Consider the following 115,343-nt stretch of genomic DNA (forward strand, 5'->3'; position numbering starts at 1 on the left):
TGGACCGCTGGGCGGAGTATCTGCGCAAAGTCAGTGGTCCGTTGATGATTGCCGAGGGCACCGTCGGCGGCACCGAGGTGCCGGTGAAGACGCGACTCACGTTGCCCGCCGAACAGACCGCGCGCCTTCAGCAGTGGGCCCGCGCGCACGGGCTGACACTCAACACCGCCGTGCAGTTCGCCTGGATGGTCGTGCTCAGCAGGCTCACCGACCGCCGCGACGTAGTGTTCGGCACCACCATCTCCGGTCGGCCGGAACAGTTGGCTGGGGTGGAGGCCATGGTCGGCCTGTTCATCAATACGGTTCCGGTCGCCCATCGGCTGGATCGCTCGACGAGCGTGCTCGAGCAATGTGCGGTGCTGCAACGGGAATCTGCCGCCATGCGCGACGTCGGCTATCTGAGCCTGTCGTCCGTGCAGCGCACCGCGGGCCACGGTGCGTTGTTCGATACGCTTTTCGTGTTCGAGAACGCGCCGATCGGCGACGCGATCAACACCGTCACGGCGTCGGACGGCGCGCGTTTCCGGCCGATCGAGATGGAGAGCCTAGCCCACTATCCGTTGACGGTGGTCTCGCATCTCAGCGACGGTGACCTGGTTGTACTGGTGGAGGCGATGCCTGCGGCGCTGCCGCACCTGAGTCCCACCGAGATCGGCGACCGGTTGCTCTCGGTACTGCGGCAGCTCCCGGATATCGGTGACGCGGCACCCGATGCGCTCGACATTCTGACCGTGGCGGAGCGGGACGAATTCTATTCGCCAGCAACCGATTCGGCGCTGACAATGGAGTCGACGGTGTGGGAACTGTTCGAGCGACAGGCCGAACGCACGCCGGATGCGTTGGCACTGACCACGGGCGCGGGGGAGCAGTACACCTACCGCTCGTTGCACGCAGCGGCCTGCCGCTTGGCGGGCGAGCTGGCCGAACACGGCGTCGGGCCGGAAGCTGTTGTAGCACTGGTCTTGCCACGATCGGCACAATCCATCGTCGGCATCCTTGCGACGCTCGCTGTCGGCGCAGCCTATGTGCCGGTGGATATTTCGCTGCCCGCGGTGCGGATCGAATCGATTCTGCGTCAGGCGCGCCCCGCGCTGGCCCTCGCCACCGGCGGCACCCTCGACCTGTTGGACGGATACGCGGTCGACACCGTGGTGCTCGACGATCCGGCAGTGGCGGAACGCATTTCGCAACGCCCCGCGGCGACGCCGGCGGTGTACCGTTCGCCGTCGCACAGTGCGTACCTGATCTTCACCTCCGGCTCCACCGGCGAGCCGAAGGGCGTTGTCGGCACCAATGCCGCGCTGACCGGCTATTTCGCCGACCATAACGACCGCTGCTACCGCCCCGCGATGGCACGGCTCGGTCGTCCGCTGCGGATCGCGCATGCGTGGTCGCTCAGCTTCGACGCGTCGTGGCAGCCGATGGTCGGCCTGCTGGCGGGTCAGCAGATCCACCTGTTCGACGCCGAAGAAATGCGCGACGCACACCTGCTCGTCGAGGGCATGGCTCGGCACGACATCGACATGATCGACACGACGCCGTCGATGTTCGCGCAGCTCAGTGCGGCGGGCCTGCTGGAAAGGGAACTTCCGGTCCTGGCGCTCGGCGGTGAGGCCATCGATCTGGCGCTCTGGACTCGGCTGCGATCGCTGACCGGGACCGCCGTATACAACTGCTACGGGCCGACCGAGACAACCGTCGAGGCGGTGGTCGCCGCTGTCGCGGCCACCGAGACACCGACCATCGGCCTGCCGACGGCCGGAATGTCGGGCTATGTCCTCGATTCCATGCTGCGGCCGGTGCCGCGGGGTGTCGTCGGCGAGCTGTACCTGTCCGGAGTCCAGCTGGCCCGAGGTTATGCCGGCCAGGCGGGAACCACCGCCGATCGTTTCGTCGCGGACCCGCTTCGGCCGGGTCTGCGCATGTACCGCACCGGCGACCTGGTCCGCCGCCTGCCGCACGGCGGCTTCGGCTACCTCGGCCGCGCCGACGCGCAGGTGAAGGTCCGCGGATATCGCATCGAGATCGGCGAGATCGACACCGCCCTGCGTCGGCTACCCGGTGTGGACACCGCCGCGGTCACCGTCGTCCGCCGCGCCGGTGGCGCGAGTCTCGCCGGTTTCGTTGTCGGCAGGCCGAACCACGATCTCGACCCGGCCCGAATGCGGGCCGGTCTCGCGGAACGCTTGCCCACGTACATGATTCCGGCGCGGATCGTCGTGCTCGATCGGCTACCGGTGAACTCGAACGGCAAGCTCGACGGTCATGCGCTCAACCGGCTCGCCGAAGCGGCGCTGTCCGGCGGGCCGAGCAATGGTGGCGCTGCGGTCACCGAGACCGAACACGCGCTGTGCGAGGTCTTCGCCGAATTGTTCGACGGCCGGGCGCCCGGCGTGAACGAGGATTTCTTCGCGCTCGGTGTGGACAGCATCGTCGCGATCTCCCTCGTCAACAAGGCGCGGCGCCACGGCATCGCGGTAAGTCCGCGAATGGTGCTGGCCACCCCGACGATTCGTGAACTGGGTGCCGCTATCGATGCCGCGACAACCGCGTCGGCGAGCACCGAGGCGGCCGACTACGGTGCGGTACCGCCGCTACCGGTGGTGTCGTGGATGTACGAGTACGGCAACTTCCGCCGGTTCACGCAGACCGCGCTGCTGCGGCTGCCCACCGGGATCCCCGGCACCGCAGTGGAATCGGTGTTGCAGGCATTGCTCGACGGACATGACACGCTTCGCGCACAGCTGGTCGATACCGCGGACGGCCCGCGCTTGGTGACCCGGGCCCCGGGTGTCGTGGCGGCCACCGATCTCATCGACCGCATCGAGTGCCCGACCGCTTCCGACGCGGAGCTCGATGCGTTGATCGCGGCCTCTGCCCGCACCGCAATGGACCAGATCGATCCGCATACCGGCGCACTCGTCCGTGCCGTGTGGTTCACGGGTACGCACGACGGCGACATCCTGCTACTGGCCGTGCACCATCTCGCGGTCGACGTGGTCTCCTGGCACATCCTGCTCGGTGGCCTCGGCGAAGCGTGGGCCGCCATCGAAGCCGGGGCCACGCCGAAGCCGTTGCCCGAGTTCACTTCCTATCGCCGGTGGTCGCAGCTGATGGCTGAGCGCGCGACGGACCCCGCGGTGCTCGCGCAGCAGGAGTATTGGGTGAATCAGGTCAGCGCACCCGATCCGGTACTGGGTCAGCGACTTCCGGAGCCACCGGCCGACACCTGGTCTTCCCTGCGCGTCACGCCGGCGGTCACGCCCGTCCCCGTCACCGCGCGCATCCTTGCCTCGTTGTCGAAGGACGAAGGTGTCCGTGAATTCCTGCTGACGGCCCTGACGATGACGGTGGCGAGCTGGCGCAACGAGCGGAACCAGGAGGCGAGCGCAGGCGCGCTGATCGCGTTGGAGGGACATGGTCGCGCGGACGACCTGCTCGGCACCGACACCACGAATACCCTCGGCTGGTTCACCAGCGTCTTCCCGGTCCGCCTCGGCGTCGGCGCCGTCTCGATCGATGTCGCCCAGGCCGAGGCGGATCCGGCCGCGGCCCGTGCGCTGTTGAATTCGATTGCCGCGCAACTCGCTTCGATTCCCGCCGCAGGCTTGGACTACGGCCTGCTCCGGTACAGCGCCCGAACACCGGAACTACTGGCCGCCCCGGAGCCGCAGATCGAGTTCAACTACCTCGGCCGAGTCGATTTGAGCGGCAACGCGACCCAGTCGTGGTCGGTGATCACCGACACCCGCAACGACGCCCTACCCCTCGACCCCGAACCCGACCTACCCCTGCGCTACGCCCTCGACGTCATCTCCGGCATCGGCACCACGCCAGACGGCCCTCAGCTGTCCACCAACTGGCGCTGGAGCGCTGCACTGTTCACCCCCGCCGACGCCGACCACCTCGCCACCCTCTGGCAACGCGCCGTAGCCGCCCTGGCAGACGCGCTGGAGACCTGATCGGCACTCGCTTCAGCGAGCTCAAACCCGTAATCCGGATACCGTAAGATCGGCTGCCGCTGAGCAATCCGATGTAGAGGTCGAGGGAGGTACCGATGACCCCGCCGGTACCGGGTTGGTTCGCGGCTTCGGTGATCGGGTTCGGGTTCGTCGTGGTGGTCGCCCGTTGGCTGCTGGTGCGGGAGTCGATGACCAATCGGTTGGTCAACCGGATGCTGAGTTGGCAGACCGGGGCCGCAGCCATTGTGGAGTGGGGTGAAGGCACCGACTTCGCGGACCTGACGTATCGGGTGTTTCTGGCCTGCGGTGCGGTCACGGTCGCCAGTGCGTACGGCATTGCGGCCCTGCTCGCCGGGGCCGATCCGGCTACCGCCCGCCACCGACAGCGCGGGTATGACGCCGTCGCGGCTGTCGGTGCTGTGATCGTGGTGTTCCTCGGTCAGCAGGTGGACCCAACGGCACCGGGCTTCGGCTGGAAGTCGCCGCTGCTCTGGGCGATGTTCAACATCCCTGTCGCCGCGCTCTCGATCAACATCATTCGCGCTACCGTGCGTGATCTCCGGGTGGCGACCGCGACAACTCGCGAACGTCTCGTGTTCTCAGCGCTTTTCCTGGTCGCGGTGTATTGCATCTACTGTGCGGGCGCCTCCGGGGTGCAGGTCCTCGCCGGACAACCGTCGGACAGTCCGAGCGCGGACTGGACACTGGCCTCGTGCTTCAGCATGTTCGTGATCACCACGTTGCTGGTCGTCCCGGTGGTCAACGTGCTGCTGGCCAGGGCAGGGTGGGACCGCACCGGTCGTCATTACCGTCGCCTGTTCCCACTGTGGCGCGACCTCACGACGGCCGTGCCCGGCGTCGTGCTGGACCAGGGCCCCGCGCGCCGTGATTCCGAGTCGCGGCTGTACCGCAGGCTGGTCGAGATCCAGGACGCACTGCAACATTTGAAGCTGTATATGCCGCCGGGGGAGGAGCCGCCGCAGTCCGTCGACAGCTATGCCGCGCGAATAGCGCATGCCGCGAACAACAAGCTGCGCGGCCACGAGCCCGCGGTGCCGGTCTCGGCCGGTGATCGCAACGAACCGATCGCGCGGGACCGGGCTGCCGACCTCGAACGAATGCTGGAATTGGCAAGGGTGTGGCCGGGCACTCGCGTCGGGGTGCCGCGGCTGGATGGATCGCATCGATGACACTGCCCGCACCGGTGACAGCGCCGGCCCCGACGCCGGTGATCATCGCGGCGATCGCACTGCTGTGCGCGGTCACCCTGGCTCGCTGGCTGGTCATCGAGCCGACGCCCGCCTCGCGGCGGGTCAGTCGGGCGATCTCGTGGATATCGATCGGCTCGCTGGTGCACCAGTGCCTCGACGCCATCGGCTACGAAGAGCTGGCGATTCACCTCTATCTCTGCTGCACGGTGCTGGCCATAGCCGATCTGTACGGTCTGGCAAAGCTTTTCGCCGACGCCGATCCGGCTCGGGCGCGCGAACGCCAGCGCATCTACGACGCGGCCGCCGTCGTAGCCGGTATCGCGACGGCGCTCGTCGGGCGGACGGAAGGCACCGACACCGGCTTCTGGCTGCGCGCGATAGTCAGTTTGGCGGTGTTCAATGTGCCGTTGCTCGTGGCCGGGGTGCACATCATGCGTGCTTGTCTGCGCGATCTTCGGGTAGAGAACTCGCTGCTGAAGCGGGTTCCCTACATCGGTCTGCTCATGCTGACGACCGGGTGGTTCTTCGGCTCGGGCCTGGCCGTGCTGCGCGCCTTCGACGGCAAACCACCGGGGTACATATCGACCGAGTGGAGTCCGGTGTCGTGCCTGTTCTGCGTGCTTCTCGCGCTGGTGACCGGGGTGCCCTTGGTCCACGCGATACTGGCGCGCATCGGCTGGGATCGCACCGGGCGCGAGCTGCGCAGGCTGGAGCCGCTGTGGCGTGACCTCACCACGGCGGTGCCCGAGGTCGTACTGCCCGCCGGTCCGGGCCCGCGCGAGCCCGAGTCGCGGCTGTACCGGACAACGGTGGAGATCAGGGACGCGTTGCTGCATCTCAAACCGCATCTGTCGGCCGACGAGGGGCCCGGGACATCCGGGGAGACCTACGCGATGCAGATCGCCCGAGCCGCCCGCGCCCGCATGGACGGCATCGCTCCGACGGGTACCCGGCCGGCGCGCTTTCCCCAGATATCGGCACGGGACATGCGATCCGAGCTCGCCTACCTGCTCGACCTGGCGCGCCAGTGGCCGCGTGCCCGCGCCGCGATCAGTGATCCTGCGCCGGCGAGCCGACGATGATGCTGCCGACCGCGCACTCGGTCAGCTCGTCAACCCCGGCCGCGGCGGCGAAAGCGGCAGTGTCACTGAACCCTTGGGCGCACGCGCCGAGTCCCATCGCCGTCGCGGCGAGGTACACGGTCTGCATGACGACGCCGACGTGCTTCAAGATGCTGGCGTAGGCCACCTGCTCGTAGGTCCACATGACACGCCCCGATCGCGCGGCGAGCAGCAGCACCAGCTGCGGTTCGGCGCCCTCCGCGAGGGTCGCCGAGGTGGCGCGCAGCAACCGTTGTACCGCAGGCGAATCCAGGTCGGCGACCGGCCGCAGCACATGGTCGAACGAGTCGTAGTGGTACATGCCCGGCGCGAGCCCGTCGACGTGTCGCACGATCGGGTAGAGCTCGAGTTCGTAGACGCTGCCGCCCGACGGATAGGGCCGCGACGCCAATTCCTCACCGGGACCGGCACTTCGCACACCGCGGGTGCGTGCCGTCCGATACAGCAACTCGCCCAGCTGATCTCGGGTGATCGGGTCGGCGTCGTCGAACGCCCGGGTCGATCGCCGGTCCTCCAGCACCGCCGTCAGCGTCGGGTCCGCGGCCCGCAGCGCGGCGAGGTCCGGCGTCGCGAGCGGCGCCGGCTCGCCGGGATAATCCGGCTTGCGCGCGGGCGGCTGCGGATAACTGTCCTTGGCCCACTTGGTCGGGCCGAAGTGATCCCAGGTGACGGTGCGCTCGCCGAGCGTGCTGCGCCGGTGGAACCACAGGTCGGCGGCGTTCCAACTGCGCGTGGCGAAGTCGCGCTCCTCGTCCTCCGGATCCGCGACGAGGAATCCGCACCAGTGCAGATCGGCCGCGAGCTGCGACTTGATCGAGACCGGCAGCGGCGACTCGGCCGCGCCGAAACCGTCCAGCAGGGAAAGCAGTCTCGGATCGTGGATTCGCACATCGCACCAGGACAGCGGATGTTCGAGCACGAAACCGTCCGAGTCACGGTGCAGCACGGCGAACTTCNGGGCGGGCGGGCGGCCGAACGGCCGGATGCTGTACAGGTTGCGGCCGCCGTCGCGCACGGTGACCGACAGCCAGCCGCCGTCGGTCAGCCTGCCCATCAGCCCGGCGACATCCTCGGTACCCGAACCGGCGCATAGTTCCGAGACCGTCGCAGGCCCCTGATTCAGCGTGCGCAGCGCCTGCAGCTGTCCGCTGCCCAGACCGGACAGCTTCTCGTTGCGCGGCGGGTTGAGCAGCAGCGCTCCCGCGGGGGTCGTCAGGCAGGTAACACCCTCGCGCAGTGCGTATCTGGTCTGTTCGGGATAAGTGACGGCGGACAACACCGCTGACCTCCGCTTGTCGATCCGATGTGCTGGTAGCGCTGCCTATTTCGCCGCGGTGGCGAAGGCGGGCTCCAGTTTGGTCAGCATGTACGGCACCGACAGCGCGGTCGGCTGGTTGATCGCGCTGATCTCCTGGGTGGTGAGGAATACGATCGAGCCCTTCCGCACCGCGGGCAGGTCGGCGTAGCCGGGCAGCTGCCGGTACTTCTCGTCCAGGCCGGGGGAGTAGCCGGCGAGCACCAGGTCGGCGGTGATCTCGTCGACCCGTTCCGGGGACAGCGCCAGTCGCCCCTGGTTCGCGGGCAGGTCGGTGAGGTTCTTCGGGATGCTCATGCCCAACTGGGTGAACAGCTTGCTGGAGCCGTCGTTCGGATCGGTGAGCACCATGAGCTGCGCGGCGCTGGCCAACCAGGTGCTGGCGAAGGTCTTGCCCTTCAGTCCCGGATTGGCCTGCACGATCGTCTCGATCTTCTTGTCGACGTCGGCGATCACCTTGGTGGCGGCGTCCTCTTTGCGCAGCACCTTGCCGAGCGTGGTCACCAGGTCCGGCCAGGGCGCCACGGCGTCCTTGCCGAGCGCGGGCAGCGTCGGGGCCACCTTGGAGAGCTCGTCATAGGTTTTCTGGTCGGCGATGAACGGGTCGGCGAGGATGAGGTCCGGTTCCAGCGCCGCCACCTGTTCGGCCACATTGCCGACGGTGTTCAGAGCCTTCGCCGCGTCCAGCGTCTTCGGCGCCCACGGCGGCGTGCTCTTGGATACCGCGGCGACATTGTCCACATAACCGACCGGCGTCACGCCGAGCGCCAGCGTGGTGTCGAGCCACTGATTGCCGAGGGCGACGATCTTTTTCGGAGTGCCCGGCACCGTGGTCGAGCCGCGGGCGTGCGTGATGGTGACCGGCTCGCCGCCGGAACCGGCCTCGTCGTTCGACGAACCGCAGGCGGCCAAGCCCAGCGTCAGTGCGGCGGCGACGGTGGCCATCGTCGCTCTGGCCCAGCGTGCGGTCCGAACTGACTCCATCATGTGGCCCCCTTCGAGGAAGATCTCAGCCGGTTCGGTCGAGCTACCGCCAGCGTAATTCAGCCAAGGCTAACCTATCTAGCCCGTCGGCCGACCTCGGCCCTCTTGATGGTTAGATCGGCTAACTATATAGTTTGCGAAGATAGCGACCTGCGAGGGGCTGCCGTGACGATTCCATCCACCGATCTCGATCTCGGCGAGGTCGGCACCATCCGCCGCAGGCTGCGGTACGACCGGGAGCACCCGCGCTACAAGTGGATCGTGCTGACCAACACCACACTCGGGGTGCTGCTCACCGCGATCAACTCGTCCATCGTGCTGATCTCGCTGCCCGCGATCTTCCGCGGTATCGGGCTGAATCCGCTCGACGCGGGCAACGTCGGATACCTGCTGTGGATGCTGATGGGCTACCTGCTCGCGACGGCGGTGCTCGTCGTCATGTTCGGCAGGCTCGGCGACCTCTTCGGCCGAGTTCGTGTGTACAACTTGGGTTTCGCGGTGTTCGCGCTCTGCGCCCTCGCGCTGTCCTTCGATCCGTTCCACGGTGGCGCGGGCGCCCTGTGGATCATCGTCTGGCGGGTGGTGCAAGGCGTCGGGGGCGCCATGCTGACCGCCAATTCCGCCGCCATCCTGACCGACGCCTTCCCCGCGAAGCAGCGCGGAACCGCACTCGGTATCAATATGGTCGCGGCGGTCGCCGGCTCCTTCCTCGGCCTGCTGATCGGTGGCGTGCTGTCGGAATGGGATTGGCGCGCGGTGTTCTGGGTGAGTGTGCCGATCGGCCTGTTCGGCGCGTTCTGGTCGTACCGTTCGCTGCACGAGGTCGGCATCCGGACGGCGGGCAAGGTCGACTGGGCGGGCACGATCACCTTCGGACTCGGCCTCACCGCGCTGCTCACCGGCATCACCTACGGGATCCAGCCCTACGGCGGGCAGGCCACCGGCTGGTCCAGTCCGTGGGTGCTCGGGTCGGTGCTCGGCGGCATCGTTTTGCTCGGGGTGTTCTGCGTGGTGGAGAGCAAGGTCGCCGACCCGATGTTCCACCTCGCCCTGTTCCGTAACCGGGCCTTCGGGCTCGGCAATTTCAGCAATCTGATGGTCTCCATCGGCCGCGGCGGCATGCAGTTCATGTTGATCATCTGGCTGCAAGGCATCTGGCTGCCGTTGCACGGCTACGACTTCGAGTCGACCCCGCTGTGGGCAGGTATCTACCTGCTGCCGCTGACCGTGGGATTCCTTGCCGCAGGGCCACTCTCGGGCTGGCTGTCGGATCGCTACGGCTCGCGTCCGTTCACCACCGGCGGTGCGTTCCTCGCCGGACTGACCTTCTTGCTGTTGCTGATCGTCCCCGTCGACTTCAACTATTGGGTGTTCGCCGCGATCATCCTGATCAACGGCGTCGGCAGCGGATTGTTCTTCTCGCCCAACACCGCGGCCATCATGTCCAGCGTGCCTGCCGCGCAACGCGGTGCGGCCTCCGGCATGCGCGGCACCCTGTTCAACGGCGGCAACGCACTGTCCATGGGAATCTTCTTCTCGCTCATGGTCGTCGGCCTCGCCGCCAGCCTGCCCTCGGCGTTGGACGCGGGCCTGCGCGCCCAGGGGGTTTCCGTAAGCGCGGCCGCTGAGGTCGCCGCGATGCCGCCGGTAGCAAGCATGTTCGCGGCGTTCCTCGGCTTCAACCCGATCCAGGAATTGCTCGGCCCCACCGGCGAATTGAGCAAACCCGGCGTGCACGCCGACACCCTCACCGGCCAGGAATTCTTCCCACATCTGCTCACCGGGCCGTTCCATACCGGTCTGGTGGTCGTCTTCGTCGCCGCCGCGATCATGATGTTCCTGGCGGCCGCCGCCTCGTTCTTCGCGGGCGACAAGTATGTGCACGACGAGCAGGCCGAACTCGCCGAAGCCGACGAGCTCGCTGCGCCGGTGCCCGCGCACTGATCGAACTTCATTGGAGATGAAACTTTATTGGGCCCAATGACTTCTATGCGGAAGCGGCACGGTCCTCCGGCAAGGGCGCGCAGACCTCCGCGATAGCCGCCGTATCCCAGTAGAAAGGATGCACCTCCGAAATCCGGCCGTCGGTGATCGTAATCGTCTGCAGGATAGGGAAAGTGAGCTCCCGCCCGGTGCTGCGTGCGCGGGCGCGGACCAGCGTGTGCACCACCGGTGTTTCCCCGGTTGCCAAGAACTGCTGTTCCAGCAGTTCGAAGATCTCCCAGGTACGCGCCATGGCGAGGAAGAACTGCTCCATCCCCGCGTGCCCACGCCAGGTTCCGCCATAAGGCAATCCGGCAGCTTGATGCAGCACCACGTCGGTGGCGAAGTACGGAGCGAGCAGGTCGAACGAGGCACTGCCCGGCCCACCCGCCGCCATGTACTGCGCCTCGGCCGCATACATGCTGGTCAATACGGTCATCGGAGCAGTGGTGGATCGCGTCATGCGCCCAGTGTGCCCAGCTCCGGCGGCCGGGACCGGCGCTAATCGGACGTGGCTTTCGCCGTAGCAGCCCAGGCTTCCCGCACGCTGGGTGCATGCGGGAAGTCGAGGGCTGCGATCAGAAGGTGACGCGCTGATCCGGCGCCATGAAGAGTTTGTCGCCTTCCTTGACGCCGAAGGTGCGATAGAACTCCTCCAGGTTGCGTACGACCTGGTTGCAGCGGAATTCCGCGGGGGAGTGGGTATCCGACGAGAGGTAGCGAACCGTGAGTTCCTTGGTCTGCTTGTCGCGCCAGCTGCGGGCCCAGGACAGGAACATGGTGCGGTAGTCGGGATCGTCGATGCCGCGCCGCTTTTCGGCGATTCGGAACGCGGCCAATGTGATCTGCAAACCGCGCAGGTCGGCGAGATTTTCACCGACGGTGAGTTCACCATTGACGTGCTGGCTCGGCTCGAGCCCTTCCGGCACTAGTGCGTTGTACTGGTTGACGAGCTGCTTGGCCTTGGCGTCGAACGCGGCCCGATCCTCGGGGGTCCACCAGTCCCGACGGTTGCCGTCGCCGTCGTATTTCGAGCCCTGATCATCGAAGCCGTGGCCGATCTCGTGGCCGATGGTCGCCCCGACGGCACCGAAGTTGACGGCGGCCTGGGCGTCCTTGTCGAAGAACGGCGGCTGCAGGTAGGCGGCGGGGAAGACGATCTGGTTGGAGCTCGCCGAGTAGTAGGCGTTCACCGTCTGCGGCGACATTCCCCATTCGGTCTTGTCCACCGGACCGCCTAGCCGGGCGAACGCACGTTTGACTTCGAATTCATTGATGGCGAGCAATGATTCGATCAGCTTGCCCTTGGTGATCTTCAGCTTCGAATAGTCGACCCACTTGTCCGGGTAACCGATCTTCGGATCGATCTTGTCGAGTTTCGCCAGGGACGCCTCCCTGGTCGCAGGCGACATCCAGGACGAATTGGTGAAGTTCTCCCGATACGCGGCGATCACATCGTCGAGCATTTCTTTCGCGCGCTGCTTGGCCTCTGGCGGAAAGTACTTCTCCACGTACACTTTTCCGAGCTGTTCGCCGAGTTTCTCGTCGACGATGCCGACACCGTACTTCCAGCGCTCCGGCCGCTCTTCCTGCCCGTTGAGCACGCGGCCCTTGAACTCGAAGTTCGCGTCGTTGATCGCCTTGGGCAGGAACGGTGCGAACTCGCGCAGCACGCTCAGCTTCAAATAGTCACGCCAGGTGGGGATGTCGACCTCGGTCCACAGCTGGCCCGCCGCGGTGATGAAGGACGGCTGGCCGACCACCATCGTGTCGAACAGCTGCTTCGGCCGGTCGGTATTGCCCGCCAGCCACGGGTCCCAGTCGAATCCCGGTGCGAGAGCGACCATGTCTTTCCAGCTGTACAGGTTGTACGTCGCGTCGGCATCGCGGTTGCGCACATTGTCCCAATGCGCGGGCGCGATGCGCTTCTCCAGATCGAACACGCGCTGCGCCATCGCGGCGGGATCGGCGAAACCCGCACCGGCGGCGATGCGTTCGAGGAACACCCGGTATTGCGCGAGCACCTCGGCGTTCTCGGGCTTGCGGTAGTACTGCTCGCCGAGCCCGAGCCCGGACTGGCCGACCGAGGGAATGTAGGCGTTGGAGTTCTTCCGGTCCGTGCCGATACCGAGTCCGATCAGTCCGCCGATCGGCAACTCGGCCATCACCTTGGCCAGGTCGGGCTTGGTCGCCGCGCCGTCCACCTTGGCGAACAGCCCGGCCAGCGGGGTCATGCCCAGCCGCTCGATCGTGTCCCAGTCCACCCTGGCGTCGTACAGGTCACGGATCTGCTGCTCCTCGGAGCCATCCTTGGGATCCTTGATGCCTTCGACGATCTCGCGCAGTTGCTGCTGGGTGCGTTCGAAGGCCTCGCTCGTGGAGCCGAAGGACGTCTTGTCCGGCGGCAACTGGTACTCGCGCAACCACTTCCCGTTGACATGCCGGTACAGATCGTCCTGCGGCCGGATCGCCTCGTCCGCGCCACCCATGTCGACGCTGGTGAGCGTCTTACTCGTCTCCTTGGTATCGCTCGCGCAGGACGCGAGCGCGGCAGCTGCCGGCACCGCCCCGAGCGCGATCAGGAAGGCACGACGGTCCAGCTGTCCGAGACGTGTCACGCGGATTCCTCTCCCGATGCGGTCCGCCGCATCCTCGTCAGGCGCAATTTGTTCGCCCGAGGCTACCCGCCCGCCGTGCTACCGGCTGCCCCATCTCACAGGGTGACCCGCTGGTCCGGTGCCAGGAAAAGCTTGTCGGCCGCCACGACGCCGAAGGTGCTGTAGAAGTCGGCGATATTGCGGACCACCTGATTGGCGCGGAACTCGTTGGGCGAGTGCACGTCCATGGTGAGCATCCGCTCCTTGGTCTGCTTGGTCGCCTGCTGCCGCCAGATCCTGGCCCAGGACAGGAACACGGTCTGCAGGCCCGGTTCCGAACCGTCGCGCTGCGCGGCGGCGCGGTATGCGGCGAGTGCGATCTGCAGACCGCGCAGGTCGGCGAGGTTCTCCCCGACGGTCAGCGCGCCGTTGACGTGTTTGCTCGGATCCAAGCCGTCGGGCACCAGCGCGTTGTACTGCTCGATCAGCTGTTCGGTCTTGGCTTCGAAGGCGGCGTTGTCCTCGGGGGTCCACCAGTCGCGTCGATTGCCGTCGCCGTCGTACTTGGCGCCCTGGTCGTCGAAGCCGTGCCCGATCTCGTGGCCGATCACCGCGCCGATGCCGCCGAAGTTGACCGCGGGTGCGGCATCGGCGTCGAAGAACGGTGACTGCAGGATGGCGGCGGGGAAGGTGATCTCGTTGGCGGTCGGGTCGTACATGGCATTGACCGTCTGCGGTGGGAAGCCCCACTCGGCTCGGTCGACCGGTGTGCCGAGCTTGCCGAGGGATCGGTTGACCTCGAAAGCCCTTGCCGCCCGCAGGGATTCGACGAGCTTGCCCCTGGTGATCTTTACCCCGGAGTAGTCGATCCACTTGTCCGGATAGCCGATCTTGGCGACGATCTTGTCCAGCTTCGCCAGCGCCGCCTGCCTGGTCGGCGGCGACATCCACGACGAGTTGGTGAAATCTTGCCGGTAGGCGTCCATCAGATCCGCCACCAGCGCCTTGGCCCGCTCCTTGGCTTGCGCTGGAAAGTGTTGCTCCACATACAGTTTGCCGAACGGTTCGCCGAGATACAGGCTGACCGTCGCGAGGCCGTCCTTCCAGGGCTCCTGGCGCTGATCGCGGCCTTGCAGCGCCTTGTCGACGAAATCGAAGGCGGCGTCGGCAATTTGCTTGGGCAGGTAGGGCGCGAATTCCTTGACGACACTGATGCGCAGGTACTCCCGCCACCGATCGATGTCGACCTCGGTCCACAGTTGTCCCGCGGTCGTGACGAACGACGGCTGCCGGACCACGATGCTCTCGAAGAGCTGCTTCGGCCGGTCGGTACTGCCCGTCAGCCACGGATCCCAATCGAATTCCGGTGCGAGCCTGGTCAATTCGGACCAGCTCAGCAGGTTGTAGGTGGTGTCGGGGTCCCGATCGCGGACGCTGTCCCAGCAGCCTGCCGCGATGCGGGTCTCCAGGTCGAGCACCCGCTGCGCGGTGCCGGCGGGATCGGTGAACTTCGCGCCCGCGGCAATGCGTTCCAAATAAGTGCGGTAGGCCGCGAGTTGCTCGGCGTACTCGGGCTTGCGGTAGTACTGCTCGTCCAGATTGATGTCGATGCCGGACTGGCTGACCATGGCGATGTAATTGGCGGAGTTCTTCTGATCGACCACGACCTGCAACCCGATCAAGCCCGCGATCGGCAGCGAGCCCATCACGCGAGCGAGGTCCGCCTTCGTCGCCGCGCCGTCGATCGCCGCGAGCAGATCTGCGACAGGTGTCATGCCGAGTCGCTCGATCTCGTCGCGGTCGAGCCTGGCGTCGTACAGATCGCGGATCTGCTGTTCCGTCGAACCCGGCCGTGGATCGCGGATGCCCTCGACGATGCCCCGCAACTGCTGCTCGGTGCGATCGTTGGCCTCGTCGAACGACCCGAACGACGACTTGTCCGGCGGCAGCCGATAGTCGCGCAACCAGGCGCCGTTGACGTGGCGATAGAGGTCGTCCTGCGGGCGGACCGCCGGATTCGCGCCTGCCAGATCGACGCCGGTGAGCCGAATATCGGAGGTTTGTGATTGCTGGGAGCAGGAGGCCAGCGCCGCCGCGGCGGGCGCGGCCGCCAGGGCGAGCAGGAAGGCGCGGCGATCGAGACGAGCGGACGAGCTCAAGAGCATCCCCTTTTCGGTACGGTCGAGCCGAACGGTGCTTCGTTGATCTTGCTCGATCCGAGGGTAGTGGCGCGCGCCTGCTAGCCCGAGTTTCCAGGTGCGCGTCAGCACCCCCTGGATTACCGACCGACCCCCGATTTGGGAACGACCTGGGGATTCACCTACACTAGACCGGTTGCCTGCGGGAGCTATGCCCGCAATCCGGCAGTGAACCCCCAGTGGTTGGTTCTCGAGTTGCACATTCAGAGCCACGAAACCGCTGGCAGGCGCGCGTCCGGAGGGCAACTGACCATGCCCGTCGGGTCGGCAATCCGGCGTGCGTATACATCCAGGTCCAGGAGGAGCTGAAGTGATTCAGCAGGAGTCGCGACTGCGCGTCGCCGACAACACGGGCGCGAAGGAAATCCTTTGCATCCGCGTTCTCGGTGGTTCGTCGCGTCGCTATGCCGGTATCGGCGACATCATCGTCGCTACCGTGAAGGACGCTGTCCCCGGTGGCAACGTCAAGAAGGGTGAGGTCGTCAAGGCCGTCATCGTGCGCACCACCAAGGAGCGCCGTCGCCCGGACGGTTCGTACATCAAGTTCGACGAGAACGCGGCCGTGCTGATCAAGGCGGACAACGACCCGCGTGGCACCCGCATCTTCGGCCCGGTCGGCCGCGAGCTGCGCGAGAAGAAGTTCATGAAGATCGTTTCGCTGGCCCCGGAGGTGCTCTGACATGAAGGTGCACAAGGGCGACACCGTGCTCGTCATCTCGGGTAAGGACAAGGGCGCCAAGGGCAAGGTCATTCAGGCCTACCCCGAGCGCAACCGCATCCTGGTCGAGGGCGTCAACCGGATCAAGAAGCACGTCGCGAACTCCGCCAACCAGCGCGGCGCCTCTTCGGGCGGCATCGTGACCCAGGAAGCTCCGATCCACGTGTCCAACGTGATGATCGTCGACTCCGATGGCAAGCCGACCCGCGTCGGTTACCGGACCGACGAGGAGAGCGGCAAGCGGGTCCGGATCTCCCGTAACAACGGGAAGGACATCTGACATGACTACCTCTGAGCAGACCCAGCCGCGTCTGAAGGCGCGCTACCGCGCCGAGATCAAGGACGCGCTGAACAGCGAGTTCAACTACGCCAACGTCATGCAGATCCCCGGCGTGGTCAAGGTTGTCGTGAACATGGGTGTCGGCGACGCCGCCCGGGACGCGAAGCTGATCAACGGCGCCGTCAAGGACCTGGAGCTGATCACCGGTCAGAAGCCGGAGATCCGCAAGGCGACCAAGTCGATCGCGCAGTTCAAGCTGCGTGAGGGCATGCCCATCGGTGCGAAGGTCACCCTGCGTGGCGATCGCATGTGGGAGTTCCTGGACCGTCTGGTCTCCATCGCGCTGCCCCGTATCCGCGACTTCCGCGGCCTGTCGCCGAAGCAGTTCGACGGCAACGGCAACTACACGTTCGGCCTCAGCGAGCAGTCGATGTTCCACGAGATCGACGTGGACTCCATCGACCGTCCGCGCGGTATGGACATCACCGTCGTGACCACCGCGACGAACAACGAAGAGGGCCGCGCCCTGCTCAAGCACCTCGGCTTCCCGTTCAAGGAGAACTGACGATGGCCAAGAAAGCACTGCGGATCAAGGCTGAGGCCAAGCCGAAGTTCGCCGTTCGCGCCTACACCCGCTGCCAGCGTTGCGGTCGCCCGCACGCGGTCTACCGCAAGTTCGGCCTCTGCCGCGTCTGCCTTCGTGAGATGGCGCACCGCGGTGAGCTGCCGGGCGTGCACAAGAGCTCCTGGTGAGCTTGCGCTCTTCGTGAGTGCGCCCGCGTAAGCGGGAACCCGTACAAAGGCACGGCCTCCACTGGAGGCCGTGCCTTTGCGCGTTTATTCGCGGTGTGGGTCGAATCCAACGGAACCGCCGCGGTGCCTGGTGCGTCATACAAGAAACGGGGACAGATCACCGCCTGCATCACCATCGAGAGGAGTGGGCCATGGGAGAGCTATCGGTCGAGCCCGAAGAGGTGAAAGCGTTGGGGCGGATGGCCTACCAGATCGCGGACGAGCTGAAGTCCGGGTATTCGTCGCTGGTCACCGACACGAAGGTCACCATTGATAGCTGGGCGGGGAACAACGCCGGTGCTTTCACGGCCGCGTGGGACGAGTTCCACGAGGGTGCGGACCAGGTATGGGACGCATTGTTCGAACTAGCCGAGAAGCTCGGGGTCACCGCCGAAACCCTGCGCGCGACCGACCGGTCCTACGCTGCCAGCCTCAGCTCCCTGGACCTTCCTTGATCGGGGCATCCGATGACCGGTGAGACACCAGCATTCTCGGTCGACCTCGCCAAACTCGAGGAGTTGGCCGCTCGCATGCGCGCATACAAGGCGGCCGTCGCCGACCGCTTGGCCGAGCTCGAGGCGAAGGCCAAGGAAGTCGAGGGCGTGTGGGTCGGCGCCGCAGCAGTGGCCTATAGCGAGGCACATACCGAGTGGGCCGCAGGTGTCACCGACATGCAAGACGGGCTCGCGACCCTGGAAGACGCCCTGAAGAAAGCCCACGAAAGCTACACCAACGCCGCCTCCCAAACCCTCCGGATCCTCGGCATATGACCGAGAGACTCGAGGTGGATCCCAAGGTCTATTACCAGGCCGCCACCAACTGCTTCGACGCCGCCGCCGCCCTCAACGACAGCTTCAAATACGTCTTCGCCGAACTCAACAGCTGCGGTCAGATGGCAGGCCGAGACGAAGACGGCCGAGCCTGGGCCACCTCCTACGACGAGTCGGCCCGCGAAACCGTATCCTTCTTCGACCAAACCTTCGCAACCCTGCGCGCCTACGGCACCGCCCTCAACGACCTCGGTTTCGAACACGCCAAATCCGATGCGGCGCTGAAAGGTACGGCCCAGCCCGACCGCCCCGCCGACGCAGCATCGACCCTGACCTTCGGCCCCTACGCCCTCCCCGCCTCAGCCGCCGGCGGCACCCCACAAGGCCTGGCAAAAACCTCCATCGAAGTACTCGACGCCATCAACTGCCCCCTCCCCGACGGCAACACCGACACACTCACCAAAGCAGCCGACGCCTGGGACCGCCTCGGCACGATCTACCAGAACACCAACGCCAAAGACAAAATCACGATCTCCGCCAGTCTCTTCGACGGAGTGACCTCCAAAGACGCGGTACAGGTCCGCGAAGACCTGAAGACCCTAGAGACCTCCATCGGAGCTCTACTCGACACCTGCAAGCGGATCAGCAAGACCTGCCTCGACTACAAGCAATCGATCGAAGAACTACGTAACGAGATCAAGGGTTTCATCGAAGCCATCATCGCCGAGGCCGCGATCACTGTGGCGGTCACCGTCATCGCCACCTGCCTGACCGGCGTCGGCGGCGTGATCGCCGGCGCCAAAGCCGTCGAGTCGGCCCGACGCTGGGCCGAGAAGATCAAAGCCGCCGTCACGGCCTGGCGAGCGCGGAAGGCCTTGCAGCTCAAAGGGTTGGCCGACGACGCGAAGGCCGCGCTGGCAAAAGGGAGACAGGCCGTCAAGGACCTTCGCGACCGGCTGGGGAAGAGCGATCCGTCAGACGCATCAAAAAGGAAGCCCGAAGTTGACACGAATTCGGGTGTCAAGTTCGAAGATCCCCGCAGGCCGAAACTTGGCAATGATGGAAAGTATCACGTCAAGGATGGTGACATCGAGGTGCAGATAGATCAGCCCGGCGATCTTTCCCGCACTATTACTGATATCGACGAAATCAAAGATGGTGTGCTGTGGGAACACAAGTCTGCGACGAGTGCGAGTGATGTCGACAAATGGGTGGAAAAGCAGGTAACTAAAAAGCTTGATTCGTACGTCGACGCACGGCAATACATTGCTGGACATGAGAACTCTTCGATAGGGCTGAAATTCACCAACCCTGGTGCAGATCCGACCTTCCGTGCAGCTGTCGAAAAGGCGGTCTCTGATATGCGTGTCAAGCATCCCAATGCGCAGATCCTGGTAGAGTGGGCTGAATGAGCTACATTTTCGATATCGGTGATGAGACGGTTTGGAGCCCATCGTTACGAGTGGGTGACTTGTACGTCCGGATGCTTCATGATGTCGCATCGGTTCTAGGCGTGCCCGCTGGGTTGAACGCGGTTTCTTCTGATATGTGGGACATTGATATCGAAGCCTTCGAAAAACTTGTCAAGCTGATGTACGAAACGTACTTCAGCAGTGGACACCAAGTCTTCAAGATCCTGCTCGAAGGTGTTCTGGCCCCTTCCATCGTGCTACTGGAGCGCGGTGGAAAGAAAATTCGGCCCGACACCGACCAAGAGCGCGACTTTCGCGATAAGGCGCTTATGTTGTCGATGGCTAGATGAAATGTGTTCCGAAAGATTTGCGTCCACGATTTATCAGCACCGCCCACGCTGGGCAAAAGCCAGAGTGTCACGATAGAGCACCGAAATCTTCGGTGGCTCGTTGAAGCAGCGGCAGGTTCAGAGGTCGGCCGTGGTCGCCGCCGTCTCGAGTGCGTGCAACGAGACATAGCGTTGCCTCTGTGTAAACGCCGATCCACGCCCTACACCCTGATGTCTGATCGGGCTAGGTAAGGAACGGTGTTGCGGGTCACCTTGGTGAGATAATAGGAACACTTGGTACACCCCTTCCGTCCAGCCGAGCGCCCGGGACGTTTCGATAACCGATGCGATCTTGCGGTCGTTCGAATCTTGTGAACCGCTCAGACTGAGGGCTGAATCAGCCGACCAGTCGACACCATCACGCCGATGTCTAACCAACGGCACATCTGTCTGAATGACGGAGTCGGTGTAGAACGCTATTCGCTCAATGGCTCGAAATGTGCGACCTGCTTGGCATACGTACGCATGACACTTCTGGTACAACGGCCATGCCGAGCGTGCGGCCACAACTACTGTGTCGGACGACGCGATCGGACGCTCAGCGTACGTCTCCATGGCCGCGCTGATATGGGTCAGCCACTTCTCAGCATCGTGGTCGATATAGCCCGCGACTTCGATGATTCGGCGAATCTCGAATGGAACATCGAGGTTTAGCATCGAATCATGGTGTGCCAGTCGGTTTCTGAACTTGCGCACGCCCTCGAGTGCGCTCGCGACTTGCTTCCGGCGTCCTGAGGAATTAGGAAAAGCATGGTGCAGGCAGTCGCGCCACAGCTGCTCGTATTTGACCCCCAGTAGTCCGGACCAGAACCCGAAGCTCAAACCAGCGACGATCTGATCTCGAGTTTCCCGTCCCTGGGGGGCGCAGCCGTGTCCGAACCACCTCGACCGCGTTTGATACGACCTCGCCGCCCGGCGTTGGCAACAGGAACCATGGGATACCGCACGAATGCTCGGCGCAGTGGTCACGTAGGGCGGCATCGAGTGCGTTCCGTAGCAACACTTCCAGATGGCCCAACATCTCGAATGATGCAGCGGCGGTACGAGCGCTCCACAGGTATAGGGAGAGAGCTGCGGCGCGGTCCCCGTTGCTGGCACGCAGGTACGGCGCTGTGCGCGGCTCGGAGAGAAGTTCCCACACCTTCGTGCCGCCGTCGTCGACGCCCCCCGTCATGGCTGGTATTGTAGCTTTCGAACGCCCCAGTGTCGCCTCTGAGCAATCACGCGCCTGGGGCTCCTTCATGTCTAATGCCGGATCGGTGGGCTATCACGATTTTGCTGTCAGCTGGGCGTTCCAGTCATGACTACGTCGCAAGCGCGTAGAGCCTTGCAGCTCAAGAGGATTGCCAAGGATGCGACGTCAGCGTAGCGAAACAGGCTGTAGGACCTAGGTGAGTGACTAGGCAAAATCCCAATTCGTTGTACCTAATCAAGCCCAAGAAGTTCGGAAACCTCTGCAGGGAGCGGACTTCCAAGACTGGTGTACAACCGGACGTTCGAATCTCCGAGACCGACTGAATCCGCGTGCTATCGGTCACGGTGCGGCTCGATGTTCAGCGTTTCAGTTCACGACGAATCTCGACGCTGAGGAAGTCGGGTGCTGCGAGCACTTGGCAGAGCATGAAGCGGATGAACGATGGCATCTCGGCGGCGGTTTCGTCGCGGTATACGCGGGGGTTGTCGACCTCGTAGCGGCGCCGTCGGGATTCGAGTTGGCATCCGCTGGCGGCGAGAACGTTTCGCACCCAGTCGGATTCGGGGCCGTACGTCAGCGCGATGACGTATCTGTCGTCGCGCCGGAAGGCCCATAGCGGTGTTCGGAAGGTTCGACCGGATTTGCGTCCACGATGTATCACCACTGCCCAGCCCGGCGCCCAGGGTGCGATGAATCTGGTGATCCGGTTGAGCCCTATCCGGTTGACGCGGGCGATCCAGCGTGGAGCAGGCATTCCAGGAACTCCTCAGTTGTGGAATTACTGCTGCCAGCGTATCTCTGCGGGCAGCAGGAAATCAACGCTTGTAGAGTTTCTGGCACCATGCCTCCGATCGGACGACGGCCCGGCAAGGCCGACACCAGGGAAGTCCTGTTGGCGACGGCGCGCCGCCGCTTCGCCGAAGCCGGCTACGACAAGACGACGGTGCGCGAGATCGCTGCGGAAGCCGCTGTCGATCCCGCGCTGATCAGGCACTATTTCGGCAGCAAAGCTGACCTGTTCCGCGCGACTATGGGATGGCCGTTCGAGCCTGCGGACCTCGCGGCGCGGATCACCGCTGGTGACCCACGCGGGATAGGGGAGCGGCTGACGCGGGTGTTCTTCGAAGCCTGGGACCACCCGGAAACCCGCGCCCCGCTGTCGGCCATCCTGCGCGGCGCCGCCACCCACGAGGAGTCCGCGAACCTGGTCCGGCAGTTCATTCAAGGCCAGGTGTACGCACAGATCGCGGCAGTACTACCCGGCCCGGATGCGGAATTGCGGATCGACCTGGCGATGGCCCAACTCCTCGGCATCGCCTATCTGCGCTACATCCTGCGGGTAGAGCCCATCGCCTCGGAAAGCCTGGATGAGTTGATCGCCCGAGTCGCCCCGGCGATCAAGACTCATCTGGACGTCTGATCGCGCGTGGGCGACCGCTGGCGGTTTACGGCAGGGGGCTCAGTTCTGCTGGCCGAGCAGTTCCAGCGAGCGCTGGTGCGCGCTGACTGCCAGCGCGGTTTCCCGCGCAGCGTCGGAGCCGCCTTGCCCGGCGAGGTAGGTGTGCAGATTGGCTTTCGCCTCGTACCAGGCCGCGCGTTCGATGTCGCCGGCCTCGGCGGTGGGGCGGTTCAGAGTCAGGGCAGTCATTTCGACCATGACGTTCACCCGCGGGTCCTCCTCAACGATGTTTCAGATGTATCGGTCGGTACACCGTGACCCGCGTTCGAAGTGTTACGCCAGTCGGGAGTACCCAACCAGTGTGCGCAGCTCTATCTCCGCGCAATAGAGGTCACGTGACGTTCGCTGAGGTGTCCTCTCGAGGTTGCTGGATCGCGTATCCGTGGCGGTGAAGATCACCAGGACCCCGGCTTGCAGTGGAATTGCGATCTTGTTGCGTTCAATAAGCTGCAAGGTTGCCAGCGGACTCGTGTGGCGACCGGTGCAATTAGTCCGCCACCGATCGAAGCTGAAGAGCAAGGCCATGAGGGTTGGCTCGGCAGGCAGGTTTCCTCGCGGCTGTGCCCGACATGCCGCCATCGAACCCGATCGCGTGGTCGGTCATCCCGTGCGGGAGACAAGCCGACGCTTCAGGCCCCGACGCGCACCCGCCATCTACCCGACCCGGAGGCGCGACTCAACCTTGCCCGCGACCCGGATTTGGGTCTCAGCTGGGCGTTGTCTACACTAGACCGGTTGCCTGGGCACAACTGTGCCTGCATGTCTTGGTGCACTGCACCGACGTGCGGCCCCGCCCTGGCACCGAGAACTCGTTCAGAGAACTCAACTCCGGTCGGCAAGCGTCGACCGGACCAGCCCAATTGCTGTAGGCCCACGATCGGCATGCCTTGTGCTCGCCGGTGTTGCATGGGAACCGTAGCGAGAAAGGTGTCGAGGTCTAACCATGACCATGACTGATCCGATCGCGGACTTCTTGACTCGTCTGCGCAACGCCAACTCGGCGTACCACGATCAGGTGAAGGCTCCGCACTCGAAGCTCAAGGCGAACATCGCCGAGATCCTCAAGCGCGAGGGCTACATCGCCGATTACCGGACCGAGGACGCGACCGTGGGCAAGGCCCTCGTTGTCGACCTCAAGTACGGCCCCAGCCGTGAGCGCAGCCTGCAGGGCCTGCGCCGCGTCTCGAAGCCGGGTCTGCGTGTGTACGCGAAGTCCACCAACCTGCCCAAGGTCCTGGGCGGCCTCGGCGTGGCGATCATCTCCACGTCGACCGGTCTGCTCACCGATCGCCAGGCGGCCAAGCAAGGTGTAGGCGGGGAAGTCCTCGCCTACGTCTGGTAAGGGGAGGTAGGACAAATGTCGCGTATTGGCAAGAAGCCCATCGCAATTCCGGCCGGCGTCGAGATCACCATCGACGGCCAGCGCGTGTCGGTGAAGGGGCCCAAGGGCACCCTGTCGCACACCGTTGCCGAGCCGATCACCATCTCCAAGGGTGAGGACGGCCAGCTCGAGGTCGTCCGCCCGAACGACGAGCGCCAGAACCGCTCGCTGCACGGCCTGACCCGCACCCTCGTCGCCAACATGGTCGAAGGCGTGACCAAGGGCTACGAGAAGAAGATGGAAATCTTCGGCGTGGGTTACCGCGTGCAGGCCAAGGGCTCGAACCTGGAGTTCGCTCTGGGTTACAGCCACCCGGTGCCGATCGAGGCGCCGGAGGGCATCACCTTCGCGGTGGAGTCGCCCACCAAGTTCTCCGTGTCCGGTATCGACAAGCAGGCGGTCGGTCAGATCTCCGCTGTGATCCACGGACTGCGCAAGCCCGACCCGTACAAGGGCAAGGGCATCCGCTACGCCGGCGAGGTCGTTCGCCGCAAGGTCGGAAAGACGGGTAAGTGATCATGGCGCAAACCGAAAACCAGATCGCCAAGCGCAAGCCGCGCGGCAAGGACGCGTCCACGACGCGTCGGCTGTCGAAGACCCGCCGTCACTTCCGTCTGCGCAAGAAGGTCGAAGGCACCACCGAGCGTCCGCGCCTGGTGGTCAACCGCTCCTCGCGGCACCTGCACGCGCAGCTGGTCGACGATTCGATCGGCAAGACCATCGCCGCCGCGTCCTCGATCGAGGCCGACGTGCGTGCGCTGGACGGCGACAAGTCGGCCAAGAGCAAGAAGGTCGGCGAACTGCTGGCCGCGCGTGCCAAGGCTGCCGGCGTCGAGGCCGTCGTGTTCGACCGTGGTGGTCACGACTACCACGGCCGCATCGCGGCGCTCGCCGACGCTGCTCGCGAAGGTGGGTTGAAGTTCTGATGATCAAGACCAACGGAAGGAACGTCTGATGCCGGGACGTCAACGGCGTGACGGCGGCAACGGACCCGCCGGACAGCAGAATGGTGCCGCCGGTGGCGGCGACAACCAGCGTGGTGGCGGCCGCGACCGCCGCGGTGGCAACGACCGCCGCGACCAGCAGGCCGAGAAGAACCAGCTCGAGCGCGTAGTCGCGATCAACCGCGTCTCCAAGGTCGTGAAGGGTGGTCGTCGCTTCAGCTTCACCGCCCTCGTGATCGTCGGTGACGGCAACGGTCTGGTCGGCGTCGGCTACGGCAAGGCCAAGGAAGTTCCGGCGGCCATCCAGAAGGGTGTCGAGGAGGCTCGCAAGAGCTTCTTCCGCGTCCCGATGATCGGCAGCACCATCGTCCACCCGGTTCAGGGTGAGGCGGCGGCCGGTGTCGTCATGCTGCGTCCGGCCTCGCCCGGTACCGGTGTGATCGCCGGTGGCGCGGCGCGTGCCGTGCTGGAATGCGCTGGTATCCATGACATTCTGGCGAAGTCGCTCGGTAGCGACAACGCCATCAACGTCGTGCACGCGACCGTTGCGGCGCTCAAGATGCTGCAGCGTCCGGAAGAGGTCGCGGCTCGCCGTGGCCTGCCGCTCGAGGACGTTGCCCCTGCGGGCATGCTGCGTGCGCGCGCCCAGGCTGCGGGAGGTGCCAGGTAATGGCAGATCTCAAGGTAACCCAGATCAAGAGCACGATCGGCGCCAAGCAGAACCAGCGTGAGAGCATGCGCACGCTCGGCCTGCGCAAGATCCGGCAGACCGTGGTTCGCGAGGACAACCCGCAGAACCGTGGCCTGATCAACGTCGTGCGCCACCTCGTGACAGTTGAGGAGGTCTGACATGACCATCAAGTTGCATCATCTGCGCCCCGCGCCCGGTGCCAAGACCGAGAAGACTCGGGTCGGCCGTGGTGAGGGTTCCAAGGGTAAGACCGCGGGCCGTGGTACCAAGGGCACCAAGGCACGCAAGAATGTCCCGGCCGCCTTCGAGGGTGGGCAGATGCCGCTGCACATGCGGCTGCCCAAGCTCAAGGGCTTCACGAACCGGTTCCGTACGGAATACCAGGTCGTGAACGTCGGTGCCATCGCCAAGCTGTTCCCGGAGGGCGGCGAGGTCGGCAAGGCCGAGCTCGTGGCCGCCGGCGCGGTTCGCAAGAACCAGCTGGTGAAGGTTCTCGGCGACGGCGAGATCGGCGTCGCGGTCCAGGTGACCGTCGACAAGGTCACCGGCGCTGCCAAGGAAAAGATCACCGCGGCCGGTGGCTCCGTCACCGAGCTGGGCTGACGGTACTCTGACAATCAATGGCACCGGACGAGTGAAAGCTCGTCCGGTGCCACTGTTAGAGTTCAAGTTGTTGTCTGCCAAGCCTCGTCATGGTTTTCAGCGTCCCCAGATGCCGAATCATCGGATCTGCGGTTTGCTTGAAATTTCCATGTCCTGACCATGTCGTTCGCCAGGAGGATCTGTGCTTTCCGCCTTCGTATCGGCCTTCCGGACTCCGGACTTACGGCGGAAGATTCTCTTCACGCTGGGGTTGATCGCGCTGTACCGTCTGGGTGCCGCGTTGCCGTCCCCCGGCGTCGATTACAAGAACGTGCAGGCGTGCGTCAAGCAGGTGTCCGGCGGTGAAGACGCCGGTATCTACCAGCTGATCAACCTGTTCTCCGGTGGCGCGTTGCTGCAGCTGTCGGTGTTCGCGATCGGCATCATGCCGTACATCACCGCGAGCATCATCATCCAGTTGCTGACCGTCGTCATCCCGCGGTTCGAGGAACTGCGCAAGGAAGGCCAGTCCGGCCAGACCAAGATGACGCAGTACACCCGGTACCTGTCGATCGCGCTCGCGGTCCTGCAGGCCACCGGCCTCGTCGCGCTCGCCTCTCGTGGCCAGCTGCTGCAGGGCTGCGACAAGGAGATCATCTCCAACAACGGCATCTTCGCCATGATCATCATCGTGCTGGTGATGACCGCGGGTGCCGCGCTGGTCATGTGGTTCGGCGAGCAGATCACCGAGCGCGGTGTCGGCAACGGCATGTCGCTGCTGATCTTCGCCGGTATCGCCGCCCGCATCCCGACCGAGGGCAAGTCCATCCTGGACAGCCGCGGCGGGCTGGTCTTCGGGCTGGTGTGTGTCGCCGCGCTGGCGATCGTCACCGCGGTCATCTTCGTCGAGCAGGGCCAGCGCCGCATTCCGGTGCAGTACGCCAAGCGCGTGGTCGGCCGGAAGATGTACGGCGGCTCCTCGACCTACCTGCCGCTGAAGGTCAACCAGGCCGGTGTCATCCCGGTGATCTTCGCGTCCTCCCTGCTGTACCTGCCCAACCTGGTATCCCAGCTCACGTCCTCGCAGAACAACCCGGACCCGAGCTGGTGGCAGGAGATCATCGCCAAATACCTGGTGAACCCGGGCAACCCGGTCTACATCGCGATCTACTTCGGTCTGATCGTGTTCTTCACCTACTTCTACGTCGCGATCACCTTCAACCCGGAGGAACGCGCGGACGAGATGAAGAAGTTCGGTGGCTTCATCCCGGGGTACCGCCCCGGCAAGCCCACCGCGGATTACCTCAATCATGTGCTGAGTCGCATCACCCTCCCCGGCTCGATCTACCTCGGTCTCGTAGCTGTCCTGCCGAATCTGTTCCTCGACATCGGTGCCTCCGGTAATACCCAGAACCTCCCGTTCGGCGGCACCGCGGTGCTGATCATGGTGAGCGTCGGCCTGGACACGGTGAAGCAGATCGAGAGTCAGCTGATGAATCGAAATTACGAAGGGTTCCTCAAGTGAGAGTTGTACTGCTCGGTCCGCCGGGTGCCGGCAAGGGCACCCAGGCCGTCCTCCTGTCGGAAAAACTGGGCGTCCCGCACATCTCCACCGGGGATCTGTTCCGCGCGAACATCAGCCAGCAGACACTGCTCGGCCGTGAAGCACAGAAGTACATGGACGCAGGCGATCTGGTGCCGAGCGACATCACCAACCGCATGGTCGAGGCCAGGGTGAACGAGCCCGACGCCGCGAACGGCTTTGTCCTGGACGGCTACCCGCGCACGGTCGACCAGGCCGACGCGCTGGAGAAGATCCTCAAGGACATCGACACCAAGCTCGACGCGGTGCTGTGCTTCGTGGTGGCCGAGGACACCGTCGTCGAGCGGATGCTCGCCCGCGGGCGCGCCGACGACAACGAAGGCGTGATCCGCAACCGGCTCCGGGTGTACCGCGAGGAGACCGAGCCGTTGCTCGAGCACTACGACGGACTGGTCGTCTCGGTGGACGGCGTCGGCGAGGTCGACGAGGTCAACGCGCGCGCACTGCGTGCGCTGGGACACTGAGGCCGAATGGTCTTCAACCGCAAGAAGAAGGTCGTGCCGTTCCGCACGGCGGGCGAGCTCGATGCCATGGCCGCGGCGGGCGCGATCGTCGGCCGCGCCTTGGTCGCCGTGCGTGCGGCCGCCAAGCCGGGGGTATCCACCCTCGAACTCGACGAGGTCGCCGAGCAGCTCATCCGCGATGCGGGTGCGGTGCCGTCCTTCAAGGGCTACCACGGTTTCCCCGGTTCGATCTGCGCGTCGGTGAACGACCGTGTGGTGCACGGGATTCCGACCGCGGCAGAAATCCTGACCGAGGGCGACCTGGTCTCGATCGACTGCGGCGCCATTCTGGACGGCTGGCACGGTGATTCGGCGTGGACGTTCGGCGTCGGCAACATCATCGAAGCCGACCGGCTGCTGAGCGAAGCGACCAAGCTGTCCATGGAGGCCGGCATCGCGGCGATGCTGCCCGGCAATCGACTCTCCGATGTCTCGCACGCCATCGAACTGGGCACCCGCGCCGCCGAGCAGGAGCACGGCCGCGCCTACGGCATCGTCGACGGTTACGGCGGGCACGCCATCGGCCGCGAGATGCACCTGGATCCGTTCCTGGCCAACGAGGGCGACCCGGGCAAGGGACCGAAACTCGTGGTCGGGTCGGTCCTCGCGATCGAACCGATGCTCACCCTCGGCACCACGCAGACCCAGGTGCTCGACGACGACTGGACCGTGGTCACCGTCGACGGCACCCGCGCCGCCCACTGGGAACACACTGTCGCCGTCACCGAGAACGGCCCGCGCATCCTCACCCTCCGCCCGGAGTAGGCGGAGTGCGGGCGCGCCGACTATAAGCGCCGCTCGACTCCTGCCCCTCCACGCGGAAGGTCGGGCGGCGCAACAGTTTGCGCCAGACACTGGCGGTCGGTGATACGCGCGGCGAGGAGTCGATGCGCACCGACGCCGGCCCCCGCCGGACGATCTCGCCTCGTGATCCGCCTGCGGCACATTGCTGCCGCTACCGAATCGTGGACGATACCCAGCTGCGTCGCTGGATCGGTGTCGTCGTTCCTTGCGCCTGCTGCGCTCGACCGTGACGTTGTGCCGAGCGGCGTTGCTCGGTGTCGAATCAGGTCGACATTTGTGCCTGATCCTGCGGTACCTGAACTCTGACTTTCTCCGGTACCTGAACTCTGCTGAAAGCGTATGTCCGGGTGGGTGCGGCCGACGCGAGTAGACCACTACTCGAATACGGTTGGCGCACCACGCGGTTCGAGTCCGCGTCACCCGCAGCGCGACGAGCACCCGCATCGGAAAAGTACGCGTGGTGTGCGAATTCCCTTGCGGCAGGTAGTCCTCGCCGACGGTGCGAAGGACCGGTAGCGGTCGGTCAGTTGTCTCGAAGTTCGGCGCGCAGCACCAAAGTCACTAGGGGAAGGTCGAATTCGCCCTCCGCCGTCTCCGGCCTGCTGCGCAGGTATTCAGTGATGCGGTGCAGCACCTCGGCCCGTTGCTGCGGTGACACCACCAGGGTGTGCGAATGGGTGCCGATGGTCGCGGCCAGCGACTCCGCGGTCCGCCGCTGGGCATGCGGGAATTCGGCGCGTTCGAAGATCTCGAACAGCGGGTGCTCGGGCAGCTGGGCGTCACCGAGTTCCGGCGGCGGCGCGGACGCGTCCGAGCGGGCGACCCGCCCCAATTCGGCGACCCAGTCCACTCGCGTGTCGTCGGTGTTCCACAGCGCCGCGAAGGTCCCACCCTTGCACAGCACCCGGGCGAACTCGGGAAACGCACGCTGCTGATCGAACCAGTGGAAGGCCTGGCCCGCGACGATCGCGTCCACCGACCCGTCCGGGAGCGGAATCTCCTCCGCCGACCCCTCCAGCGCACGCACCCCCGGCAGCCGCCGCATCAGCTCGACGCGCATGCCGTCGTCGGGCTCCACCGCGATCACCGACGCGCCTACCGCGAGCAGCCCCTCGGTGAGCTTGCCGGTGCCCGCCCCGAGGTCGACAACGATCGGCGCCGGGACGGTCGGCACCGCCTCCAGCGCCCACCGGATGGCCGCCAGGGGGTAGTCCGGGCGGTGTTCGGCATAGTCCATGGCGTGGGCGCCGAAGGAGGAGGCCCGCCGGGCATGCAGGGCACGCTTGCTCGCATCTCGATCAGTCGTATTCCCCATGCGCCCACCCTAAGTCCGGGCCGCCGCCGATCGTGCGAGATTTACGACGCGCCGGGTAATCGGCGCACGCCCGCGGACACCTCGGCGGCGAGGTCGTCGTAGCCGACGGCCAATTCCGCGAGCCGCTGCCAGGCGTCCCACAGGTCCCACTCGGAGGCACTCGCCAGCGCGGCGTAGGCGTTGGCGGTGAACTGGGCGAGCCGATCGATCACGGCACCGACCGTCTCGGTGTGCACGTGCGCGGCACCGTGCGCGGGCGGCAGCTGGACGGTGATCCAGCGGTCGATGTCGCGCACCAAACTCGCTCGCAGCGCGTCGATTTCGTCGGTGACCTCACGGCCCGCGCCCAGTCTGCGTTCGTGCAGCGTGGTCAGTTCGTGCGCGCACCGCAGCAGCGGGTTGTTCTCCGGGTGCTCACCCCGGCAGGCTTGCAGCACTTGATGTTTCGCGGGGAGTTGGCCCGTCGTCATCGGATACCTGTGTTCCGGCAGGAGCGCACGGTGTCCACGATCGACGTACCGGCGGGCCGAAAGCGGTTCTCCGGTGCCACAATCCACTCGCGGTACCCGGCGTGCGCATCGGCGGGCGAGGGCAGCGCGATCTCACCACCGATCGGCACGATCGAGACGTTGAGCCGGAACAGTTCCGCGAACAGCCGTACGTCGTCGGGCAGATCCGGCCGGACCAGAAAGGTCCAGCGCTTCGAGCGCACATGAGAGATAACGGGGCCCAATGGATTTCGATGATGTATCAAATCGTCGTGGACCTGCTGACCGAGCGCGGCGGGCATGGTTATCGCGCCGACGAATCCGGCGCGGACGATGATCCGGCCGATCTCCGGAACGAATCCGGCGGGGAGGTCGCAGGGGTGTCGGTAATAGGCGCATCGGGCGGCTGGGGTTTCCGCCAACGCCAGTTGGTCCATGAGAAGAGCCTCGACTAGCATCGTGTGTCTGGTGAAGCCGCCCGAGCTGGTGCGTTATGGACACTGAGGGTGACCTACAACACCGTTCGGGCGTGATCTCAGTAGAGCACTCCATGGCAGGGCATAAACGTTCCGTTCAATTAGTTCTCGAGAAGTTTGCCTGGGAGTTTCGCACCGTCTGCCCGGTTGACGTGCGGATCCGTCCAGCTGCACGTCGCCCCTCGATTCCGGCGTCAGTGCCGCGGCGCAAGATTGCGAACTGGGGGTACTTTAATACTTGATTTTCGGCCGACCCCGAGGCCGGCAACGCGGGCGCACCACCCCGACGTCGCACGCCGGGTCATCCCCGAGGCGTACACCGCCAACCGTAGGGGCGTCAGCAAATTCAGGGTTTGTCACCGATGTGCGGCGGCGGGCCCGTCCCTACGCTGATCGGTATGACAACGATTGCTCTCGCTTCCGCCCCGGCCCTGGCCAGCACCGCCGAAACGGCAGGCTCGATCGCCCTCGGCGTTTTCGCCGTAGCCGTCGCGCTCGGCGCCCTCGTCTTGTTCATCGCGGGCGTGGTGAGCGCGCTACGGTCCAGCAACTACGAGGCCGCCGGCAAAGCGATCTGGGTGCTGCTCATGCTCGCGTTCCCGTTCCTCGGCCCGGTGGTGTGGTTCATCTGGGGCCGTAACTCGACCATTCAGCCGATGCGGCCGAACACCGCCCTCTAACGCCTCAGGGCGTCGTACGGAAGAACAACACGCGATCACCGTGCTCGGCGAGCGGGGTGGTCGCGCTGATCTGCCGCAGACCGCTCGACGGAAGATAGGTGAGGTTGGCGAACATCTGGGTGTTGCCGAACGCCGCACGCAGCTTCGTCTCGTTGGCACGGTCGGCGTTCAGATCGGCCAGCATCTTGAAGTCCAACGGCGCCAACGGTTTATCCAGCGGCGCCTGCCCGGCCGGTCGGCCGAGCGCGGCGTACTGGGTTGCCGCCCCGTGCTCGTACCAGCACAGCTCGTAGGCGACGTGCTCGGTCACCGTGATCGCGGCCACCGGCCAATCCTGGGACAGTCGCATCGCGAGCGGATGCTTTCCGACCGGCGTGAGCTCCCAATGCAGACTCAGCACCGTCACCCAGCCGCCGTAGGGCTGATCGATCAGCACCACATCGTCGCCGAGCTTCTCCGCGGTGTTGACCTCCGCATCGGTGATCTTCCAATGCTGCTCGTGCTCACCGAGATAACTGGCTCGGTCCATGGGATAGGCGTCATCGGTCGCGTACGCGCCGATGATCGCCGCGCGGATCTGCGCGATCGCGTCCGGCACCGGGCAGTACACGCTCAGCGCGCCGAAACTGGTGCCTATCTGCACCGGCATCGACGGCGGATCGGGCTCCGCACCGGGCAGCAGCGGTCTTAGGCCGACGAGCGCCAGCTTCCAGTTGAGTTCCTCGACGGTCGACAGATCGCCCGAGGACTTGAACAGGATCTGCTGCTGGGTCAGCCGTCCGGCCTGCTCCAGCGTGCGGCAACCGAGCTCAGCGAGCGCCTTGTACGACTTCGGGGTCAGATCGAGATCTTGAATCCCGCACGCGCGCAACCGGATCGACATGCTCATCGAGGTGAACGCGGAATACCGCTCGCGATACATCGAGAGGGCCTGTTTGCGGGACCGGCCCACCATGAGGGTCCGCAGCAGCGTGCTCAAACTGGCCAGGTACTTGCCCGAGAGCTCCGGATTCGCCGCGGCCAGCGCCGCACGGATCCGGGCCGCCTCCTCGGTGGCCGCGACGGCGGCGTCCTGATCGAGGCGCCCGAGCCACACACCACACTTCGATAGCCCGTCGGCACAGAGCCCCGCGACCTCCGGATGGATGCGGGCCACTTGCCGGTAGGCGTCACACGCGCGCCGGATGGTGGTGGTCGCAAGCTCCCGGCGACCGCTGTGCCTGGCCGCGAGCTCAACTGACCGCAGGGCCTCGTTCAGCTCACCCGCCAAACGCGCGTTCAGCACCTGTCCGGTGGACAGCAACCGCAGCCGGATACCGACCGCCTCCTCGGCGGGCGCCAGTGCGTCCCTGGTCCGGTCCCGTACCGACCCGTCGGTCTTGGTGGCGATGAAGCCCTTCGCCAGATCGGCGAGCGAGGTGGCAAGTCGCAGATCCGCCTCGATCGAACGATCAAGCGCCGCATAGCGATCCGCGGCGACCCGACGCTCCAGCGCGTCCAGATCCATCGCGTCCCTCGTTTCCAGCATGATCCTCCGCTAACCGGCGGCGTCGCGCCACCCGCACCTTCTGCGCACGAGTCTGTCACGGTTACCGGCTCGGCGCACGAGGATCTTCCGCGGGTGCTGTGGGCGGGGTGTGCTTCGGACCGGTGCTGTCGGTCAACCCTCCAGCAGCAGGGTGACCGGACCGTCGTTGACCAGCTCGACATGCATGTGCGCGCCGAATCGACCGGTGGCTACCGTCGCGCCGAGCTCGCGCAGCGCGCGGGCGAACGCCTCGACGAGGGGCTCGGCGACGGGACCCGGCGCGGCCGCGTTCCAGGATGGCCTGCGACCCTTCGCGGTATCGGCGTAGAGCGTGAACTGGCTGACCACCAGGATCGGCGCGGCCAGGTCGGCGGCGGAGCGTTCGCCGTCGAGAATCCGCAGCCGCCATACCTTGTCGGCGAGTGTCTTCGCGGTCGACTCGGTGTCGCCGTGCGTGGCGCCGACCAAGGCGACGAGCCCGTGCGGAACACCCGAGGCCGCCGGATCTATGCGGCCGACGATGTCGTTGTCGACGCTCACCTGGGCTGAGGTCACTCGTTGCAGTAGGACTCGCACAGCCATTGATCATGCCGTGCGGCAGGGCAGTGGGAACGGTGGGTCAGCGGTGCGTCTCGGCTACCACAGGGAACGAGGCCGAATCTCGTTGGCCAAGTCGATGAGTGCATAACGATGCAGCCGATTCGGTGTCGTGCGCGCTACCGCACGCAACACCGACTCCAGTCCGCCGCGCAGACCCGCCTCGGTATAGCGGAAGCCGAGGATCGTGGCGGGGGGCGTTTCCGGTCGCCCGCCCCTGTTCAGCCAGGCCAGTGCCGCGCCGAGGACTATCGCCCGCAACTGCATCAGTCGCGGCTCGTCCGGTAGCGCGTGCAGGTGCGCCGCCGCCGCATCGAGGTCGGCCTGGGACAGCTCGTCCACCGGTCTGGTGACCAGCAGCAGGCACGCGGTCATCCGGGCGGCATTGTGGTGCCGCGAGGAATCCGGCACCTGCTGCATCGTCGCGACGGCGGTGGTGACATCCCCATCGACGGCCAGTCGTCGCACCAGACCGAACGCGGCACTCGCCACACCGCGGGTATTCCGCCAGACGGAGCGGTAATGCTCCGTCGCCGCCCGGTGCCACCGATCCGGCTCATCGGGGTTCTCCTGCGTCTGCAAGAGGAGCTCGGCGGTCGCGGCGAGCGCGAGCAGCGGCGCGATCTCACCGGGAACCATGGAGTGCACGCGATCGAAATGCTCGTACGCCGATTCGTATTCGGCGCAACACAGTTCGGCGATGCCGGTGTACCAGTCGATCCGCCAGTCCGCGCGATAGTCGTCTCGCACGCGTGCCAAGCTTTCCCGCGCTTGCTCGACCTCCCCGAGGTCGAGGTGCGCCCGCACCGCGGTCAATGTTCCTTCCAGATCGAAACTCTCGGGTGTGCCGACGACTCCCGCGCTCATGTCGGCGGTGCTCTGGCGCAGCGTGTCGAGCGCTTGCCGCGGATCACCGTGCAACAACGGCGACAGCAGCTCCGCACTCGGATCCTCGCTGTCGATCAACGGCACCGGCAGCGCGGCGACGACGCTCGCGGTGTCGAGCACGGGCAGGCGATGGGCATCGTCGACGAAGCCGACGTTCTGCCGGATCAGCGTATCGATACCGAAATCGCCACGCGGTGAACCGAATACGGCGGAGGTCTGCGGATGCTCGCGGTTGGTGTCCTCGGCCAGGACCGCGCGGAGCACGCCCGCGAGCTGGCGGTACATCGCGTACGCCGAGGGAAAGCGTTGTGCCGGATCGGGATCGGTCGCCCGCCGCAGCAGCCGTTCGAAGGACGGATAACGACGCAGCACCGGTTCTTCGTCCGCCGACGGAATGCCGGGCAGTTTCGGGCCGCGCGGTTCGGTGGGCATGTCCAGCGTCAACGCGGCCAATGTTCGCCCGACGGTGTGGATGTCGGAGGCCACGGTCGGTCCGGTCTGGGTGAACTCCGGGGCCTGGTACCCATGCGTGCCGTAGAGGCTGCCGCCGGATTCCCTGGCCGCCACCGCGCCGAGGTCGATGAGTTTCACCTCGTCCTCGGTGACCATGATGTTGTCGGGTTTGAGGTCGTTGTAGGCCAGGCCGAACGAGTGCAGGTAATCGAGGGCAGGCAGCACCTCCATCACATAAGCGATGGCCTCGGCGACGGGAATGCGTTCCGGCGCACGCAGATCGAGCATCGTCTTCAGCGATTGCCCGCCCACGTACTCCATCACGATGTACCCGCACGGAATGCCCTCCGCGGACCGGTGTTTGACGAAGTTGAAGATCTTCACGATCCCCGGGTGCGCCATCTCCGCGAGGAACTGACGCTCGGCCAGCGCCACCACGTGCGCCTCGAAGTCGAGCGGGTTCTGCAACCCCTTCAAGACCACCCAGCGGTCGCTGACATTGCGATCGAGGGCCAGGAAGATCCAGCCCATCCCGCCGTAGGCGAGGCAGCCCTGCACCTCGTACTGGCCGGCGATCAGATCGCCGCGGGCCAGCAGCGGCCGGAAATTGAACGGTGAGCCGCACCGGGGACACTTGCCCGCCGACGCGCCGTCACCGTTGTCGGCCGAGCGGCCGACGGGCTTCTGGCATTTCCAGCAGAACCGCTTGTCCTCGGGAACTTCGGGATTGCGCAGCATCGCGGTGGCCGGGTCGACCAGCGACACCCGCGGTAGCTCGACCAGGCCCGCGCTGAGCCTGCGCACACTGCGGGACCGGACGCTGCGGCTGGACCGGGTTTCGGCCTCCGACGAGATCGAATCCTCGTCGTCGGACGACCACGCCTCGGTCGCCGAGACCCGGCGGGTCGCCCAGGGGAAGGTGGCTCGGTACGCCATTTCGGTGGGGTCGCGAATCAGTGTGCTCGCGCGGGCGACGGGGGGAGGATCGTCGGAGCCACTGAAGTCCGGCATTCGACCCTCTCAACACCCACGAAGACAACATCGGGCCGACACCGCCACGCCCCGCAGCCCCGGTGGGTCGCCGTGCTGCGGAGCGAGCGGGACAGGTCGGCCTTAGCGCGATTCTGCCTCATCGTGCGGTGTCGTGCCGTTGCTTGCGCCGGATATATCGGCGATGCGGTGGTCGCGGTGCTCCAGCGGGCGCTCGGCCAGCACCGGGAACGCGCCGGTGAAGCCGGTGCGTATCGCCGCGACATGCAAGACCCGGCGGCGCGCCAGGAACCAGCCGCCGACGAGGGCGGGAACCATGATCACGCCCATCGCGATGACGGCACCGCGCTGCACGTCGTTGTTGCTGAACAGCATGAGCAGCACCACCGCGGCGAGGAACACCAGCGTCGCGATGCTGGTGTACGGCGCGCCGACCAGGCGGAACCCGGGGCGCACCAGCCGTCCCTCGCGGGACCACTGCCACAGCTTGAGCTGGCAGAGCACGATCGCCGCCCACGCCGTGATGGTGCCGAGCGCCGACATGTTCAGGACGATCTCGAAGGCCTTCTCCGGGACCAGTGCATTGAGTCCGACACCGACCAGGGCAACCGCGCCGGTCGCGAGGATGCCCACGTAGGGCACGCCCCGCCGGGACATCAGCGCCGCCACGTTGGGCGCGCTGCCGTTCATGGCCATCGAACGCAGAATCCGGCCGGTCGAGTACAGCCCGGCGTTGAGGCTGGAGAAGGCCGCGGTCAGCACCACCAGGTTCATCAGCGTGCCGGCGCCGTCGATGCCGATCTTGGCGAAGAACGTCACGAAGGGGCTCTCGCCGGCCTTGAAAGCGGTGTAGGGCAACAGCAGCGAGAGCAACACCAGCGAGCCGACGTAGAACACCGCGATCCGGGCGATCACCGAGTTGATCGCGCGCGGCATGATCTTTTCCGGGTTCTCCGCCTCACCGGCCGCGGTGCCGATCAATTCCACTGCGGCATAAGCGAAGATGACGCCGGTGGTGCACAGCACGACCGGAATCAGGCCGTTCGGGAGCAGGCCACCGTTGTCGCTGATCACGCTGACGCCGGTGCTGTTGCCTTCGATCGGGAATCGGCCCGCGAGGAAGAAGGTGCCGACGATCAGGAAGCCCATGAGCGCGATCACCTTGATCAGCGCCGCCCAGAACTCCATCTCGCCGAACCATCGCACCGACACCATGTTGATGCTCACCACCAGCGCCAGCGCGATGAGCGCGATGGTCCACTGCGGGATCACCTGCAGGCTGCCCCAGTAGTGCACGTAGGTGGCGATCGCGGTGATGTCGACGATGCCGGTCATGCACCAGTGGAAGAAGTACATCCAGCCGACGCCGAACGCCAGCTTCTCGCCGTAGAACTCGCGGGCGTAGGAGACGAACGAGCCGGAGGACGGTCGATGCAGGATCAGCTCACCGAGCGCCCGCAGGATGAAGAATACGAACACGCCGCACACCGCGTACGCCAGGAAGAGCCCCGCCCCGGCCTCCTTCAACCGCCCGCCCGCGCCGAGGAAGAGCCCGGTGCCGATCGCGCCACCGATGGCGATCATCTGTAGCTGCCGTGGGCGCAGCGCCTTGTGATATCCCACATCCTCGGCGTGTAGCGCCCGTGCGGCCTGCTCCTGCGTCGCTGAGGGAGGTCGGACGATAGTCATGCGTGGCCTTTCCTGTGACGGCAGTCATAACGTCGAATAACGTACCGTTGTTTAGCGGCACGTTCAATAGACGTACATGATTGTCATCTGAGGACATGAGATCGTCACCTGGCGAGAGCCAACGGCTATCGCAGGGCAAACCGGTTCGGGCGGCTTCGGTCGGCACATCGGGCCGCGGGCGGGAGCTCAGCGAATGGCCTGCGGTCCGTGTCTGCGGCGCAATGGTGAAGTACCGCACCCTCGGACCAGCGAACAACCGTGTTTCGGTGTGGTTTCCTTGAGATATGGCAGCGGGTACGGAGTTTACGATCGATGAGCTGGCGCGTGAGGCGGGTACGACCGTGCGGAGCCTGCGCGTCTATCACGAGCGTGGGGTGCTGCCGCCCCCGCAGGTGAAGGGGCGAACCGGGTTCTACGGGTCCGACCATCTCAATCGGGTGCGTACCATCGGCCGGTTGCTGGATCGGGGCATCAAGCTGAACGGCATCCGGGAACTGCTGGAGGCGTGGGATCGCGGCGACGACCTGGGTGACATCCTCGGCGTTCCGGAACCGGAGGCCCTCGCGCATGTCGCGATGCCGGCCGAGACCGCGGTGCCGATGCATCCCGATGCGCCACCGGCCGTCAGTGAAATGGTCATTGCCGCAACGGAACTCGCGGATCTCTACCGTGATGTCCCGCAGGGGCTCGCGCGGGTCGTCGCGTCCGGCATGTACGAGCCGCTCGACGCCGCCACCTATCGCGTGGCGGACCATCAGCTCGTTCGGATCGCGCAGCAGCTGGCGGCGTCGGGTGCGCCGCCGGCCCAGGTGCTCGACGAGGTCGAGCGGTTGCGCGGCGATTGCGACCGGATCGCCCGTCGTTTCGTAGACGGGTTCGAGCGCACGGCGTGGCGGGCGTTCCGGCAATCGGGGCGCACGTCGGCGGATCGGGCCGAGCTGGCCGAGCGTGTGGCCGCGGTTCGGGTTGTGCCTGGTCAAGTCGCGGCCGAACTGGTCGATCGCTTCGTCGCCAAATATCTCGAACGCGATATCCCTGAGTTGGCTGACGAGTTCCCGGGTCAGTAAGAAGGATCGGTCTTATCCGAGGGCTCGAGCGCACCAATAACTTGCCGCTGGACAGCGGTACGTTGTTCAATGTAGCGTCGGGGTTGGGATCTGGGGGCATGCGCAAAGCGACGCCAAGCTGAGCATGCCCCCGGAACCTTATGGCCGGTCCGCTCGCTCGAGTGTCCGCTCCCGGCTGCGGCGTGCGCCCTCGCCGGCTCCTATAACTGCGTGACCTTGCCGTCGTCGGCCGGTCCCCACGGTGCCTGCTGATCTCAGTCCGCTCGCCGAACATCAACGCGTATAGCACGTTTCGCTGGACCAACGGCTAGGTGTACCCACCTGTTGCATGTAACTGTCGCGGCACTCTCCGTTCATGTGCGAGCAACAGGGCAGTTGCTATCGACTGTCATCGTCGGATGCGTACGAGCTGAAGTGGGTGCGGGTGACCGCACGTACGCGGAGGGAACGCGGTGGCGGACAAAGTCCAGTACGAGTCGGAGCTGTTCTTCAAGGCGGCCAAGAAGACCGGAGACGCACGCGACCGGATCAACGGGGTCCTGAACACCTTGCAGGCCTCGATCAACTCCCGTGGCAACCCTTGGGGCAACGACACACTCGGCCGTAGCTTCGCGAACGGGGCGGATGGTTCGGGCGGCTACACCTCGTCGCGCGACAACATCATCATGGGCGCGCAGAACATCGCAGGCTCGCTCGGCAACTTCTCCACCGGCCAGACCAAGAGCGCCAAGCTGCTGGAAAAGATGGAGCGCGGCAACCGCGATGGTTTCAGCTGATCCACGCTTCGTGCGCAGCTGAGGACCGGGCAAGCCGAAGTGCGTCCGGTCGCCGAGATCGTCGCCTGCGGCGGCCCGGACACCGTGTCGCGCTGCTGACAGCGGGATAACCGAACATGATCGAACTACCTGGCTGGCTGGAATGGCTCGAGCCGATCGTCGGCATGGAGTGGCCGGAGGGCAACGAGGACCAGATGTGGGCGCTGGCCCAGGACTGGCACACCGCCGCCGACGAGCTGCGCGCCGTGCTCTTCGATATCGACGCGGCGAAAAGCGCCTCGCTGACCGCCTATCCGGTCGGCGAGGGCGTCGAAGAAATGATCAAGGGCTTCGACAGCATGCGGTCCGGCGACGGATCGGACCAGGACCAGTCGGTGCAGAAGCTGGCCGAACTCTTCGACCAGATCGGCGAATCCGCGCACAGCGTCGGCACCGAGATCGAGTACGCGAAGCTGATGTACTGGAGCTCGCTCGGCCTGCTGGCCGCCGAACTCGCTGCCGCGTGGCTGTTTCCGCCGACCGCGCCCGCGGTCCAGGCGGTCGCGATCGGCCTCACCAGGGTGGCGGTGCGCATCATCGGCCAGCGGGTGGTCGCCGCGATCGCCCGGCACGTCGGCAAGCTCGTCGCGTCGAAGTTCGCGAAATTCATGCTGCGACATGTGGCGATCGATACGGTGCTCGGCACGCTGCAGGAGCTCGGCGTCCAGCAGTGGCAGGTATCGCAGGGCAATCGCAAGGAGATCAACTGGGAGCAGGTCGCGGTCACCGCCGTCAGCTCGGCCGCGGGTGGGGCGGCGGCAGGCCCGTTCGGCGACTGGCTCGGCAACAAGCTCAGCGCGGAGATGAAGCCGTGGATGCGTGCCGCGATCACCGGACCCGCCGCCGGTTTGGTCGGTGCCGGAGCGGGTTTCGTCGCCGCGACCGCCACGCAGTTCGGGATCGACGCCGCAAAGAACGGCTGGGACGATGCGTGGGACAACCTGAAGAACACGCAGGTCGATTGGCGGATGTTTACTGCGGGCGCCTCGAACGGCGCGATGTCAGCGGTGAACAAGGTTGGGGCACAGCATGCTTGGGGGAACATGCGGCCGGAGATGTTCAACAGGTCCAGTTTCGGGTCTCGGTTCGAAGATGTCTTCAACACCGCGGGCAGTGACGGTTCGAGTTCGAACGACGGTGCGCGCGTAGGGCTTCGGCCCGACGGTGCAGGGTTGCCTGCCGGTGCCGGGGATGGCAGCGGACGGGGTACGTCAGGCGGCGATGGCCGAACTGGGGCGGGCGGCGATGGCCGGAGTGCGGCAGGTGGCGACGGCCGGGGTGCGGCTGGTGACAATGGCCGCAGTACGGCGGGTGATGACACGACCCGGCCCGCCGGAACTTCGGACGCCGACGGCAGGGGTACCGGGGGAGAAGCCGGGGCGCGGCAGGCCGGCGCGGATACGGCCAACGGCCGGGACTCGGGCGAGGCCGCCGGGACAACCGACAGATCGGGTGACGGCAGGGGATCGACCGACGATGCCGCATCGAACGAGGCCGCAGATCGGTCGAGCGACAACACATCCCGGGGAGAAGACCGCGCCGCTGGGGATCCGACGTCGGACACTCGTTCCACCGGTGAACCGCAAACGCGGGCAGGCGACAGCAGTACACGATCGATCGATGGCACACCGACGAGCGCCGACCATATTGCCGCACAGTCTGATTCGGCCGATGCCGGAACGCAGCGAGCAGGAGCCGCACCGGAGGCGGACGCCGTGCGCGGGGCAGGCTCCGATGGCCTGATCGACGCCGCATCTACCGGCAATGACCCGGTTCCGGTGCACAACAACGTCGGTGACGGCTTGGCCACCACCGCACCGGCCCATGCCGCATCCACCGCAAACCCGGCGTCTACTCCCGCGCAGCCGACCACGGCGAATCCCGCCGGTGCTGGCGAAAGCCGTAGCACCCCGGCATCTTCCACTGTTCCTCGCGCGGCATCGCCGGACCTCCGCGCGCAGACCGGTTCCGACACACCTCGGGTCGAGCAACCACGCCCGCAAACGGGTATCGAACCGCGGGCTGGAGCCCCGGACAGCCGCCCGGCCGGCGAGTCCCGCCCGGTGGGCGATCGACCCCGGGCCGGTGACCTCCGTGCGGACGGCGCCGAGTCGAGCCGCACGGGCCTCGCAGACACCGCGGCGCACGGCACGGACCACCAGTCGGCGCTGCAGTCCGAGTCCACCGGTGAGCAGCCCCCGCGTACCCGGGCCGAGGCGGACGGTTCCGCGCCGGTACGGCAGACGGTCGAGTCCGCGGTGCCCGCCGATGGTCCGCAACCTCGAGAGGCAGGCGACCCGTCGGCTCTCGACGTGGTCGGCCTGCTGCCACTGGCGGCGGTAGCGGGCGCGGAGGCCTCGCCCCGATCGGATCGGACCGCGCACCCGGAGACCGTCACGCGCACCGACGACGACAGTGCCGCAGCGAAACCTGATCCGTCGAACGCCGACCATCCGCGCGACTGTGCGGTGCGCAGTCTCGAATTGATTCGCCGGATCACCGGCAGCCCGGTGATCGAAGTGCCGACCAGGGAGGTCGGCCCGGACGGTGTGTCCCAGGACGACATCGAGCGGGCGGCCCAGGCGCCGCTACGAGATGTCGCGGACCACAACGAGATTCGCGACGCGCTGATGTACGAAACAAGGCCGGACGGAAGCCTGATCCTCGACTCCGAGGGCAACCCGATCGAGCGCCCCGACGGGGTAGCCGCGCTGGTCGTGGACGTGTACGGCAAGACCGACGAGCACAACGTCGGCGCGCACGCCTACGTGTTGGTCAAGGAGAACGGCGAGATCGTGGTGCACGATCCCGCAGCCGGACTTCGGCACCCGTTCCCGCCGATCCTGCCGGGTTCGGACTATCCGGTCCAGCTCACGCGCACGATCCTGTTCGACGAGAGCGGACTTCCGCAGCAGCGCGAGGATGCCGAGGTGCCGCCACGGGAACCGGCGCTGCGCAAAGTCGACGTCGGACAACGGCCCCCCGAGCCCGACGGCGGCCCCGTCGAACCGGCATCGGGCTCGAACGGCGGCTCGCGGAAGCCACCTGTCGAACCGCCCGCTTCGCCTGGTGACCCTGGCGACGAGTCGACATCGAAACCGAAGCAGGACAACGACTCCAGTGACCCCTCGGCGCTGGAACCGGACTCGATCATGCTCGCCGACGACGCCCATCCACTCACGCTCGACATCGACGGTGAACCGGTGCCGCTGACGCTGCAGCCGGTCGGCGAAGACCGTTGGCGCGCAGTGCCCGCCGACGAGGGTGACTCGCCTGCTCGGCGGGAGCCCTCGGGCGAGGTCGAGAAGAAGTCACGAGTTCGCAACGCGTGGGAACGCTTTCGGGATCGGACCTACGTACGCGGCTATCAAGGCGACAACCCCAAATACCCATCGGGCTCGGGCGAGGACGGCCGCGGACAGACGGCCCTGCGTGATGGCGCCGTCGCCGCGCCGGGCCTTTTCGATCCGCCGCCCCCAGCCCCCGCGCCGANCTCCACCCCCAGCGATCCGCCGCCCCGTCGACCCGGGTCAGGCGGTGCCGCCGAACGATCGGGTAGCGGCGGTCAGCCACTCGCCGAAGCACCCGGGACGAAGACGGACAACACAACGGATAGTGCCGCACGACAGCCGAAGTCGGTGAGCACGCCCAGTGACCCCACTCGTCCGGCCGAGACACCGCCGCCCGCACCCGAGGAGCCGTCGACCGGCACGCCGGAAGTACGCGACGACCGACCCGGTTCGGACACGCAACCGGACGGGCGCTCCCGGATCGACGAAGCGTTGGCGCGCGAAGTGGCCGCACTCGATGAGTCGTATCGGCGTCACTCGGCGGAGGCTGATGCCGAGTTGCAGCGGGTGCTGGACCATCTCGAGCAGGTCGGCCGCGATCTGTCAGGTCGACTCGATGCCGGTGATGTTGTGCCGGAGGCGGACTCGGCCGACCCGCCGTCGCGAATCGACGAGGCGTTGGCGCGTGAGCTGGCGAAGGTGGACGAGGCCTACCGGCGGCACGCGGATGAAGCCGACGCCGAATTGCAGCGGGTGCTCGATCATTTGGAGCAGGTCGGACGGGAGATATCCAGGCGCGCCGACGAGCATGATGTTGTGCCGGAGTCAGATTCGGTTGACCCGCGCTCACGGATCGATGAGGCGTTGGCGCGTGAGCTGGCCGCGCTCGATGAGTCGTATCGGCGTCACTCGGCGGAGGCTGATGCCGAGTTGCAGCGGGTGCTCGATCATCTCGAGCAAATCGGTCGTGAGTTGACCGGGCAGCTCGATCCGCATGGCGTTGGCCCCGAGCCTGATTCAGCCGACCCGCAGTCCAGGATCGATGCGGCACTTGCGCGTGAGCTGGCGAAGGTGGACGAGGCGTACCGGCGTCATGCCGAGGCAGCCGACGCCGAACTGCGGCGAGTCCTGGACCACCTGGAACAAATCCGGAACGATCTCGCCGCCCAGGGCGAACACCAGCGCCTGATGGCGGATCTCGAGGACGCGCACCGCGAGATGTCCGCCAAATTCGACGAACTCGCGCGGCGCGACTCCAATGGCCCCGAGGAGGAACCACCGACAACCGCCGTCCCACCACAGGAGCCGCCGTCGGACCCGCCGGGATCGGCAGGCCGCATCCCACCGGCGCATCCGGATCCCATTGCGGGCAAGGACCCTTCGGTCACCAACTCCGAGACGTCAGCCAGCCGCGAACCCGAGACCGACACGGAAGCGGCGACGACCCGCGTTCCGTCGCAGCACCCGGCCCCTGTTGCGCCCGGCGATCCGTCGGTCGACAACGCTGACCCGTCGCCCAATCGTGAATCCGCGACAGATCCCGACCCCTCCCAGCGCACGCCGGCATCGGCAGACGAATCCGCTCCGAGACCCGAACCCGCCGAAGGCGGTACCCGAACGAATCGCGGCAGCGCCGGTGATCCCCCGGAATCGGAGACCAGCCAAGGAGATCCGCGCCCCATTCCACAGTTGCCCGGCCGGGCACTCAGGTCGCACATCCCGCATCCGCCCAAGGACTACGAGTTCGAATTCCCTGAGCCGTTGAATACGGCCCCGAAACCATGGCCCGTACCGGACCCACAACCACCAACTCCACCCGAGCCTCCGCGACCACCTGAACCTCCACATCCCCCGGTCCCTCCGCGACCCCCGGTGCCTCCGCGTCCGCCGGTACCACCTGAGCGTCCGCAACCGCCGGTGCCTCCGCGTCCGCCGGTACCGCCGGAGCCTCCGCAACCGCCGGTACCGCCCAAGCCTCCGCGCCCGCCGCTGCCTCCGTGGCCGCCGGTGCCGCCGAATTTGCCTGACCCGCCGGATCTCCCGGTGCCACCGGGTCTGCCTGACCCGCCGGACTTGCCGGTGCCGCCGGATCTGCCGGTGCCACCGGGTCTGCCTGACCCGCCGGATTTGCCTGTGCCGCCGGATTTGCCGTCACCCCCCGAGGTGCCTGCTCCGCCGGATTTGCCGTTACCGCACGATCCCCCGCGTCCGCCGCTGCCTCCGTGGCCTCCGGTGCCGCCTGAGCTGCCGGAATTGCCACTGCCGCCGGATCGGCCTGCGCCACCAGATCTGCCGTTGCCGCCGCATGTTCCGGTACCACCGGGTCCGCCTGTCCCGCCGCCGGTTCCGGTGCCGCCGAATCTGCCTGACCCACCTGACTTGCCGCTGCCTCCGCACGTGCCCGTTCCGCCGGGTGCGCCGGTGCCTCCTGAGGTGCCGGAGCTGCCGGATTTGCCGGTGCCGCCGGATCTGCCTGTGCCACCGGGTCTTCCGATGCCACCAGATCTGCCTATTCCACCGCAGTTGCCAGATCTGCCGGATTTGCCGTCACCTCCCGAGGTGCCTGCTCCGCCGGATTTGCCGTTGCCGCCTGAGGTGCCGCGCCCGCCGGTACCACCTGAGCTGCCGGATCTGCCTGTGCCCCCGGATGTTCCGGTGCCGCCACACGTGCCGGTGCCGCCAGGTGCGCCTGTGCCGCCGCAGGTACCGGGGCTACCGGATTTGCCGGTGCCACCACAGGTTCCGATACCGCCGGGTGTGCCTGCCCCGCCGGACCTGCCGCTGCCGCCTTACATGCCTGTTCCGCCGGGTGTGCCTGTGCCGCCGCAGGTACCGGATTTGCCGTTGCCGCCGCAGGTTCCGGTGCCGCCTGACGTGTCGCACCCGCCGCTGCCGCCAGGTTTGCCATTGCCGCCTGAGCTGCCGGACGTGCCGTTTCTGCCAGGTTCGCCGGTGCCGCCGCAGGTACCGGGCCTGCCGGGTTCGCCGGTGCCGGCCCAGCCGGTGTCGCCGGAGCTACCGCACCCACCGCAGCCGAACTCGCACGCGGTGCCGCTGCCACCGGGACCGCCTGCCGCTCCGCAGGTGCCGACGCGACCGAACCTGCCTGAGCTGCCGAACCCGCCACAGTCGCCGCAGGCACCGGAGCAACCCCGGCCGCCCCAATCCTGGGCACCACCGACGACGTCTCCACACCCGTCGACTCCGTCCCCGGATCTACCCACCCCTCTGGGTTCCGCGCCACCGTGGTCACCCGGGTCATCGAATCCGCCACCGGCCGAGCCGATTCCACCGGGATCGTCGCTGCCGCCAGTGCCACCCTTCGCTCCGCTGCCGCCCATGAGCGGCGCACCGCAGGCGAATGGCAACGGCTATGGCAGGCGGTCGTACACCAGTGACAACCGCAGCGGCACAACGATTGTCGTGCGACCTTATGTCGGCTACGGCGTGTTCGCCGAGTTCGATCCGGCAACGGGCGCGCTGCGCGCGACCCCCGCTGATATGAGTCGCCTCGGCGGCGTCTATGCCGATCTGGGTGAAGTCCCGGTAGTGCTGTACCGGCACCACGGCAGGCTGGCGCTGCGTATCGGTGACCGCGACATCGATCTGGACAACCCGGTCACCGTCGACTGGTACCCCGCGGATCAGCGCAACACCAGATTCGTGGTCAGCGTCGCGGGCATCGTGGCCGCCACATTGACCTACCGGTCGCTACCCGGCGACATGGATCTCGGCTTGCTGGTCCGTGACGTCGTCGCCGATCCGACCCGCCGCGCCACCATCTTCGCCTGACTCGCAACGGGCACATGACGGCCGAAATAATCGTCCGTCATGTGCCACGACACAGCAGGTAGTCCCTGCTTTTGTGCACTCTGCCGAGTTGCTGTAACCGTTATTGCCAGCAACCACCGAGATTGCTTCAATCTATAGATGATCAAAGGTGATCCGGTGTCCATGGCCAGTCGTGGCGTGATCTTCGCGTTGCAGTCCACGCTCCGCCCGCTGGGCGCCCGACTGCCCGCCAACCGGTACGGAGTCGCCGGCGCGCGGCTCGGTCTGGCCGTCGCCTGCCGGATCTGGTTCGACCGCACACTGCCGACCACACCGGTCGATGTCCCGGGACCGCGTGGCCGCGCCATGGGGGAGTGGGTCGGTGCGGTGCCGCGCCCGGGCCAGTCGCTGATCTATTACCTGCACGGCAGTGGCTACGTCGGTTGTAGTCCGGCCACTCATCGGGGCCTGGTATCCGAGCTGGCCCGACGACTGGACCGCTCCGCATTCACCCTGCGCTATCGCCGCGCTCCGGAACACCGATTCCCCGCCGCACACGACGACGTGCTCAACGGCTACCTCTGGCTGCTCGAACAGGGCCACGCCGCCCAGGACATCGTGCTCATGGGCGATTCGGCGGGCGGCCACATGGCTCTCGGCCTGTGTGTACAGCTGCGCGAACTCGGCCTACCCCAGCCAAAGGCCGTCGTCGGCTTCTCGGCGCTGGTCGATTCGACCTGGACACTGGCCGACGCCCGCCGCGCCGAGGTGAAGGACGCATTCATGTCCTTCACCCTCGCCACCCGAATGACCGGCCTCTACACCGGCACAGCCCATTTCGACGACCCCCGACTGAACGTAGCCGCCCACGTCGGCCCCGACCTCCCGCCGATGCTCCTGCAAGCAGGCGCCAGCGAGATGCTCAGCGCCGACGCCGAGCACTACGGCGCCGCACAACGCGCCGCAGGCGGCCGCTGCGAGGTACAGCTGTGGCCAGGCATGTTCCACGTCTTCCAGGTGGGCCATCGGGTCATGCCGGAAGCCCGCGCCGCCCTGACCGAGGTCGCGCGGTTCGTCGCCGAGATCGAGCGTGCGGAGGCCGAGCGGGGCCCGCTCTCGGCGTAGCGTGGTCTTCCCATTTCGTGCAGGTCGCTGTTCGGTGGGTAGAGCCACCTGTGCTCGACCGTCACTGTTGAATATGCCTATCTGTTGTGGCACAGTCGGTCGCGCGGAAAGACGAGGTCCGACGGTACAACTAGGGTGATCGCATGACGGAATGGCGCGCACTGACCGACGAGGAGATCGTCGACCTGGCTACCAAGCTGCGTTCCCTGGAGTGGTCGTGGCGAATGGACGACGCTGCTCAGGTAGCGGAGACGTTCGGCTGGGAAATAGCGGTGGCCGAACCGAAGTTCGTGATGTTCGTCGCCATTTTCGGGTTCGACAGTGCGGGAATCATCGGCTGGGAAGGCCGGGCGGACTACATCACCGTGGAGGTAACCGGTGGTGGGCGCGACGAATCTCCCGGGCAGGCGCAGACCCGCGACGCTTTCGTCAGGATGAGCGCCACGCTGACGGGTGCGCTCGGCGAGCCGACCACCCGGAAGCCGGGTAAGTCCCCTGAGATCCGTTGGGCGGGAACGGAAACAACCTTGGTGCTGCAAAAGCTCAAGTCAGCGGTCGAGTTGACGCTGCTGACCAACGCCAAGCTCGCGCTGCGTGACCAGGCCGTCGAGCTCGAAGGTCAGGACACGGATTGAACGGCTGGGAAGAATTCGCAGACGGGCTGGCCGAGGAGCTGGCCGACCTGCCCGCGGGCGCGGTGGTGATCATCGCCGAGTCCGCCCCGACCTCGGAGGTCGCGCGCTACGCGCAGTTCCGCCAGTTCGACGACGTACTCGCCATGGAGCTCGGCGGCGACAGATGGCTGGAGCCGGCCGTGCAGGCGGGCGTAAAGGGTAATGAGCTGATCGCGAACGCGGGCTGGCAGCCGCCGGACTTCGACCACGTCGGAAATTGGTGGATCGAGTCGCCGTGGCCGATGGCGTCGGCCGATTATCGGCGGTTGGCGGCGATGGTGGTCACCGGATTGCGGGACGCGTACCGCATTTCAGAACCCTCGGCTTTGGCTTATCGCGCGTGGAATGAAAACGCGGGCAATAGTCCCATGGAACTGCCGTCGCTCGGCTTGTCCCGAACAAGCTGACGCCGGTCCACCCTGGCTGAACGCACCGTGGCTGCACCGCCCGCGCGATGTTCGTCGCTCGCCGCGCCGCTCGCTGTGCCAGGATGATTTCGAGCGGCTTGCCCGGCAGGGTCGGCTGGTGTTCGGTGTGCCAGATTTGAGGAGAGATCCGCGACGTGACCAGATCAGACGACGAGGCTTCGCAGGACCAGCCCCGCGCCGAACCGGCTACGACGCAGGAGCTTCCCGGCTCGTCTTCGCCCGACGAAACGACCCCCGAGCAACTGGCATTCATGCGCCGATTCCTGGTGTCCGAGGACGCGGACTCGATCGAGGAAGCGGACGTCGACCCCGAGGGTGAACTTCCCGACGTGGGTTTCACGCTCGCCGGTGCCGCACCGCCGACCGAGGATGTCGCGGAGCGAGCCAGTGCGATCAGCCATCAGGTGGCTCGCGAACTCGGCGCGGCAGGCCCGGAGGGCTGGACCCGGCTGGAGGCGGTCTTCGCGATGGCGGTGGGCGCCGAGGTGGCGCTGGTCGTCTTCACCGATGACCAGGATCGCGTCGCGCGGGCCTTTCCGCCGGAGGAGGTGCTCGCACTGATCCGGGAGCACCGGCACCTTTCAGCCCAGCTGAGCGACGGTCCCTGGTGGCGCTATCTGCTCACCCTGACCAGCACCGGCCAGGTCGAGGTCGACTACGACTATGGCGACGAGCCCTTCCCGGACGAGCAGCTGTTCCCGCCGGAGATCTACCGCGCGGACCTCGAGGTGTACCCCCGTGCGTCCCTGCCGATTTGGCTCGGCGCCTACCTCAATCACGGCGACCGCCAGTCCCGCACGCCGCAGCACGCCGCAGTACAAGCCAGGGCGGACCGGGATGTCGGCAAGCGCGGCGTATTGTCGCTGGACGACTTCCCCGCCTTTCCGTTGATGGCCGCGCGGTGGGCGGTGATCGCTGCCGCGTTCGTCGCCGCCGGATCGGAACTCGGGCCGCGGGTGCTGCCGTCGATGAGCTGGTTCGAGGGGCTCAAGCGCAGCGGTTCCACCCTGTACTCGTTGCCCGGCGGGCGAGCCGTGCTGTCGGGCGGGGTGTGGAACGCTCCGGCGCTGGACCGGGTCTACAACCAAGGCGAGCCGATGCCGCAGCTGTACGCCGGTGCGCCGGAGTGGGTCGCCAACCCGGTCCTCAACGCGCGCGTGGCGGGCGGACTGCTGTCGTTCTGCTACTGGTGGGAGGGTGGCAACTGGTATCGCGGTGCGTCACCGATCGCGGACGAGTTGAGCGATGCGGTACCGGGCATGTGGAGCTCGGAGACGGTGGTCGACATCGTCTGCGGCGTGCTCGGCGAGCAGGTGACGCAGCGGCAGCGGGCGGCTGCCGCGACGTTGGTGTCGGCCGCGGAGATCGGGGTCGCCACCCGCGCCACGCTGGTGGATGTTTTCGGTGCCGACGGCGAATTCGATGTCGACGGCGCCTTCTTCCAACTCGCCATGGCCGGCGTGACATTGACGCTGCCGGAGCCGATGCCACAGGAGGATGCGCTGGCCCGGGTCCGTCAATTCATTGTCGACAGCGGCACGGACACCTCGCGCTACCCACTGGAGGACCTGCGCGCGGATCGGATCAGCGTCGGCTGGATGGTGTACGTGCCGACCCAGCCAGGCGAGATCGCGATCGGCCGGGCGATCTTCTACATCGCCGACGACGGTGTGCTCGAGCAGTCTTCCTCGTCGGTGGCGCCGTCCATCTATATCGCGGAGTTCGAGCAACGATTCCAGCAGCGGCACAGCGCGGTGGAGGCAACGCGATGACCGACAGTGAACCGATCGACGTCGACGATCCGGACGCGGATATGTCCAATGAATACAGCCAGATGTTCTATCGAGGCGAACGGTATACCGGTGAGGCGGTAGAACGGGGCGCCGATGGGACGATCATCGGCTTGTGGACATTTGTCGACGGCTTCGAAGAGGGGCCGAGTAAGAGCTGGTATCCCGATGGCGCTCCGAAACATACGGGAATGGTCGCCAGGAATAGGCCCGTCGGCGAGTGGCGTGAATGGTATCCCGATGGACGTTTGCAAGAGGTCAGTGTGTTCGACGGGCCCGGCAAGCTGGTCTCCAGGAAGAAGTGGGATGAGAACGGGGTGCTGATCGATGAGATCCCGCGGACCGGCCAACCGGACGCCGCGGGCGGTGCCGGTGCGGAAGGTGTCTGACCAGGTATGCCCCTAGTTTCTGGGGCGCGGTAGTTCACCTGTTCGGAGTGGTCGGCGAGTGTTGTTGGTGTTACGGTTGTTTGACCGATCGCCGGTTCACGCATGAACAACGCATGAACAGGCGACCGGGTCGTGAACGAGGGCTTCGTGGCCCCGGTCGGTAGTGAGGAAGGGGTTCGCGATGACGGAAAAATTCGAGGTCGATCCCGCCGCATTCCGTAAAGCCGCAGGTAAGAGCCGACATGTCGGCGATCGTGTCGCCGGAGTGTGGTCGAATCTGGAGACCACGATCGCCGGTCGTGGGCAACCATGGGGCAACGACAAGCTGGGCAAGCAGTTCAGCGACGGCGCCGACGGGCAGCCCGGCTACACCGCCTCGAAGAAGAACATGCACGACTTCGCCATCGGCGAGAACGGCAGCGAGGGGATGTCCGGTGTCTTCAGTGGCTTGGCCGACTCCCAAGTGAAGGTCGCCGACGACATCCAGAATATTTTGGAAGAACGCAACCGCCAGGGCTTCGAATACCGATGAGTGAAGGTCGATCGCTGTGACGCATGATTTTTCGCGGGGAGACGTCGCGGGGCTCATGGACGAAGTGCAGTCGCAGCTTCGTACGATCGCGCAAGTGCAGCGCCAGCGCATGGCCCTGGTCGGCAAAGCCTCGGAGCGAGGTGGCCGGGTCACGGTGTCGGTGAACGCCGACGGTGTGCTCATCGACCTCAAATTCGGTCGCGGCGTAGAAGATCTCGAGTACCCGGAGCTGGCGCGCGCGATCCTCAAGGCCGCGCAGGACGCCACCGCCGATGTGGTGCGTCAGGCCGAAGAGTTGATGGCGCCGATCCAGCAAGACCGCGCGCGGCTGCCGAAACTGTCCGACCTGGTCGAAGGCATGCCGGATGTCAGTTCGCTGATGCCGACGGCAGAGCGCGCACCGCAGTCCAAACCCGACGCGCCGGATCGTGTCGCGGCCGAAGACACGGGGATGTCCTTCGAGAACGTGGAACCCATCGAGCGGGCCAAGCCGACGAAGCCGGGGGTCACCGATTCCGGTTGGTGATCGGTTGGTGACCAGATATGGCGGATTTTTGGGACGGCGTCGTCGACGTACTCGGCTGGGTCGCCGGTAGCGACTGGCCGGAAGGCTCCGAGAGTGGTATGCGGGCCCTGGGCGGGGACTGGCATGGGGCCGCCGAGGCGATTCGCGGTATCGAAGCCGATATCACTGCCGCGAAGAACGCGGCCCTTGCCGCGTATCCAGCAGGCGCGGCGCGCGACGAAATCGCCGGCGTATTCGACAAGCTCTGGAACGGCACCGGCGCCACCAAGGAGCAGGAAAACCAAAACCTCAAAAAGATGGCGGAGTTTTTCGACGGGATCGGTGACTCCGCCGAGCAGGTTGGCGATGAGATCGAATACGCCAAATGGATGATGGCCAGTTCGCTCGGTCTCCTCGCTATCGAACTCGCGGCGGCATGGCTGTTTCCGCCGACCGCGCCCGCCGTGCAAGTCGGACTTATCGCGGCGACGCGATTCGGAATTCGGCTGATCGCACAGCGGGTAATGGCCGCGATCTCCAGAGCCCTCGGCAGGATGCTCACGGCAGGCTTCGCCAAGTTCGTCATGAAGCACGTGGCCATCGACCTGGCGCTCGGCACCATGCAGGACCTCGGCATTCAGCAGATGCAGGTGTGGCAGGGACACCGCAAGCAGGGCGTCGACTGGGGTCAGGTCGGGATGACGGCTTTGTCCTCCGGCCTCGGCGGTGCCGCGGCGGGCCCGGTCGGTGACCGGCTCGGGCAGGCCCTGCAGGGAAAGATGCGTCCCTTCTTCGCCGGTGCGGTCACCGGAATGGCCGCTGGCACAGTGGGTGCCGTCGCCGGAGCACTCCCGCAGTTCGCCCTGGATGTCTACAAAAACGGGTGGGACAGCGCGTTCAGCAATCTCGATCCCCGTATGTTCACCGCGGGCATCTCCAACGGCGCGATGTCGGGCGGCAATAAAGCGTTGTCGAACGGCTACTTCAGCTCGTCCCCGAACTGGGGCGGTGGGGTACGGGTAGATCCGATCGGCATGCCACGGGTCGGCTCGCTCGGCACTCTCGAACCGACCGGCGTCGGTGCCGGAACCAACGCGCCCGGCGTTCAGCCGGCCGGGGCAAATGGCTTGGGTACCAACGGTTCTGGTGGTTCGCAGGCTGGTGGTTCGCAAGGCAGTGGATCGAGTCGGGCCGGTGGCGACGGCACGGGCACCGGCGGAAGCAATGGTCGATCGAGTAGTGCGGGCGACAACTCGACGCGCAACTCGGGCGGTACCGATGAGGGCTCGTCGTCGCGAACGTCGACCGGTGACGGTTCCTCCCCGCGGAGTTCGGCCGCCGACGCGCCCGCCTCGCAGAGCTCGAACGATGGATCGGCGAACCGGTCCGACGGCGCGCAGAGTGGCGGTGACAGCGGAGCGCAGCAGCACGACGGCGGAGCTCAGCAGCGCGAGAGTGGGGGCGACAGCGGAGCGCAGCAGCGCGACAGTGGGGGCGGTTCGGAGAACCGCGGTTCGGACGGCGGCCGCCAAGAGGGTGGATCCGAGAGTCGCGCCGGCGTCGCACCGGAACACGGCGCGGGCGCGGACCAGAGTTCCAGCACCGCAGGCGATCACGGTAGTAGCGCGAACGACCGGGGCGCGGGCGAGTCCGGAACCAACGGCACGGATCGCGGCGTGGCGCCACAGCAGCATGCGGGTGGTGACGTCGGTGCGCCGCCGCCGGAGTCGAGACAAGCTGGCCCCCAACAGAATTCACTCACTTCAGACCCGGCTAGGACGGGCGGCGACGGGTCGCAGCCGAGGTCCGGTGTGCCGGGCGAGGCACGCCCGAATGCCAGCGGCGCCGACCCGGCCCGCAGCACTGATCCGGGTCGTAGCGCCGATTCCGGCCGCAGCGCCGATCCCGCCCGCGCGCAGTCGGGTGCCGAACCGCGAACCGGTGATTCGCGGGCAAGCTCACCTGAAACGCGACAGGGCGGCGATCGGCCGCGTGTCGATTCGCGTGCGGGCGTCGCAGAGACGAATCCCCGTGTGGCAGACCGCAGCTCGACTCCTGGCATTCGTGCGGAATCGGGCGGGAGCGAGGCTCCTCGGACATCGGAGCGATCGACAGGTGCGGCGGGAGACCACGCCAAGATCCGTGCCGAGTCGCCCGCCGGACACGCGGCCGTGCGTCCGGAGGCTGGTGCGCCACGCCACGAGGCCGGTGCCCCGCGTCCGGAGGCTGGTGCGCCACGGCAAGAGGGCGGTGTCCCGCGTCCGGAGGCTGGTGCGCCACGACAGGAAACCGGTTCCCCGCGTCCTGATGACGCTGCCCCGCGTTCTGACGATGCCGCGCGGCGTTCCGATGATGCTGCCCCGCGTCAGGACGACAATGCCTCTCGCCCGGAAGACGGTGTCCAGCGTCCGGAAGACGCTGCGCCACAACCGGATCGGTCCAGAAACGGTGAAGCGCCGCGAACCGGCCGCGACCCGGGCTTGCTCGCCGAGGGCGATGCCCGACCCCGCGACGAGAGTTCGGCACCACGCAGTGACGAGGATCCGGCCACCCGCCCGGACGACGCCGACGGTGACCGCCGCCGCGGTTCCGACGACCCCGCATTGGTCCCGCTGCTGGTCGGCCCGGACGGAAGTGCCCCGCCCGCAAGGCATCCGGGTGGTGACGCACCTCGTGCGGACGGATCGCCGCGACCCGAGGGCGACACCGATTCCGGCGAAACTCCACGCCCACGCGGCGACGACGATCTGCGCGGCAAGTGTGGCCTCCTGTCGGTAGTCGATCTGATGCGACGCTTCGGCGCCGAGAACTTCCGCCTGCCCACCCGCACGATCGGCGTCGACGGCATGACCGCAGGCGAATTGGTCGCCGCGGCAGGCGGTTCGCTGCGCGAATTCCGCGGCGCCGACGCCATCGCGAACCGTCTGATGAGTTTGGGCGAGGGCGCGACGGCACTGGTGGTCGACGTCTACAGCGGCCCTGCGGACCGGCACGGGGTCGGCGCGCACGCGTATCTGATGGTGCACGAGAACGGCCAGATCGTGATCCGCGACGCCACGCTGACCGGGGACGAGGGCGGGGCGCCGACCAGGGACGTCAGTCGCTCGCTGGCCATCCTTTTCAACGGCGACGGCACCCCGATCGATCCGGTGCCGAGCCATGTGCGCGACGAGCTGATGGCGGGCGGGGACCACCCCGTCGATCCGGTACGGATCGGTCAGCAGCCGGCGGGTCAACAGTTCTACCGCGGCTCGGACGCCCAATGGCACCATCCGGCCGACCCGGACAACACCTGGCGCGACGGACGTTTCCGCCTGCACGACTACCGCACCGGTCAGTTCATCGAGGACCACCTCAGCACCAACAAGTTCACCTTCCTGGCGGATCAGGGTCCGGCGAGCCCGTACCACCCGACCCAGCCGATGACCCTGACCGACTCGTTGCTGCAGGATCAGCTGCACGACCTGTCCCAGCAACGACTGGACTTGCAGACCGAGCGGGACGGGGTCGCCGACGATCTCGTCAAGCGGCTCATACCCGAGTTCTCGAAGTACGGGCTCTCCGAGATCCCGGAACTGAAGGCCAGCAAGCTCAGTGACGTGATCAGGGATCTGAAGGATCAGATCCGGAACGACTCCGAGCTGAGCTCCGCGGAGAAGGTCGCCAAGCTCACCCTGCTGCGTGACCTGCAGACCACTGCCGAGAACTACAACGATCTCGGCCCACGGATGGTGCAGGTCTCCAAGGATCTCGGCGAACTCGGCGCGCGGGCATGGGGTTTGGACCGGGCACTGCATCCCGACGCGGTGAACCTCACCGATTTCCCCGGCGCCAAGGACGGCCCAGATCTGGTCGATCTCGCCGTGCTGGTGCCGGATCCGGACGGTGGCCCGCCGAAACTGGTAATCATCGAGGCCAAGGGGGTCGGTTCCGGGCTCGGTGGGGCCAATACCGTGGACGGACGGGCACAGCAGGGGTCGCCGGAATATCTGCGGCGTACCTTGGCGATGGACGCCAACCTCAAGACGATCTTGACCGAGACCCCGGAAGCGTTGCGCGCCAGAGGCATCGACCTCGATTCGGCTGCGGGCCGAGATCTGCTGAAAGCGCGTGAGGAGCTGCTGAAAGCGCACCACGACGGAACGCTGAAGATCGAGTACCACAAGGTTCATGTCGATATCCACGGCAAGATAAAGGTCAGCGAGTTCGGCCTGAACCCGAGCGATCGCCCTGCGGTCCGGATGGACACCATCGGTGAGATCCAATCCGATCACACTCCGGCGCAGCCTGATTCGCCCGACAACGGCGGTGGCCCGCATCCGCGTTCGCCCGACGACCAGACCAGCCAGCCGGACGATCGTCGTGGCCGGTGCGGCGAGGACTCCCTGATCGACCTCCGCGACCGGCACGGCGACCAGATCTGGTTGCCGGAGCGCACGATCGGTCCGGACGGAATGACGTCCAGGGAGCTGGAGGCCTTGGCCGGCGGCGAGTTGCGGCCTACCGACCATGACACTGTCCGCCAGCGATTGATCGAACTGGGTGACGGGTCCTCGGCGCTGATCGTCGATACGTACGCGAGCCGCGACGAGTACGGCGTCGGCGCGCACGCCTACGAAATGCTCAACGTCGGCGGCGACATCATCATCCGCGATATCGGCGCCGGTCTGGACAACCACAGCTACCCTCCCCGGACACCGCAGGAAGTGCGCGGCACCCGCGCCATCGTCCTCGGCGGGCCCGAGGGTCGCCCGGATCACCCGATCAGCCACGCGGATCGGATCCGGATGCTCGAGGCGGAGGCGAACGCGGCGACAAGTGGTGAAAGGGTCGGCCGGCCCGTCGACGGCAGGCAGCACGACGGCACCGGAAGTCCGCGCCACGAACTCACCGACACTTCACCGCCTGCCGATACCGCCGAGCCCGACCGGGTCGATGGCGGACGGCGGGATACAGATCTTCCCGACGTCGAAGTGATCGGTGAACCTGGTCCGGGTGTGACGCCGGAAATGCTGGACGCCGCACGGCGATCGGTCGCCGAAACCGGTGAGCCACTGGTGATTTTCGGCAGCCGGCAAACGGGCATCTCGGAGAAGTCGGGTGCGCCGTTCCATGCCGATAGCGATCTCGATGTCGCGGCAACCACGCCCGAGGGGCTGATGAAGCTCGTCGACGTGCACGAGGGGCAGAGCCCGATCCCGAAGGTCAAGGATGTCGCCGGGATATTCAGCGAGCAGCAGGCGCGCGAGAAGGGTTACCTGGTAATCAAACCGGCGGAGGCCGCTTCGGTCGAGGCCAGGTCGACGAATGATCGTGGTCCCGAAGATGCCGGCGCGCAAGAGGGTTCGGGTGCACGCCCGCGTCCGTCGGACGATAACGGATCGACGAGCGATCGCGGGCCGAAAGATACCGATACCGCCGAACGGGAGCCCGGTACGCGGCCCAAACCATCGGATGAGCTGGCGGGCAATGAGGATGGGCCGCGACGGGAGCCGGATCAGCACCGCGACGACGCACTCAGCTACGACGATCACCTGTCCAACAGCGATGAGCCGCCCCGGCCTGCTCCGTCGTCGTTCATCATCCCGGACCACGGCGGCCCACTGCCGGAACCGTCGGTCCAGAGTCATCCGCTGGGCACCCTCGACGAGTCACGGGTAACTCGCGACGCAGACACCGATCTCATCACCCATGTCGACGCCGAGCCGGTCGACGACTTCGTTCGCAGGCTCGGCGCTGAGCGGGCGGATGCGTACCGGCAGGCAGCGACCGACAAGGTGTTGTCGCGAAACGCACAGGGCGCCTGCATGTCCGTCGGCATCGACCGCGAGACCGGGCGCGTCTACGAAGCGGCGAACGGTAAGCGTTCCGATGTAATCGCCGAGGCAGACCTGCATCCGACTCTCGTAGACAATCTCCGGCGCATGGAATCTCAGCTGTACAGCCAGGACGCCGACCCGAATGTGCCTGCGACGGAGAAGTATCCGCACCCGGACGATCCGCTCGGCCACGCCGAGGTCAAGGCCACGAATCAGATGCTGTGGGATCGACGGGCCGCCGGACTGTCCGACGACCACAGCGCGATGGCGGCCCTGCTGCACGCTCCGCAATTTCCGTTCGGCGGCCGTGCCGGGGACGCGCCGTTCTGTGCCAACTGCCACCACATGCTCGCCGGCGCCGAAAGCGCCACCGATCGGCACACGAAATATCCGCCGGCCGACGCCACCCTGCAGAGCAGCCTCGATCGTGCGCGTGACGGCGCAGGGCCGAGCAAGACGTCCGAAACCCCGCCGGTCGCGGAGGTCGACGGCGGTCGCGCCCGGGATGTAGACCCGAAAACGTCTCGTCCGCAAAGGGATTCGTCGTCGGAGCCGAGACCGCGTCCGGCTGCCGAGGAGCCGGGGCCGCGTCCTGCGGAAACGACTCGCCCGCAAGAAGGTTCGACGGCGGAGTCGAGGCCGCGACCGGCTGCGGACGACCCGGCCAGGATGTCGGCGGGACACCTGTCGCCCGAACGGGAGTCTGCGTCCCGGATTCTGCCGCCGCGTCGGCCGGTGGCTCCGGTCGACGGGATGGACGGTGGTGTCCAGCACCCCGACGGCCCGCAGCCGGAGCCGGCGATCGTCGACAGGTGGACGCCGCTGGATGCGGCGGAGGTCGGTCGGCGGTTGGCCGAGGAGACCGGGCTCGGGGTTTACGGGTTCGATCCGGGCATTGTCGATGCCGAGGTGGCGCGCGAAATCGCCAGGGCTGTGGTCGAGGTGCGTGCCAAGTATCCGCACGTTGCCCTGGGCAGCGTGGTCATCGGCGAGTTCCTGACCCGGAACATGGCGGAGGTAATGCCGGGGGTGCACCCCGAGACGCGGGTGCGGTTCGCCGAGTCCATCAAGATCAATAAGGAGTTCGTCGGAAGCCTGGACAGTTTCCGGGCTGAAGTCGAACTCGGCGTGAGCCGGGGACGGTTCGACGAGTCCGCCACCGTTCGCCCGGTCTACCAGATGATCTGGCACGAATTCGGTCACGCGGTGGACTTCCACGGACAGCGGACCTCGCTTCGACCGGTGGATCCGAGCGGCCGGAGCCCGCTGACCTATACCGACCAGGTCCTGCAGGACTACTACCGGCGCAAAGCCGCGCTGGACCCCGCTTACCCCGACACCAGCGCCGGGTACCACCAGTGGCTACGCCAGCTCAGCCGATACAGCTTCGACGAGCGCGGGTTCTTCAACCCGGGCGAAGCCGTCGCCGACGCCTTCCGCGAGGTCGAACTGCGTGGCCCGCGGGCGAGTGAGCCCGCCCGAGTCATGCACAAGATGCTGACCGACTTGGCGGCATTGGGTCCCGAGGTGCTGGCTCCACGGCGACTGGATCCCGCGCCACATCCGGCGGCGGACCCGCCGGCCAGGATGGCGGTCGAGCCGCCGCACGACTCCGGGTCCAACGACCGCGGTCCTCGGCACGAGAGCATCGAGGACTGGGCCGCGCGCATGCGAGCCGAGACCGCCGAGTGGACGGCGCGCATGGCCGCTGAGCATGCGGCGGTCATGCGGCGGCTCGCGGATATCGAGCCGGTGGACTGGGCCACGCAGATGCAGGCCGATCACGCCGAATGGCGTGCTCGAATGTTGGCGATGCGTGCCGAGTTCTCCCGCGATATCGCCGACGGTGTGCTGCCTCGGCCCTCGGCGGAGGCGCTGCCGGAAGAAGCGGGCAAGCATCGGACTCCTGAGCCCGAAGGTGAGGTCCCGCATCCTGGTGATGTAAAGGTCTGGCCGCGCGACGATCCCGCCGCGCAGCCGGTGGCCGAGGGTGCCGGGGGCGGGAAGAAGCCGCCGCAATCGCCACCGCGCGTTGCGGATCCGGGTGATCCAGGTGATGACGGCACGAACCGCGGCGAACGGCAGCCCGGCGAGGAGTCGCCGGCGGAGCGCGAAGGTGGCCAGCCGCGTCAGGAGCCGGAGACGACTGGTACGCCGCCTCGGGAGCCGGAGACGACTGGTACGCCGCCTCGGGAGCCTGAGACCGCTGGTACCCCGCGACCGGAGCCTGAGACCGCTGGTACCCCGCGTCCCGAGCCTGAGACTGCCGGCACCCCCCGCCCTGAGGACACCTTCGACGCACGTCAAGCCGCGCTGAACGCTGAGCGTGATCGTGTTGTCGCCGAACGCGATGCACTGCGGCAGCAGCGTGACGAACTGGCAGGGCGACTCGGAGTTTCGTCGGCGGCCGACTGGATCGCACTGCATCCGGACCTCTTGCAGCGCACCCTGGAGGAGCTGCGGGGTCGCACCATGGAGGTGCGCGAGGAGATGCCGCGCGAGCTGGCGCGCATCGACCAGCTGGAGCAGCTGGCCAACCGGCTTGCCGACAAGAATGCCGACATCGCCAGGATCGATAGCGAGTTGGCGCGGTTGGCCGCCGAACGCGAAGCGGCCATTCGACGCGAGACCCCGACGGCGGAGTACGACCGCCTGCTCGATGAGCGGCGGGAGCTGGCACGGGAGCGCGAATCCGCCAGGGTGAAGCGGGACGAACTGGCCGACCGCCTCGGCATCCGGGAGCTGTCCGGCGACGCGTTCGAGCGCAGGATGCTCGAACTCTACGATGAGGCGCGGACCCGACGGACGCGGATACCCGGCACGCTGGACTCCCCGGAACAATTTGTGCGAGAACGTGTTTCGAGTGCCGACGTGGAACAGCACAACCGGACGGTCCGGCGGCTGGTCGATGCGGTCGCGGAATTCAACCGCCTCGACGCGGCCGTCGCCGACACGGACGCGCGCCTGGCGCAACTGCACGACGCGGGCATCGGCCGGGATCGACCGTCGGCCGACGATCTCACCGGCGACCTCGATCGGATGGCCCGCGAGCACGCCGAGATCCTCCGCGATATCGAGGCGCGGCGCTCGTTGATGGCGGATCTGGCCCGGTCGCTCGGCATTCCGGAGTCGGATCTCGGTCCGCAGCGTCAACAGCTGGAAGAAACGCTGCGGGATCACCGGAACCGGATCACGGACAACACCGATGCGTCCGTGGAGCGGCACCGCCTGCTCGACGCGCTGCACGACGCCGCGGATGACGTGCTGGCGGCCGACAACGCCGCGGGCAGGCTGCAGGACGAGATGGCCCGGGTCACCGGGCTGTGGCGCGACCTCATCGCGGCCGAGGGCGGCCGGATGGTGAACGACCGGGTCGGCATCATCTTCGGCGAGCGGCCGCGGATCATCGTGTTCGGCCCGCGCGCGGAATTCGACAACCCGCGGGCCGGGCACGACCGAGACCTCGCCCATGCCATCCGTACCGAACCTGTTGTGGCACATGCGATGATGCGGCAGCCGCGCATCGAATACCGGCAGGTTGTCACCGAGCCGGATGGTTCGTGGCAACAGGTGCCGATGCGCGGTCCGGCCATGGAGCGCACCGCCACCGGCTGGATCAACGGTGATCCCGGCCTGCTGCTCGTCCGCTGGCAAGACGCCAGCGGTCAATGGCATGCGGTGGATCCCACCAAAGCCGAATGGCGCGGCGAAGTCGGCCGCAAACCGAAGGATGAAAAGGAGCCGGGTGATCCGGACTGGTGGGGCGGGCTCGGCGACTTCGGCAACGACCTGGCGACACCTTTCGCGGATATCCCACCGGGACAGATAGCGCGAAACATGCTGCCGATGAACCCGATCGGCGCGACGATCACGTACTTCGAGGGTGGTATCCCGCCGGAAGACATCGCCACCGTGCACGCCGGTAGCGATTTCTATGCCGTGCAACGGAATCTGCGCACGTTGCTCGACGTGGTCAAGATTCCCATGGTGCGTGATTGGATCCACCGGCATCCGGCGATCGGCGACTGGATCAAGGCGCGCCCCTGGTTGCAGCGACTTCCCCCGTTCGCCACCCAGTGGTCGTCGGTCGAGTGGCATCGCCCGCCGGAGACCAACATTCAGCCGATGGTCCGCCGGTGGGACGCCGACGAGCACTCGAACAACCCGCAGCGGGTCGAGATCGCGGAGTGGCTGCAGCGCGCGATCGATAGGGATGTCGCGAAATGGCGGAAGGTGCAGGAATGGGCCGACGCCGAATACGAGAAGTTCCGCAACGACGATCAGCTCGCGGACCGCATGGTCGAGCCACTGAACGAGTATCGGGACGAGCAGCGGCGCGTCGGTGCGCAGGATTTGGTCGATCGCATCCGCAAGGAACTGGTCGACCCGCACGAGGGCGTCGACCTGGGCCGTCCCGATGTCGACCGGCAATTGGCGATGATCGATCAGGCCATCGATCTGATCGCCCGAGATGCCTTCGACAACTTCCCGACCGATGATCCGGCCGAGGTCAGGAACACGGTCGCCGATATCCGGCAGCGACTGCTGGAGATCAGGAACGACCGCCCGATCACCGATGCGGACATCACCGGGATCGTCGACGAGCTGACCCCCGGCATGCGTCCGCTGCTGCCGAAGATCGAAGACCACGCGAAGCCGGATCCCTTCCCCCGCGGCTCTACCGTCGAAGGCGAGCAGACACCGCCCCGGCCCGCCTACCCGGAGTTCACCAGGGATCAGCTGCAGCAGATCATCAATCACCTGATGCACGACGAGCATCTGGCTCGCGATTACGCCGATCCGGACGCCCGACTGGTGTGGGTGCGGATGGATCAGCTCGCCGATGTGGCGGAGGCGATCCACCGGATCGTGGACGGCAAGCCGCGACCGGAGGACGTCGTCCTCATGCTCGACGCGCTCGCCGAGTCGAACTTCCTGCGCGATCCCGCCAACAGGGACGCGACCTGGCACGAGGCGAACGCGCACGCGATCGCCGAGGGCTTCCACTGGGACGCGAACCGGCCGCCGCTGACCGGTCCCCGCGCGGGTATCCCGTACGCGCCGGAACCGCTCAGCACGCCGGAATCGCTCACGACGCCGGAGCCGTTCCTGCCGCGGGACCGCTACGAACTGGAGTTGGCCAAGGCACGGGTCCGTTGGGAGGCGACCACCGCCGCGCTGTTCGCAGCCGCACAGGCCGCCAGGGCCGATCCGGACGCATTGTTCGGCGCCGACGATCCCGTCGCCCATTTGGCCGACCTGCGGGCACAGCAGCCGGACGCCGACGGTCAGCGGCGCATCGATGAACTGACCCGCGCGCTCGAAGCATTCGATGACGCCGGTGCTGAGGTGACGCGCCTCGAGCAGCGCCTCGAACAGCACGACGCAGACCGGGCACGTGCCCGTGCGGTGGCGCGCGGCGAAGTTCCGGAACTGCCTGCCGTGCAGGCGGACACGACCGCGCTGCCGGAAGCGTCGGTGCCGCAGGAGACGTCCGCGCAGCAGCAGCGGGCCGCCGAGGCCGACGCGCAGCAACGGCGCGATGAGATCGACCGCTTGGAGCGCGAAAAAGCCGAGGCACTGCGCGTCCGGGACGAGGCCGAGGAACAGCTGCGGCAGGCGCGGGATCAGGCCGAGGCCGAAGACGCTTTCGATCGGCAACGCCATGCCGTGCGCGACGCGGCCGAGCTGGACCGATTGCTCACCGAGCAGCTCAGGGACGGCGCCTTGCTCGAAGCGGGCGCGCAGCCGATCGCCGAGGTGCCTCAGGTCGGCGTCATCCCCGGCGACCCGCGACAGGTCGCTGTGGTGGTACGCGGTGAATCCGCTGACCCCACAACGCTTATCGATCGCGCCGTCGCACTGCGCCCGGACCTCGCCGACCTCGTCGGACCGAACCGCGACAACGTCGTCGTCTTCCGTCTCGTCCCCGGCGAAGACGGCCGCACCCAGGTGCACCGGACCGATCCGCCGGATGCGCCTCCGCTGCCCGCATCCCGCCCAGAACCCGACGCGCCGAGCGACGGCGGTGCCGCGAAGAAGCCACCGACCGGCGAGGCGCCGCAACCCGGCGACGGGCCGAGCACTCCGGCGCCGAAAGAAACTGCGGCACCGAGTAAGCCGGGCGAAGAGCCCGGCGCTCAGGCACAGAAGCCTGCCGGCGAGTCCAATAAGCCTGTCGGCGAGGCAAGCAGCCCTGTCGGCGAGGCGAACAAGCCTGTCGGCGAAGCGAATACGTCGTCGGGCGAGGCGAACAAGCCTGTCGGCGAGGCGAAGAAGCCGGTCAGCGAGCCGAACGTGCCTGCGGGGGAAGCGAATAAGCCGGTCGGTACAGCGGATAAGCCCGTTGCTGAGGCAGGAAGACCTGTCGCCGAGGCACCCGAGCCGAGCACGGACGGCGGAGCGAAGAGGCCGCCGCAGCCCCCCGCGTCCGGCGACGAAGGCAACACCAGCCATCACCGCCCACCCGAGGGTGCTGTGCCGCCCGGTGATCCGGGTAGCAACCGTCCGCCCGCCACCGCGCAGCCCGGTCAGTGGTCGACAGTCGGCGATCCACGACCCTACGACCCGACCACCCGGACACCGGAGTTCGAGGGATTGGTCGACCGGATCACCGCGTCCGCCGACACCGGTCGGCAGCTGCTCGACCAGGCGCGCACGATGCTGCGCACACTCGGTGCCGATCCGGACGGGCTGAACCCGCACGAGCTGGAGCAGCAGGCCCGAGATGTGTTGAACAACGCCAAGTCTCGGGCCGAGGAACTGCAGAACCGCGCCCATGTGCCGAGCGAAGAGATGGTGCAGTACTTCGACGATCTGCACGCGGCACAGCAGCACTACGCTGACAGCGCGCGGGCGACCGCGGAGGTGTCGAGGGCGCTCAACCAGTACCACGAGTCGGTGCGGGCCACGCACGACCTACGGGCCGAGGCGGCGGCCGTGATCGCACGGGACGTGCTCGCCACCGAGGGACAGCCGCTCCCCGGTTCGGACGGCGTCGCGATACTGCCGGGCGACCCGCAGCGGGTGCTCGTGGCCTCGCCGTTCAGGGACCCGGAGCAGGTGATCGGCGCCGACCTGCGCGAGACGCTGGCGCAACGGGGTGTCGAGGTCATCTACCGGCAAGTGCTGGTCGACGACCAGGGGCAAGTATCCATCGTCGACCTGGTGCCGCCGAGCGGCCCGGACCCGCAGAGCGGAACTACCCCGCAGACACCCCCACCCGCCCCCGGCANCGACCCCCCGCGCGGCGGCCCCCCGCCACCGCGTGCCGGCCCCCCGGCACCGCACGGCAGCGCCACACCGCAACAGCCCAGCGCCACACCGCAACAGCCCAGCGCCACACCGCAGCAGCCCAGCGCCACACCGCAACAGCCCAGCGCCACACCGCAGCAGCCCAGCGCCACACCGCAGCAGCCCAGCGCCACACCGCAGCAGCCCAGCGCCACACCGCAACAGCCCAGCGCCACACCGCAACAGCCCAGCGCCACACCGCAACAGCCCAGCGCCACACCGGCACGCCCTGGCGGCGGTACACCCGAACAGCCCAGCGGCACACCGGCACGGCCCGGCAGTGGCACACCAGCACGGCCTGTCGGCGAAGCACCGCCACGCGCCGGCGAGCCGAATGACGTTACGGGAGCAAACAAACGGGGGGAGGGATCACGCACGGACAACGTACCGCCCCCCGGTGAGGTCAAAGCCGGCACACAAAAAGAACCACCCCAGCCTGGGGCCGCCGGCGCGGGTGGCGGAAAGAAACCGCCGCAACCCCCGACGGCACCGCCGACCGGCGACCCGGGCGACGACGGAGCGCACCGTCCGCCGGAGCGCGGTTCCGCTGATCGACCGAGCGAATCCAGCCCCGACGCGGCGGCGATCGCCCGCGCGGTCGCACGGGTCGAGGCCGCGCCCACCTCGGGTGAAACACTCCAGGTCCAGCTGCTCAGCGAGGGCGCGCTGCAGATGGCGGAGCGGGTCGAGCTGATCACGCTCCCGGACGACACCCAGCTGATCCGCAAGACGCTCAGCAATGTGCTGCACGCCGATGCGGAAGTGCTTGCGGCACTGGTCGGTCGAGCGGTCGGCGCGAATGTGCCGCACATCGTGCGCGTCAGCGACAACGTGATCTACATGCAGGTGATGCCCGGCGACTGGGCCAGCGCACTGCATCGGGGCGCGTGGAGCCCGCAGCAGACCGGATTGACCGACACCCCGGCCGGTGTTCGCCTCGGCTTGCTGGACGTGCTGATCCGCATGCCGGACCGCGGCATGACGAACTGGCTGGTCACCCCGGAGGGGCTCATCAGCGCCATCGACCACAGCCTGGCGTTCGGCAACGGTCGTCGTTCGGACGGCGAAACCAGCAGTGGGTTCGCGTATCACTTCGTCGAGCGCGGCGCCGATGGCGAGTGGCATTGGCGCCAGCACGAGCTGAGCGCGGCTGATGTCGCCGAGATCCGCCGCCGGATCGAGGCGCTGGCACCGGAATTCGCGCAACACCCCGACTGGTATCAGTCCGTTCTCGATCGGTTGACCACGATCGAGCAGAACGTGCGGCCGGACAGCGATCCGCCGCCGGCGAGCCCGTCCGCCGGACCCGACAAGCCAGGTGGCGCTGGGCCGCAACGACCGGGTGGACCGCACGCCACCGGTGGTTCCGAGCGTCCCGGGGGCGCTGAAAACGGCCGTGGCACAACGAGACCCGAGGGCTCCTCGGATCCGGCAGGCACACCACGCTCCGAGGGCACGCCGCAACCCGACCCGGCAGCGGTGCGCGCGGCGGACGACGCCGAACGCCGCGCCGAACTGATCGAGGCGCGCGACGTCGCCATCCGGGACCACGAGCTCGCGCTCCGCAGGCGCAACGAACTGGCCGAGTTCCTCGGCGTCGACCCGACCGACGATTGGGCGGCACTGCAGCCGGGCGACACCCTCGCCGACACGCTGCGGCAGCTGAACCACCACCGCATCGATGGGCCGGAGCGGTTGCCGCACGACATGATCCGGGTCAAAGAGCTGGAACGGCTGTCGAATCGGGTGCCCGAGGCAGCGGCGACCATCGAGCGGCTGAACGCCGAACTGGCGGCGCTCGATGCCGAGGACGCGGGCCCGAGGGAAACCCGGGAGGCCGAATACGATCGCCTGCTCGACGAACGGGCCGAGCGGGCGCGCGACCGCGAAGCCGCGCGCGCGACCAGGGATGACCTCGCCGTCCGACTCAACGTGACCGACCTGACCGGCGACGCGTTCGACCGGCGGGTGCTCGAGCTGCATAACGAGGCGCGCACCAAGACAGTGCGGGTACGGGGCAATCTCGACAGCCCCGGCCGGGTCGCCCACGAACCGGTGGCCGGGCCGGAGCGGGAGATGCGCGAACGGACCATCCGCCGGCTGGTCCAGGCGGTCGAGGAGTTCAACCGGCTCGATCAGGTCGTCGACGGGATCGACACCAGGCTCAACGAACTGCACCGCGAGAACGTGAACCGGGACCGCCCGCTCGCCGATAACGTTGTCGCCGCGCTGGATCGGCTGGCCCGCGAGCAGGCGGCCATCTTCCAGCACAGCAGGCCGCGGCGCACGGTGCTGGAAGACCTGGCCGAGCGTCTGGACGTGCCGCTGTCCGAACTCGGCCCGGATCCACGACAACTGGCCGAGACGATGCGGCAGCAACGGGGAATCGAGGACGACACCGATCCCGACCGGCAGGGCATGCTCGACGAGCTCGAGGCCGCCGCGATTGATGTGATCAGGTCCGATACCGCGATGACTCGTCTGCAGGAACAGATGACGCAGCTCACCGAGCGGTGGCACGAGGTGGTCGAGTGGCGCGACACGCTGCGCGCCGAGGGCGGACGGATGGCGACCGACCGGGTCGGCATCATCGACGGCGAGCCGCCGCGGATCGTTGTCTTCGGTCAGCAGCCCGAGTCGGCGCGTCCGCACGCCCTGCACGATGCCGCGCTCGAACACGCGATACGAACGAGTTCCTCGATCGCGCAGGCGATGTTGCGGCATCCGCGGATCGAATACCGGCAGACCACCCCCGGTGGCGAAACAGTGGTCCACCCGGGTCCGCCGCTGGAGCACATGTCGACGGGCTGGATCAACGGCGACCCCGGTGTCCTGGCGGTCCGCTGGCGCGACGGCGAAGGGACGTGGCGTTGGGTCGATCCGACCCGGCCCGACTGGTCGGTCAATGTCGGCGAGGACGGCAAGCTGCGCCGGGGCGCCGACCTGGAGAGCTACGACCCGGGTGACCCGGATTGGTGGGCCGGCCTCGCCGACTACATCAATGATCTGGCAACGCCTTTCGCCGATATCCCGCCCGGGCATATGGCGAAGAACATGCTGCCGATGAACCCGATGAACGTCCCGGTGAAGTACTTCCAGGGCGACATACCGGACGACGCGCTCGTCAACGTGCATATCGGCTCGGATTTCTATGCCATCCAACGGGATATCCGCACGCTGCTCGCGGCGATCGACCATCCCGCCGTGCGGGATTGGATCCAGCGGCACCCGGCGATCGGGGACTGGGTCAAGGCGCGGCCGTGGTTGCAGAAGCTGCCGCCGTTCGGCACGGTGTGGTCCGGCTTCGACTGGCACAAGCCGCCGGAGACCAACATTCAGCCGATGTTCCGTGACTGGGAGGCGAGCGAGCACTCTCGCCACGACCTGCACGTGGAGCTCCCCGAATGGTTGCAGCAGGTCTTCGCGCGGGAGGCCGCCGAATGGCAGCGGGTCCAAAACTGGGCCGACGGAGAATACGATCGCTTCCGCGCCGACGATCAGCTGGCCGACAAGATCGCCGATCAGTTGGCGCGCTACGGCGAGAATCAGCAGGCGGCCGCGGCGCGCAAGGTCATCGACCTGGTGCGCAAGGAGTTGGTGGACGCGCACCGCGGCATCGACCCGACGCGCCCCGACGTCGCCGAGCAACTGGACCGGGTCGATCGGCAGATCGATGACCTGGCCGAGCGCACGTTCGCCATGTTCGACCCCAACGACCCGATCGCGGTGCGCGACACCATCGCCGACATTCGCAACCTGCTGGTCGACGCCCAGAACGCCGGGCGCAAAACGGACGAAGAGATCGACGCGATCGCGCGGGAGCTGGCGCCGAACATGTGGCACGACGCCACCGCCGACGGCGCCGTGCCGCCGCCACACTTCACCAGGGAACAGATCCAGCAGATCCTCGATCATCTGATGAAGGACGAGCACCTGGTCACCGATTACGCCGATCCCAGCGGCAGAGTGGTGCGCAGGCGAATGGATCAGCTGGCCGATGTCGCCGAGGCGATCAACCGCCTCGTGGCAGGCGAGCCGCTGAAGCAGGACATCGTGCTGCTGTACGACGCGCTGGCCGAATCGGAGTACCTGCGCGACCCGGAGAATTGGAAGAAGACCTGGCACGACGCGAACACGCACGCCGTCGCCCTCGGCTTCCACTGGGACGCGGACCGTCCGCCACTGACCGGCTGGCGCAAAGACATTCCCTACGCCGCCACCCCGCTGCCCGAGACGACGCCGTTCCTGCCGCGCGATCGCTACCAGCTCGAATTGTCCGAGGCGCACGCCGTTTTGGACGCACGCACCGACGCGCTGCTGGCACTGGAACAGAGTTTGGGCATCGATCCCGCCTGGCTGTTCGGCTCCGCCGAGCCGATCGACACTCGATTGGCGCAGCTGCGAGCGGAGCAGCCGGACGCGGACGCCGCACGCCGGGTGGACGACCTGGCGCGAGCCTTCCGCGAGTTCGAGGACGCCGCCGCGGAGGTGCGGCGGCACGAGGAGAACCTCGACCGCCACGACACCGAGCTCGATCGAGCACGGGCACTGGAGCGCAGTGGACAGCCCGAACTGTCCGGCCCGGTCACCGAGACGCCGCAGGGTGATCGACCCGAAGCCGCCGCGTCCAACCAGCAAGAAGCGCTGGGCGATTCGACGTCGGAACGTGCCCGTCCGGCTACCGATGACACCGAAGGTGGTGCGCCGCAGGTCGATCCGGGATCGGCGTCGGATCCCGATCGTGGACTTGCGGATTCGGGTCGTGACCGCACTGATGTCGAGGAACTGCCGGGTGATTCGGAGTCGACTCGCCACCGGCCTCGTGGCTCGGACGAGGGTGGCTCGGATCGTGATCGCGCTGAGAGCGATGCCGAGGGTGCGGAGCCGTCGGTGGGTTCGGGCTCGGGTCAGCATCGGGACCGGGGGACCGACGACGATGATTCCGACGGGGCGGACCGGGACCGCACGCCGGGTGCCGACCTGAAGCCGCCGGTGTTCCGTTCGCGCATACCGCATCCGCCGCACGAGTTCGAGCTCGACTTCCCGCCGCCGGTGGTATCGCCGCTGCCGCCGACCGCACCGATGCCGGACCTGCCGGAGCACAAGGAGCCGCCGCGGCCACCCGTGCCACCACAGCCGCCGCATCCCCCGACGACACCGGTTCCGCCTCGACGTCCGTCACCGACACCGACACCGACACCGACGGACATTCCGGTAATGCCGCGACCGTCGACTCCGCCGTCGACTCCGCCGTCGACGCCCCCGACCACGCCGCCGTCGACGCCCCCGACCACGCCGCCGNCTAACGCGGTGTCGCGCCACTCGCCTCTCCTTCTTTTTTTTTTTTGAGGCCTCCGCCGCCCCCCGTGACCTCCACCCTCCTTCTCGTCGGCAGCGTCAGTTGTTTAAAGGAGCCGGGCCGAACCTTTCCCCGTACCCGGGTGAGCCCGGGAGCTCCCGACTCGCCGGCCAGCCGTCGCAGCCGAGCCAACCCGGTCAGTCCGGGCAGAACGGCCCGCCACTGCACTTGGCTCAGGCCAACGGTTCTCCCACCGGCGACCCGGAGCAGCAGCCGATGCTGCCCCCGATGGCCCCGCCGATGATGCCGCCGATGGCGGGCCCGTCAGCGGGCGGCACGGGCGGGCGCGAGGGCGAGCGTCGCCGCTGGCCCGATGAGAACCCGGTGCGCAGTACCCAAATCGTCATCCAGCCACTCGACGGCGGCCGCCTGGCGACCTTCGATCCGGAAACAGGATCCTTGCGCGCCGCAGCAGGAGCCGCCGGCCCGGTGGGCGGCGTCCTGGGCTACTTCGGCGAGGTTCTGGCCGTGTTCTACCGCAAGGCGGGCCGTCTGACATTGCGCCTGGGCCCCAACGAGTTCGACCTCGATGCCCCGGCCGTCGACGTCGCCTGGGCGCAACTGGGTCCACAACAGGCCCGGTTCCTGGTGCGCGTCGAGGGGGAACTCATCGTCGACTTCCCCTATCCGATCAATGGCGGCGGTACCGACTTCGGCCTGCTGATCCGTGACATATTGGCCGACCCGCGACAATGTGTCGGTGTCTTCAACTGATCGTGAGGAGGAATCATGCGCTTGGACCATCCGACCGAAGATGAACTGTGGCAAAGCTTCGCCACGGCGCTCGCCGCGGTCCGCGGTGGCAGCGGAGTCTCCTCGGACAACGGTCTCGACCTCCGCACCGTCAACGCGCTGTGGGAGATCGTCGATGCCTACCCGAACATCCCCGAGGAGCTGATCGCCGCCGCGCATGCCGCCTTCGCGGGTCAACTGGATGGCTCCAACGCGGCGGCGCGGGAGGCCGAAATAGCTCGCGCGTTCGAACATGACGAGTGACCAAGATCGGGTAGTAGCGGCCGATCCAGAGGTTTACCTGCTGGTCACCGCGTGCTTGCTGCCTGCGTGCCACCAGGATTCGGGTCTGTACATGCGGGCCTGACACTAGTACTCATAGAATCGTTGGCACGCTGTGAGTACTGGCTGCGCTAGTGACGTGCGAGGCGCAGGGTTTCAGCAGCGCAGCCATGAGGAGGGCCAGTAGCGGATGAGGGATCCAGCGCAAGAGCGTGGTTCGGTGCCGAGGGCAGGCGGGAAGCCTGCCGTCGTCGCGTTCGGAACTTCGAGCTAGCAGGAGCGTGAACCATGGGTGATAAAGACAAGCCCGAAACCGACAACCCGTGGCCGGCGCTATCCGAGCAGGCCAACAATGGCACGCTGACCCTCGCCGAGGGCGCGGCCAACGAAGCGGCGGGTTACGCCGCGACCGCGGCCCATGTGGTGGAACTGGTCAAGAAGTCCGTCCCCGACCTGCAGAACCCCACCGGCTTCGGCAATCTGGAGTCGGGTTATGCATTGCAGGCGAAGTTCAATAAGGCTGCGGGCGACCTGGATCGAATCCTGGGACGCTACTTGGAAATTCTGAACGCGATGGGCGACACCTTCGTCGCCGCGGGCAAGCTCTATAAAGACACCGATCAGAGTTCCAAGGACAAGTTCGCGCAGATCAAGAAGGACAAGCAGCTCGTCAATCCCGGCTCGCCGCCGCGACCGACCGACGCGATGGTCCCCGACTTCACCACCGAAAAACCCACCCAGATGGGAAAGCTCGAGGAGCTCGACGGGAGTTATAAGGGCAAGGGGGAATACTCCGAGCTCGCCAAGTTCGCCGCCGGGAAGGACGGAAAGGACTCGAGCCCGATCGAGCCCGAGAACCCGGACAACAAGGACGACGCGTGGTTCAAAGCGTTCGGTGAAGCGATCAAGCCCGATGGGCTCGTCACCGACGCCGCGATCTACCAGTGGATGAGCGAGCAGCTGCGCGACGCGTTCGGCAATCTCAACAATCGGCTGACGCGCATGCAGACCGAAAAGGCGTGGGAGGGCAAAGGAATGGCCGGCGCCCTCGCCGCGGCGGACAAATACCGCACCCAGGCGAATTCGCTGGCGGACAATTTGGTCCTGATGAGCCAGAACCTGAATTTCACCGCCGGTTGGCTGAACGAGACACGCCAATACATGCCTGGCGGGTCGAACGTCGACCGCGAGGGAATGGGCCCCGACGACGAAGGCGACTGCGTCCCCCTCTGGCATCGGCCGGGGTTCTCGGGTTGGTATGTCAAAGGTTTGGGCTATACGAACTCGGCGATTCCGATCCTGCCCGATCCCGTCGTGAAGCCGGCTGAGCCGCCGCCGTCGCGCCCGGGCAACAGCACGCCCGGCACGCCGGGTGCTACCCCGGGATTGGGTCAGAAGCAGGGCACCCCTGGCTCGCCGGGCGTGCCGGGAAACCAGTCGCAGCTCAAGGATCAGCAGAAGCAACTCCAGGCCCAGGCCGAGCAGCAGCGCAAGGAGATCGAAGCGCAGCGCAAGGCGATGGAAGAGCAGATGCAGCGGGCGCGGCTGGAGCAGGAGCAGCGCGCGAAGGAGCAGCAGCGGCAAGAACAACAGCGCGCCGCGCAACAGGCCGCGCAGCAAGCGGCGCAGCAGGCGCAACAGATTGCCCAGCAGATCGGGCAGCAGGTCGCGCAGGCGGCGCAGCAGATGGGTTCTCAGCTGGCCAACGCGGCGCAACAGGCCGGCTTGGCCGGTCTGCCCGGCATCCCGAGCCTGAAGGACCTGGAAGAGCAAGCGAAGAAGGCCATGGGTGCCGCGGGCTCGAAAGGTGGTGGCGCGGGCAGCGGTGCGGGCCCCGGCGGCGCCCCGAAACCCGCCGAGCTGGGCCAGCTGGACAAGGCGTCCAAGCTGTTCCCGCGCGCCGAGGCGACGACCACCGGCGCCGCGACCGCGGCACGTGCGGGGCTCGCGTCGACCGGCGCCGGCATGGGTGCGATGGGCCCCGGCCCCGGACCCGGCGCGGCGGGACAGACGAAAGAGCACAAGCGCGCCGACTTCCTGGATTCCAACGAACATCTCGAGGAGGCCATCGGCGAGGCTCCGGTGGTGGTCAAACCCGTCGTGGAGAATTGATGTCGAGTTTGATGAGCCGCGTCTGGAAGTTCAGCGACCTGGAATTCGCCGTGCTCTGGGGCGGCGAGGAAAACGCGTATCTGCCTCGGCCGCTGAGTTTTACCAGTAGAACTCCGATGTGGAACGACTATATGGAGGAGCGGGCGCGGACCCGGGATGCCTTGCGCGGCACGGTGGATCCGAGATTCGACGAGGTGCTCGCCGCGATTCGGCAGCCGGATATCCGTATCGAAGCACGCGGCTGGGACGCCCGGGATTGGACCAACGCGAAGGCCAGTATCCGGCTGCTCGCGGCCCGCCGCGGTGAGCGCGGTTTCCTGATCACCCAGTTGCCGGGGGAGACGGTGGAGCACAGCTCCGGCTTCACCATCGCCGAATGCGAGGCAGTGCAGCTGGCCGACGTGGTGATCGACGCACTTCCCGAGGCCGAACCGGGTAAGCGCGCGGACATCGCACTCGCCACGCAAGATTACGGCGACGATATGGATTACGGGTACGGCCGTTCGGTGGTGCACGATTCGTTCGAGGGATCGGTCCGTGATCGCGCCGCCGATTTTCTCGCGACACCGGCGCCGTGCGTCGGACGCATCGACGTGATCCAAGTGCAATCGATATTCGGACCGCGTGGCACCACCCGGCATCGGCTGAAATGGCGGGATCTCGAGAACGACGGCCGTTACCTGATCGACGACGGCAATCCGCCGGTGGCGATGGCCAGCGATCGAAAACGCCTGATCGCAGCGGTCAATACCCGAATCGCCGAAGTGGTGCGCGCCATCAAAGACGAGCGAATAAGGGGTTGACATGCGTGAGACGCTGTTATCGATCCCAGCTACGGGGAGGGGACGGGAATGAGCACGCCTGAAGGCGATACGCCGCAGGAGTTTCCGACGGAATTCACGGTGACCTCACTCACCGGCTCTATCGCGGTGCGCACCACCGAACAGGGTCTGCCGCTGGGCATCAAGCTCGACCAAGACCAATTGCGACGCGCGCCGGAAGCCCTGGCAGCCGAGATCCTGCGACTGTGCAAGCAGTCGGCGAATCGGGCCGGGATGGCGCGCCGGGCGCAGCTGAAGGAAGCGGGATTCACTGCCGAGATGTTGTCGATGACCGGCCTGCCCACCGAGCAGGAAGTCGCCAGACAAGAGATCATCGAAGAGCAGGAGTACGAGACCGAGCCGCAGAGCTGGCTTCGATCAGTCTGACTGGGACGGGGATTCGGGAGGTAGTCATGGTCGAGACGATGGACGAGTTGCTCGCGCGGGTGCAGAAGCAGATGTACCGGTTGCGCGACCTCAACGACGCGACCGCCGGGATCCTGGCGACCGAGACGTCACCGGACGGGGCGGTCACCGCCTCGGTGGACGGCAACGGCGCGTTGGTCGGGCTGAGCCTCGGCGGGGCGATAGCCAAACTGTCGCCGGCCGACTTCGAGAAGGCACTGGTCGACACCGCGCAGGCGGCGGCATATCGAGCCTTCGCCGAGCGCGCCGAGCTGGTCACGGCGTACAACGAGGAAAGTGCGGTGACGTGACCGGATGATGCGCACACCGTGCCAGCCAAGTGTTGCTCCGATAGGTAAGGTTTGTCGAAACCCCATGTGGGGTTACGGGATTGGACATCAGTCATGAATCACATTGAAGTTGTTCCGGATGCGGTTCGGGCCTACGGCTCCGCCTCGGCCGCGATGGCCGCGGGGGTCGCCTCGGCGGGCGCGGTGGACCAGGCGGCGACCATCGCCACGGTCGTGCCGGTGTTCGGCCTGATCGGCCAGGAATTCCTCGCCTCGTTCGCGTTCGCGCAGGCGAACCACCTGAGCTCGGTGGCCGAACTGGCCGCGGTGCACGCGGGCACCGCGCTGACCGCGCATCAGGCCGCGAGCACCTACGAGGTCACCGATAGCGCGTCGGGCGCGGCCATCGGATCGGTCAGCTCGCAGTCATGACGACGCCCGGGGCCATCCCACCGCCGGGGGCGGAGCCACTGGATCCGACCGTGCTGGATCTGTTGCGCGGCAGTGCCCTTGCCCCGATGCTCGATCAGCCGGTGAACGACATCCTGCACAACATGGGGCTGCCGAACCTGCCGGAGATGCCGTCGTTCATCCAGATGCCGGAGATGCCGCCGCTGCCGCCGCTGGATCTCACCGCGCTGATGCGGCCGTTGACCGACCTGGCCGCGGCGTTCGGGAGCGGACAGCTGGGTGCGCCCGCACCGGCGGCGCCCGCTCCCGCGAACGCCGGCGCGCCGCAGAACGCGGCGGCGCCCGCGCCTGCGCCCGACCCGACCCAGCTGTTGTCCGGCATCTCGACCGTCATGCAAACCGTCATGCAGGTCGGCACGTCCGCGATCCAGACGGCGATGTCGGTCTGGCAGGGCATGGCCGCGATGGAGGCGGCGAAGAAGGCAGGCGAGGCCCAGACGGACGCGGGCAAGCTGGAAGCCCAGAGCACGGAAGAGAAGGTCGTGCTCACCGAAGCGGCGGGCAGCGTCTTCACCGGCGCCGGGCTGATGTCCGCGGTGGTGGCGAAGTTCTCCGCGATCCTCGCCGCGTCGCCCCTGTATGCCGCAACCCCTGCGGGACAGGTGTTTCTGGCCGCTTCCGCGGTCGAGGCGATGGCCGAGGCGATCGGCATCACCGTCAAGACCAAGGGCGAGCTGCTCGGCCACAGCGGCACCATGACCAAGGCCGGGACCAAGGTCCCGATCACCAACGCGCCCAAGGGCGTCGCGGGTGCCGGCGGTGCCGACCAGCTCAGTCAGCTGATGAGCATGGTCACCCCGCTGATCGGCACCGCGACCACGGCCGCGCAGTCGCTCGGTCAGCTCGCCCAGGCGAGCTCGGCGCTCAGCGCACCGAAGACGGTCGACTCGAAAACCCGTGAGGGCGCGGGACTTTCCGACGAGGAGAAGGCCAAGGCGGCAGCCATGGGCGCGCCAGGTGCGAGCGGGCGTGGCTTCGGTGGCCCAGGCCCGGGCGCGGTGGCCGCACCGCCGCCCGCTCCGTTGAACCCGTGGCAGGGCACCCGGGTCGCGAGCGGCTCGGTCGGCTCGATGAGCGGACTGAGCGGTCTCGGGTCGAGTTCCGTTGCGCCCGCGTCGATGTCGACCGGCGGCACTACCGGTGGCAGCGGCGGCATGATGCCGATGGCCGGTGCCGCGGGTGCGGCCGGGATGGCCAGGGACGGCGAGTCGACCAGCGATTCGCTGCGCGGCCAGATGGTGACCAGCCAGCACGGCGACGAAGTGGTCGGCCACATCGAAGGGGTCTCGTTGCCGGTGGTCGGCGCGGCCGACAGCACTTCGGAACCGCCGCCGGACAAAGAACTCACGCTCTGACCGATTAGGAGAATCTCATGGGTGCTGACGGGATAGGGGACGCATTCGCGAGCGTCCAGTTCGACCCTGCCGCGGCGGGGAAGGCCTCGAATGGCCTGGACGTCCTCGCCGATCGACTGGCCGCGGATCTGCAGGCCGCCGAGGAGGCGTTGACGATCCAGCCTGCTGGGGCCGATGAAGTCTCCGGCCGGGCCGCGCAGACCGGGAACGAGGTTGCCACCTCGTACCTGGCGAGCGCGCAGGCCAGCGTGCAGGAGATGCGAAAGCTGGCTGCCACGTTGCGCATGCACACCAAGGAGTTCAGCCAGATCGAGAGTGACAGCGTCGCGGACTTCGACGCCGCGGGCGGCAGGTCCGCCTGAGGCGAAGTCCATCGGAAAGGCCTGTCTTGGAAAGGCACAGCGCAGCAATGATCGAACCACCGAAGCCTGGGTTCACCGGCGTGGTGTGGGAGGCTCGGCCGCCGGAGCGGCTCGCGCAGGATCTCACCACCGGACCGGGCTCCTTGCCGATGGCTGAGGCAGCCGCCGAATGGGCGCGGCTCGCCACGGTTTTCGGTGCGGCGGTGCTCGAATACGAGCAGGTCCTTGCTGCGCTGCGCGGCGCATGGCAGTCCGGGCGTAGCGGCGAGGTCATGGAGAAGGTGTCCACCCTGCGCCAGTGGCTGGTGGACGCGGCCGCGACCGCCAGCTCGAACGCCGCGCGCCTGCAGGCACAGGTCACCGCGTACGAGGTGGCCAGACTGGCCATGCCGAACACCGCCGAGATCGAGAAGATCAAGCAGGTGCAGCAGGCGGTGGAAAACGTGGGCGCGATGCTCGGCGCACCGATTCGGGCGATCGCCGCGGACAACGAAGCGGAAGCAGACGTGGCGAAAGCCGTTGCGTCGCGGGTGATGCGCAGCTACGAAACGGCCGCCGAGCCGTTGGCGATGCCGTGGCAGCATCAGGAACCGCCGAAGATCGCGCCGGAACAGGCGTGGATCGCCGAGCAGTCCGCCGCCGCGGCAGCGGCGGCCGCGCCGAAATCGATGCCGGGTTTCGCGGGCGTACCGATCGGCTCGTTCGCGATGCCAGCCTTGCCGCCGCGGGAGCTGTCCGCCTACCGCGCGCCGGTGTACTCGCAATCCACCACGACCGCCGAGCCGGTGGCCCGCCGCAGCCAGGTCGGGACGACGAGCGCGACCGGCCAGTCCGCGCCGGTAGCCCCCGGTGCGATGGGTGCGGCAGGCGCATCCCAGGACTCGAACAGGTTCCCGCGGGCCAGCCTGGCCGGTGAGGCCGACCAGATCGGGCTCGAAGGCGAAATCCAAGCCGCCCCAGCGGTGCTCGGCGGTACCGAGCCTGTGGCCAAGGCGCCCACCGAGACTCGGACCGACTCCGGCGGTGCGCCGTGACCACGCTGACCAACGACGCGCTACTCGCCGTCGCCGACCGGATCGGCGTGCAGACCCTGCCGTTGGCCTTATCGGTGGGGCCGCAGCAGGATTCGTACGAGGAATGGCAGCGGGCGCAGGAACACGCGGTGGCCACGCTGACCGACGACGGCCTGATCGACGCACACGGTGAAGTCGACGCGGAGCTGGCGGTCACGCTGTTCACGCTGGCGCTGCCGGAGCAGGAACTGGTGGCGCGCATCTACACCGAGCACGGTTCGCGCCGAGTCTGTGTGGTGCGCCGCGGGCATACGCACGCGGTCGCCGTCCGCTCCGGCGACGACTTCGACGTGCGCCAGGTGTGGACCGACGGCTCGGCGACCGATCTGGTGCGACCGCTGCTCGCCGCCATGGATCCGTGTCCCGCCGCCGACATCCCCAATTTCAGCGTTCCCGCCACGGAGCTGGCCGAGCGGCTCGACTCGGCCGCGACGGCCAGTGAGCTCACCGACGCTCTCTATGCCCTGGGTGCCCCCGATCGCGACGCCACCAAGTTGGGGCTCGCCTTCGGCGCAACGCACGCCTACGCCGAAATCGTGGCGTGCACCCATGAGGACGGCGTGACCAGAAGGGCACCCGGCGCAGTCGCCGTGTACGACACCGCCCGCGGGCGGATCGTCGCCGCGCCAACGGTCTCCCCGGATCAGCAGGTCTGGTCCACGGTCACGCCAGGTACCGACCACCGGGTTGCGCAAGCAGTCGCCACGTTGATCGAGGGACTGCCCGGGGGGAGGTGGCTGCCTCAGTAGTACTCGGGTGGCAACTTCGGTTGTCTCGGATATCAACGAGACCGTTTGTCTAGGAACGGTCCTCACATACGACGAAAGGTCAAAGAAATGTCACTCACCTCACTCGGTGGCTCGGATAAGGCTGTTGGTGTCGAGGCCGGCGGGATCGACAGGGTCGTCGGCGATCTGGAAGCCGCCATCAACAACCTCCGCACCTCGGTCAAGGAGATCGACCAGGCCGCGCAGGATGTGCTGAAGGGCTGGAAGGGCGACGCGTCCTCCAAGTTCGTTCAGGTAGCGCAGGACTGGCACGACGAGGCCGAAGACCTGAACAAGCGCTTCGACCTGTTCACCCAGGCCGTCAACGATGGCAAGAGCCAGCTGCAGGCCATGGACCAGGCCTGATCGGTCTGCTCCACCCCTTTCACAATCCATCGCTCGAAGGAATTAACAGATGACCATTCTTTATGACCCCGTAGCCATGAACGCGCTGTACGACGACCTGCAGAACTACGGCGGCAAGATGAAGGGCGAGATCGACTCCTTCACCTCGGCCGCCAACGCCTTCCACGACAACCTGGCGGGTGCGGAGGCCAAGGCAGGTTTCGACGCGAAGAACAAGATGCTCCTCGAGGGGCTCGAGGACACGCTGACGAAGCTGGACGCCCTCGGCGCCCAGGTGGAGAACGCGCTGCAGCGTGCGCTCGAGGCCGATGGCAAGGTCGGCGACGGTTTCGCCGCTTTCTGACATGTCCGTCACCTGACGGCCGACCGGAACACCCAGTTCCGGTCGGCCGTTTCGGTTTTCGGCTCAGCGCGCGGCGAGCGATTCGCCGATGTAATGCATCTCGTCCGGCGTGGTCACCATGAACACCGTCGCGCTCGCCGTTGCGGTGCGCACGGTGATCCGATTCGGCGCGTACGGATCCTGGACCAACGTGACGTCCGCATCGATCGGTGCCGGCGGCTGGTCCGGGGTGCGCACATGCACGATGGTGGCGCCACCGGCGTGCGCGGTCGGCGCGATGCCGTCGAAGACGACGACCGTGGTGCTCGGGTAGGGCGCGGCGGGCAAAGGCGGCGCGGCGGGCGCGTGATAGCTGGCGCCCGCGGACCGTGGCGCGATCGAGATCACCTGCGGTGCATCGAGATTGGTCACCATGGTGTGCCAAGCGTCGGGCCGCGCGGTGTGCACGATGGCGTGCGCGCCGAGCGCGGTCGCCCGCAGGATCACCTGCTGGGCCAGATCCAGGTTGCCGATCACCTCCAGGTGCCGGGTGCCCTCGCCGACCAGCGGCACCGCGATGCCCTGGCCGAGTTCGTCGGCGCCGATCAGCTGTCCGCAGCCGGCCGTCGGCACCGCGATGTCGGTGAGCGCGGCGATGGTGCCGCGGTACCCGGCGTCCGAGCCCCAGCGGCCCGCCGCCCCGATCGGCAAGGTGTCCAACAGGACTCGCAGCTGGTTGCCCGGCAGCTCACGCAGGCCGGGCAGCGGCGGCTCCTCCGGCTCGAAGGTGGTGTCGAACCGGACCACGGCATTGAGCACCACGGTGCCCACATGGTCGGCGCGCGTGTCGTGCCGGTGCGCGCCGGGCCGCAGCCGCAGCGTCACCGTGGTGGACAGGCTCTGCACCGTCCAGATATCGGCCAGGCCGCGCGGGCCGACCATGTCCGCGCCGATTTGATAGTGGGTGAGGTAGCGGCCCTGGTACTCCAGTGAGCCGGGCGATTCGGTGAGCTGATCGAGCTCGAAACCGTGCGTGAGTTCGCGGACGGCGCTGTTCATTTCGGCGGCGGTGAGCACCGAGGTGGCGATGTCGTGGGCGGCCAGCCGGTTCGCCACCCGGCGGGTCGCGATCATCGCGGTGCGCAGAGCGCCGGTGCTGCCGCCTCCGCGCTTCTCCACCGCCTCGGCGTTGGCCAGCGGGTCCAGCCGCAGCACCAGCCAGAGGGTGCGGTGCGCAATGGCGGGCAGCGGGCCGAGAATGCGGTCGTACAGGTGCGAGATGATGCCGGTGCCCGCCGTGCGCGCGCCCGTGCTCACGATGTCGACCCCGGCCAGCGTCAGATCGAATTGATCGAGGCAGCGGGCGATCTCGGTGAGCGGCAGCAGCTGGTCGGTGCTGAGCGAACCGCGGCGAAGCAGCGTCAGCGCGTCCGGCGGCGGGTCGATGCGCAGCATGGTGAGCAGCAGCTCGCCGTCCCAGCGCACCCCGTAACCGCCGCCCTCGCTGAACGGCACATCGAAGGCGGGCGCCTGGGCCAGCTGGTCGGCGGGGCGCAGCCCGCTGCGCCGCCTGGCCAGCGCGCCGCCGATGCGCGCCGCCGGGGTGCGGCCCCGCATCGGGATCAGCAGCAGCACCGCGAGCGCGGCGCCGGCGCCGATCGCGCCCCACAGCGACGCCGTGGTGGCGAGGATGATCCAGGCCAGCGTCGCGGCCAGCACCACCACCGGAACGAGCACCCGCAGCGGATAGATACGGAAGAGCCAGAACTCGGGGTCACGCAGGGTGTCATAGGCCGAGGGCCGGACGGCATCCGGCGTGGAGGTACCGGTGCCTTCCGCTTCGGTCGCCCCGGCGGGCCTGGTCTCGTTCACACTTGTCGTCACCGCGTAAGTCCCTGTCTGCCACCTGTTCGGCCACCGCCGATAAGCCATGAATTCATCGGTTCAGGGCCGTCCTGGAATTACGGTACCGTGTCGATGAAGATGGTTCTCGACAGTTCGATGGAGACCTTGTGCCGGCACAGCTGACTACCCGAGCCCAGGTCAACGGGTACCGATTCCTGTTGCGCCGCCTGGATCACGCGCTGGTACGGCGCGATGTGCGGATGCTGCACGACCCGATGCGGTCCCAGGTGCGCTCGCTGTGGGTCGGCGCGGTGCTGGGCATACTCATTATCGCCGGTGCGGCCATTCTGAGCTTCCTGCGGCCACAGGGCGCCATCGGTGACGCGCTGATCGTGTCGGGTAAGCAGAGCGGCGCGCTGTACGTGGTGGTGGAGTCCGACAACGGCAACAAGACGCTGCACCCCGTCCTGAACCTCGCCTCCGCCCGGCTGATCACCGGCAGCAATGCCGAGCCGCACGGCGTGAAGGACAGCAAGCTCAACAGCATGCCGCGCGGCCCGATGGTCGGCATCCCCGGCGCGCCGAGCGCCCTGCCCGGGTCCTCGCAGGGCTCCCGCTCGGAATGGTCGCTGTGCGAGACGATCCCGCTGTCGCAGGGCGGCAGCGCGGCCTCGGCCACCGGCGGCACCACCACCGTCATCGCGGGCCGCCCCGCCCTCGGCGATCGGATCCGCACGGTCACCAAGGACGAGGCGCTGCTGGTGAAGCGCAGCGACAAGACCTACCTGGTCTACGACGGCAGGCGGGCCGAGGTCGACCCCGCCAACTCGGTGCTGATCCGCGCGCTGAACCTGACAATGCACCGCCCGCGCCCGATCGGCACCGGAATGCTCGGCGCCACAACGGAAGTCCCCGCGCTCGCGGCGCCGCAGATCCCGCAGGCAGGCCAGCCCGGGCCGGGCCCGTTGTCGAAAATCCCGGTGGGCGGCGTCATTTCGGTGCGCGACGTCGGCGACGGCAAGCCGCAGCTGTACGCGGTGCTCGCCGACGGGCTGCAGCCGGTGAGCCCGTTCACCGCGCAGGTGATCCGGTTCGCCGACTCGCACGGGATGAGCGAGATCCCGACCATGCCGCCGGACGTGCTCGATCGGGTGCCGGTGGTACATGTGTTGCCGGTCAACGACTTTCCGGTCGAGACCCCGAAGATCCTGAACGCCGAAGACGCTCCCGTGGCCTGTGTGGCGTGGTCCAAGACGCCCGGCACCGCCCCGGCGAACCGCAAGGCCGACGCCGGTGACGGCCCGGCCGAACGCGCCTCGATCACCCTGCTGGCCGGCGTGCGCGTGCCGATCGCGGAAAAGGCGAAGACTGTCGCGCTGGCCACCTCCGACGGAACCGGCGACCGGGTGGACGCGGTGTACGTCCCGCCGGGCAGTGGCGAGTTCGTTCAGGTGACCGGCATGGGCCCCGGCAGCCCGCGGCGCGGCAGCCTGTTCTACGTCGCCGACAACGGTGTCCGCTACGGCGTTCCGGATATGGAGACCGCAGGCGTGCTCGGCCTGGGGGACACCCCGCGCCTCGCGCCCTGGGCGATCATCGGCCAGATGGTGCCCGGCGCGAACCTGTCCGCGAAAGAGGCGCTCACGGCACGCGATCAGCTGCCGCTGGAGCCGCCGCAATAGTCTGCGGGGCAGCAGGGCCAGCGCTCAGCTCATCGGGCGCCCGTACGGCGCTCGGCGCCTTGCCCGCGGTTCAGCCGGTGAAGCCGACGTTCAGCGAGGCGAGAATGCCGGTGAGCGCGGTGTGCATATCGGGCGCCTCGATGCGCATCAGCATCGACTCGTCGATATTCGCCAGGTCCAGCGTCTCATCGTTGGCCAGGCGGAACTCGCGCTCTTCCTCGGCGGCCTCGATGACGTTGCGGATGAACCGGCCGTTACCCGCGAGGTCGACGCCGCGGCGCGGCTGACCGCTCTGGTCGGTGCTCTGCATCGAGTAGAGCTGGGTGCAGGCCTTGACGAGCAGCTCGTGCGCCTCGTCGGACAGCTCTGAGTCCCGCTTGTGCGCGATCACCTTACCGATCTCGCCGAGCTCGTCGGGAGTGTAGGACGGGAACTGCACCCGCTTGGAGAATCGTGATGCCAGACCGTCGTTGGCGGCGAGCAGGCGATCGATCTCGCCGTCGTATCCGGCGATGATCACCACCAGCCGGTCGCGGTCGTTCTCCATCCGGGCGAGCAGGGTATCGACGGCCTCACGGCCGAACGAGTCGCCGCCTTGCAGGCCGGTCTGGATCAGGGTGTAGGCCTCGTCGATGAACAGCACGCCGTCCATCGCGCTGTCGATCAGCGCCTCGGACTTCACCGCGGTGCCGCCGAGGTGCTGGGCGACGAAGTCGACGCGCTTGGCCTCGACCACCTTGTCGGTCTTCAAGATGCCGACGCCGCAATAGATCTTGGCGACCACGCGGGCGATGGTGGTCTTACCGGTGCCGGGCGGGCCGGTGAAGGCCAGGTGCTGACCGCGCGCCCCGGCGGCCAGGCCCTTCTCCGCCCGGATCTTCGCCATCTGCGCGCTCGACTGCAGCTTGGCCACCTGGGTTTTCACCGAGGTCAAACCGATCTGGGAGTCCAGTTCGGCGCGGGCCTCGGCCAGGATCTTCTTGGCCCGGTCCTCGGTCTCGGCCTGCTCTAGCTGCTTCATCGACGGCGCGGAGGCCGGATCCCACTTGTCGGTGCGGGCGTCGATCGTTTCCCGGGAGGTGACGCTGATCCGGTAGGTGCGGTCGCGCATCGCGGTGGTGTTCGCCTCGAAATCCGGCGCCTGCGAGTACACCTTCTCGAACAGGCCCTGCGCTACTTCTTCGTTGCCGGATTCGCGCAGGCACAGGCCGCGGCAGAACATGGCGGTGGACCGGGCCGCCGGGATCGGGCCCGCCTCGGCCTGTTCCATCCGGCGGATCGCCTCGCCGAACAAGCCGAGCTGTGCGCACGCGGTGCCGACCATGACGTTCGCACCGGCCGCGAGATACGGGTCGTCCCACTCGGCCGACCCGGCCAGCACCGTCATCACATCGGGCCAGCGCTGGGTGTTGTAGTGCAGCACGCCGCGCACGTAGGCGCAGATGCGGTTGTCGATCTCGCGATCCGGGTCGCTCAGCTGGGACCTGCGGTGCGCGTCGAGGTCGTTGAGCACCCGCTCGGCCTCGTCGTACTCCTTGTCCGTGATGAGTTGCGCGGCCCAGGCGAGCCAGATCTCGGTGTAGCTGGCCAGCGGGTAGTCGATGTAGAGGCCGGGCAGGAACCGGCCCGCGAGCTCACGCGGCCGCAGTCCGAGCCTGCGCTGCTCCCGGTACAGCGTGCTGGTGCTGGTCTTGTGCATGTTGAACAAGACGTCCTTGGTGAGCTCACCGGCGGCCGCGCGGCCGAGCCACGCGTCGCACATGGTGGGGTCCCACTCGGTGGCGCGCTGGAAGGCCAGCTTCGCGTACTCGAGGTCGCGCGCGGATTCCTGCCCTTCGATGGACAGTCCGAGCGACAGAATTCCGGCGTCGAAGGCGCGTTGTGCTTGGCGATTGCCGGTCATGGCTGTCGGACCCCGAAGTCTTCGTTCGTAGTAGCGGATAAGTTCTTTATGCCCCCCAGACTACCGATCGCGCAGTGCCTGGTCTGTCCGTTACATTAGGTTCAGCTGCCGGGAGGTTGCAACGCAAGTGTTGTCTACATGAGAGTCTGACTGTGTCTGAGTCGTTCGCTCAGAAGACGTTCCATGCAGTGCAATTGGGGCGTGAACAATCGCCAGTGGAGAGGCCGGGGGTCCGGGGTCGTTGATCGAGTCACCAACCAGTGGCACACGTGCCGCTGAGCCGGAGCTGAGTCGAGTGTCCGTCATCGGCGGCAATACTCAGCTCGATGTCGGGCTGCCCGCAACCGTGCCGATCGCCAGCTTCATCGGCGACCTGGTGGCGTTGATCGAGTCGCGCAATCCCGAACAGGTCGACGCCGAAGACGACTCGGTGCCGCTGCAGGCCCAGCACTGGACCCTGGCGCGCATCGGTCAAGAGGCCTTCGCGCCGAGCCGCACGCTCAACGACGCCGACGTGCACGACGGCGAACTGCTCGTGCTCCGCTCGGTCACCGCGAAGGAAGCGCCTGCGCTCTTCGACGACGTGATCGACGCGGTCTCCCGGCTCACCACCGAGGAATTCCGCAGCTGGACCGGTAACTCCGCGCGCTGGATGGGCCTGGTCACCTCGGTGCTGACGGTGCTCACCGCGCTGACGCTGCTGGTGATTTCGCGCGGGCACGGTGATCCGCTCGCCCCCGCATTCGTATTGTCGGCCGCCGGTATCGGCGCCTTCGTCGCCGCCGGCTTCGCCGCCCGCAAGTATCTGGACCCGACGACCGCCACCTGGCTGTCACTGGACGGTCTGCTGCTCTTGTTCGGCGGTGCCGCGCTTTTCGTGCCCGGCGCGCTCGGCAGCGCGCATCTGCTGCTCGCCTGTTCGGTGACGCTGGTGGCCGCCGTGCTCGGCTATCGGCTCATCGGTAGCGGCGCCACCCTGTTCTCGGCTGCCGCCGCGGCCAGCGTGATCGGCGGTATCTCCGCCGCGGTGTATCTCATCTGGCATCCGGGCCTGCCGAAGTTGTCCGCCGCCCTGGTGGTCGTCGGCGTCGCGATGCTGTCGATGGTGCCGCGTTTGGCCGCGGGCCTGGCCCGGCTGCCGATCCCGCCGGTGCCCACCGCGGGTGCGGCGATCGACCCGGCCGATCACGAACAGCGCCCGACCATCGAGGGCATCGGCGCGATCGGCGCCACCGCACTGCCCTCGGCGGCCGGCCTCGGCGAGCGGGCACGCGCGGCCAACCAGTACCAATCCGGCTTGATCATCGCGTGCACGTTGAGCGCGGTGATCGGCGCGTTCGGCGCGGCCGACCCGCTGGGCGCCGCCCGCTGGCAGGGCCTCACGCTGGCCGTCGTCACCGGAATCATCCTGTGCCTGCGCGGCCGATCGTTCGCCGACCTCACCCAGGCCGCGACGCTGATCGCAGGCGGCATCGTCATCTTCGTGGCGCTGATCCTCGGTACGGCCATGGGCGACACGGAGTTCGAGATGTTCGGCGTCGGCCTGCTGGTCGCCTTCGCGGCGGGCACCGTCGGCTTCGGCGTGATCGGACCGCACATCGAGGTCACCCCGGTGACCAGGCGGATGATCGAAATCTTCGAATACCTGCTGATCATCGCGCTCATCCCGTTGGTGCTCTGGATCATGAACGTCTACTCGATGGCCAGGAACATATGAGCGCAGGCAGCCATGAGACCTCGTGAGCGCAGCGAGCGATGAGACCTAGCGCCTTCCGTCGCAGCCTGTTGCGGATGGCCTGCGTCGCCGCGGTGATCGGCCTGGTGGGTGCGCCAGCGCCGCCCGCCTCCGCGATCTCGCGGCCCGTCATCGATCCGGGTGCGCTCGCCATCGCCCAGGCGCTGAGCGGTCGTCCCGCGCCGTTGGAGCCGACCGAGCAGCGCGACCTGTGCGCCGAGCCCGCGCTCACCGGCCCCCCGCCGAACGAGCCGCCGATCGCGCAGCGGGTGCTCGAGTTGCCCTCGGCCTGGCAGTTCAGCAGGGGCGCCGGGCAGAAGGTCGCGGTGATCGATACCGGAGTGAACCGGCATCCGCGACTGCCGTTCCTGCAGACCGGCGGCGACTATGTCTCCGACACCGACGGCAGCGTCGACTGCGACGGGCACGGCACGCTGGTGGCCGGCATCATCGCGGCCCAGCCGAGTCCGGGCGACGCGTTCGCCGGGGTGGCGCCCGAGGCCGAGATCCTCACCATCCGGCAGTTGAGCCTCGCCTACGAGAAGAAGGACCGCGCGGGTGACCGGGCGCCCGGCGCCATCCGCGCCGACGGCTACGGCAGCGTGCTCACCCTGGCGGCGGCCGTGGTGCGCGCGGTCGACCTCGGCGCCACCGTCATCAACATCTCCGAAGTGGCCTGCAGCCCAGCCGGTTCCGATACCGCCGACTCTTCGCTCGGTGCCGCGGTGAAATACGCCTACGACCGCAATGTGGTCGTGGTGGCCGCCGCGGGCAACGTCGAGTCGGATGGTCCGTGCAAGAACCAGAACGAGGGCACCGGATGGGGCGCGGTCACCACCGTCGCCAGCCCGGCCTGGTTCTCGCCGTATGTGCTCGCGGTGGGCTCGGTGGACGCCGACGGTAAGCCGTCGGACCTGTCGCTGCACGGACCGTGGATCGGGGTCAGCGCGATCGGCCGCAATATCGTGTCGCTGGACAGCAAACCGGGCGGTGTCGGCCTGGTCAACGGCGTGCAGACCACCGAGGGCATCCGTCCGGTGGACGGCACCAGTTTCGCGGCGCCGTACGTCGCCGGGCTGGCTGCCCTGGTGCGCTCGCGATTCCCGCATCTCGATGCCCAGCAGGTGATCGACCGCATCGTGCGCACCGCACAGGCGCCGGGCACCGGCCACGACGACGCGATCGGCGCGGGCCTGATCGACCCGCTCGCCGCGCTGACCGCGCAGCTGCCCGATCGTCCGGTGAGCGCGGGAGCCGATGTCGGGCGGGTGATCGCCGCGCCGGTCATCCCGCCCGGTCCCGACCCTCGGCCGCGCCGGATCGCGGTGATCGGCTCACTGACCTGCCTGACCGCCCTGGCCATCGGTATCGCGGTGGCGATTCCGTTCCGCCGCAGACGCAGGGAGATCGACGCCGAATACGACCCCTAGCGGCAGGCTCCGCGCCGACCGCAGACAGCTCGACCGATCGAAGGACTCATGGCTACCGAAGGTTTCGTACGAAGGCCCCGGATAGCGCCGCCCCGGGCACCCGGTGGTGAGGTGGCGTTGACCGCGCCGCCGGAGATTCCGCGCGCGCTGCCTGCCCCGCTGATGATGAAGCTGATGCCGGTCGTCATGGTGGTCGCGGTGATCGGCATGATCGCGATGATGGCGATGATGGGCCGCAATCTGCTGGCCAATCCGCTGTCGATGATGTTCCCGATGATGATGCTGATGTCGATGGTCGGCATGATGGCGGGCTTCCGCGGTGGCACGGGTAAACGCGCAGTCGAGCTCAACGAGGAGCGCAAGGACTACTTCCGCTACCTCGATCAGATCCGTAAAGACGTGCGGCGCACCGGCAGCAAGCAGCTGGAGACGCTGGCCTGGAGCCATCCGGACCCGGCCGACCTGCCCTCGCTGATCGGCACCCGGCGGATGTGGGAGCGCAGGCCCAACGATCCGGACTTCGGCCACGTCCGCGTCGGTATCGGCAGCCACCGGCTGGCCACGAAGCTGGCCAGGCCGGAGACCGGTCCGCTGGAAGACCTGGAGCCCGTCTCCACCGTCGCGCTGCGCCGGTTCGTGCGTACCCATTCGGTGGTGCACAGCTTGCCGACCGCAGTGTCGCTGCGCGCCTTCCCCGCGATCAACATCGGCGGCCCGGCCGAGGACGCGCGCATGCTGACGCGTTCGATGTTGATGGAGCTGGTCACCTTCCACGGGCCCGACCATCTCGCGGTCGCCATCGTCTGCGCGGACCCGGACGGGGCCTGGGGCTGGGCGAAATGGCTTCCGCACCTGCAGCATCCGACCCTGCGCGACGGCATGGGCTCGGCCAGGATGATGTACACCTCGCTGGGTGAGCTGGAGACCGCGCTGGCGGCCGAGCTGATGGAGCGCGGGCGGTTCATGCGTAACCCGCAACCCACCCAGGGTCGGCTGCACCTGGTGGTGATCATCGATGACGGGTACGTCAACGGCAACGAACGACTGATCAGCGAATCCGGCCTGGACTCGGTGACCGTGCTCGACCTCACCGCACCGGAGGGTGGCCTCGCGGCGCGCCGCGGGCTCCAGCTGGTCGCCGCGGACGGCGACGTGTCCGCCCGCAGCGCGGCGGGCGTGGAGAAGTTCGCCACCGCCGACGTGGTGACTTCGGCGGAGGCCGAGGCGTTTTCGCGGGCGCTGTCGCGTTACCGGCTGGCCACGGCGGCTCAGATCGTCAGTCTCGGCGAGGGTTCGACGGCCGACCCGGGGCTGATGGCGTTGCTGAAGATCCCGGACGCGGCGCAGATCGATCCCGCCAGGGTATGGCGGCCACGCACCGCGCGCGAACGGCTGCGCGTGCCGATCGGCATCACCCCCGACGGCACACCGGTGGAGATCGACATCAAGGAGTCGGCCGAGAACGGCATGGGTCCGCACGGCCTGTGCATCGGCGCGACCGGCTCGGGCAAGTCGGAATTCCTGCGCACGCTGGTGCTTTCGCTGGTCACCACGCACTCGCCGGACGCGCTGAACCTGGTGCTGGTCGACTTCAAGGGTGGCGCGACGTTCCTCGGGCTGGATTCACTGCCGCACGTCGCCGCGGTGATCACCAACCTGGAAGAGGAACTGTCCCTGGTAGACCGCATGAAAGACGCGCTCGCCGGCGAGATGAACCGGCGCCAGGAACTGCTGCGGTCGGCGGGTAACTACGCCAACGTCACCGACTACGAGAAGGCGCGGGCCGCGGGCGTGCCGCTCGATCCGCTACCCGCGCTGTTCGTCGTGGTCGACGAGTTCTCCGAACTGCTTTCGCAGAAGCCGGATTTCGCCGAGTTGTTCGTGATGATCGGCCGGCTCGGCCGCTCGCTGCACGTGCACCTGCTGCTCGCTTCGCAGCGGCTGGAGGAGAACAAGCTGCGCGGCCTCGAGTCGCACCTGTCCTACCGAATCGGTCTGCGCACCTTCTCCGCCAACGAGTCGCGCGCGGTCCTCGGCATCACCGACGCCTACCACCTGCCGAGCGTGCCGGGCGCCGGATACCTGAAGAGCGACGCCTCGGATCCGTTGCGGTTCAACGCGAGTTACGTGTCCGGTCCCTATGTGGCGCCGGTGGGCACGGTAACCGGTGAGGACGGCAGTCCGGTCGGTGGCCAGCGGCCCGCGGTGTTCACCGCCGCCCCGGTGGAGACGCCGGAACCGGTGGAAGATGATTCCGCGCTGAATCTGCCGCCGTCGCCGTCGAACCCGATGCTCGAACTGCCCCCGCCGCCGTCGGCGCTCAACGCGCCCGGTCCGGACGAGGGCATCCCGGACTCGCTGCTCGACGTGGTCGTCAAACGCCTGACCGGGCACGGCCGCCCGGCGCACGAGGTGTGGCTGCCGCCGCTGGAAGAGTCCCCGACGGTCGACATGCTGCTGCCCGACCCGGACTGGCGCTCGCCGGTCAACCGGCACGGTCAGCTGTGGATGCCGATCGGCGTGATCGACAAGCCGTACGAGCAGCGCCGTGACGTGCTGACCATCAGTCTGGCCGGCGCCCAAGGCAATGTGGCGGTCGTCGGTGGTCCGCAGTCGGGCAAGTCGACCACCCTGCGCACCATCATCATGGCCGCCGCGGCTACGCACACCCCGCAGCACGTGCAGTTCTACTGCCTGGACTTCGGTGGCGGCAGTATGGCGGGCCTGGTCGGCTTGCCGCACGTCGGCTCGGTGGCCGGTCGGCTCGACAGCGACCGGGTGCGGCGCACCATCGCCGAGCTCACCTCGCTGATGCGTCAGCGCGAGGAACGCTTCGCCGAACTCGGCATCGAGTCGATGGCCGAGTTCCGGCGGCGCAAGTTCGCCGCGGCGGCGCACGTGCCCGACGGTGCGGCGTCGGCGGGTAATCCGTTGGGCGACGACCGCTTCGGTGACGTGTTCCTGGTGATCGACGGCTGGGCGGTGATCCGCGAAGAGTTCGACGTGCTGGAGCCGCAGATCACCGCCATTGCGGCACAGGGCTTGTCGTACGGCATCCACCTCATCATCGGCGCCTCCCGGTGGGCCGAGATCCGGCCGGTGGTGAAGGACCAGATCGGCACCAGGCTCGAGCTGCGCCTCGGTGACCCGACCGACTCGGAGATGGGGCGGCGCACCGCCTTCCAGGTTCCGGTGGGTCGGCCGGGCCGCGGTCTCACCCCGGAACAGCTGCACATGCTGGTCGCCTTGCCGCGGTTGGACTCCAACTCCGATCCGGAGTCGCTGGCCGACGGCGTCACCCTGGCGCGTCAGGAACTCGCGGAGCTGCACGCGGGCAGGCGGGCACCGGAGGTGCGCATGCTGCCGCTGCAGTTCAACCGCGACGACCTGCTGGCCATCGCCAGGGAACAGGGCATCGAGCTCAGCCCGACCAGGGTGGTCGTCGGTCTCGGCGAATCCGAATTGCAGCCGCTCGTCCTGGATTTCGGCACGGATCCGCACTTCATGGCGTTCGCCGACGTCGAATCCGGCAAGACCACGCTGCTGCGCAACATCGTGACGGGCGTGGTGGAGAATTCGACGCCGGATCAGGCGAAGATCATCATGATCGACTACCGCCGCACCATGCTCGGCGTGGTCGAGGGCGAACATCTCGCCGGGTACTCCACCTCGTCGCAGACCTGCGGGCCGATGATCGCCGAGGTCGCGGAGTTCCTGTCCAAGCGCATCCCCGGTTCCGACATCACCCCGCAGCAGCTGCGCGAGCGCAGTTGGTGGGAAGGGCCGGAGATCTACATCGTGGTCGACGACTACGACATGGTGGCCACCGGCGGCATCAACCCGTTCGCCGCGTTGATCGAATACCTGCCGCAGGCCCGCGATATCGGCATGCACTTCGTCGTCACCCGCCGTATGGGTGGCGTGTCGCGTGCGCTCTACGACCCGATCATCGGTGGCCTGAAGAACCTGTCGGTGGACACGCTGGTCATGAGCGGCTCCCGGGACGAGGGCAAGATCATCGGTGAGATCCGGCCGAGCAAGCTGCCCCCGGGTCGCGGCACGCTGGCCTCGCGCAGCAAGGGCCAGGAGATGGTGCAGATCGCGTATATGCCGCCTACCCAGTAGGAGTCGGGCCGCCGCCGAGTCGGGGTAGCCGTGGGCGAGCTGCCGACCCGATGGTGGCTCGGTGGGCGATCACGCGGTACGGGTCAGTTGTTCGGTTGGCCCGCAGCGAAATTAGCGGTCGAGCTGGGTGGGACGATGCCGAGGTTCGGGGTGGTCCCGGTGACGCGGGCGGCGGGGACCGTGACCGCGGCGTCGAAATCCCAGCTGTCGGCGCGACGTTCGAACAGGGCGCGGGACGGGCCGGTCGCGATCGGGCCTGCGATGCGCGCGAACTGGAAGCCCGCTCTGCGGTAGTAGTCGTGCAGTTCGGTGTTGGTGGTCCAGGCGTCGAGGCGGACCCAGTCGCGTTCCTGTTGGCGCGCAAGCCATCCCGCGTGGGCGAGCAGTCGTTGGCCGATGCGTTGTCCGGCGAAGCGGAGGTCGACGATCATGTAGTGGACGACGACCGCGTCGGATAATTCCCACGGCGACCACAGCCCCGGGTCGGCATGGCGGTTGACGGTGATCGTGCCCGCGGGTTCGCCCGCGACCTCCGCGATCCAGGTCTCGCCTGCGTCCATCGACCGGCCGACCGAGCGCGCGAAGATCTCGATGGGCAGGCCACGACCCGCGACCGTCCACTGATCGGAGCCGCGCGTGGTGAGCCACGCGGTGCGTTGCAGGCGCAGGCGGCAGATCACGCCTAGGTCGCCAATTGTCGCCTGGCGGAGCATGATACTCATGCCGTCGCGATGCCCGGTCCGTACGGCACGCCGAGGGTGCGCCCGATCACGGCCAGACCTTCGGCATCGCCGAGCTGGTAGGCCAGCCGGTTACTCGCGGCGATGGAACGGTGCCGGGTGGCCCTGGTGACCCGCTCGTGGTTGGCGCCGATCCGCAGATGATCCAGCAGGATCGTGCCCGCCGCCACGCCGAGCACGGTGGCCTCCTCCGCGGTGGCGGGGCGGGCTGTCAGCGTGTCGCGATGGGCGGTCTCGGCGTGCCCGCTGACGGCCAGCCGGCGGGTGGTGCCCTCCGGAATGTCGTGCGGTGAGTCGATTCCGGTGGCCTCGGCCAGGTCGCGGGGGTAGAAGCTGACCTCCCAGGACCACGGTTCGTTGTCCAGATACTGGACGACCGTCCTGGCCAGCACCCACGAGTCTTCGGGCACGCCGAGCCACAGCGCGACCGAAGGACCCGCAGGCTCCATCTTCGCGCTGAACTCCTTGGACGGCGTCCGGTGCGCGGCGCGCGCGATCTCCTCGAAGATATCGTGCGGTGACTTCGGCCGGTCGTGCCGGATATGGTCGGTGACAACTGATTCCAGAACTTCCTGGTTTCGCACTATGGTGCCGCGGGAAGTAGCTGTGTAGACGAGATTTTCGGTGACAAGCACCTGAATCGCATTGCGAGCGGTGGTAAGCGAGACCTGCATGTGCTCGGCCAGCTCCGTGTGGCTGGGCAACCGATCACCCGGTTTCCACTTGCCTGCGCGGATCTCCTCGCGGAGGAGGTCTGCGATCCGGTGGTACGTCGGACCGTCCGCCATCTTGCTCCTCGGTTGGTCGTGCAGGTAACGAAGTGTACTCTTCGTGACTTCCTACGGCCCGGTAACGCTTGACAGGTGCCTTCAGAGGTTTATTGTAATGAACGTCCTGATCCGGTGTTGTGCGGCGATGACGGCGAGGCAACGTGGCAGGTTCGGATACAACAGTCGTAATGGCTCTTCCCGGCACCCTGCGGTGTGCCGATTCGGTGGTGCAGTCACATGCTCCTGGACTGCTTCCCACCTCGGATCTACTTGTTCGGGCGTGTCGTGGACACCGTGTGGTCGGCGGTCCGTTGCTCTGGTTCGCCCGCGATCTCGCGGTGCTGCACGAGCGGCGACTGGTCGGTCGTGGTGGTTCGGTGGACACCGACCCGACGGTGGTCCTCGAAATCGAGCGCCGCAGAGTCGAATTGGTCATGGCCATCGATGACTGGGTTGCGCGCAGTGTGCCCCAGCACCGGCTCGGTGCGACCCTGCACACCGAAACCGTCGGCGCGGTCATCGACCGCCTCGCCGAGTCCTCGGTGCGCGCGCACCACGCGCTGATGACCCTCGACGCACACGACGAAAGACTGCACGGCGCTTGGCATCACCTTGCCGAACTCGCCGATGCCTACGACGATCTCGTCCGCGACATCCTCGCGGGCAGACGTCGTCTCCCGGAGTGGTAACTCCGCGCCTATCGCCAGACCACTAGCCCGCGAACAGTTTTCGCGCGCGGTCGCTTCGTGAGGTCTCGCAGACCGCCCGTACCTGTCACAAGGACTGTAAGCCCTGTGAGAGGTATGGACGGTCTGCGAGACACCAGCGGTTGTGGTTGCGTTGTCGGGCATTTCGAGTCGAGCAGAGTCATATGGTTGCTGCGGAAGATCTTTTGGCGACCATATGACTCTGCTCGATCGGTGGCCCGATGTTGGCAACCCACTTGTCACGTGACGGTGTGACGCAAGGGTGTTTCAGGGTTGGTAGCGGCGGTGATCGGTGGCGAAATCGTCGGCGATGGTGGCGGCGAGTTCGACGTAGGCGCGTTTGGTGTGTTTGTGCAGGCGGTGCAGATCGATCTCGGCGCCCTCGGACATGTGCGCGTCGAACGGGATGATGTGCACGGCGCGGCACCGGGACAGGAAGTACTCCCGCAGCTGTTGGATGCCGACATTCGGGGATCCGGCGCGCGGCGAGTTGATCACCACCACCGCGTTGCGGACCAGATGATCGTGTCCGTGCAGCGACAGCCAGTCCAAAGTGGCTGCGGCACTGCGGGCGCCGTCGATCGCGGGGGAGGAGATGAGCACCAGTGAGTGCGCCAGATCCAGCACGCCCGACATCGCCGAATGCATCAGTCCCGTACCGCAGTCGGTCAGGATGATGTTGTAGAAGCGCTGCAGGATCCGGGCGACCGCACGGTACTCCTCCTCGCTGAACGCCTCCGATGCCGCCGGATCGCGTTCGCTGGCAAGCACTTCCAGGCGACTGGTGGCCTGCGAGGTGTGCCTGCGCACATCCGAGTAGCGCTGGATCGACGGGTCGAGCAGCAGATCACGCACGGTGGACCTGGTCTGCAGTGGCACCCGCTGGGACAGCGTGCCGAAGTCGGGGTTGGCGTCCACCGCGATCACCCGGTCGCCGCGGATCGACGCGAAGATCGAGCCGATACCCATTGTGGTGGTGGTCTTTCCGACACCACCCTTCAGCGACAGCGTCGCGATCCGGTAGTCGCCGCGCACGGGTTGCCGGATCCGGGCGACCAGCTCCTGCAACCGCAGTTCCTCCGCGGACAACCCGGGATTGATCGCGCCACCGGACACGTGATGCACGGCCTTACGCCAGCCGCTGCCCGGCGACTTCTTGGCCCGGCGCATCGGCACATCGTCCAGCGATGGCGGCGGACCCGACTGGTATTGCACGCCCGGCTGGTACTGACCACCGACCGGTCCCGGCGGACGACCCCACTGGCCCGGCGGTTGCGGCGGCGCGGGCGGTGTCCCACCCGGCGCCTGGCCACCGACCTGCGGTCCGGCGAATCCGCCTGGCGCACGCGAAGAAACCTCGGGCGCTTGCGGTCCCGGCTGATCGTTGCCAGGTGCTTGTCCGCCGGCAGATGGTGCTGTTTGGCCCGGAGCTTGGGCTGCCGGTGCGGCTTGGTTGTGCCATGGAACGCCAGGTGCGGGCGGTCCTGGCTGTTCGCTGACTGGTGCTTGTCCGCCCGCGGACGGTGCTGTCTGGCCCGGGGTTTGGGCTGCCGGTGCGGCTTGGTTGTGCCAAGGAGCGCCGGGCACCGGCGGTCCTGGCTGCTCGCTGACCGGTGCTTGCCCGCCGACGGATGGTGCTGTCCGGCTCGGGGTTTGGGCTGCTTGGTTGAGCCACGGGACGCCAGGTGCGGGCGGGCCGGGCTGTTCGTTGCTTGGTGCCTGCCCGCCGACCGCCGGTGGCCGACCTACGGACTCGTCTGCCCACACCGGCGCCGCGGCGTTGCGCCACGGCTCACTCGGTGCCGGTGCCGGTGCCGGTGCCGGTGCCGGTGCCGGTGGTGCGGGCTGCTCGCTGCTCGGGGCCTGACCGCCGGACGTCTGCGGCGGGTATCCGGTCGGGCCGCCCGGTCCGCTCTGATTCGCCGGTGCGTACGGCCCAACCGGCGGCTGCGGGAGGTCATTGCGAGGCTGCGGCTGTCCGCCGGGGCGCTGCGCCGACTCCTCGGGTGCACCCGGCAGCCCGTCGATCTCGGCGGGCAGGCGATGCCGACCGCTGGCGGACGGCCGTGTCGCTCCGGTGTTGGACGAGGGCACCCAACCGGGTGCCTGGAGGGAGTTGTCGCGTTGTGGCTGACCGGATTCCGGGCGTTCGGCGCCTGATGTGGCAGGTTCGGCCGGTCGGGCGGGCAGCGGCGGGACCGCTGTGCCGTTCGCACCTGGTTGCACGGCGGACGGGCCGGCCGGTCGTTCAGGCGCGCCGACGGTGTCGCCGGGTGACGACTGTCCCGCTGCCGGGGCGATCGGGCTCGATGGTGTCGAACCCGCGGCGGGTCCACGGCTCGGAAGTTCCTGTCCCGGTGCGGCGGCAGGAGGTGTCGTGGCGCTGGCGGCGTTCTCCGCACCCGACCGCTCACGATCCGGTGCCTGCGGTGCGCGTCCCTGCGGCCCGGTTACGGGCGCCGCCGGGGGAACGACGCTGTCACCGGGTGCGCGGCCTTGATCCTGCGGCCCGGGTCGGGTGGGCGGCGCCGAAGATGTTGGCGCACTCGGTCGTTCGGCGGCATTGTCGCCCGGTGCCTGCGGTATCCGGCTTGCGGCAGGCGGCTCTTGTCCGCGTACCGGTGCGTCGGGTCGTGCCTGCGGTGTCTGCTCGGCGGACGGAGCCGTCGACGAGCCGCCTTGCGCCGGTGGCGGATCGGGCAACGGTGGGGGATCCGGCAGCGGTGGCCGACGCGGCGGTGCGGCCGGTGCGGTCGTCGCCTGCTCGGGCCGCGGTCCGGCCAGCCACGGCGGCGGGCCATCGGGCTCGGGCGGCGCGTAACGCTCCGCGGGAGCCTGCGGCGCATTGGTCGCGGCTTGCGGCGGCGCATCCGGAATGGGCGGTGACGCCTGCGGCGGCGGATCCGGGAGCGCGGGTGGCGGCGGCAGATCCGGCCGGGCGGGCTGGTGCCGGGTGGCCGGGTCGGTCGAGACGGGCGGCTCGGTGGCAGCGCGACTGCCCAGCGGTTGGAAGGCCGGGGGCGGCGGGCCGGGGTTCCGGGTGGGCAGTCCCTGTGCGGGTCCGCTGGTGCGCTGCGGCGGTGCCTCGGTCCGCGCAGCCGGTGCCTCCGGACGCTGTGCCGGTGCTTCGGTACGTTGCGGCGGACCGGCCTGCCACACGTCATCCGTACGCGGTTGCACGTAGGCATCCAGTCCAGGCTGACGCCACGGGTCCGCGCGCGGACTGTCGGGCTGCGGCGGCTCCGGCGAGCGGGAACCTGCCTCGGGTGTGCGACCGTGCGGGCCGGCCGCGGGCTGCTGCTCTTCGGTGGCCGGGGTGTCGTTCTTGTCCCGGCGCCAACCCTTGCGCTTCTTGTCTTGACGTCGGCGGCTGGGTCTCTCGTCGATCACATCGTCGGAGGGAAGGTTCTGCACCGGCGCTTCGTAGCCGACCTGTGTGACATCACTCTCGGACAGCCACGGCGGCAGCATGGGGAGGCCGTCATTATTGCGGCTCAACACATCCCCCTCGAATCTGCTCGACCCTCTTTACCTGGACAGCGGTCAGTTTACGCGACGTCCGGACATCGCAGAGGGGCAGGAGGCCAGGGCGCTGCGGCCCTCGATTTCGTGCTCTGATCGGGGCGGAGAGAGTACCGGCGGGAGCTACCACCGACACCCATTTTTGCCGGAACCATCCGGTACCGGTAAGCTGGAGCGGCGGTGCACCTATGCGCCGACTGTTTGCATGTCGTCGGTCAGTTTCGGCCGATTGATCCATGTAAGCAGAAACAAGCCAAACAAACCAGGTTGAGCGTAACCGGGATCGCGGAGGACATGGCGAAGAAAGACGGGGCCATCGAGGTCGAGGGTCGAGTTGTCGAGCCGCTGCCCAATGCGATGTTCCGGATCGAGCTCGAGAACGGTCACAAGGTTCTCGCGCACATCAGCGGGAAGATGCGGCAGCACTACATTCGTATCCTCCCCGAGGACCGCGTGGTCGTCGAGCTTTCCCCATACGACCTGTCACGCGGCCGGATCGTCTACCGCTACAAGTAAATCGAATCGGGCGATCTCTCCTCGCGGAGTGTGCCCGGGTCGATTCACTTCGGTGAGGTGAGAAGTTCGCCTGGCCGTGCAGGACCGTCGCTCGACAGAGCGGCACAACAGACTTCCCCAGCGAAAAGGCTGGGGAAAAACTGTGTTCACACCCGTGTGAACCACAACAAGATTGGACGGACGTGAAGGTTCAGCCGAGCGTCAAGAAGATCTGCGAGAAGTGCAAGGTGATCCGCCGTCACGGTCGGGTCATGGTGATCTGCGACAACCTGCGCCACAAGCAGCGCCAGGGCTGATCAAGCGGGAGGCAACTCCCGTCGATCACCAGCCGGGCACCGATCACTGATCGGCTTGGCCAACTAAAGAAGAACTCCCAGCTCCAGCCGCACGCTGCGGTATTCCGGGTTCGCTCGGAAGGCGTGTGCGCCAACCACCGGTACGGAGGCCGGTGCCCCACCAAGACGAGGGGACGGACAGGGAGCAGACCTCCGCAACAGCTAAGGAACCTGCCACATGGCACGTCTCATGGGCGTTGATCTCCCGCGTGAAAAGCGCATGGAGATCGCGCTGACTTACATCTACGGCATCGGCCGTACCCGCTCCAAGGAGATCCTCGCGGCCACCGGCGTCAGCCCGGACCTGCGCAGCAAGGACCTCAGCGACGATCAGGTGACGCAGCTGCGTGACTACATCGAGAGCTCGCCCGAGCTCAAGGTCGAAGGTGACCTGCGCCGCGAGGTGCAGGCCGACATCCGTCGCAAGATCGAGATCGGCTGCTACCAGGGTCTGCGCCACCGTCGTGGGCTGCCCGTGCGTGGTCAGCGCACCAAGACCAACGCGCGCACCCGCAAGGGCCCGAAGCGCACCGTCGCCGGCAAGAAGAAGTAGGGGATAACCGATGCCTCCGAAGTCCAGGGCCTCCGGCCCCAAGAAGACCCAGAAGTCGCGTCGCCGGGAAAAGAAGAACGTCCCGCACGGCCACGCGCACATCAAGAGCACGTTCAACAACACCATCGTGTCGATCACCGACCCGGCCGGAAACGTCATCTCGTGGGCGTCCTCGGGCCACGTCGGCTTCAAGGGTTCGCGCAAGTCGACCCCGTTCGCCGCGCAGCTCGCCGCCGAGAACGCTGCCCGCAAGGCGCAGGAGAACGGCGTCAAGAAGGTCGACGTCTTCGTGAAGGGCCCGGGTTCGGGCCGCGAGACCGCGATCCGTTCGCTGCAGGCCGCGGGCCTGGAGGTCGGCACGATCTCCGACGTCACCCCCCAGCCGCACAACGGCTGCCGTCCGCCCAAGCGTCGTCGCGTCTAGCGGGAAAGGAAAGAGATAAAAAATGGCTCGTTATACAGGCCCCATCACCCGCAAGTCGCGTCGTCTGCGCGTCGACCTCGTCGGCGGCGACCAGGCGTTCGAGCGTCGCCCGTACCCGCCCGGCCAGCACGGCCGCGCGCGGATCAAGGAGAGCGAGTACCTGCTCCAGCTGCAGGAGAAGCAGAAGGCTCGCTTCTCCTACGGCGTCATGGAGAAGCAGTTCCGCCGGTACTACGAAGAGGCCAACCGCCTCAAGGGCAAGACCGGTGACAACCTGCTGCGTCTGCTCGAGTGCCGCCTGGACAACGTCGTGTACCGCGCCGGTCTGGCCCGTACCCGTCGTCAGGCTCGCCAGCTCGTCAGCCACGGCCACTTCCTGGTGAACAACCGGAGCGTCAACGTTCCGAGCTTCCAGGTGACCCAGTACGACATCATCGATGTCAAGGAGAAGTCGCTGGGCACGCTGCCGTTCCAGGTTGCGCGCGAGACCGTCGGCGACCGGCCGGTTCCCGGCTGGCTGCAGGTCATCCCGGGCCGTCTGCGGATCCTGGTGCACCAGCAGCCCGAGCGCGCCCAGATCGATGTGCCGCTCTCGGAACAGCTCATCGTCGAGTACTACTCGAAGTAACACGCTGCTACACGGTGCGTGATCCATCTAGTCGGTGGATCACGCACAACCCCTAAAACGAGGCGTCAAATAGCGGGCGCCCAAACAGGAGGATGATCCTAAATGCTGATTTCACAGCGTCCGACACTGACCGAAGAGGTCGTTGCCGAGAACCGCTCGAAGTTCACCATCGAACCGCTCGAGCCGGGTTTCGGTTACACCCTGGGCAATTCGCTGCGGCGTACCCTGCTGTCCTCGATTCCGGGGGCCGCGGTCACGAGCATTCGTATCGACGGCGTGCTGCACGAGTTCACCACCGTCCCGGGCGTGAAGGAAGATGTCACCGACATCATCCTGAACCTCAAGGGCCTGGTCGTGTCCTCGGAGGAGGACGAGCCGGTCACGATGTACGTGCGCAAGCAGGGCCCCGGCACCGTCACCGCTGGTGACATCGTGCCGCCGACCGGCGTCGTCGTGCACAACCCGGACATGCACATCGCCACCCTGAACGACAAGGGCAAGCTGGAGATCGAGCTCGTGGTCGAGCGCGGTCGCGGCTACGTCCCCGCCGTGCAGAACAAGGCGTCCGGTGCGGAAATCGGCCGGATCCCGGTGGATTCGATCTACTCGCCGGTGCTCAAGGTGACCTACAAGGTCGAGGCCACCCGTGTCGAACAGCGCACCGACTTCGACCGTCTGATCCTGGACGTGGAGACCAAGAACTCCATCAGCGCACGGGACGCGCTCGCCTCGGCGGGCAAGACCCTGGTCGAGCTCTTCGGCCTGGCCCGTGAGCTCAACGTCGAAGCCGAAGGCATCGAGATCGGCCCGTCGCCGGCCGAGGCGGACCACATCGCCTCGTTCGGTCTGCCGATCGAGGACCTGGACCTCACCGTCCGGTCCTACAACTGCCTCAAGCGCGAGGGTGTGCACACCGTGGGCGAGCTCGTCGCCCGCACCGAGTCGGACCTGCTGGACATCCGCAACTTCGGCCAGAAGTCCATCGACGAGGTCAAGGTCAAGCTGCACGCGCTCGGCCTCTCGCTCAAGGACAGCCCGGCGTCGTTCGATCCTTCGTCTGTGGTGGGTTACGACGCGAGCACCGGAACGTGGAGCGACAGCGGCACGTTCAGTGACACCGACGGTGGCGAGCAGGACTACGCCGAGACCGAACAGCTCTAGGCCAGACGCGGGGTAGGCACCCCGGCCCGGCCTCACACAAGGAGAACCAACAATGCCCAAGCCCAAGAAGGGTGCTCGCTTCGGCGGGTCGGCGTCGCACCAGAAGGCGATCTTCGCCAATCTGGCGACGGCGCTCTTCGAGCACGGTCGAATCTCGACCACCGAGTCCAAGGCCAAGGCACTGCGTCCCTACGCCGAGAAGCTTGTCACCAAGGCGAAGGCAGGCACCCTTGCCGACCGTCGCGAGGTGCTCAAGGTGATCCGCAACAAGGACGTCGTGCACGAGCTCTTCGCCACGATCGGCCCCTCGTTCGAGGGTCGCGAGGGCGGCTACACGCGCATCACCAAGACGCTGCCGCGTAAGGGTGACAATGCGCCGATGGCCATCATCGAGCTGGTCCGGGAGAAGACCGTGACCAACGAGGCCGACCGCGCTCGCCGGGTCGCCTCGTCCAAGAAGACCGAAGAGGCCCCGGCCGCTGAGGTTGTCGAGGACAAGGCCGACGACGCTGTTGCCGAGACCGCTGAGGTCGAGGCCCCGGCTGCCGACGAGAAGGCCACCGAAGACAAGGCCTGAGGATGCCCGGCGTTCGCGTCGGAGTTTCTGATCGAGCCCGCCGCCCGCATTCCGCGGGTCGGCGGGTTCGTTCGTTGACCAGGAGATCGAAGTGAGCGCGGAGGACTCGATGCTGTCGGCTAGCTCGTCGTCGAACTCGGCTGGGCCGGAGCAGGATTCGGCTGTGCCGGGGCTGGATTCGGCCGAGCCGACGCGGGATGCGGCGCCGGTTGACGCGACCGCCCGGTTCCGGCTCGACATCAGTTACGACGGAACCGATTTCACCGGCTGGGCGCGCCAGCCCGGCCTGCGCACCGTGCAGGGCGTGCTGGAGGAGTCGCTGAGCAAGGTGTTCCGCGAGCCGGTGCAGCTGACCGTCGCGGGTCGCACCGACGCCGGCGTGCACGCCGAAGGGCAAGTCGCCCACTTCGATACGACCGCCGAGCTCGACCCGGCCAGGCTGGTGCACCGGATGGCGCGTTTCCTGCCGAAGGATGTGCGGATCAAGGATGTTCGCCTCGTCCCGGCCGAATTCGACGCTCGTTTCTCGGCGATCCGCAGGCATTACGCGTACCGGCTGACCACCGCTCCCTATGGCGCCGAACCGCTGCAGGCCCGCAGCATTGTGGGCTGCCGCCACGATGTCGATATCGATGCCATGCGCGCGGCGTCTCGAAAGCTGTTGGGCCTGCACAACTTCGCGGCCTTTTGCCGCCGCCGCGAGGGCGCGACGACGGTGCGGGAACTTCAGCGCTTCGACTGGGAACACGACGGCGACCTGCTCACCGCGTATGTCAGCGCGGATGCCTTCTGCTGGTCCATGGTTCGCAGCCTGGTCGGTGCCGTGCTTGCGGTGGGTGAGGGACGCCGCACGCCGGACTGGGTCGGCGGCCTGCTGAACGAAACCGAGCGCTCCAGCTCGGTCACCGTGGCTCCTGCGCACGGTCTGAGCCTGATCGCCGTCGACTATCCCGCCGACGCGGATCTTGCCGCGCGCAACGCGCAGACCAGAGAAGTGCGCACCGTGCCGTCGGGTGAAAGTTGTTGCGGGGGCTGAATTTCTAGCCGACACTGCGCCCGCGCCGCACAACCGGCTGCGGCGCGGGCGCGGAGTCGTTCAGTTGGACGATCCGGCTTCGATCGTCTTCTGCTGCGAGGACCCGCTGGCGACCTCGATGCGGCGCGGCTTGGCCCGTTCGGCGATCGGAATCGTCACGGACAGCACGCCGTTGTTGTATGCGGCGCTGATCTTGTCGGCATCGACGTTGTCGCCGAGGCTGATCTGGCGCATGAAATTGCCCGCGAAGCGCTCGGAGGCGATCCACTGGACGCCTTCCTCGCTGGGTGCGCTGCGCTGCGCACGCAGGGTCAGGGTGCCGTTGTCCACGCTCACATCCACCGAGCCGGGATCGACTCCGGGCAGGTCGGCGTGCAGGACGTAGTGGTCACCCGCTTTGAACAGATCCATCGGCATGAATCGCGGGGCGCGGGAGGAACCCGCGGTCTCACCGAGCAGCTGGCGCGCGACGGTGTCCATGTCATGGAATGGATCGAACCTCAGCACAGCAATCACCTCCATTTCACCTGTGGCGACGCCTGCCACCGCGGTAGGCGCCGGTAGCTGTGCACCACCAAAGTTAGCACTCTCGACCCGCGAGTGCTAACGATTCGGGGCAGGAATTTTTGTGGATCTGGGCCGGAATAGGAAGGGCGGCACGGTGGTTCCGCAAAGCATGACAATCGAGGGCCTCGGACGATTCGGTGTGTGGCGGGCGTACAACCTCTTCAGCCCGGAAGACGCGCAGGAGCTGGAGAAATCCGGCTATGGGACGCTCTGGCTCGGCGCGTCGCCGCCCGGGGATCTGTCGACCGTCGAGCCGTTGCTCGAGGCGACGGAGACAATCAAGGTGGCCACCAGCATCGTGAATATCTGGGCCGTGCCCGCGAAGGAGGTCGCGGAGTCGTTCCACCGGATCGACGCGCGCTTCCCCGGACGCTTCCTGCTCGGTATCGGTGCGGGGCATCCGGAGCACACCGGCGAGTACCGCAAGCCGTACGACGCCCTCGTCGAATACCTCGACGTACTGGACGCTTTGGACGTGCCTGCAGAGCGCCGCGCCGTGGCCGCCCTCGGCCCGCGGGTGCTGAAGCTGGCCGCGCAGCGGTCCTTGGGCGCGCTGCCCTACTTCGTGCCGTCCACGCATACCGCGCAGGCCCGGGCGGAGATCGGCCCGGATGCGTTGATCGCGTCCGAGCACAAGGTCGTACTGACCGACGACCCGCAGCAGGCGCACGCCGTCGCAGAGGGGACCGTCGGGTTCTACCTGGGCCTGACGAACTACGCCTCGAACCTGCGCAGGCTCGGCTTCACCGACGAAGAACTCGCCGATCCCGGCAGCCGGGTGTTCGACGCCGTCATCGCGCACGGCAGCCCGGAGCACGTCGCCGCCGAGCTCACCGCGCACCTGGACGCGGGTGGCAACCACGTCGCGGTGCAGGTCCTGAACGAGGACTACCTCGCCGGCCTGCGCACGCTGGCACCGCTGCTGAACGGCTGAGCCGGCACCGCCGCAAAGTTCTGCATCGCACCTCGCACAAGGCCGCAACCTTGTGCGAGGTGCTTTTGTGTAGAAGATCTCCACTGGATTAGGTAGGAGCCCTGACACTCCTAAGGGACTGTTAGGAAGGAGCTCTGGGCATTCCCTTGCCGCTGTGACAGCAGACACACTCGGTCTCGGCTGACGCGCTGATGCGTCGAAGAAGGAGATCTTGTGACTACGACAAAGCCCGTGGGCGAGCGGCGGGTCGTCGCGAACGTGCTGCGCGGATCCATCGGCAACCTCGTCGAGTGGTACGACTGGTACGTCTACGCTGCGTTCAGCATCTATTTCGCGAAAACGTTCTTCCCGTCCGGTGATCCGACCGCGCAGCTGCTGTCCACCGCCGCGGTGTTCGCCGTCGGCTTCCTGATGCGCCCGCTCGGTGGCTGGCTGCTCGGACGCTACGCCGACAAGTACGGTCGGCGTTCCGCGTTGACCCTGTCGGTGACGGTGATGGCGAGCGGCTCGCTGCTGATCGCGGTGACCCCCGGCTATCAGACGATCGGCATCGCGGCGCCGGTCCTGCTGCTGCTGGCCCGACTGCTGCAAGGCCTCTCGGTCGGCGGCGAATACGCCACCAGCGCAACATATCTGTCCGAGGTGGCCTCGGCGGGCAAGCGCGGGTTCTACTCGAGCTTCCAGTACGTGACGCTGGTCGCCGGCCAGCTCGTCGCGTTGGGCGTGCAGATCATCCTGCAGCAATTCCTCGACAAGGCCCAGATGTACGACTGGGGCTGGCGCATCCCGTTCGTCATCGGCGCGGCCGCCGCGCTCATCGTGATGTGGCTGCGGCGCAGCATGGACGAGTCCGCGCAGTTCGAAGCGGCGGCGGCCGAGTCGGTCCCGCTGGTGAACAGCATGGGCGACGCGGTCACGGCGCCGAGCACCGCGCCGCGCGGCTCGCTGCGGATGCTGATGCAGTACCCCCGCGAATGTCTGCTGGTGGTCGGCTTGACGCTCGGCGGCACCGTGGCTTTCTACACGTATACGACGTACATGCAGAAGTACATGAAGCTGAGCGTCGGCATCCCCGAGGAAACCGTCTCCTGGATCAACTTCTTCGCCCTGCTGGCGTTCGTGGTGCTGCAGCCGTTGGCGGGTGCGTTGTCCGACCGGATCGGGCGGCGCAAGCTGCTCATCTTCTTCGGTGTCGCGGGCACGCTGCTCACCGTGCCGATCATGACGATCCTCGGGCAGACCAAGAACCCGATCGGCGCCTGGGCGCTGATGATGGGCGCGCTGGTGATCGTCACCGGCTACACCTCGATCAACGCCATCGTGAAGGCGGAGCTGTTCCCGACCAAGATCCGTGCGCTCGGCGTCGGCCTGCCGTACGCGCTGACCGTCGCGATCTTCGGCGGCACCGCCGAAACGATCGCCTTGACGCTGAAGAAGGCGGGCCACGAGTCGGTCTACTTCTGGTACGTCGCGGGGTGCATCGCCATCTCGCTGCTCACCTACCTGTTCATGCGGGAGACCTCCGCCTCCTCGACCATCGAAGCCGAACAGGCCGCCGCCGACGCCGGAACTGGGACCGGTGCCGGGACGGCCGAGCCGGAACGTCGGCTCACCACTGCGTGACCGACGGCCCGGCGCACGCGCCGATTCGCCCATCGTGGGAGGATCGGCGCGTGCGGCTTGCGGTGGTCGAAGATGACGACGGCGTCGGTGACGCGCTGGTCGAGGCGCTGAACGCCCGTGGTTACCGGGCGGAGCGCAAACGGCGCGGCGCGGACATCCTGATGACGCACCGCGGTTACGACGCGATCATTCTCGATCTCGGGCTGCCCGACGGGGACGGCTTGCAGGTGCTGCGGCAGTTGCGCGAAGTGAGTCAGGTGCCGGTGCTCATCCTGACCGCGCGCAGCGACGAACGTTCGATCGTGCGCGGGTTGCGTGGCGGCGCCGACGACTATCTGGTGAAGCCGCCGCGGATCGCGGAATTGATGGCGCGGCTGGAAACGGTCACCCGGCGGGCGGCCGCCGCGGCGCAACCGGCGCAGGCGGTGGTGGTCACCGGTGACGTGCGGGTGGATGTGCAGGCGCGCCTCGTCGAGGTGGCCGGTGAGCCGATCACGTTGACGCAGAAGGAGTTCGAGCTGGTGCAGGCGCTGGTGGAGCGGCCGGGCGCCGCGGTGAGCCGCCAGCAGCTGATGGACCGGATCTGGGGTGACGCGTTCGTCGCGGTGTCCCGGTCGCTGGACGTGCACATGACCGGGTTGCGCGCCAAGCTGAATCGGCCGGGACTGATCACCACCATTCGCGGCTACGGGTATCGGTGGGGGCAATGACCAGGGGCAGGCCATGCGGCGCCGCCTACTCATCGCGCTGACCGTGTTCGCCGCGATCGCGGTGCTGGCGTTCGCCGTGCCGCTGTCGTTGACGGTGGCGACGAGCCGGACCCAGCAGCTGGTGCTCGCCCGCTCCGGCGATGCCGACCGGTTCGCGAATCTCGCTGCCGCCGCCTCGACCTCGGGGGATAGCCGGGCACTGTCCGACGAGGTGGGTCGCTATCACGAGCTGTACGGCGAAAACGTGCTGGTGGTCGATGCGAAAGGAGCGACGACCGCCAATGGTGGCGCGAGTATCGACGACCCGGAGATCGGTGCCGCGGTGGCGGCGGCGCGGCGCAATCAACGTCCGCACGCGGTGGCGCAGCTGACCCCGTGGGGTGCGCCGACCATGCTGATCGCGCGCCCGGTCGGTACCGGGGTGCAGGTGAGCGGCGCCGTGGTGATCCAGGCGTCCACCGCGCGGGCCCGCGCCGACATCGCGCGCACGTGGGCGTTGATCGTGCTCGGCGGCGTGATCGCGATGGCGCTGTTCACTTTGCTCGCACTGACTTTGAGCCGCTGGGTGCTGCGGCCGCTCGGGGCGCTCTCGCACGCCGTCGCCGATCTCACCGCGACACTGCCCAAGCCGCGGGCCGAGACGGTTGCAGCGAAACATCCGGCGTCGATCGCTACGCATCACGGTGGGCCGCCCGAAATGCGTGCTGTGGCCGAATCTTTCGACGCCATGGCGCTGGCCGTCGCCGACTCGGTGGATGCGCAGCGTCAGCTGGTGGCCGATACCGCGCACGCCATGCGGAACCCGCTGGCCGCGTTGACGATTCGACTGGACTCGCTGGAGCCCGCGATACCGGACAAGGCGGCGAACACCTTTCGCAGCGCCGCAGCCGAGGTCGAGCGGCTGACCGCGTTGCTCGACGGGCTGCTCACTCTCGCCGTCGCCGAAACTCCCGCCGCCTTCGACGCGGCTAGGCTCGCTGCAGACGAGAACCATTGCGACGCGGTCCAGGTGGTCGCGGACCGCTTCGACGCGTGGTGTTCGGCGTACGACGCGGCGGGGCAGGAACTGCGGATCGGTCCGTCGATCGAGCACGCCGACGTCGCGGTCTCCGCCGACGCGCTCGCCCAGATTCTCGATGTGCCACTGAGCAATTCGTGCCGCTACGCGGGATCCGGCGCCCGGACGGTGCTCACCGTCGCGGGCGAGCCTGGGTGGGTCACCCTCACCGTCCACGACAACGGCGCCGGTGTGCCCGCCGACGAGATCGATCGGCTCACCACCCGCTTCTTCCGCGGCTCGACCGCCGTCAGCGGCGGCTCGGGCCTCGGGTTGCCTATCGCCGCTGCCCTCGCGCAAGCCCGTGGTGGGACCCTCACCGTCGAAACGGTCCACCCCCACGGACTTGCTGTCCACATCCGGCTGCCGGCTGCGGAGCTGCCATGACAGCGCACTGGAACGGGTTGATGCGGGCGATATTCGGTGTGCGGCCAGCTCGGTATCGCGGTCCGTATCCAGCTGCCTTGGGTGAAACGCGCCGGACCGAACGCTGGAAGTGGCGGGTGATGCTCGGCTCGGTGGCCGAGTGCCGAAGCCGGCCCCTGGTGGCGCCATGGTGACGATGGGACGGCGGGGATTTCTTGCGCTGACCGGCGTGGCCGCGGCAGGCATCGCCGGGTGCGGGCCGAGTGGAGGCGGGCCGGTGGTGCGGTTGGCTTCGGGCGAGGTGGGCGGGTTCTATTACGCGTTCACCGGACTGCTCGCCGCCGCTGCGGCTCAGGAAGGCGACGTGCGGATCGAGCGGGTGACCACGTCGGGGTCGCAGGAGAACTTGGCGATGCTGGCGGGCGGGCAGGTGGACGCCGCGTTGGCACTGTCGGATTCGGTGGGGGATACGACCGACCGGGTGCTGGCGCTCGGCCGGGTGTATGAGAACTATCTGCAGCTCGTGGTGCGGTCGGACAGTGCGATCGGCAGCGTCGCACAGTTACGGGGCGCCCGGGTGAATCTCGGTGCCGACGGGTCCGGGGCGGCGTTGACCGGTGACCGGATCCTGCGGGTGGCGGGGCTGAATCCTGAAGTGGACGTGCAGGTTTCGCATCGGCCGCTGCGGGCGGCGATGGCGGAGCTGGCAGCGGGGGAGGTGGACGCGTTGCTGTGGGCAGGTGGCGTGCCGACGAGCGTGCTCGAAATCCCCGCGCGTATGCGGCTTGTCGACATGGGGGACCTCGCTGTGCCGATGCGCGAGCGGTTCGGACCGGTATACGACCGAGTGGAGATCCCCGCCGACGCCTACCCCGGTGGTGTCGCCGTACACACCATCGGAGTGGCTAACCTGCTGCTCGCCGCCGCATCCATGCCCGAGCATGTCGCCGCATCGATCGTCGAACTCCTGGTATACCAGGCGGATTCGCTGGTGCCCACCGAAGCGGCGGGCACCCAATTCCTGGACGGCCGTTCCCTCATCGGCACCGCCCCCGTGCCACTGCACCCCGGCGCCGCCGAGGTCTACCGCCGCTGGCACGGCTAGCCTCCCGTTGGCTTGCCGAAGAACTCATGCCGCTGCCACGGCTAGCCGCAGCACCCACGCCGCACACCTTCTGCTTTCGCGCACACCGACTTGCCGCAGCGACACGCGTGCGTATGTCAAAAGGTGTGCGGGAAGGCAGGGTTGCCGCCGCAACGTCTAGTCATGCAGCCAGCGGTTGCAGCTCTCGCGCAGAGCTTGGCTACGATTCGACGGTTCAGCGGGGGAGGGTCAGGACCGGACCAGCCGAGCGATGGCGTCGGTGGCCTCTTTGATCTTGGCTTCCGCCTCCGGACCGCCCGCCACCGCAGCGTCGACCACGCAGTGACTGATGTGATCCTCGAGCAGTCCCATCGCCACCGCCTGCAATGCCTTGGTCATCGCGGAGACCTGGGTGAGGATGTCGATGCAGTACTTCTCCTCCTCCACCATGCGCTGCAGTCCGCGCGACTGCCCTTCGATCCGGCGCAGCCGCTTGAGATAGTCGTCCTTCGCGGTGATGTAGCCGTGCGCGGCATGATCGTGCGCGGCGTGGTCCTGGGGGCTGGTGGTCACCATGTCTCCTCGCTGGCTGCCGGTCTACGGTCGAACCGGATTCATACCCCCCTAGGGTACAGTTTTCCGCCCGACTTGTCAGGTCAGCGCCTGTTCCGCGGGGTCACGCGGCCGAGTAGCGGCCCGATGCTCGGCTCCGCCACGAGCCGTCACGATGCCGGCGACCACGAGCGCCCCGCCCGCCATCGTGGCCGAGCGCACCGACAAGGCTCTACCTGGCGTGCGCTCAGAGTTGCGGTACCCGTTGATCGGCGGACGTCCCGGGGACGGGAGAATCGGGGCATGAGTTCGCATGCCAGGCCTGCGCTCGCCGTCATCGGCGGCAGCGGCTTCTACGATTTCTTCGACAACGAGGCGACGCACGTCGAGGTAGAAACCCCGTATGGGGCGCCGAGTGCGCCGGTGGCGATCGGCGAGGTGCAGGGGCGGCCGGTCGCTTTCCTGCCGCGGCACGGCAAGAGTCACGAGTTCGCACCGCATACCCTGCCGTACCAGGCGAACATGTGGGCGTTGCGTTCGCTCGGGGTGCGGCGGGTGTTCGCGCCGTGTGCGGTGGGGAGCCTGCGCGGGGACTGGGGTCCCGGCACGGTGGCGGTGCCGGACCAGTTGGTGGACCGGACCTCCGGCCGTCCGCAGACGTATTTCGACGGCGGTGGCGTGCACGTCTCCTTCGCGGACCCGTACTGCGACGACCTTCGTACCGCGACGATCAAATCCGCCGACGACGTGCTGCCGATGAAGGGCGCGGGCACGATGGTCGTCGTCCAAGGCCCCCGCTTTTCCACCAGGGCGGAGAGTCGCTGGTTCGCCGGGCAGGGCTGGGACCTGGTGAACATGACCGGTCACCCCGAGGCTGTGCTCGCCCGGGAACTCGAGATGTGCTACGCCGCAGTCGCTTTGGTGACAGACCTGGACGCGGGCCTGGAGGAGGGTACCGGCGTGCATGCGGTCGATGTCTTCGCCGAGTTCAAGCGCAACCTGGTGCCGTTCAAGGACCTGATCCGCCGCTCGGTGGCCGCGGTCACCGAGACCGACACCTGCGACCGGTGCCGCGTTCATACCGGAGTGTCGCTCCCGTTCGAGTTACCCTGACCCATGCGGGGGTGCCGAACAAGGGTGCGGTGAATGAGAGTGCTGGTCACCGGCGCGGCCGGTTTCCTCGGAACACACGTGTGCAAGGTCGTGTCTTCCGCGGGTCATGAAGTAGTCGGCATCGATCTGATGCTCGACACCGTGCACGGGCCGGATGCGGAGCCGCCGGACGGTGTTTCGCGGGTCGATGTGCGCGATGCCGACGCGCTCGCGCCGCTGCTCGCGGGCATCGACGTCGTCTGCCATCTCGCCGCGGTCACCGCGGGCGCCGGTCCGGCCGACTTTGCGACACACAACGACCTGGGCACCGCGGCGCTACTCGGCACCATGGAACGGACGAAGGTGCGCCGCCTGGTGCTGGCGTCATCGATCAGCGTGTACGGCGAGGGCCGCTACCGCAGCGTGCGCGGCGGGCCGTTCTTCCCCGGTCTGCGCAGGCGCGCGGATCTGGATCGGGGCATGTTCGACCATCGGGCTCCGCGCACCGGCGACGTGCTGACCTGGGAGCCGGTGGGTGAGGACGCACCGCTGCGCCCGCGCGGGAGCTACGGCGCGAGCAAGGTGGCGCAGGAAAACTATGCCTTCGCTTGGGGTTTGCAGGTCGGCGGCGCGGTGACCGCGCTGCGGATGCACCAGGTCTACGGTGTAGGCGCGCGGGCCGGGATGGTGGGTCAGGTGCGGGCCGCGCTGGACGAGGGGCGGGCACCGCACGTGTTCGAAGACGGCGGGCAGGTCCGGGATTTCGTGCATGTGCGCGACGCCGCGGTGGCTGTGCTCGCGGCGGTCGAGCGGGCGCTGCCCGGTTTCGTTCCGCTGAATATCGCGTCCGGACGGCCGATCACGCTGTGGGAGGTTGCCTCGATCATGGCGAAGGCGTGTGGTGGTCCCGCGCCGGTGGTGACCGGTCAATACCGGATCGGCGATGTCCGCCATTTCGTCGCCGATCCCGAACGGGCCAGGCGCACATTGGGTTTCAGTGCAGTGGTCGCGCCGCAGCAGGGGTTGGCGGAGTTCGTGGCTGTGCCGGCGAATGCGGCGGCAGGCTGACGACTGCCGGGTGGCGGCCGGTTGATGGTGACTACTTGCCACTGTGCTGCCCCGTCGATGGGCGACCGACGGTTACTCGGGCTTACGGGAATTGCTGGGTAGCCGACGGTCGCTCGGGTTTGCGAGTGATTGATGGGCCACCGATCGTGCACCGGTTTGCGGGTGTTCGGTCGGTGGCCGGCGGTTCACTCGGGTGCGGGCGGTTGATCGGCGGCCGGTAGTTCCTCCGGTTGCGGATCGTCGATGAGTTCCAGCTGGACCAAGGCGAATTCGGGAACCGGCGCCCCCGTCGTTCCGCCGGGCAGCGGAGAAGCCTCCAGGTCGGCGACGAGCCAGTCGCCGGTATCGGTGGCCATCCGTACCGCCGCCAGCGTGACCCGTTCGGCGCCGGAGCGGATGTCGTTGCGGGCGCAGACTATTCGTTCGCGGTCGGCGGGGTGTGGCACGGTGCGCTCGTCGGTGCCGCGACCCCAGCGCAACCCGGGCACCGGCTCGGTGACCCAGCGGATCCGCCGCACCTGGGCCAGGTCGACGATGGCGAGGTAGAGGTTCGGCTGCGCGCCGCGCAGCAGGTCCAGGGTCGCTGCCTCGAACGATTTGCGCTGGGGCGCAACACTATCGGTGACATCGACGGCCAGACCCAGCCAGCGGTACCGGTTCTCGTCGGGGTTGCGGGCAGCGAGCAGCAGTGTGCGCGGGCCGGTCCGGGCGCGCACGGTCGCGGTGTCGAGCCACCGGTCGCCAGGCGTGGATCTGGCCAGCGTGGCGACGAGATCGAGTGCGCCGTCGAAACGTTCGATCAGCTCGAAGGATTCGGCGCCGATCCACACGATGCGACGGTCCTCGAAATGCGGTCCGAGGTCGTAGGGGAGGGCCTCGATCCGCCGCGCTCGCGCGTCGACGCCGAACGCGGCGACACCGACCGGCGGGGGCGGATCGCCGGTGCCCACCCACAGCCGGACGGCATGCACCCGTTCGTCGGGCCCGTGTAGCGGCACCACCACGATGCGCTGGCCCGACCAGTCGTGCCGGGACTGCGGCAGTTGCTGGTCGACGACCGTGCCGGTGGTGTAGGCGGTGGCGATGAGGGGCTGTAATCGCGTCGAAACGGCGCGCTGGAACGACTTCCATTCCCGGGGCGCCGTGCCGACCGCAAGCAGCGACCAGGTGTCGACGTGTCCGAGCGTTTCGATGAGCAACCAGCGCCCGAGTATCACAAATCCCCCCTCCCGAGTCGAACCCTATGCCACGGTCAGGCTGATAGCCAGTGCATATCGTGCCTGACTCGCCGAGACCGACCGTGGACAGGGTCCGCTTACCCGCCTCAGCCGGTGAAGTCGGCGGCGTGCGCCTGCGCCCACTGTTCGAAGGTGCGTGGCGCGCGTCCGGTGACCTCCTGCACGGTGGGATACAGCGTCGCCTCGTCCAGGGTGCCGTCGGCGAAGAAGCTCAGGAAGGCCTCGACGTAGTGCTGCGGCATGGTCGCGCTGAGTTCCGCCCTGGTCTCCTCGGTGCTCAGCCCCTGTGCGACCAACGGCCGGCCCAAAGTGGCGGCGAGGATGGCGATTTGGTCGGCGGGCAGCAGGGCCTGCGGGCCGGTCAGTTCGAGCGTCCGGCCGTTGAGGTCGTCGCCGGTGAGTGCCAGGGCGGCGACGGCGGCGATGTCGGCCGGGTCGATCGCGCCGAACCGGACCTCGGGGAACTGCACCCGCACCACGTCACCGGCCGCAAGCTGCGGCAGCCAGCGCAGCGCGTTCGACATGAACGAGCGCGGCCGCAGGAACGTGCACGCCAGTTCGGATTCGCGCACCGCCCGCTCGGACAGCGTCATGTAGCGGGAGACGGCGTTGTCCAGATCCTGCAGTGCCGCCGAGGCGCTCGACAGCAGCACGATCCGTTGCACCCCGGCCTTTTTCGCGCGGTCCAGCAGGTCGGCTTGGTTGTCGTAGCCGGGCAGCAGGAACAGCGCGCGCACCTCGTCGAGGGCGTCGACCATGGTCTCCGGCCGGTTCAGATCGCCGGTCACCGCCTCGACACCCGCGGGCAGCGTGGCCGTCGCCGGATCGCGCACCAGCGCGCGCACCGGCGCGCCGGACTCGCTCAGCGCCGTCACCACCTCGCCACCGATGTTTCCGGTGGCGCCGGTTACCAAGATCATTTTCTGCTTCCTTTCGGCCCGCCCCGCGCGCGTTAAGCTCACGCGATGGACACTCCGTTGCGGCTCGAGGTCATCGTGGCCAGCGTGCGTCCGGAGCGGTTCGCTCCGGTGGTCGCCGACTGGTTCCTGCGCACACTACGCGCGCATGACGAGTTCGATACGGGCGTCATAGATCTCGCGGACACCCCACTGCCGACCGACCTCACCGAGACCCCCGAGGTCGCCGACTA

At 67.4% G+C, this 115,343-nt stretch carries 93 protein-coding genes (2 of these 93 cut by a window edge); 68 read left to right on the forward strand and 25 right to left on the reverse strand.

What is annotated here, in order from left to right; genetic code table 11:
• The 3 genes from DBO33_RS06080 to DBO33_RS06090 form a co-directional block, all read left to right on the forward strand.
• A protein-coding gene (locus DBO33_RS06080) for a non-ribosomal peptide synthetase (protein WP_234390709.1) crosses the window boundary here: on the forward strand, positions 1 to 3,962 show its 3' portion. It extends 571 nt beyond the left edge of the window; the window shows 3,962 of its 4,533 coding nt (coding positions 572-4,533); its start codon lies off the left edge, out of view; its stop codon occupies positions 3,960 to 3,962.
• A gap of 95 nt (positions 3,963 to 4,057) precedes the next feature.
• Complete coding sequence (locus DBO33_RS06085) at positions 4,058 to 5,152, forward strand: MAB_1171c family putative transporter (RefSeq protein WP_107654141.1); 1,095 nt, start codon at positions 4,058 to 4,060, stop codon at positions 5,150 to 5,152.
• Complete coding sequence (locus DBO33_RS06090) at positions 5,149 to 6,255, forward strand: MAB_1171c family putative transporter (RefSeq protein ID WP_107654142.1); 1,107 nt, start codon at positions 5,149 to 5,151, stop codon at positions 6,253 to 6,255. The genes DBO33_RS06085 and DBO33_RS06090 overlap by 4 nt, the downstream gene beginning before the upstream one ends.
• Here the strand turns inward: DBO33_RS06090 and DBO33_RS06095 are convergent.
• Positions 6,224 to 7,570, reverse strand: a complete 1,347-nt coding sequence (locus tag DBO33_RS06095; protein ID WP_107660024.1) for a SagB family peptide dehydrogenase — start codon at positions 7,568 to 7,570, stop codon at positions 6,224 to 6,226. The two genes, DBO33_RS06090 and DBO33_RS06095, sit on opposite strands and share 32 nt — an antisense overlap.
• Before the next feature lie 45 nt (positions 7,571 to 7,615).
• Positions 7,616 to 8,596, reverse strand: coding sequence for an ABC transporter substrate-binding protein (locus DBO33_RS06100; RefSeq protein ID WP_234390710.1), 981 nt, complete (start codon positions 8,594 to 8,596; stop codon positions 7,616 to 7,618).
• 162 nt (positions 8,597 to 8,758) lie between these two features.
• On the opposite strand from DBO33_RS06100, the gene DBO33_RS06105 reads away from it, so the two are divergent.
• Positions 8,759 to 10,537: an MFS transporter gene (locus DBO33_RS06105; RefSeq protein WP_199856541.1), complete on the forward strand. Its 1,779-nt coding sequence runs from the start codon at positions 8,759 to 8,761 to the stop codon at positions 10,535 to 10,537.
• Between the two features lie 43 nt (positions 10,538 to 10,580).
• Here DBO33_RS06105 and DBO33_RS06110 read toward each other — a convergent pair whose 3' ends face one another.
• From DBO33_RS06110 to DBO33_RS06120, 3 genes are all read right to left on the reverse strand, one after another.
• Positions 10,581 to 11,039, reverse strand: a complete 459-nt coding sequence (locus DBO33_RS06110) for a nuclear transport factor 2 family protein (protein WP_107654144.1) — start codon at positions 11,037 to 11,039, stop codon at positions 10,581 to 10,583.
• Between the two features lie 115 nt (positions 11,040 to 11,154).
• Complete coding sequence (locus tag DBO33_RS06115) at positions 11,155 to 13,194, reverse strand: M13 family metallopeptidase (protein WP_107654145.1); 2,040 nt, start codon at positions 13,192 to 13,194, stop codon at positions 11,155 to 11,157.
• A gap of 95 nt (positions 13,195 to 13,289) precedes the next feature.
• A complete protein-coding gene (locus tag DBO33_RS06120; RefSeq protein WP_107660026.1) occupies positions 13,290 to 15,338 on the reverse strand; it encodes a M13 family metallopeptidase in 2,049 nt (682 codons plus the stop codon).
• Positions 15,339 to 15,681: 343 nt separating this feature from the next.
• Between DBO33_RS06120 and rplN the strand changes: the two genes are divergently transcribed.
• From rplN to DBO33_RS06160, 8 genes are all read left to right on the forward strand, one after another.
• Positions 15,682 to 16,050, forward strand: coding sequence for a 50S ribosomal protein L14 (gene rplN, locus DBO33_RS06125; protein ID WP_107654146.1), 369 nt, complete (start codon positions 15,682 to 15,684; stop codon positions 16,048 to 16,050).
• Between the two features lies 1 nt (position 16,051).
• Positions 16,052 to 16,369 carry a 50S ribosomal protein L24 gene (gene rplX / locus DBO33_RS06130; RefSeq protein ID WP_107654147.1) on the forward strand — a complete coding sequence of 106 codons (318 nt, stop codon included), beginning with the start codon at positions 16,052 to 16,054 and terminating at the stop codon, positions 16,367 to 16,369.
• Between the two features lies 1 nt (position 16,370).
• A complete protein-coding gene (gene rplE / locus DBO33_RS06135; RefSeq protein ID WP_107654148.1) occupies positions 16,371 to 16,934 on the forward strand; it encodes a 50S ribosomal protein L5 in 564 nt (187 codons plus the stop codon).
• A 2-nt stretch (positions 16,935 to 16,936) separates the two neighbouring features.
• The gene (locus tag DBO33_RS06140) at positions 16,937 to 17,122 is read left to right on the forward strand and encodes a type Z 30S ribosomal protein S14 (protein ID WP_040731429.1); all 186 of its coding nucleotides are present in this window, start codon (positions 16,937 to 16,939) and stop codon (positions 17,120 to 17,122) included.
• A 191-nt stretch (positions 17,123 to 17,313) separates the two neighbouring features.
• A complete protein-coding gene (locus DBO33_RS06145) occupies positions 17,314 to 17,616 on the forward strand; it encodes a WXG100 family type VII secretion target (RefSeq protein ID WP_107654149.1) in 303 nt (100 codons plus the stop codon).
• Positions 17,617 to 17,628: 12 nt separating this feature from the next.
• Positions 17,629 to 17,931 carry a WXG100 family type VII secretion target gene (locus tag DBO33_RS06150; protein WP_107654150.1) on the forward strand — a complete coding sequence of 101 codons (303 nt, stop codon included), beginning with the start codon at positions 17,629 to 17,631 and terminating at the stop codon, positions 17,929 to 17,931.
• The gene (locus DBO33_RS06155) at positions 17,928 to 19,343 is read left to right on the forward strand and encodes a WXG100-like domain-containing protein (RefSeq protein ID WP_107654151.1); all 1,416 of its coding nucleotides are present in this window, start codon (positions 17,928 to 17,930) and stop codon (positions 19,341 to 19,343) included. Before DBO33_RS06150 ends, DBO33_RS06155 begins: the two co-directional genes overlap by 4 nt.
• Positions 19,340 to 19,693, forward strand: a complete 354-nt coding sequence (locus DBO33_RS06160) for a DUF6086 family protein (RefSeq protein WP_107654152.1) — start codon at positions 19,340 to 19,342, stop codon at positions 19,691 to 19,693. The genes DBO33_RS06155 and DBO33_RS06160 overlap by 4 nt, the downstream gene beginning before the upstream one ends.
• A gap of 117 nt (positions 19,694 to 19,810) precedes the next feature.
• Here DBO33_RS06160 and DBO33_RS06165 read toward each other — a convergent pair whose 3' ends face one another.
• Complete coding sequence (locus DBO33_RS06165) at positions 19,811 to 20,554, reverse strand: hypothetical protein (RefSeq protein ID WP_199856542.1); 744 nt, start codon at positions 20,552 to 20,554, stop codon at positions 19,811 to 19,813.
• Positions 20,555 to 21,285: 731 nt separating this feature from the next.
• Positions 21,286 to 21,681, reverse strand: coding sequence for a nitroreductase family deazaflavin-dependent oxidoreductase (locus DBO33_RS06170; RefSeq protein ID WP_107654153.1), 396 nt, complete (start codon positions 21,679 to 21,681; stop codon positions 21,286 to 21,288).
• Between the two features lie 87 nt (positions 21,682 to 21,768).
• Between DBO33_RS06170 and DBO33_RS06175 the strand changes: the two genes are divergently transcribed.
• On the forward strand, positions 21,769 to 22,347 hold the full coding sequence (locus DBO33_RS06175) for a TetR/AcrR family transcriptional regulator (protein WP_107654154.1): 579 nt from the start codon (positions 21,769 to 21,771) through the stop codon (positions 22,345 to 22,347).
• A 39-nt stretch (positions 22,348 to 22,386) separates the two neighbouring features.
• Here DBO33_RS06175 and DBO33_RS06180 read toward each other — a convergent pair whose 3' ends face one another.
• Positions 22,387 to 22,575, reverse strand: coding sequence for a hypothetical protein (locus DBO33_RS06180; RefSeq protein WP_228540923.1), 189 nt, complete (start codon positions 22,573 to 22,575; stop codon positions 22,387 to 22,389).
• A 754-nt stretch (positions 22,576 to 23,329) separates the two neighbouring features.
• Here DBO33_RS06180 and rpsH point away from each other — a divergent pair.
• From rpsH to map, 9 genes are all read left to right on the forward strand, one after another.
• A complete protein-coding gene (gene rpsH / locus DBO33_RS06190; RefSeq protein WP_069161946.1) occupies positions 23,330 to 23,728 on the forward strand; it encodes a 30S ribosomal protein S8 in 399 nt (132 codons plus the stop codon).
• A gap of 15 nt (positions 23,729 to 23,743) precedes the next feature.
• Positions 23,744 to 24,283, forward strand: coding sequence for a 50S ribosomal protein L6 (rplF, locus tag DBO33_RS06195; RefSeq protein WP_107654157.1), 540 nt, complete (start codon positions 23,744 to 23,746; stop codon positions 24,281 to 24,283).
• Between the two features lie 2 nt (positions 24,284 to 24,285).
• On the forward strand, positions 24,286 to 24,693 hold the full coding sequence (rplR, locus tag DBO33_RS06200) for a 50S ribosomal protein L18 (protein WP_107654158.1): 408 nt from the start codon (positions 24,286 to 24,288) through the stop codon (positions 24,691 to 24,693).
• A gap of 28 nt (positions 24,694 to 24,721) precedes the next feature.
• Positions 24,722 to 25,381: a 30S ribosomal protein S5 gene (gene rpsE, locus DBO33_RS06205; RefSeq protein ID WP_107654159.1), complete on the forward strand. Its 660-nt coding sequence runs from the start codon at positions 24,722 to 24,724 to the stop codon at positions 25,379 to 25,381.
• Positions 25,381 to 25,560, forward strand: a complete 180-nt coding sequence (gene rpmD / locus DBO33_RS06210; protein WP_107654160.1) for a 50S ribosomal protein L30 — start codon at positions 25,381 to 25,383, stop codon at positions 25,558 to 25,560. Before rpsE ends, rpmD begins: the two co-directional genes overlap by 1 nt.
• A gap of 1 nt (position 25,561) precedes the next feature.
• The gene (gene rplO / locus DBO33_RS06215) at positions 25,562 to 26,005 is read left to right on the forward strand and encodes a 50S ribosomal protein L15 (protein WP_107654161.1); all 444 of its coding nucleotides are present in this window, start codon (positions 25,562 to 25,564) and stop codon (positions 26,003 to 26,005) included.
• Between the two features lie 181 nt (positions 26,006 to 26,186).
• A complete protein-coding gene (secY, locus tag DBO33_RS06220) occupies positions 26,187 to 27,509 on the forward strand; it encodes a preprotein translocase subunit SecY (RefSeq protein WP_107654162.1) in 1,323 nt (440 codons plus the stop codon).
• Positions 27,506 to 28,051: an adenylate kinase gene (locus DBO33_RS06225; protein WP_107654163.1), complete on the forward strand. Its 546-nt coding sequence runs from the start codon at positions 27,506 to 27,508 to the stop codon at positions 28,049 to 28,051. The genes secY and DBO33_RS06225 overlap by 4 nt, the downstream gene beginning before the upstream one ends.
• 6 nt (positions 28,052 to 28,057) lie before the next feature.
• On the forward strand, positions 28,058 to 28,855 hold the full coding sequence (gene map, locus DBO33_RS06230; RefSeq protein WP_107654164.1) for a type I methionyl aminopeptidase: 798 nt from the start codon (positions 28,058 to 28,060) through the stop codon (positions 28,853 to 28,855).
• A gap of 562 nt (positions 28,856 to 29,417) precedes the next feature.
• Here map and DBO33_RS06235 read toward each other — a convergent pair.
• From DBO33_RS06235 to DBO33_RS06245, 3 genes are read right to left on the reverse strand one after another with little or no spacing between them, the layout of a single operon-like run.
• Complete coding sequence (locus tag DBO33_RS06235) at positions 29,418 to 30,209, reverse strand: class I SAM-dependent methyltransferase (protein ID WP_107654165.1); 792 nt, start codon at positions 30,207 to 30,209, stop codon at positions 29,418 to 29,420.
• Positions 30,210 to 30,250: 41 nt separating this feature from the next.
• Complete coding sequence (locus tag DBO33_RS06240) at positions 30,251 to 30,679, reverse strand: DUF4254 domain-containing protein (protein ID WP_107654166.1); 429 nt, start codon at positions 30,677 to 30,679, stop codon at positions 30,251 to 30,253.
• The gene (locus DBO33_RS06245) at positions 30,676 to 31,134 is read right to left on the reverse strand and encodes a DNA-directed RNA polymerase subunit beta (RefSeq protein WP_107654167.1); all 459 of its coding nucleotides are present in this window, start codon (positions 31,132 to 31,134) and stop codon (positions 30,676 to 30,678) included. Before DBO33_RS06245 ends, DBO33_RS06240 begins: the two co-directional genes overlap by 4 nt.
• Before the next feature lie 437 nt (positions 31,135 to 31,571).
• Here DBO33_RS06245 and DBO33_RS06250 point away from each other — a divergent pair, with 437 nt between their 5' ends.
• Positions 31,572 to 31,853: a PLD nuclease N-terminal domain-containing protein gene (locus DBO33_RS06250; protein ID WP_107654168.1), complete on the forward strand. Its 282-nt coding sequence runs from the start codon at positions 31,572 to 31,574 to the stop codon at positions 31,851 to 31,853.
• Between the two features lie 4 nt (positions 31,854 to 31,857).
• Here the strand turns inward: DBO33_RS06250 and DBO33_RS06255 are convergent, their stop codons facing one another.
• From DBO33_RS06255 to DBO33_RS06270, 4 genes are all read right to left on the reverse strand, one after another.
• A complete protein-coding gene (locus tag DBO33_RS06255) occupies positions 31,858 to 33,381 on the reverse strand; it encodes a hypothetical protein (RefSeq protein WP_234390711.1) in 1,524 nt (507 codons plus the stop codon).
• A gap of 132 nt (positions 33,382 to 33,513) precedes the next feature.
• On the reverse strand, positions 33,514 to 33,957 hold the full coding sequence (gene dtd / locus DBO33_RS06260) for a D-aminoacyl-tRNA deacylase (RefSeq protein ID WP_107660028.1): 444 nt from the start codon (positions 33,955 to 33,957) through the stop codon (positions 33,514 to 33,516).
• A gap of 60 nt (positions 33,958 to 34,017) precedes the next feature.
• Positions 34,018 to 36,330, reverse strand: coding sequence for a serine/threonine-protein kinase (locus DBO33_RS06265; RefSeq protein WP_107654169.1), 2,313 nt, complete (start codon positions 36,328 to 36,330; stop codon positions 34,018 to 34,020).
• A 102-nt stretch (positions 36,331 to 36,432) separates the two neighbouring features.
• A complete protein-coding gene (locus tag DBO33_RS06270) occupies positions 36,433 to 37,998 on the reverse strand; it encodes an amino acid permease (RefSeq protein WP_107654170.1) in 1,566 nt (521 codons plus the stop codon).
• A gap of 284 nt (positions 37,999 to 38,282) precedes the next feature.
• On the opposite strand from DBO33_RS06270, the gene DBO33_RS06275 reads away from it, so the two are divergent.
• The 24 genes from DBO33_RS06275 to DBO33_RS06390 all read left to right on the forward strand — a co-directional run bounded on the left by DBO33_RS06275 (position 38,283) and on the right by DBO33_RS06390 (position 80,234).
• Positions 38,283 to 39,065, forward strand: a complete 783-nt coding sequence (locus DBO33_RS06275) for a MerR family transcriptional regulator (RefSeq protein WP_107654171.1) — start codon at positions 38,283 to 38,285, stop codon at positions 39,063 to 39,065.
• 452 nt (positions 39,066 to 39,517) lie between these two features.
• On the forward strand, positions 39,518 to 39,841 hold the full coding sequence (locus DBO33_RS06280) for a hypothetical protein (RefSeq protein ID WP_107654172.1): 324 nt from the start codon (positions 39,518 to 39,520) through the stop codon (positions 39,839 to 39,841).
• 116 nt (positions 39,842 to 39,957) lie between these two features.
• On the forward strand, positions 39,958 to 46,962 hold the full coding sequence (locus tag DBO33_RS44880) for a WXG100-like domain-containing protein (RefSeq protein WP_107654173.1): 7,005 nt from the start codon (positions 39,958 to 39,960) through the stop codon (positions 46,960 to 46,962).
• A gap of 138 nt (positions 46,963 to 47,100) precedes the next feature.
• Positions 47,101 to 48,066: an alpha/beta hydrolase gene (locus DBO33_RS06290; protein WP_107654174.1), complete on the forward strand. Its 966-nt coding sequence runs from the start codon at positions 47,101 to 47,103 to the stop codon at positions 48,064 to 48,066.
• A 143-nt stretch (positions 48,067 to 48,209) separates the two neighbouring features.
• Entirely contained in the window at positions 48,210 to 48,701 is a 492-nt protein-coding gene (locus DBO33_RS06295) for a DUF6301 family protein (RefSeq protein WP_107654175.1), read from the forward strand.
• On the forward strand, positions 48,698 to 49,147 hold the full coding sequence (locus tag DBO33_RS06300) for a TY-Chap domain-containing protein (RefSeq protein WP_107654176.1): 450 nt from the start codon (positions 48,698 to 48,700) through the stop codon (positions 49,145 to 49,147). Before DBO33_RS06295 ends, DBO33_RS06300 begins: the two co-directional genes overlap by 4 nt.
• Positions 49,148 to 49,302: 155 nt before the next feature.
• The gene (locus DBO33_RS06305) at positions 49,303 to 50,940 is read left to right on the forward strand and encodes a hypothetical protein (protein WP_107654177.1); all 1,638 of its coding nucleotides are present in this window, start codon (positions 49,303 to 49,305) and stop codon (positions 50,938 to 50,940) included.
• Entirely contained in the window at positions 50,937 to 51,347 is a 411-nt protein-coding gene (locus DBO33_RS06310) for a toxin-antitoxin system YwqK family antitoxin (protein WP_107654178.1), read from the forward strand. The genes DBO33_RS06305 and DBO33_RS06310 overlap by 4 nt, the downstream gene beginning before the upstream one ends.
• Positions 51,348 to 51,528: 181 nt before the next feature.
• Positions 51,529 to 51,879 (forward strand): hypothetical protein, encoded by a 351-nt coding sequence (locus tag DBO33_RS06315; RefSeq protein WP_107654179.1) that lies wholly within the window; start codon positions 51,529 to 51,531, stop codon positions 51,877 to 51,879.
• Between the two features lie 55 nt (positions 51,880 to 51,934).
• Positions 51,935 to 52,405: a YbaB/EbfC family nucleoid-associated protein gene (locus DBO33_RS06320; RefSeq protein WP_267897913.1), complete on the forward strand. Its 471-nt coding sequence runs from the start codon at positions 51,935 to 51,937 to the stop codon at positions 52,403 to 52,405.
• A 17-nt stretch (positions 52,406 to 52,422) separates the two neighbouring features.
• A complete protein-coding gene (locus tag DBO33_RS44885; protein ID WP_107654181.1) occupies positions 52,423 to 70,845 on the forward strand; it encodes a WXG100-like domain-containing protein in 18,423 nt (6,140 codons plus the stop codon).
• A 238-nt stretch (positions 70,846 to 71,083) separates the two neighbouring features.
• The gene (locus tag DBO33_RS06330) at positions 71,084 to 71,569 is read left to right on the forward strand and encodes a hypothetical protein (RefSeq protein ID WP_159080132.1); all 486 of its coding nucleotides are present in this window, start codon (positions 71,084 to 71,086) and stop codon (positions 71,567 to 71,569) included.
• Between the two features lie 15 nt (positions 71,570 to 71,584).
• Positions 71,585 to 71,851, forward strand: a complete 267-nt coding sequence (locus tag DBO33_RS06335) for a hypothetical protein (protein ID WP_107654183.1) — start codon at positions 71,585 to 71,587, stop codon at positions 71,849 to 71,851.
• Between the two features lie 438 nt (positions 71,852 to 72,289).
• The gene (locus tag DBO33_RS44400; RefSeq protein WP_267897876.1) at positions 72,290 to 73,981 is read left to right on the forward strand and encodes a hypothetical protein; all 1,692 of its coding nucleotides are present in this window, start codon (positions 72,290 to 72,292) and stop codon (positions 73,979 to 73,981) included.
• Entirely contained in the window at positions 73,981 to 74,784 is an 804-nt protein-coding gene (locus tag DBO33_RS06345) for an ESX secretion-associated protein EspG (RefSeq protein ID WP_234390712.1), read from the forward strand. The genes DBO33_RS44400 and DBO33_RS06345 overlap by 1 nt, the downstream gene beginning before the upstream one ends.
• Positions 74,785 to 74,832: 48 nt before the next feature.
• On the forward strand, positions 74,833 to 75,189 hold the full coding sequence (locus DBO33_RS06350; RefSeq protein WP_107654185.1) for a hypothetical protein: 357 nt from the start codon (positions 74,833 to 74,835) through the stop codon (positions 75,187 to 75,189).
• Positions 75,190 to 75,215: 26 nt separating this feature from the next.
• A complete protein-coding gene (locus DBO33_RS06355; RefSeq protein WP_107654186.1) occupies positions 75,216 to 75,518 on the forward strand; it encodes a YbaB/EbfC family nucleoid-associated protein in 303 nt (100 codons plus the stop codon).
• 93 nt (positions 75,519 to 75,611) lie between these two features.
• Positions 75,612 to 75,929 (forward strand): type VII secretion target, encoded by a 318-nt coding sequence (locus tag DBO33_RS06360; RefSeq protein ID WP_107654187.1) that lies wholly within the window; start codon positions 75,612 to 75,614, stop codon positions 75,927 to 75,929.
• The gene (locus DBO33_RS06365; protein WP_107654188.1) at positions 75,926 to 77,323 is read left to right on the forward strand and encodes a hypothetical protein; all 1,398 of its coding nucleotides are present in this window, start codon (positions 75,926 to 75,928) and stop codon (positions 77,321 to 77,323) included. Before DBO33_RS06360 ends, DBO33_RS06365 begins: the two co-directional genes overlap by 4 nt.
• A 17-nt stretch (positions 77,324 to 77,340) precedes the next feature.
• Positions 77,341 to 77,685, forward strand: a complete 345-nt coding sequence (locus DBO33_RS06370; RefSeq protein WP_107654189.1) for a PE domain-containing protein — start codon at positions 77,341 to 77,343, stop codon at positions 77,683 to 77,685.
• Positions 77,686 to 77,732: 47 nt separating this feature from the next.
• The gene (locus tag DBO33_RS06375; protein ID WP_107654190.1) at positions 77,733 to 78,719 is read left to right on the forward strand and encodes a PPE domain-containing protein; all 987 of its coding nucleotides are present in this window, start codon (positions 77,733 to 77,735) and stop codon (positions 78,717 to 78,719) included.
• The gene (locus DBO33_RS06380) at positions 78,716 to 79,507 is read left to right on the forward strand and encodes an ESX secretion-associated protein EspG (protein WP_107654191.1); all 792 of its coding nucleotides are present in this window, start codon (positions 78,716 to 78,718) and stop codon (positions 79,505 to 79,507) included. The genes DBO33_RS06375 and DBO33_RS06380 overlap by 4 nt, the downstream gene beginning before the upstream one ends.
• Before the next feature lie 87 nt (positions 79,508 to 79,594).
• Complete coding sequence (locus DBO33_RS06385; RefSeq protein ID WP_107654192.1) at positions 79,595 to 79,891, forward strand: WXG100 family type VII secretion target; 297 nt, start codon at positions 79,595 to 79,597, stop codon at positions 79,889 to 79,891.
• A gap of 49 nt (positions 79,892 to 79,940) precedes the next feature.
• The gene (locus DBO33_RS06390) at positions 79,941 to 80,234 is read left to right on the forward strand and encodes a type VII secretion protein EsxR (protein ID WP_107654193.1); all 294 of its coding nucleotides are present in this window, start codon (positions 79,941 to 79,943) and stop codon (positions 80,232 to 80,234) included.
• Positions 80,235 to 80,297: 63 nt separating this feature from the next.
• Here DBO33_RS06390 and eccE read toward each other — a convergent pair whose 3' ends face one another.
• Positions 80,298 to 82,097, reverse strand: a complete 1,800-nt coding sequence (eccE, locus tag DBO33_RS06395) for a type VII secretion protein EccE (RefSeq protein WP_234390713.1) — start codon at positions 82,095 to 82,097, stop codon at positions 80,298 to 80,300.
• A 128-nt stretch (positions 82,098 to 82,225) separates the two neighbouring features.
• Between eccE and eccB the strand changes: the two genes are divergently transcribed.
• Positions 82,226 to 83,740, forward strand: a complete 1,515-nt coding sequence (eccB, locus tag DBO33_RS06400; RefSeq protein WP_107654195.1) for a type VII secretion protein EccB — start codon at positions 82,226 to 82,228, stop codon at positions 83,738 to 83,740.
• 70 nt (positions 83,741 to 83,810) lie between these two features.
• On the opposite strand, the gene eccA is transcribed toward eccB, so the two are convergent.
• Positions 83,811 to 85,643, reverse strand: coding sequence for a type VII secretion AAA-ATPase EccA (gene eccA / locus DBO33_RS06405; protein WP_107654196.1), 1,833 nt, complete (start codon positions 85,641 to 85,643; stop codon positions 83,811 to 83,813).
• A gap of 295 nt (positions 85,644 to 85,938) precedes the next feature.
• Here eccA and eccD point away from each other — a divergent pair, with 295 nt between their 5' ends.
• Genes eccD through eccCa form a run of 3 tightly spaced genes read left to right on the forward strand, consistent with a single transcriptional unit; the run spans position 85,939 to position 92,933 of the window.
• A complete protein-coding gene (eccD, locus tag DBO33_RS06410) occupies positions 85,939 to 87,360 on the forward strand; it encodes a type VII secretion integral membrane protein EccD (RefSeq protein ID WP_234390714.1) in 1,422 nt (473 codons plus the stop codon).
• Positions 87,361 to 87,398: 38 nt separating this feature from the next.
• Positions 87,399 to 88,808, forward strand: coding sequence for a type VII secretion-associated serine protease mycosin (gene mycP, locus DBO33_RS06415; RefSeq protein ID WP_325050696.1), 1,410 nt, complete (start codon positions 87,399 to 87,401; stop codon positions 88,806 to 88,808).
• Positions 88,809 to 88,856: 48 nt separating this feature from the next.
• Positions 88,857 to 92,933 (forward strand): type VII secretion protein EccCa, encoded by a 4,077-nt coding sequence (eccCa, locus tag DBO33_RS06420; protein ID WP_107654199.1) that lies wholly within the window; start codon positions 88,857 to 88,859, stop codon positions 92,931 to 92,933.
• Between the two features lie 83 nt (positions 92,934 to 93,016).
• Here the strand turns inward: eccCa and DBO33_RS06425 are convergent, their stop codons facing one another.
• Together DBO33_RS06425 and DBO33_RS06430 are read right to left on the reverse strand one after the other, a co-directional pair.
• Entirely contained in the window at positions 93,017 to 93,655 is a 639-nt protein-coding gene (locus DBO33_RS06425) for a GNAT family N-acetyltransferase (protein WP_107654200.1), read from the reverse strand.
• Positions 93,652 to 94,461: a GntR family transcriptional regulator gene (locus DBO33_RS06430; RefSeq protein WP_107654201.1), complete on the reverse strand. Its 810-nt coding sequence runs from the start codon at positions 94,459 to 94,461 to the stop codon at positions 93,652 to 93,654. The genes DBO33_RS06425 and DBO33_RS06430 overlap by 4 nt, the downstream gene beginning before the upstream one ends.
• Before the next feature lie 278 nt (positions 94,462 to 94,739).
• Between DBO33_RS06430 and DBO33_RS06435 the strand changes: the two genes are divergently transcribed.
• Positions 94,740 to 95,132 carry a DUF4254 domain-containing protein gene (locus DBO33_RS06435; protein ID WP_107654202.1) on the forward strand — a complete coding sequence of 131 codons (393 nt, stop codon included), beginning with the start codon at positions 94,740 to 94,742 and terminating at the stop codon, positions 95,130 to 95,132.
• A 285-nt stretch (positions 95,133 to 95,417) separates the two neighbouring features.
• Here DBO33_RS06435 and DBO33_RS44655 read toward each other — a convergent pair whose 3' ends face one another.
• Positions 95,418 to 98,648, reverse strand: a complete 3,231-nt coding sequence (locus DBO33_RS44655) for a nucleotide-binding protein (RefSeq protein ID WP_407670486.1) — start codon at positions 98,646 to 98,648, stop codon at positions 95,418 to 95,420.
• A gap of 318 nt (positions 98,649 to 98,966) precedes the next feature.
• On the opposite strand from DBO33_RS44655, the gene infA reads away from it, so the two are divergent.
• From infA to truA, 8 genes are all read left to right on the forward strand, one after another.
• A complete protein-coding gene (infA, locus tag DBO33_RS06445; RefSeq protein WP_003418601.1) occupies positions 98,967 to 99,188 on the forward strand; it encodes a translation initiation factor IF-1 in 222 nt (73 codons plus the stop codon).
• A 182-nt stretch (positions 99,189 to 99,370) separates the two neighbouring features.
• On the forward strand, positions 99,371 to 99,484 hold the full coding sequence (gene rpmJ, locus DBO33_RS06450) for a 50S ribosomal protein L36 (protein ID WP_011207363.1): 114 nt from the start codon (positions 99,371 to 99,373) through the stop codon (positions 99,482 to 99,484).
• Positions 99,485 to 99,701: 217 nt separating this feature from the next.
• The gene (rpsM, locus tag DBO33_RS06455) at positions 99,702 to 100,076 is read left to right on the forward strand and encodes a 30S ribosomal protein S13 (protein ID WP_014981767.1); all 375 of its coding nucleotides are present in this window, start codon (positions 99,702 to 99,704) and stop codon (positions 100,074 to 100,076) included.
• Between the two features lie 10 nt (positions 100,077 to 100,086).
• Positions 100,087 to 100,500 (forward strand): 30S ribosomal protein S11, encoded by a 414-nt coding sequence (gene rpsK, locus DBO33_RS06460; protein WP_040731638.1) that lies wholly within the window; start codon positions 100,087 to 100,089, stop codon positions 100,498 to 100,500.
• A gap of 22 nt (positions 100,501 to 100,522) precedes the next feature.
• Positions 100,523 to 101,128, forward strand: a complete 606-nt coding sequence (gene rpsD, locus DBO33_RS06465) for a 30S ribosomal protein S4 (protein ID WP_107654203.1) — start codon at positions 100,523 to 100,525, stop codon at positions 101,126 to 101,128.
• Positions 101,129 to 101,230: 102 nt separating this feature from the next.
• On the forward strand, positions 101,231 to 102,289 hold the full coding sequence (locus DBO33_RS06470; protein ID WP_014981770.1) for a DNA-directed RNA polymerase subunit alpha: 1,059 nt from the start codon (positions 101,231 to 101,233) through the stop codon (positions 102,287 to 102,289).
• Positions 102,290 to 102,341: 52 nt separating this feature from the next.
• Entirely contained in the window at positions 102,342 to 102,866 is a 525-nt protein-coding gene (rplQ, locus tag DBO33_RS06475; protein ID WP_107654204.1) for a 50S ribosomal protein L17, read from the forward strand.
• A gap of 109 nt (positions 102,867 to 102,975) precedes the next feature.
• On the forward strand, positions 102,976 to 103,902 hold the full coding sequence (gene truA / locus DBO33_RS06480; protein ID WP_407670600.1) for a tRNA pseudouridine(38-40) synthase TruA: 927 nt from the start codon (positions 102,976 to 102,978) through the stop codon (positions 103,900 to 103,902).
• Positions 103,903 to 103,962: 60 nt separating this feature from the next.
• On the opposite strand, the gene DBO33_RS06485 is transcribed toward truA, so the two are convergent.
• Entirely contained in the window at positions 103,963 to 104,409 is a 447-nt protein-coding gene (locus DBO33_RS06485; RefSeq protein WP_107660031.1) for an Hsp20/alpha crystallin family protein, read from the reverse strand.
• A 169-nt stretch (positions 104,410 to 104,578) separates the two neighbouring features.
• Between DBO33_RS06485 and DBO33_RS06490 the strand changes: the two genes are divergently transcribed.
• The 5 genes from DBO33_RS06490 (at position 104,579) to DBO33_RS06510 (ending at position 110,264) form a co-directional block, all read left to right on the forward strand.
• Positions 104,579 to 105,403: an LLM class F420-dependent oxidoreductase gene (locus DBO33_RS06490; RefSeq protein WP_107654205.1), complete on the forward strand. Its 825-nt coding sequence runs from the start codon at positions 104,579 to 104,581 to the stop codon at positions 105,401 to 105,403.
• Positions 105,404 to 105,616: 213 nt separating this feature from the next.
• On the forward strand, positions 105,617 to 107,026 hold the full coding sequence (locus tag DBO33_RS06495; RefSeq protein WP_107654206.1) for an MFS transporter: 1,410 nt from the start codon (positions 105,617 to 105,619) through the stop codon (positions 107,024 to 107,026).
• Positions 107,027 to 107,076: 50 nt separating this feature from the next.
• Positions 107,077 to 107,736 carry a response regulator transcription factor gene (locus DBO33_RS06500; protein WP_107660032.1) on the forward strand — a complete coding sequence of 220 codons (660 nt, stop codon included), beginning with the start codon at positions 107,077 to 107,079 and terminating at the stop codon, positions 107,734 to 107,736.
• A gap of 13 nt (positions 107,737 to 107,749) precedes the next feature.
• Complete coding sequence (locus tag DBO33_RS06505; RefSeq protein WP_107654207.1) at positions 107,750 to 109,180, forward strand: sensor histidine kinase; 1,431 nt, start codon at positions 107,750 to 107,752, stop codon at positions 109,178 to 109,180.
• Between the two features lie 166 nt (positions 109,181 to 109,346).
• Positions 109,347 to 110,264: a TAXI family TRAP transporter solute-binding subunit gene (locus tag DBO33_RS06510; protein ID WP_107654208.1), complete on the forward strand. Its 918-nt coding sequence runs from the start codon at positions 109,347 to 109,349 to the stop codon at positions 110,262 to 110,264.
• Between the two features lie 228 nt (positions 110,265 to 110,492).
• Here DBO33_RS06510 and DBO33_RS06515 read toward each other — a convergent pair whose 3' ends face one another.
• Positions 110,493 to 110,816, reverse strand: coding sequence for a metal-sensitive transcriptional regulator (locus DBO33_RS06515; RefSeq protein ID WP_306796259.1), 324 nt, complete (start codon positions 110,814 to 110,816; stop codon positions 110,493 to 110,495).
• Between the two features lie 78 nt (positions 110,817 to 110,894).
• Positions 110,895 to 111,017, reverse strand: coding sequence for a hypothetical protein (locus tag DBO33_RS44405; RefSeq protein ID WP_267897877.1), 123 nt, complete (start codon positions 111,015 to 111,017; stop codon positions 110,895 to 110,897).
• A gap of 81 nt (positions 111,018 to 111,098) precedes the next feature.
• On the opposite strand from DBO33_RS44405, the gene DBO33_RS06520 reads away from it, so the two are divergent.
• The gene (locus DBO33_RS06520) at positions 111,099 to 111,908 is read left to right on the forward strand and encodes an S-methyl-5'-thioadenosine phosphorylase (RefSeq protein ID WP_107654210.1); all 810 of its coding nucleotides are present in this window, start codon (positions 111,099 to 111,101) and stop codon (positions 111,906 to 111,908) included.
• 33 nt (positions 111,909 to 111,941) lie between these two features.
• Positions 111,942 to 112,955 (forward strand): NAD-dependent epimerase/dehydratase family protein, encoded by a 1,014-nt coding sequence (locus DBO33_RS06525; protein ID WP_107654211.1) that lies wholly within the window; start codon positions 111,942 to 111,944, stop codon positions 112,953 to 112,955.
• Positions 112,956 to 113,140: 185 nt separating this feature from the next.
• Here DBO33_RS06525 and DBO33_RS06530 read toward each other — a convergent pair whose 3' ends face one another.
• Positions 113,141 to 114,172, reverse strand: a complete 1,032-nt coding sequence (locus tag DBO33_RS06530; RefSeq protein WP_107654212.1) for a GAF domain-containing protein — start codon at positions 114,170 to 114,172, stop codon at positions 113,141 to 113,143.
• 107 nt (positions 114,173 to 114,279) lie between these two features.
• Positions 114,280 to 115,113 carry an NmrA family NAD(P)-binding protein gene (locus tag DBO33_RS06535; protein WP_107654213.1) on the reverse strand — a complete coding sequence of 278 codons (834 nt, stop codon included), beginning with the start codon at positions 115,111 to 115,113 and terminating at the stop codon, positions 114,280 to 114,282.
• 45 nt (positions 115,114 to 115,158) lie between these two features.
• On the opposite strand from DBO33_RS06535, the gene DBO33_RS06540 reads away from it, so the two are divergent.
• Positions 115,159 to 115,343, forward strand: partial view of an NADPH-dependent FMN reductase gene (locus DBO33_RS06540; RefSeq protein ID WP_107654214.1) — the beginning only. 376 nt of this gene lie beyond the right edge of the window; 185 of the gene's 561 nt are visible here — the first part of the coding sequence; it begins with the start codon at positions 115,159 to 115,161; its stop codon lies off the right edge, out of view.

Source organism: Nocardia suismassiliense (assembly GCF_900269665.1).
Lineage (GTDB): Bacteria > Actinomycetota > Actinomycetes > Mycobacteriales > Mycobacteriaceae > Nocardia > Nocardia suismassiliense.

Coding starts and splice junctions, on each gene's coding strand:
- DBO33_RS06085 (WP_107654141.1), top strand. CDS start 4,058: ATGACCCCGCCGGTACCGGGTTGGTTCGCGGCTTCGGTGATCGGGTTC.
- DBO33_RS06090 (WP_107654142.1), top strand. CDS start 5,149: ATGACACTGCCCGCACCGGTGACAGCGCCGGCCCCGACGCCGGTGATC.
- DBO33_RS06100 (WP_234390710.1), bottom strand. CDS start 8,596: ATGATGGAGTCAGTTCGGACCGCACGCTGGGCCAGAGCGACGATGGCC.
- DBO33_RS06110 (WP_107654144.1), bottom strand. CDS start 11,039: ATGACGCGATCCACCACTGCTCCGATGACCGTATTGACCAGCATGTAT.
- DBO33_RS06120 (WP_107660026.1), bottom strand. CDS start 15,338: ATGCTCTTGAGCTCGTCCGCTCGTCTCGATCGCCGCGCCTTCCTGCTC.
- rplX (WP_107654147.1), top strand. CDS start 16,052: ATGAAGGTGCACAAGGGCGACACCGTGCTCGTCATCTCGGGTAAGGAC.
- rplE (WP_107654148.1), top strand. CDS start 16,371: ATGACTACCTCTGAGCAGACCCAGCCGCGTCTGAAGGCGCGCTACCGC.
- DBO33_RS06140 (WP_040731429.1), top strand. CDS start 16,937: ATGGCCAAGAAAGCACTGCGGATCAAGGCTGAGGCCAAGCCGAAGTTC.
- DBO33_RS06145 (WP_107654149.1), top strand. CDS start 17,314: ATGGGAGAGCTATCGGTCGAGCCCGAAGAGGTGAAAGCGTTGGGGCGG.
- DBO33_RS06150 (WP_107654150.1), top strand. CDS start 17,629: ATGACCGGTGAGACACCAGCATTCTCGGTCGACCTCGCCAAACTCGAG.
- DBO33_RS06155 (WP_107654151.1), top strand. CDS start 17,928: ATGACCGAGAGACTCGAGGTGGATCCCAAGGTCTATTACCAGGCCGCC.
- DBO33_RS06160 (WP_107654152.1), top strand. CDS start 19,340: ATGAGCTACATTTTCGATATCGGTGATGAGACGGTTTGGAGCCCATCG.
- DBO33_RS06170 (WP_107654153.1), bottom strand. CDS start 21,681: ATGCCTGCTCCACGCTGGATCGCCCGCGTCAACCGGATAGGGCTCAAC.
- DBO33_RS06175 (WP_107654154.1), top strand. CDS start 21,769: ATGCCTCCGATCGGACGACGGCCCGGCAAGGCCGACACCAGGGAAGTC.
- DBO33_RS06180 (WP_228540923.1), bottom strand. CDS start 22,575: ATGACTGCCCTGACTCTGAACCGCCCCACCGCCGAGGCCGGCGACATC.
- rpsH (WP_069161946.1), top strand. CDS start 23,330: ATGACCATGACTGATCCGATCGCGGACTTCTTGACTCGTCTGCGCAAC.
- rplF (WP_107654157.1), top strand. CDS start 23,744: ATGTCGCGTATTGGCAAGAAGCCCATCGCAATTCCGGCCGGCGTCGAG.
- rplR (WP_107654158.1), top strand. CDS start 24,286: ATGGCGCAAACCGAAAACCAGATCGCCAAGCGCAAGCCGCGCGGCAAG.
- rpsE (WP_107654159.1), top strand. CDS start 24,722: ATGCCGGGACGTCAACGGCGTGACGGCGGCAACGGACCCGCCGGACAG.
- rpmD (WP_107654160.1), top strand. CDS start 25,381: ATGGCAGATCTCAAGGTAACCCAGATCAAGAGCACGATCGGCGCCAAG.
- rplO (WP_107654161.1), top strand. CDS start 25,562: ATGACCATCAAGTTGCATCATCTGCGCCCCGCGCCCGGTGCCAAGACC.
- map (WP_107654164.1), top strand. CDS start 28,058: ATGGTCTTCAACCGCAAGAAGAAGGTCGTGCCGTTCCGCACGGCGGGC.
- DBO33_RS06235 (WP_107654165.1), bottom strand. CDS start 30,209: ATGGGGAATACGACTGATCGAGATGCGAGCAAGCGTGCCCTGCATGCC.
- DBO33_RS06240 (WP_107654166.1), bottom strand. CDS start 30,679: ATGACGACGGGCCAACTCCCCGCGAAACATCAAGTGCTGCAAGCCTGC.
- DBO33_RS06245 (WP_107654167.1), bottom strand. CDS start 31,134: ATGGACCAACTGGCGTTGGCGGAAACCCCAGCCGCCCGATGCGCCTAT.
- DBO33_RS06250 (WP_107654168.1), top strand. CDS start 31,572: ATGACAACGATTGCTCTCGCTTCCGCCCCGGCCCTGGCCAGCACCGCC.
- DBO33_RS06255 (WP_234390711.1), bottom strand. CDS start 33,381: ATGCTGGAAACGAGGGACGCGATGGATCTGGACGCGCTGGAGCGTCGG.
- DBO33_RS06265 (WP_107654169.1), bottom strand. CDS start 36,330: ATGCCGGACTTCAGTGGCTCCGACGATCCTCCCCCCGTCGCCCGCGCG.
- DBO33_RS06270 (WP_107654170.1), bottom strand. CDS start 37,998: ATGACTATCGTCCGACCTCCCTCAGCGACGCAGGAGCAGGCCGCACGG.
- DBO33_RS06275 (WP_107654171.1), top strand. CDS start 38,283: ATGGCAGCGGGTACGGAGTTTACGATCGATGAGCTGGCGCGTGAGGCG.
- DBO33_RS06290 (WP_107654174.1), top strand. CDS start 47,101: ATGATCAAAGGTGATCCGGTGTCCATGGCCAGTCGTGGCGTGATCTTC.
- DBO33_RS06295 (WP_107654175.1), top strand. CDS start 48,210: ATGACGGAATGGCGCGCACTGACCGACGAGGAGATCGTCGACCTGGCT.
- DBO33_RS06310 (WP_107654178.1), top strand. CDS start 50,937: ATGACCGACAGTGAACCGATCGACGTCGACGATCCGGACGCGGATATG.
- DBO33_RS06315 (WP_107654179.1), top strand. CDS start 51,529: ATGACGGAAAAATTCGAGGTCGATCCCGCCGCATTCCGTAAAGCCGCA.
- DBO33_RS06320 (WP_267897913.1), top strand. CDS start 51,935: ATGGACGAAGTGCAGTCGCAGCTTCGTACGATCGCGCAAGTGCAGCGC.
- DBO33_RS06330 (WP_159080132.1), top strand. CDS start 71,084: ATGGCCCCGCCGATGATGCCGCCGATGGCGGGCCCGTCAGCGGGCGGC.
- DBO33_RS06335 (WP_107654183.1), top strand. CDS start 71,585: ATGCGCTTGGACCATCCGACCGAAGATGAACTGTGGCAAAGCTTCGCC.
- DBO33_RS06345 (WP_234390712.1), top strand. CDS start 73,981: ATGTCGAGTTTGATGAGCCGCGTCTGGAAGTTCAGCGACCTGGAATTC.
- DBO33_RS06350 (WP_107654185.1), top strand. CDS start 74,833: ATGAGCACGCCTGAAGGCGATACGCCGCAGGAGTTTCCGACGGAATTC.
- DBO33_RS06355 (WP_107654186.1), top strand. CDS start 75,216: ATGGTCGAGACGATGGACGAGTTGCTCGCGCGGGTGCAGAAGCAGATG.
- DBO33_RS06360 (WP_107654187.1), top strand. CDS start 75,612: ATGAATCACATTGAAGTTGTTCCGGATGCGGTTCGGGCCTACGGCTCC.
- DBO33_RS06365 (WP_107654188.1), top strand. CDS start 75,926: ATGACGACGCCCGGGGCCATCCCACCGCCGGGGGCGGAGCCACTGGAT.
- DBO33_RS06370 (WP_107654189.1), top strand. CDS start 77,341: ATGGGTGCTGACGGGATAGGGGACGCATTCGCGAGCGTCCAGTTCGAC.
- DBO33_RS06375 (WP_107654190.1), top strand. CDS start 77,733: ATGATCGAACCACCGAAGCCTGGGTTCACCGGCGTGGTGTGGGAGGCT.
- DBO33_RS06385 (WP_107654192.1), top strand. CDS start 79,595: ATGTCACTCACCTCACTCGGTGGCTCGGATAAGGCTGTTGGTGTCGAG.
- DBO33_RS06390 (WP_107654193.1), top strand. CDS start 79,941: ATGACCATTCTTTATGACCCCGTAGCCATGAACGCGCTGTACGACGAC.
- eccA (WP_107654196.1), bottom strand. CDS start 85,643: ATGACCGGCAATCGCCAAGCACAACGCGCCTTCGACGCCGGAATTCTG.
- mycP (WP_325050696.1), top strand. CDS start 87,399: ATGAGACCTAGCGCCTTCCGTCGCAGCCTGTTGCGGATGGCCTGCGTC.
- eccCa (WP_107654199.1), top strand. CDS start 88,857: ATGGCTACCGAAGGTTTCGTACGAAGGCCCCGGATAGCGCCGCCCCGG.
- DBO33_RS06425 (WP_107654200.1), bottom strand. CDS start 93,655: ATGAGTATCATGCTCCGCCAGGCGACAATTGGCGACCTAGGCGTGATC.
- DBO33_RS06430 (WP_107654201.1), bottom strand. CDS start 94,461: ATGGCGGACGGTCCGACGTACCACCGGATCGCAGACCTCCTCCGCGAG.
- infA (WP_003418601.1), top strand. CDS start 98,967: ATGGCGAAGAAAGACGGGGCCATCGAGGTCGAGGGTCGAGTTGTCGAG.
- rpsM (WP_014981767.1), top strand. CDS start 99,702: ATGGCACGTCTCATGGGCGTTGATCTCCCGCGTGAAAAGCGCATGGAG.
- rpsK (WP_040731638.1), top strand. CDS start 100,087: ATGCCTCCGAAGTCCAGGGCCTCCGGCCCCAAGAAGACCCAGAAGTCG.
- rpsD (WP_107654203.1), top strand. CDS start 100,523: ATGGCTCGTTATACAGGCCCCATCACCCGCAAGTCGCGTCGTCTGCGC.
- DBO33_RS06470 (WP_014981770.1), top strand. CDS start 101,231: ATGCTGATTTCACAGCGTCCGACACTGACCGAAGAGGTCGTTGCCGAG.
- rplQ (WP_107654204.1), top strand. CDS start 102,342: ATGCCCAAGCCCAAGAAGGGTGCTCGCTTCGGCGGGTCGGCGTCGCAC.
- truA (WP_407670600.1), top strand. CDS start 102,976: ATGCTGTCGGCTAGCTCGTCGTCGAACTCGGCTGGGCCGGAGCAGGAT.
- DBO33_RS06490 (WP_107654205.1), top strand. CDS start 104,579: ATGACAATCGAGGGCCTCGGACGATTCGGTGTGTGGCGGGCGTACAAC.
- DBO33_RS06505 (WP_107654207.1), top strand. CDS start 107,750: ATGCGGCGCCGCCTACTCATCGCGCTGACCGTGTTCGCCGCGATCGCG.
- DBO33_RS06510 (WP_107654208.1), top strand. CDS start 109,347: ATGGTGACGATGGGACGGCGGGGATTTCTTGCGCTGACCGGCGTGGCC.
- DBO33_RS06520 (WP_107654210.1), top strand. CDS start 111,099: ATGAGTTCGCATGCCAGGCCTGCGCTCGCCGTCATCGGCGGCAGCGGC.
- DBO33_RS06525 (WP_107654211.1), top strand. CDS start 111,942: ATGAGAGTGCTGGTCACCGGCGCGGCCGGTTTCCTCGGAACACACGTG.
- DBO33_RS06535 (WP_107654213.1), bottom strand. CDS start 115,113: ATGATCTTGGTAACCGGCGCCACCGGAAACATCGGTGGCGAGGTGGTG.